This is a genomic window from Salinibacterium sp. PAMC 21357, assembly GCF_000247645.1.
Classification (GTDB): Bacteria; Actinomycetota; Actinomycetes; order Actinomycetales; family Microbacteriaceae; genus Rhodoglobus.
This window is the reverse complement of record NZ_AHWA01000004.1, coordinates 110,407-225,749: the sequence shown is the minus strand read 5'-3', so window position 1 is coordinate 225,749 and position 115,343 is coordinate 110,407. Positions and strand designations below refer to the sequence as shown.

Here is a 115,343-nt window from a genome sequence, read left to right as displayed (position 1 = left end):
GAGCCCTTCGAGACGTATGGCGACAGCGCGCGTACGTGCTCGACCTCGAACGATCACGACAGCTTCCACCGCACCATCGCGCGGCTCGCAGAGGCGAATCGAGCCCATCGTGAAACTGGGGCGAGTGACGGGTTGCCCTTTTGCGCGACGAGCACGGGCAGATAAGACGGTGCGCTTGAGAAGGTGGCGGTAGACATCATCCGTCACCCATCGCGCAATCTGTTCAAGATCACGAGCGCCCGCAAGAACCTCGATAACGCAACGCGTGAGATTTTCGACAAGGGGAGCAGGATCAGGCAGCTCGGCACTGGGGGTGGGCTGGTGGCCAAAGAATTCGTCGGGCACGAAGCGCGGGCGAATGATCTTGGAGGGCAGGGTTCCTGATTGCGGTCGCGCCTGTGGAGGGGTATCCACACTCGGCGAAAGCTTTCGGAGTGGCTCGGTACTCATGATCTCCCGGGTAAAAGGTCAAGACGACGATGTATACCCCCTTTGGGGGGTAGACCACACTCAATCAGGAGTTAGACCAATTGTCTATGATTTTTTTTCAAGTGTGGATAACATTGTGCGTTTTGCCGCCTCCGCCGGTACGGTCGCCCCATGCGCTGGGACAACCTTTTCGACGATCTCGAGAGTCAGCTGGAAAATGAGATTACGGCTGATGACCTTGAAATCGACGCGGAAGAGGAGAGGCTCCGCCTCGGCCGGCTCAGTATGCGCGACCGAATCGTGTCACTCCATAGCCGCAGTTCTGAGCAATCACCACTCACGATCTCCGTCGTACTCGTCACGGGACTGAGGCTCACCATCCGCCCCGCCATCATCGGCAGAGACTGGATGTCTGCCGATCTTGTCGATGACAGTGGGCGCCCAGCACAGTGCATCGTTCCGTTCGCGGCCGTGGCGGGCATATCTCTCGGGGCAGGCCACATCACTCCAAGCTTGGCCACTATGCCGGCTAGCGGGCATCCGAGCCTCTCGCAGCGATTGGGCTTGAGCTATGTCTTGCGGGATCTGTGTCGGCGGCGGCGAGCGGTCTCTTTGCTGCTGGCCTCAGGCGAGGTTCATGGCACGATCGATCGTGTAGGGCGCGATCACCTCGACATTGCGGTGCATGAACGCGGAGCAGCACGACGGGAAACTGCCGTGACGGAATACCGCCTGGTGCCTTTCGCGAGTCTGGTGCTGGTGCGGCCTTAGCGGGTGCGCTGTTCTCCGAAGTTGACTTCGGTGACAGTGGCGATGTCTGACTGATTCCACAAGCTCATGCGACGCGTCTCTTCATACAGCGCCTCGATGTAGGACTCAAGCACCGAGTTCTCGATGCGCCATTGGCCTTTACTGCCAACTTTAATTGCGGGCAATTCGCCCGATCGCACTAAGTCGAGAACCTCGTGCGGAGAGACGCTGAGCACTTCGGCAGTGTCAGCCAGGGTGAGAAATCGCCCGAGGCCCTCTGCTGGATTGGTCGCGTTCATGATTCGATTATGCTCTCGTGCGCTTGTAAATGGGGCTGATGTGGATAACTCCCGCGCCACTTATGGGCGGTGGCGAACGATGGTGCAATGATCAACACCCGTCCCGTGGAATTCGCGCTGTGAGCCGTCGTTCCGGTCGCACCCAGTCTCAAGCCCGTGCACGAGCTTTCGCTCTCGACCCACGCCTCGCGATCGGCATTGTGCTTGTTGTGGCCTCTATCGTTGGCGTTGTTTCGCTCGTGGCTGCTGCTGATGATTCGATCGAGGTGTATGCCGCAGGATCACCGTTGTCGCCCGGCGATCAAGTGACAAGTTCTGATTTGGTTGTGACGAGCGTGAAGCTCAACGAGTCAAGCGAGTTCTACATCGTGCGGGGTGACCTTCCGGATGAGGGCTTCATTGCAACTCGGCCGATCAGCAAGGGGGAGCTGATCCCCGTTTCTTCGTTGGGAAGCCATGCCGGGCTTTCGTTGACGGCGGTCGTGGTGTCGCCACAAGGCGGCCTTGCCGAGACAGTGACCTCGGGGGCAGCCGTTGATGTGTGGGCTAGTGCCGAGGAAGAAGATGGCGGGTATGGGGCTCCGGGGGTGATCATCTCGGGTGCCACCGTCGTTCGGCTTGTCGAGGATGACTCTCTCGTCTCGTCTGCGCGCGGCAGCACGCTCGAGCTGCTTGTTCCACGATCGAGAGTTGCCCGTCTGCTGGAGGCCATGGCTAACGGCGATGTCCTTTCGGTGATTCCGGCCAACCTTCCCGCGAGGGGCTGAGGTGGCAACTTTTGCGCTGGCAATGCCCGTGAATCTTGAAGACCAGTTTGCTTTCGACGCCGCGAATTACGGCCACGAAATAATGCTGCGCGCCGTGAGTGCTCCCGAGTTAGCATCTCGAATTGCGGGGGCACAGGTCGACATCGCCCTGGTTGCTTCTGAGGCGCGGTACCTCACTGACCGGCTCATTGCTGCAAGTGATCAGGCGGGTGTTCGGCTTATCGCGGTCGCCAGTAGCGAGCGTGAACAGCGCTACGCGAGTGATCTGGGTCTTTTCGACATTGTGGATGGTGGCGGCAGTTGGTCGGCGGTAGATGCCCTGCTCGCCGAATCTCAGTGGAGCTCTGCCCCTGCCGCCTCTCCGCGAAGCACTGCGGGGCAAGTGATTGCAGTTTGGGGCCCCGGCGGTGCGCCCGGCCGAACATCAATTGCTATCTCCATTGCGGCTGAGCTGGCGGCCCTCGGGCACAGTGTGGCGCTCGCCGATGTCGACACTCATGGAGCCTCAGTCGCTCCCGCTCTCGGGATGCTTGATGAGGCTCCGGGATTTGCGGCCGCCTGCCGCCTGGCCGGCACCGACACTCTCACCACCGACGAACTGGCCCGCATCGGACAACGCTATGAGTCGCCGGTTGGCGGATTCTGGGTGCTCACGGGCATCGGGAGGCCGAGCCGGTGGCCCGAGCTTTCGGCAGAACGAGTCGGCACGACGATCGCGCAGTGTCGCCAGTGGGTCGATTACACCGTTCTCGACACCAGCTCCAGTCTCGAAAATGATGAAGAAATCACCAGCGACCTCTTTGCGCCGCGTCGCAACGCAGCAGCGGTGACGGCCGTTCGTGCCGCCGACCACGTGATTGCTGTTGGCGGTGCCGATCCGGTGGGGCTCTCGCGCTTCTTGCGCGCCCACGTCGACCTGCTCGAAACAGTCACTACGCGCAGCGTTAGCGTGGTGATGAACAAGGTTCGGGTGACTGCGAGCGGCATGAACCCGCACGGTCAGGTGACCCAAACGTTGTCCAGGTTCGGGGGCATCGAGCATCCGATTCTCGTTCCGCACGACCTTGCCGGTTTTGATGGAGCTGTGCTCAGCGGCAAAACATTACTTGATGCCGCACCCCGCTCTGCCGCGCGCGCTGCGGTGCGGGACCTGGTCACCTCTCGACTGGTGCCCGATGTGCACGAGCAAACACCTCGACGCTCCCTGTTCGGCAGGACGCGTGCGCGCGGGTAATCTGTAGGGGTGTCGACACTCAGCGATCTAGTCCAAGAGCAGGGCCTCTCGAGCGAGGCGGATATCGAATGGCTGCACATGTTGGTCGGTGACTGGCAGTTGCTCGCCGACTTGGCCTTCGCGGACATCGTTTTGTGGGTGCCGAGCGACGACGATCTTTTTGTGGCGGTCGCTCACGCGCGGCCGAGCAGCTCGGCTACCCTTTTCTACCGTGACTTCGTTGGCCAGAAAGTTAAACCTGAGTGGCAAGCGCAAGTCATTGAGGCGTTCGAGACGGCGCGCATTGTGGATACAGCGGCACCCGCTTGGTACGAAGAAACTCCCACGAGGGTTCGAGCGGTTCCCGTGTTGCGCAGGCTTACCGCAACGGGCAACGCGACTACTGAAAAACCGATCGCTGTCATCACGCGCCATTCCAACTTGGGCGACGCCAGAACGCCGTCCCGGCAAGAACTCACGTTCAACGGCTGTGCGAATGATCTTTTTGCCATGATCGCTGTTGGCGATTTTCCTGACATGGGCGCCCCGGCGTCACCACGTCGAGGCGCGCCCCGAGCATCCGATGGTCTCATTCGTTTGGATGTGGATGGTCTGGTTACTTTCGCCAGCCCGAACGCGTTGTCGGCGTTCAACCGCATTGGGTTCTCGGGGGAGCTGGAAGCAGAATCTCTCGCCGAGGTAACGACGACGCTCATTGCCGGGCAGCCAGAAGTTGATGAGTCGCTTCCGCTGGTTGTCACCGGGCGTGCACCGTGGCGCACCGATATTGAGGCTCGCGGAGTGACGGTGTCGTTGCGCGCGATTCCGATTCGCGATCGTGGGGAACGTGTTGGCGCGATTGTCTTGTGCCGCGATGTGACCGAGGTGCGGCATCAAGAGCGCGAACTCATCACGAAAGATGCGACGATTCGTGAGATTCACCACCGGGTAAAAAATAATTTGCAGACGGTGGCATCACTGCTCAGAATTCAGGCGCGCAGAACTCACAGCGAGGTCGCACGGGAAGCACTCGGGCACGCTATGCGCCGAGTCGCCGCAATTGCGGTGGTGCACGACACACTTTCTGAGGGCCTTAGCCAGAGCGTCGACTTCGATGTGGTGTTTGACCGCGTGCTGAAGTTGATTGCCGAGGTTGCGTCGAGCCACAACACGACGGTGCACCCCACATCAGTGGGCAGCTTTGGCGCTTTGCCGAGTGAGTACGCGACTCCGCTGGCATTGGCTCTCACCGAACTGGTGACGAACGCTGTTGAGCACGGTCTCGCCGGGCGCGCGGATGGCACGGTTGAGATTGATGCGCGTCGTACGGAGGACAAGCTCACCGTTCAGGTTCGCGACAACGGTGTTGGGCTTGCGGAAGGACGAGTCGGCGAGGGACTCGGCACCCAGATCGTGCGCACCCTCATTCAGGGTGAGCTGAGTGGAACCATCGACTGGCATACGTTGATGGGTAGTGGGACCGAAGTAACCATCGATATTCCGCTGACCTGGCTGACGCGTACTAAGTAGCAAGAACAGCAACGACGCGGAGCTTCTGAAAGCTCACGCGTCGTCATGCCGTGGTGCTGGTTTTCTCTATGGCGCTTGACGTCTACGGGGGGTCGTTTAAGACCGTGCCCTGATTGAGGCTGGCTCGAATCGGGGCTCAGCCCCGCCTAGAGGCTAAGAGGCAGTGCGATCTTAGGACGCGCGGCGTGCGCGTGCTGCGCGGCGCTTGAGGGCGCGGCGCTCGTCTTCACTGAGTCCACCCCAAACACCGGAATCTTGGTTGGTCTCAAGTGCGTACTGGAGGCACATTTCAGTAACCGAGCAGCGGCCGCAGACGGCTTTTGCTTTTTCGATCTGGTCAACGGCCGGACCAGTGTTTCCTACCGGAAAGAAAAGCTCCGGGTCAGCGGTGAGGCATGCAGCGTTATCGCGCCAGTCCATAGTGTTGCTCCTTACAGTGTGTTGCGATGCTCAAGCGCACAAAAAAACTGCCCTGATCGGCGTCGAGCTTGAGAAAGAAAGTGGGTCTCGCTCGCAACACTGGGAGCCAGAAATCAACCTCAACTAGAATCGCATATCGGCTTATGCAAAGCAATGCTTTTTCAGCGATTTAACGGGGAGCGAATGGTAGACGAACTTGTCCCAGATGAAAAACCGAGAAAGTTGCATCCGAACGTGGTTGTGCTCGCTCTGATAATCCTTCTTGAAAGCGCTGTGCTCTTTGCCGCACTTGGTTACCTGGTATTTGAGCTGAGCAGCGAGACGCCGCAGTCGTACCCCAGCGCGATCGCACTGAGCGTTCTCACGGCGTTAGCGGCGGCGTGGGTGGCGGTGATCGGGATAAGTGTTCTGAGGCGTCAGGCGTGGATTCGTGGCGCGGCGGTGGTGTGGCAGGTGTTGCAGATCTCAGTGGCGATCGGCAGCTTTCAGGGCGTTTTCGCGCGCCCCGATATCGGCTGGCTTTTGCTGATCCCGGCGATCGCTGTGCTCGTCTTGCTGTTCACGAAACCTGTACTGGCCGCAACCACGCGCCACGAAGGCTAGTCGAGGCCCAGCTTTTTACGCAGCGAGGCGACGTGACCGGTGGCTTTGACGGCATACAGGGGAAGAGTGATCGTGCCGGCTTCGTCAATTACAAAGGTGGAGCGGATGACGCCAACGACCTGCTTGCCGTACAGGTTCTTTTCGCCCCAGGCACCATATGCCTCGTGGACTTCGTGATCTGGGTCGCTGAGCAGCGGGAAGGTGAGGGCTTCTACCTCACGGAACTTGGTGAGCTTCTCGGGAGTATCACGCGAAACGCCCAACACGACATAGCCCTCTGACTGCAGGGAACCAAGCTGATCGCGGAAATCACAGGCCTGCTTCGTGCATCCGGGAGTCATCGCCGCCGGGTAGAAATACAGGATCACTTTCTTGCCAGAAAAGTCGCTCAACGCCACCGATTTTCCGTCTTGATCGGGCAGAGAAAAGCCGGGGGCGGGGGTGCCTGAGGCAAGTCGAGTGGATTCCGTGGTCATTGTGCTCCTTAGTCGCTTTAACTCATGGTAACGTTGTTCCTCGGTTGCCCTGAGAGGGAAAACCAAGCCAAGCACCTCTAGCTCAATTGGCAGAGCAACTGACTCTTAATCAGTGGGTTCCCGGTTCAAGTCCGGGGAGGTGCACCATAGTGAATGGCCTGTGACCGAGTATTTATTCCGGCAAAGGCCATGTGGCTTTCTCCGGAAGAACCGATGTGTTCGCGGGAGCATAATGCGGTCGCGCCGGGCTCGATGCGCGACTGACGGGCCCGCCTAATACTTGGCGCGTAGCCCTCGAGATTTGCCGTTTTTCCAGGTGACTATAACTTTTCCGGTGGGCTCTCTTTCGGTGTTGCGAAACTCAAACTGGTGGCGTTGAGTCTCATCGGTCGCGACGGAGCCCAGTTCGTGGGTCAGCCTCTTTCTCGACCGAGGTTTGACGGTGACCAGAACGTCAAGGGCAAGACCTTCGCCTCGGTTCAAGACGCTCACATTCAGCAAGTAGTGGGGCGCCCCGCCGTCAGTCGCGGCTGTCGTGGTGTCTACCAAGGAGTACACCGTGAGACGCAAGTCGGGTTTGGGCGTCAACCTTACGGAGCGCGCGAGGGCCACCATGCCCACGATTAGCGCGACTAGGGCGATAGCGGCAGGAATTAAATCGCTCGGGTTGCCGAGGAACTCCCCAAATCGCGACGCCCAAAACTCGTGAATCCAGCTAATCCAAGCACTCGGGAGAAATGACACGGCGCTGAGCGTAGCTGAATGGCATTCTCGCTCGTCAAAACGATGCACAGGCGGGGTGAGTCACGAATCCAATGACTGCGAGCGTGGAGCCAGCGCCTCGCTACACCCGTGATCTCCCAGTAGTCAGCACAAAGGACGAAGCAGACCAGACAGAATCGTCTAGTGTCCCCTCGACGGGGGTCGTGGTATTTTTTGAGCAGCACTAGACCGAGTCACCCGCGGTCACCCCGAAAGTGCTGAAGAAGGTGATACCCGAATCTCACCCCAGCGGCGCGTTTTACCCCCGTAAATGCGCTCGCACTCCCATTCGTGCGCCAATGGCGGCCACGACTCTGCAGCTGCGTGCCGATGCGCCGAAAAGCCATCCCCCTGCAGAAAGCTGCCCATCATGTTCCTGAAGAAGCTTCTGGCGACCGTCGCCAGTGTCGCCCTCACGGGTGGTGCACTCCTCGGAGTCTCCACCCCAGCATTTGCCGACGATGTTGCGCCACCCGCACATTCTTCCGACACGTCTCTATCGCTGAGCGATAGCGGCATCCCGACTCCCGAATCCACCCCCAGCGAGCTTGGCAATGAAGCTCCGGCGCCAGTCGCTGCGAAACCAGTGTCTTCCGTAGTCGTACCCGACCTCACTCCCACAGCGGCAGCTGCTGCGCTGGCCGCCCAAGCAGTGGCCCCAGTGGAGGAAGAAAGAACGCCAGCGGTCGAAGCAGCTTCAACAGCAATTGTGGAAGCAGCGCCATCCGAAACTCAATCTCGCAAAAAGGACGACAAAGACAAAGACAAAGACAACGACAAGGGCAACGGCAACGGCAACGACCATGGCGATAAGAAGGTCTGGGTCTGCAAGTTCGTCTCAAGCGCGAACTCGCCCTCTGGTTATGCGCTGAAGAAAGGTGAACAGCCGATCGAGGTGAGCGCCAATTCCGTCGGTAACGATGTCAGCGCGACCGACGATTTCGATGCAGCGCGTGCCTTCAATGATCGCCAGCCCTCATTTGTTGTTGCTGAGAATGACGTGAATCTGTGCTCCCGTTCGGTTACGACGGTCGACGAAGACGTGGTGTGCTCCCCGCACAAGCACGGCGGCACCGTAAACGTGACGACAACGACCACGTTTTACTACGGCGCGACTCAAGCCGGCGTTACGATCACTCACAGCACGCGTGATCTGACCGCGGGGGAGCACGACAAATGCGATCCGCCAAAAAAGGTTTTTGTGTGCGAGTTCGAGCCGAGCAAGAAGCATTCGACGGGCTGGGTCTTGGCTCACGGAGACCAACCAGTGCTCACCTGGCTGAGCGAACTCAGCGATGACATTCGCAACGCTGACGGCTTCACGGTCGAGCAACCATCGTTCATCGTGGCCAGCAATGACCGCGCACTGTGTGCCTCCTCGACTGTTGAGCGATCAACGCAAGTGATGTGCCCCACGGCGATGGTCGACGGCTACGCCACGATGACGACACTCCGAACGTACTTTTATGGAACAGTTCCGGTCGGTGAGCGCACGACAGTGAAAGTGCGCGATCTCACAGAGGGTGAGCAAAGTAGCTGCCCGCCCATCGAGTTAGCGCAGGCGACCGCCGAGGTGGCGCTCAGCACCGCTGGATGTAGTGCGCCGCAACAGCTCATCCTGGGGCCAATCGCCAACGCCACGTGGGGAGAAGTGACCGATCCTGAGGGTCCGCTCGATTACAGCGTGACGGCGACGGCGGATGCTGGCGCTGAGTTTGCTAGTGGTCCAGAGCTGAGGGTTTCCACCGGCGTGACGACGCTCACATTCGCCGGAACCCTCGATCCGCAGCTTGACCCCGCTGACCCCGAGTGTGATTTGGTGACTTTGGGGCTTCTGATGCCTGCTGTGACGTTCAGCCAAGCTAGTTGCACGGCTGCCGGAAGCTACACGCTGGGCACCGCTGCAGGGTATGACCCCGCTCTGGTCACGTTCACCGTCGACGGGGTTGCGGGAATGGTTGCCGGCACCTATCCGGTGGCAAATTCTGGTGCGGTTGCTGTGAGCGCGCAGGCAGTCGCGCCTAATGGGCTCGAGTTCGACTGGGTCGATCCGGCAGCGTTCACGTTTGCGGTACCGTCAGACGACGACTGCGGTTCTGCCCTGCCAACGCTTGCCTTAAGGCTGCCGACCCTCGCCTTTACCGGCGGTGGGGGAGTCGGGCCCCTCTGGTGGTTGCTGTCAACGAGCATGATTCTGCTCGGTGCTGCCGCTATCTATGTCAGACGACGGATGGATGCCGTGAGCTAGTTTTACGGCAACCACGGCGCGGGGTCTACGCGGGTATCAAAGACGTAGACCTCGAAGTGGAGGTGCGGAAAGGTTGAGTAGCCGGTGTTGCCGACCGAGCCGAGTTGGGTTCCTGCAGAGACCCATTGGCCGGCGGTAACCAGCTGCGAGCCTTCAATCATGTGGGCGTAGAGGGTTTTGATGCCGTTGCCGTGATCGATGATGACGTGGCGGCCCCAGCCGCCGCCGTAGGTGACGCTTTCTACAGTTCCGGGGGATGCCGCGAGGATGGCGGATCCCTCGGGAGCCATGATGTCGATTCCGCCGTGGAACTCGGTTCCGCGATAGCCGAAGCCGTCATTGACGGGGCCGTTTGCGGGAAAGAGTTCGAGAACTCCTTTGATGCCCGCCGCAGTGATCACAACTTGCTGCTTTACCTGTTCAATCTGGTAGGAATCTCGAACGACAGGCGTGGCGGCGGTAGCGGATGGTGACGCGAACGTCTGAATGTCGTCGCTCGGCGCGTTGGGAGCGGTGGGAGCGGCGGCACTGGTGGTGCTTGAGGTGCTGTTCTCGGCGCTGGCGATTACGGCGTCGGTCTCGGCATTCGAGATAGCTGCAGCGGGTACTGTGCCGCCGATAAGGATCGCTCCAATGGCGAACATAGTAATAGATCGTTTCAACAGCGTTCCTTGGTTTTTGGGGCAGAGACAATGGCTGCGAATACAACGAAGAATCTGGTGCTGGCTCAACGCTCACTGAGACGTGATCGACAAAAGAGCCGGATTGGTTCGGTGTGCAGCAGACTCGTCGAAACCGCTTCGATGCAGTTAGACAGACGAGTAAGTCGTCGAAGTTAGCGCAGATTCCTGAGAACCACTCTCAGGAAGCCACGATTGGCCGTCGTCGGCCTATATCCTTTGGTAACAAACGTTCTAGATCTTCGATGGAGAGGAACCCGCATGGGAACCAGATCGCGTCCGGTTATCGGGCTCACTTCGTACCTCGAGCAAGCCCAAACCGGAGTGTGGGACGTACCAGCGTCATTCTTGCCCAAGATCTACTTTGAAGCAGTGACGGATGCCGGGGGTATCGCTGTGCTGTTGCCCCCGCAGCCGGTAGATTCTGAAATCGCGGCGTCGCTCATCCAGGGCCTCGATGGTTTGATCCTGACCGGTGGCAAAGACGTTGACGCCGCGCGCTATGGTCAAGAAGCGCATCCCACCGCCGATGTTCCGCGCAAAGACCGCGATGCGTTCGAAGACGCCCTCTTGCGGGCAGCCATTGAGCAGAACGTCCCGTTTTTGGGGATCTGTCGGGGCGCACAGGTGCTCAACGTGACTCTGGGCGGTACCATCATTCAGCATTTGCCCGACGTCACCGGGTCAACGCGCTATAGCGCAGGTGGTGGGCAATTCTTGGTGAACGACGTTGCTGTTGAGCCAGACACTACGCTCTCGTCGCTGCTCGGGGGAGACGAAAACGTTGCCGTGAAGTCCTACCACCATCAGGCGATTGACGAGCTAGCGGAAGGGCTCGTAGTGTCTGGGCGCGGCGACGACGGAGTAATTCAAGCCGTTGAAATGCCGAGCGTGGATTTTGGGGTTGCCGTGCAGTGGCATCCGGAAGAGGATGCCAAAGAAGATCTGCGTCTCTTTACTGGCGTTGTTGAGGCGGCAGCGCGCTATCGCGAAAAACGACGCGCTCCGGTTGACGAACGCTAGCTTTCCAGGTCGTACGAGTCTTGGGCTTGCTTGGCGATGGTGCCGGCGGCGATGGCGATGGTGAGGCCCCAGCTGATCCACATGAGAATGAGGCGCCAGTCACGTGGGCCCTCTTTTGTGGTTTGAAAAATGCTCCAGCCGCCAGCTATTGCGCTGAGGAGACTGCCGTTGAACAGGTATTTGCGCATGTTTCCTCCGTGGTGGTGCGGTGATCGGTACGTTAAGGCTAGTGGCAGTTTCTGATTGCGGCTAGCGAGTTGCGTTGGGGCTGGAGATCCACTGGGAAACCGACGACAGGGCAACGTCTGACCGATCGGTCAGTTAGTCTCAACTGGTGTCTAGTCAAGAGGAACTTCAGCGTATAGCGCTCACCGAATTCGCGTCGGCCGGGTACACCGGAACTTCGATTCAGAGAATCGCCGAGCTTGCCGGTCTTTCGAAATCCAGCGTGCTCTATCACTTCACTTCGAAAGAGGCGCTGCTGGAAGCCGCCGTCGGTCCGGCGGTCGACCGTATCGAGTCGCTCATGGCCGAACTCGCCCGGCACGGGCTATCGGCCGACTATCGACAACAGTTTCTCGAACAGTTCGTGGACTTCCTCTTTGAATACCGCCAAGAAGTGCACATGTTCATCAATCAAGGACCGTCACTGCGCGATCTTGCGGTGATTGAGCGCGCCAATAAGACGGTGCGCAACCTCGCGGAATTCTTCTCCGCCACCACGGCAGACCCCCACGACAAAATGCGCTTCGGAATAGCCCTCGGCGGCGCCGCCTACATGCTCTGCACGGCAGATAATTTGGCGCTGACGCTCGAGTCGAACGACGACACTCGCTCGGCCCTCATCTCGATCATGAGCGATCTGCTCGCCCCCATCAGCAGCAACTGACTTTTCAGCAACTGGCACTTCGCAGCAGCAACTGCCTCTTCTGCGTTGAACTTCATCGCCTAGCGCACACCTCAAGAACCGGAGCATTCGTGGCAATCCTTCTCTATCGGCTTGGTCGATTCTCCTTTCGTCATTCGTGGCGTGTGCTCATTGTGTGGATAGTGCTCGTGGCCGGAGCGCTAGGGGCCGGGATAGCTCTTGGCGGCGAAACTCAAGAGTCGTTTGAGATTCCCGGCACAGAGTCGCAGGCTGCTCTCGATCGGTTAGAGGCCGTTTTCCCGTCTGTGGCGGGCGCCGCCGCGACCGCGGTCATTGTCGAAGAAGACGGATCTCGCGTCGAGAACTCGGAAGCCGTCATCAAGCGAATCACGTCGGCAATCGACCGCATTGACGGTATCGATTCGGCAGTGAGCCCTTTCGATGAGTACGCCGGTAAGGCGATCTCGGATGATCACACGATGGCGATCATCCGGGTGCAGTTTGATGGGGTGGGAACAGAGGTCACAGCGGCGACTCTTGAAGAGCTGATCGCTACGGCTCAGATCGGTGAGGATGCTGGCCTTCGCGTTGAGTTTGGCGGCCAGGTGTTTCAGGACACATCGTTCGGCATAACGGTCACCGAAGTTGTTGGCGTCGTGTTTGCGGCGTTGGTACTCGTGATCACTTTCGGCTCGCTACTGGCTGCCGGGATGCCGTTGTTGAGTGCTTTGCTCGGGGTCGGAATTGTGATGGGGCTCATCACTACTCTCTCGGCGTTTACCACGGTGTCGAGTTCGGCGCCGCTTTTGGCGCTCATGATTGGGCTAGCGGTTGGCATTGACTATGCTCTCTTCATCGTGTCGCGGCATCGAGCCCAGCTGGCGAGGGGCGAGCATCCCGAAGAGTCCGCGGCGATGGCTGTCGGCACCGCAGGCAGTGCGGTGGTCTTTGCCGGTGTCACGGTAATCATTGCTTTGCTTGGATTGCTCGTTGTCGGCATTCCCTTCCTCAGCGTGATGGGCATCGGCGCTGCTGTTGCCGTTTTCATTGCTATGGGTGTGGCGACTACTCTCTTGCCAGCGCTGCTCGGCTTGGCCGGAGCGCGGCTCATCCCGAAGGTCGGTTCGCGAACTCATCGGCGCTTCACAGTGTCGGCTACGGAAAGCAAGACGATGGGCTCTCGGTGGGTGCGCGGGGTAACACGTCACCCGTGGTTGGCCACGATTGCGGTGGTCGCCGTTCTGGGAACGCTGGCCATTCCGGCGGCAAGCCTTCAACTGAGTCTTCCGGATGGCGGCTCTGAGCCGTCAGGGTCCACGCAACGCGAAGCGTACGATCTGGTGAGCGAGGGCTTTGGCCCGGGATACAACGGGCCTCTTGTCGTGGCGCTCGACATCACTCAAACCGTCGACATCCAAGAGGATCTGGAGTCGATTGCCGCTGACCTCGAGAAGCTCGACGACGTGGATTTTGTTTCGCAGGGATTCCCTGACGATGGACTAGACACCGCAATCATCCAAGTCACTCCATCAAGCGCACCAGACTCAGAACAGACCAAAGCGCTCGTGCAAACGATTCGCGATCTTGCCCCGGACATTGAACGCAAGTACGACATCCAGAGCTTCGTTACGGGAACGACCGCGGTCGGAATCGATATCTCGAACCGGTTGAGCGGCGCTCTCGTGCCCTTCGGCGTGATTGTGGTCGGGCTATCGATCTTGCTGCTCATGATGGTATTCCGCTCTGTGCTCGTGCCTCTCAAAGCAGCGGCAGGGTTCTTGCTTTCTGTAGTGGCCTCATTCGGTGTTGTCGTTGCGGTATTCCAGTGGGGCTGGTTTGGGGACATCATTGGGGTCGAGAATCCGGGCCCCATCCTGAGTTTTATGCCGATTCTGCTCATGGCCGTGCTCTTTGGGCTGGCCATGGACTACGAAGTGTTCTTGGTCTCCGGAATGCGTGAAGAGTTTGTGAAGAGCGGCGATGCTGCGTCGTCAGTGCAGCACGGTTTTGCCAGCAGCGCGCGCGTCGTAACAGCGGCAGCGCTCATCATGTTCTTCGTGTTCTTCGCCTTCGTTCCTGAAGGCAGCGGAACCATCAAGCCCATTGCGTTGGGACTCGCCGTGGGCATCGCCTTCGATGCATTCTTGGTGCGGATGACGCTGGTACCTGCCCTTATGGCCCTCTTTGGTCGGGCAGCCTGGTGGCTACCGGCCTGGCTCAGCCGCGCTCTACCTAACGTTGATATCGAGGGCGAGCAGTTGCGCGAGCATCGCCACGAGCTCGACTGGGCTGAGACGCAAACGGGGCTCGCTTTGAGTTCTGAATACCTTGTGGTCGGGGATGCCGAGCGCCAACTTGGCCCGCTCTCTGTCGCGATTCCCCGCGGTTCGGTAGTGATCGCTTCTGGCGACCGTCGCGATCGGCGAGTAATCGGCGCAACTCTCGCCGGAGCTCTGCCACCGGTCTCTGGCATGGTGCAGGTTGCCGGCTTCCCGCTTCCTTCCCATGCGGATCAAGCAAATCGGGCAGTGGCGCTCGCCGAGGTGGCCGGGTCACCCTATAACGATGGTTTGGCATCGATGGGAGCGATCCTGCGCGAACGGCTAGAGATGACGCAGCCTCTGCGCCGCAGCATGCGCACGGCAGCCAGTGTTCGCGACTGGATTCGCCGCAGTGATGGGGTGCTCGCGGAGGTCACGGCGAGACACACTGTGCGCATCACCGCCGCGACCAACATCAGCGCGCTGCCGCAACTCGAACGAGCAGTGGCGCTCGCCGCAGTCGCCCTCGCGGAAGGAACGGAGATTGTGTTCTTTGATCGCTTTGACCAATTCGCTTCTGACGATGACGAAGTCGCTTTCCTCACCGCCGTCGGACGTTTAGCGGATGCCTCAACCACCATCATCTTCGGCACAGAATCTCCCGTGACCGTTGCCCGCTCGATTGATCACGGAGATCGCAAAGTGATCCTCGTAGACCTCTACCTCCATGCACCAGAAGGACTACTTCGATGAGAACTTCGTACCCCACCGCGCTGCCCAAAAAGCGTTGGCTGACCGTGCTGGGACTTGCCGCTGTCGCGGTAATTCCGCTCGCCTTCACGGGACTCTTCGTGGCGGCGATCGGCGACGGCAACAGTTCGATCGACAACATTCCGGTTGCGCTCGTCAACAACGATGAGATCCAGACCACAACAGCTCTCGATGGCGATGAACAAATAGTCTTTGCGGGGCGCCAACTGGTTACCGAACTCACCGGTGCCGACGGCTTTGACTGGACCATAACCAACTCGGATGACGCCGAAACAGCTCTCGCTAACGGAGACGTCTACGCGATTCTCACCGTGCCGAAAGAGTTCTCAGAGTCGATTCTCTCCCTCTCCACTGACGCCCCAACACAAGCGCAGATTTCGATAAGAACCGATGACTCGCACAGCTATCTCACCGGCTCTGTTGCGCAGGTCGTCGGCCAATCGATGACCGACACGTTTGGGCGAGCGATCACGTCGCAATACCTCGATGGCGTTTATGCCAGCATCGGTGAACTCGGGGGAGCGCTCACCAGCGCAGCCGATGGGGCGGCAGAACTTTCTGCTGGTGCCGACGGTTTCGCTGGTGGCCTCACGACCTATACCGCGGGAGTCGACTCCCTAGCCAGCGGATTGCAAGAACTCAATAACGGTGCCGGCGGGTTGTCAGGGCTGACCAGCGGCGTCGCCACCTACACGGCTAGCGTCTCCCAATTATCCTCAACGTTGGCGGCGATCAATCCTGCGATTCAGGCTCAACTCACCGATCCCCAACTCAAAGGAACCCTTCAGGCTGTCACCGACGGGCTCGCTCAAGCGGCTGCCGGCGGGGCGACGCTGAAGTCGCAGACCGGTGCCGCCGTCAGCGGCATCCAATACGGAATCTCTCAAAGTGCGTCAGGAGCAAGCCAGCTCGCCGCGGGATCGCCAGCGCTTACCGAGGGAGCCAGCGCGCTCTCGACCGGAGCGTCAGAACTGGCCACTGGCCTGAGCGAAGGCGCAGCTCAACTGCCTCCGACCGATGCTGACGCGGCCAGCACGAATTCTGAGATCGCCGCCGAGCCCGTGACACTTTCAGTGACGACCGATAACGCCGTGACCGAACCAGCCCAAGCAATTGCGACATTCTTGATTCCGCTCGGACTCTGGCTTGGCGCACTTGCTGTGTTTCTGGTGCTGAGCTTGCCTTCGTACCGTTCGTTGTCCTCCACCGCTCGTGACGGTCGTATCGTTGCCTCGACGTTGATTAGAGCATCGCTGCTGACGGCTATTCAGGCGGTGCTGCTGGTGCTGCTGCTGCACGTCGGAGTGGGTGTCTCTTGGGCTCTTGCGCCAGCCACGGCCGGTTTCGCGATCTTGACAGCACTGTCGTTTGCTGCGTTCCACTACTTCTTGATCGCTGCGCTCGGCAAAGGGGGTCTCGTGATTTCGCTGTTCTTGCTGGCGATCCAACTCACGTCAACCGGCGGGGTGTACCCGATTGAGGCTCTCGCGGCACCGTTCCAAGCAGTAAGCCCGTTCCTTCCCCTGACCTACGCGGTAGAGGGAATGTATGTGATCTTGTCTGGCGGAAGCGCCCAGCCAGCGATTACCGCTGCCGTCGCGTTGCTCGCTTTGGGAGTGGTCAGCGTTCTCCTCTCGGTGCTTGCCGTGAAGCGGATACGAAAATCGGCCGCGACAGGGATGATCCTGGCGGCGGCCGACTCTCGGCCGCTGTAACGCGAGCGGCCGGTGCTTTTAGGCGTGCTGCGTGCCGCATGTCATCCTCGGTCATGGCGCAAGAGACGCTGGTAATGTTGCCGCATGACGGAAGCACATAAGAATTCTTCTCATTCCGAGTACGATTTCGTCGTCGTTTCCAACCGGCTGCCGGTCGACTGCACCGTTGAAGATGATGGCTCGCTCACTTGGAAGCGCTCGCCCGGTGGGCTCGTTACGGCGCTAGAGCCGGTGATGAAAGCCGCCGACGGTGCGTGGGTCGGTTGGGCTGGCCGGCCCGATCTCGAGGTTGCGCCGTTCCACAACGACGGCATCCATATCGTTCCTGTCCCTCTCAGTTCTCAAGACATTGAGGAGTACTACGAGGGTTTCAGCAACGACACACTCTGGCCGCTTTATCACGATGTAATTGCGCCGCCGGCCTATCACCGTGAGTGGTGGGATGACTACGTGGCGGTCAATCAGCGGTTTGCGGATGCTGCTGCCGCAATCAGTGCCGACGGTGCGGTGGTGTGGGTGCAGGACTACCAACTGCAGCTTGTGCCGCGCATGTTGCGGGAGAAACGCCCCGATTTGACGATCGGGTTCTTCAATCACATTCCCTTTCCGCCGTATGGAATCTTTGCCCAGTTGCCGTGGCGTACTCAGATCATTGAGGGCATGCTCGGTGCTGACGTTGTTGGCTTCCAACGCTCAGATGATGCTTCCAACTTTTCGGCAGCCGTTCGGCGTCTCACGAACCATCCGACCAAGAACCCCGCTATTGAGGTGACGATTGAGGGCCAGCCGACGCGTCGCGTTGTGGCGAAATCGTTCCCGATTTCGATTGATTCCCGCAGCTTTGAGGAGCTTGCTCGTGAGCCGGCGATCCAGCAGCGGGCGCGCGATATTCGTAAGGGCCTTGGTAATCCCAAGACCGTCATGCTTGGGGTCGACCGCCTTGACTACACCAAGGGCATCCGTCACCGTTTAAAGGCGTATGGCGAGCTCTTGAGTAACGGATCGATCGAAGTTGGCGACGTTGCTCTCATTCAGGTCGCAAGCCCGAGTCGTGAACGCGTTGAGGCGTACATGCACTTGCGCGATGAGATCGAGCTAACCGTTGGCCGCATCAATGGCCAGTTCAGCACGTTGAGTCATTCGCCGATCAGTTACCTGCACCAGGGGTTCCCACGGGAAGAAATGGTCGCCCTGTATCTGGCCGCTGATGTGCTGTTAGTGACGGCGCTGCGCGACGGTATGAACTTGGTAGCAAAAGAATATGCCGCGAGCCGGTTCGACAACGATGGTGTGCTTATTTTGAGTGAGTTCGCCGGTGCTTCGGAAGAGATGCGCAAGGCGCTTCTCGTCAACCCGCACGATATTGATGGCTTGAAGGAAGCCATGATGAAGGCAATCAACATGCCGAAGGCTGATCGTGCCACGCGGATGCGGTCAATGCGCAAGCGTGTTCTTGAACACGATGTTGCCCGTTGGTCGAACGCGTTCCTCAAGAACTTGGCCGCCACTCGCTCTGACCGTCACCGTCGCATCGCGCCGCTCGAAATGGCGGAAGAGGTTGAGTGGACAATCGAACGCAAGCGGGTACGCAAGCCGTGAGTTACTCGACAGCAGCAGAGATTGAGGCGGCCGTCGACCGCCTCGTCTCCGTCCCTCAGCTCTTGATCGCTCTTGATTTCGATGGCACCTTGGCTCCTGAAGTCGATGACCCGCTTGAGGCCCGCGCGCTTCCTGAAGCTCAAGCGCAATTGTTGCGGATGCTCGAGCTCACCGACACTCGATTGGCTCTCGTCTCTGGCCGAGCGCTAGACAGCCTTGGCCATGTTGCGCATCTCGGAGACCGGGTGCTTCTCGGCGGATCGCACGGGCTCGAGTATCGACTCGACGATGGCGACTCGGTGTTGCCGATGAGCGACGATGACGAGAAGGCGCTAGCGAAGCTTGACGCGCTCATGCACGAGCTTGCCGACAGCGCCGAGGGTGCCTGGGTTGAGTTGAAGCCGGCCGGGCGGGCTTTGCACGTTCGGTTATCGAGCATTGAGGATGCTGAGCGGTTGGTTGCCCAAACGCTGGCTCAAGTTGGCGCAGAAATTCCCGGCCTGACCACTCGCATCGGCAAGAACGTTGTCGAGTTTGCGATCCACTCCGCCGACAAGGGGGATGCGATCGAGCGGTTGCGTGACTATGTCGGTGCCGACGCTGTTTTCTTTGCCGGCGATGACACGACGGACGAAGACGCCATCGTTGCCTTGGGCTCTCACGATCTCGGTGTTCGCGTGGGGGATGCGCCTTCTGCCGCTCAACTTCGAGTCGCCGGAACACAGGAAATCGCTGAGCTTCTGAAGCTGCTCGCCGACCGTCGTGAGGCTGCAGTGGCGACTCGGGCAAACTGAGGTTTCGCAAAGCCCTAAACTCGAATCATGTCTGAGAGCAATTCGATCGATATCAAGCCACGTTCCCGCACAGTAACCGACGGAATTGAAGCCACTACGTCACGCGGAATGCTTCGCGCCGTGGGTATGGGAGATGCCGACTGGGAGAAGCCCCAGATTGGTATTGCGAGCTCGTGGAACGAGATCACTCCCTGCAACCTGTCGCTTGACCGACTTGCTCAAGCCGCCAAAGAGGGTGTGCACGCCGGCGGCGGTTACCCGCTGCAGTTCGGCACGATCAGCGTCTCTGACGGTATCTCGATGGGCCACGAGGGAATGCACTTCTCGCTCGTCAGCCGCGAAGTGATTGCCGACTCGGTTGAGGTCGTTATGGAGGCCGAGCGCCTTGATGGCTCGGTCACGCTCGCCGGTTGCGACAAGTCGTTGCCTGGGATGCTCATGGCGGCGGCACGACTCAACCTCGCCTCGGTCTTCCTCTATGCGGGTTCGATCGCTCCAGGCTGGGTCAAGCTCAGCGATGGCACCGAAAAAGACATCACGATCATTGACTCCTTCGAGGCTGTCGGCGCTGTCAAAGCTGGCCGGATGAGCGAAGCTGACGCTAAACGCATCGAGTGTGCTTTCGCTCCTGGCGAGGGCGCCTGTGGCGGGATGTACACGGCAAACACGATGGCGAGCGTTGCGGAAGCGCTGGGAATGAGCCTTCCTGGCTCGGCAAGCCCCGCATCCGCCGATCGTCGTCGCGACTACTTCGCCCACCGTTCGGGCGAGGCCGTCGTGAACTTGCTGCGTCTGGGAATTACCTCGCGCGACATCATGACCAAGAAGGCCTTCGAGAACGCAATCACCGTTGCGATGGCGCTTGGTGGTTCGACCAACGTTGTGCTGCACATTTTGGCAATCGCCAATGAGGCTGAGGTCGACATTACGCTCGACGACTTCAATCGCATCGGTGACAAAGTGCCGCACTTGGGCGATCTGAAGCCGTTCGGTAAGTACGTCATGAATGACGTCGACCGTCACGGTGGCTTGCCGGTGCTGATGAAGGCGCTCATGGAGGAGGGCCTTATTCACGGAGATGCGCTCACGGTGACAGGAAAGACGGTCGCTGAGAACTTCGCCGAGATGGACATTGACCCTCTCGATGGCGAAGTGCTGCGCACGATTGATAACCCCATTCACCCGACCGGTGGGCTGACGATTCTGAGTGGTTCGCTGGCTCCCGAGGGTTCTGTTGTGAAGACGGCAGGCTTCGACGTTGCCGAGTTCGAGGGCCCCGCCCGCGTCTTCGAGCGTGAGCGCGAAGCACTGGATGCTCTCACCGCTGGCACGATCGAAGCCGGCTCGGTTGTCGTCATCCGTTATGAAGGGCCCAAGGGCGGGCCTGGCATGCGCGAGATGCTCGCCATCACGGCTGCCATTAAGGGCGCTGGACTCGGCAAAGATGTACTACTCTTAACGGACGGACGATTCTCAGGCGGCACAACCGGACTGTGTATCGGCCACATAGCTCCCGAAGCAGTAGACGCAGGTCCTATTGCCTTCGTGCGCGATGGTGATCTGATACGGGTCGATATCGCAGCTCGCTCGCTCGACTTACTTGTCGACTCCGCTGAGCTCGAAGCCCGCCGAAAAGGCTGGGCCCCCCTTCCTCCGCGTTACACGCGAGGCGTTCTCGCCAAGTATTCGAAGCTTGTGCAGTCCGCCGCCCGCGGCGCGGTCACCAGTTAGCGTCAGCTCACCTTTCGACTTAAAGGATTCACACATGTCCTCTGAACCCGCACCGCGGCCGAAGAGCACTACACCGGATATTCTCACCGGTTCTGGTGCAATTTTACGCAGTCTGGAAAAGTTGGGTGTGAAAGACGTCTTCGGCTTGCCCGGCGGCGCCATCATGCCCTTTTACGACGAACTGATGGCATCCACCGCCATCCGTCATATTTTGGTCCGACACGAGCAGGGTGCTGGTCACGCTGCTGAGGGCTATGCGTCTTCGTCCGGAAGCTTGGCGTCTGCATTGCAACGTCTGGCCCCGGCGCGACCAACCTCGTTACGGCGATTGCGGATGCCCACATGGACTCCGTTCCGCTGCTCGCGATCACCGGGCAGGTCTTCTCGACCTCGATGGGTACCGACGCTTTTCAAGAGGTCGACATCTCGGGCATCACGATGCCGATTACGAAGCACTCGTTCCTCGTCACCAAGCCAGAAGACATCCCGGCGACGATGGCCGCGGCGTACCACATCGCCACGACGGGCCGCCCTGGTCCAGTGCTTGTTGACGTGACGAAAGACTGCCAGCAGGCATCCGCCCCGTTCATCTGGCCGCCCAAGGTTGACCTTCCCGGTTACCGTCCGGTTATGAAAGCGCACGGCAAGCAGGTTCAGGCGGCAGCGCAAATGCTGGCTGAGGCCGAGCGCCCCGTCTTTTATGTTGGCGGCGGTGTTGTGCGTTCCGGCGCTTCGGCAGAGCTGCTCGAGCTGGCGACGCTCGTGGGTGCGCCCATCGTGACGACGCTGATGGCTCGCGGTGCGTTCCCTGACTCCAACGAATTGAACCTCGGGATGCCGGGAATGCACGGCGCTGTGCCTGCTGTTCTCGCCATCCAAGAGTCAGATCTTCTGATCTCGCTCGGAGCTCGCTTCGACGACCGTGTCACGGGCAAGCCGAGCGAGTTCGCTCCTCTCGCCAAGGTCATTCACGTTGACATCGACCCGGCCGAAATCGGCAAGATTCGTGCCGCAGAGGTGCCCATCGTTGGTGACGCGAAAGACGTCATCATTGATCTCACAGCGGCATTTGCTGAAGCCAGCAAGCAGACCACACCGGATTACACCGCGTGGTGGGAGCGACTCAATTTGTTGCGCAACCAGTTTCCGCTTGGCTTCACCGAGCCAGACGACGGGCTGCTCTCACCGCAGTACGTTATCCAGCGCATCGGTGAAATCACGGGGCCGGAGGGCATCTTTGCCGCCGGTGTTGGTCAACACCAGATGTGGTCTGCCCAGTTCATCAAGCATGAACGCCCTAACTCCTGGCTCAACTCGGGTGGTGCCGGAACCATGGGTTACGGCCTTCCCGCCGCCATGGGGGCCAAGGTTGCGAATCCCGATCGCCCCGTGTGGGCAATCGACGGCGATGGTTGCTTCCAGATGACCAACCAAGAACTTGCTACCTGCACGATCAACAAGATTCCGATCAAGGTTGCGATCATCAATAACTCGAGCCTCGGCATGGTGCGCCAGTGGCAGACGTTGTTCTACGACGGTCGTCACTCGTTTACTGACCTCAACACCGGTCACGACACCGTGATGATTCCTGACTTCGTGAAGTTGGGGGAGGCCTACGGTTGCCTGTCTATCCGCGTCACCAAGAAGGAAGAGATCGACCCGGCCATCAAGCTTGCGCTTGAGACCAACGATCGCCCCGTTGTCATCGACTTCGTTGTGAGCCGTGACTCAATGGTGTGGCCGATGGTGCCGCAGGGTGTCGGAAACTCAAGCGTGCAATATGCCCGCGATCACGCCCCCGAGTGGGAAGAGGAGTAGAGCCATGGGTCACGTACTTTCCCTGCTGGTAGAAGACAAACCAGGTCTGCTCACCCGTGTCGCCGGACTCTTCGCCCGTCGTGGGTTCAATATCCAGTCGCTGGCTGTTGGATCGAGCGAAATCGAAGGCTTGTCCCGTATCACCGTTGTGGTGGATGTCGACGAGCTGCCCCTTGAGCAAGTCACCAAGCAGCTCAACAAGCTCATCAACGTCATCAAGATCGTGGAACTCGACCCTGAGCAGTCGGTTACCCGCGAACACCTCTTGATCAAAGTGCGCGTCGACAACACGACTCGCTCACAAATTCTCGAAGCGGTAAACCTGTTCCGTGCCCGTGTGGTGGATGTCGCATCCGATGCGCTCATCATTGAAACCACGGGGGACTCGGGCAAGATTCAAGCATTCCTCCGAGTGCTCGAACCCTACGGGATCAAAGAAATTGCTCAGAGTGGACTGCTGGCCATGGGCCGCGGTTCGAAGAGCATCACCGACCGAGTTTTCAAGAACTAACAGCACAACCAACTAAGGAGAATCACTACTGTGACCGAGATCTTTTACGACGATAACGCTGACCTCGCGCTCATCCAGAGCAAAAAGGTTGCTGTCATTGGCTACGGCTCGCAAGGCCACGCCCACGCGCTGAACCTGCGCGACTCCGGTGTGCAGGTCAAGGTTGGCCTCAAGGAGGGCTCGAAGAGCATCGCCAAGGCAACCGACGCCGGCTTCGAGGTGCTCACGAGCGCCGAAGCCGCCAAGTGGGCTGATGTTGTTGTCATCCTTGCTCCCGACCAGCACCAGCGTGGCCTTTACGCCGACGACATCAAGGACAACCTTGTTGCGGGCGACACCCTCGTCTTCGGACACGGCTTCAACATCCGCTTCGGCTACATCGACGCTCCTTCGGACGTCGACGTTATCCTCGTAGCTCCCAAGGGACCGGGTCACACCGTTCGCCGCGAGTACGAAGCTGGCCGTGGCGTTCCCGTCATCGTTGCTGTCGAGAACGACGCCACCGGTTCCGCCTGGGACATGGCCTGGTCGTACTCCAAGGCAATCGGTGGACTCCGCGCCGGTGGCATCAAGACCACGTTCACCGAAGAGACTGAGACCGACCTGTTCGGTGAGCAGGCTGTTCTTTGTGGTGGAACCTCGCAGCTCGTTCAGTACGGCTTTGAGACACTCATCGAGGCTGGCTACCAGCCGCAGATCGCCTACTTCGAGGTGCTTCACGAGCTCAAGCTCATCGTTGACCTCATGTGGGAGGGCGGCATCGCCAAGCAGCGTTGGAGCGTTTCTGACACCGCCGAGTACGGCGACTACGTTTCCGGCCCCCGCGTTATCGACGAGTCGGTCAAGGACAACATGAAGGCTGTTCTCGCCGACATCCAGTCGGGTGCCTTCGCAGATCGCTTCATCAAGGACCAGGATGCTGGCGGGCCCGAGTTCCTCGCGCTGCGTGAAAAGGGCCAGAACCACCCCATCGAAGCAACAGGCAAGGAGCTCCGTGCTCTCTTCGCTTGGAAGCAGCAAGACTCCGACTACACCGACGGTTCAGCTGCACGCTAACTTTCGCTAGTCACTACGACGGCCGTTCCGCTTCCGCGGGGCGGCCGTTGGTCGTTAACGCGGTAGCGACAAGACGGAGCGGGCATGGCCGCACAGCCGAGACCGGCACAGCCGAGACCGGCACAGCCGAGACTCTGACTATGCCGGAGGAAGGGTCGTGCCGTGGTCGGGCCAGCGCAGCGTGGGCTCAGCTTTGGGGGCCGGGCCGGGAGTGCCTGTGCCCACCCAAATTACCGTTGCCAAGAGCTGTTCGAGCCGTGAGCCAATGAATGCGGCGGCGACGAGCGGGGCATAAAGGGCGCCCAGATAGGTCGACGTGATCAAGAGGTCGGCATTCTTGCCCCAAAGGAGCGAAGCAACAGCAGGAGCGGCCAGCAGCAGCAGCCACCAGGGGGTGAGGAGGCTAGCCAGCACAACTGAACCGATGAGCGCCAGGATGCCCAGGGCCAACTGAATGACGAGCAACGGCCCGAGCGCGCCGCCGTGGTGCACGTAACGTTCAGCGCCGACGGCCGCCCACATGACGCGGGCGCGCAGCTGGTGCACGCCGCTATCGACGAGGGCCACACGAAAGGTTTCGTCGGCAGTGCGACGCAGAGCGAGCCGTTGATCAGCCGGGGCGAGCCGAGACTGATAGGTGAGCGAGTCGTGCAAAATCGCGGCGAGAGTTTGCTTGCCGTAGCTGGCAATGAGACCCCACAAAAATGGGGGTACGGAAGCAAAATCGGTGCTGTTGCCCTCGGTGGGCGGAAGCGAAGGGTCGTGCGCCGGAATCTCAATCGTCGTGCCGTCCGGCCGAGGATCATGCCAACAGAAGGCCTCTGCAACCTGAAAGTCTCGATCGAGCCGGTAGATCAGGGGCAGGCTGCGGAGCTCATTTCCGTGGCGATCCGTGAATGGCATCGTGAAGTCCTCCGTCGATCGAGCATCTGCAGACTAGTCTGTCGGAGTGACAACGAACGCGCAGCGCAACTCCCCAACATTTCCCGAGCCCGACATGGCCTCTGGCACCCCCGCCGCATCCCGCATTGTTGGGCTGCTGCGACTGGTCGTCGCAGCGCTCGTGCTCGCGAGTATCACTACGCAAGTGGTTGACGAATCGATTCACAACGACTTCGTGGCTAAGGAATACTTCAGTTATTTCACGATTCAGTCGAGCCTGATCAACGTCGTGATTCTTGCGCTGAGCGGGCTGGTGGTGTGGCGCCGCGAACGCGAGTCGACCCTGCTCGGTGTGTTCCGCGCATCCGTGGTGTCGTATGCGGTGGTCACTGCTGTTGTGTATAACGTGCTGCTGCGCGGGCTGCCAGACGAGGGCTACATTGGCATTCAGTGGCCCAACGAAATCATTCACGTGTGGGCGCCGCTGTTCTTGTTTGTGGACTGGATGCTGTCACCCTCGCGACCAGTGTTACGGCTGCGCGACGTGCGTATTGTGATCATCTACCCGGTCGCGTGGTTGGCATTCACGCTCGTGCGCGGAACGATTGACGGCTGGTTCCCCTACCCCTTCCTGCAGCCCAACGGACCAGACGGATGGGGCGGAGTCATCGTCTACGTGCTCGGCATTGCCGCGTTCATCATCGCAATCGCGCTAGGACTCATCGCGGTCAGTCGAGCGCGGTGGGCAAACACCGATCGACTGTGGGCATCACGCCGCAACTAGCAGGTTGGCCACTCGTCGGTAGCGACATAACCGCACAGTGCCCGATAGTCCGACAATTGCGTGATCGGTATCGCGTCAGCGGCACGTTCATAGCGTTCCTCTGAGAACTCACCCGTGAACGCGTTGTAGTGCGTTGAGCGGTTAATGAGAGGAGAACCCACCTGTGCGGCAATCTTGATCGCCTCGCTTGTCACGATTGAGGCAATCACACTGACCGCCCCCGGAAATATGCCGTGCACAGCATTCATATCCACCGCTGCTAGTTCGGGCGGTGCCGGATATAGGTCACGAAAGCCAGCGCCGCGGGCCGGCCACGACACTCCGGCTTGCGCTCCAAACTCACACGCCCACCCCCACACCAGCGGGATGCCAGAAATCTCCGCAGCGTCAGCAGACAAATAGTGGGTCGGGTAGTTGTCGCTGCCATCCACCACAAGGTCATAGTCGGCGAAGAGCGCCAGGGCGTTCTCGGGCGTGAGCTTCTGATCAATCGCCACAATTTGAGTGGCGGGGCTGAGATCTGCCACCCGCTCGATTGCCGAAATCACCTTCTTGTGCCCGACATCCAAGAGCCGGTGCATGTGTTGGCGATGCAAATTGGAGAGCTCAACGCGGTCGTCATCAATGACCCCAACGGTGCCAACGCCGGCAGCAGCGAGTGACGGAATGACCGTGCTTCCGACGCCACCCGCGCCAATAACGAGCACGCGTGAGCGCGCCAAATTCTTTTGCGCCGTCTCGCCAAAGTGGGTTAGCGCGAGTTGGCGGCTAAACCGCTGATCCATAATTTGATTGTTCCACCGCCACCCTGAAAGCAGCCCTGAAAATCACTCCGGCGCACCACTCTGCCCGTGAACTGGGGGTTCTGGGAGCGTGCACTCATTGCTCCGGAAGTGAATTCTGGGGCAAAAAGTTCATAACTACCCCGTCGCCTTGCAGCACGAGACTGCCGCCAGTAGGAATAGCCGCAGTCACGGTACTGAGGGCGGTGAAGTAGCGCGAGTCAAAATCCATGAGCGTCGACTCGCACGCACGCTTTGTCGACGCAACGCTGCCGATGCTGAGCTCACTCGCTTGGCCAGCGAAAGAAGCGGTGTAGCTGTTGCACGCCGATTGCCCCGACAGACTGTTGCCCGAGATCGTCAGAGTGATTGTGCTGTCAGCACCCCGATCACCGGTAGTTATTCCACCGGCGCTATCGGTGCCGTCCGCGAAAGTCCAGGTGCCATCGATGCCTTCGATCGGGATGGGGTCACCGGGCGTTTCTTCGACGCCCGAGCCGGGGCCGCTGTCGATCGGGGGCTCATCAGAATCAGGATCGGATGCGGCGCCCGCGCACGCAGTGAGGGCAAGTAGCCCGCCAGCAAAGATCGAGACCAGCTTCACAAGTCTGGGCGCGCGAAACGCGGAGAGAGGTGTTGGCCTCCCGCCGGCCGTCAGCGTGGGCGTTGTTCTCGTGAACATTGTTCTCGTAGACATAGTTTTTCTAGACATCGTTTCCTCCTACCTAAATAGACGACGAGGGCTGCCGTTTCGTTGGGTGCTGGCGCCCAATATAGATTCTGCGTTCTAGATCGCGGCGAGGAGGCAGAGCAGAATCAGCAGCAGCTGCGCGAAGTACCGCGGCCAAAACGGGGTTGCTGCTTTGCCGAAGCGTTTCGGATTCTCGGCAGCGTAAGCATTGGCCGGAAACACAGCGATCAGAAAGAGAACAAGCGCTATCCCCGTAATAAACCGGGTGGGTTCCCACAACAAACCAAGACCTCCAGCAACTTCGCAGAGTCCCGTAATGGTGACGAGAGCGCCGGGGGAGGGTAGCCAGTTTTGGCGCAAAACGGGCGGGATCATGGCCCGCATCGTGCGGGCGGGCGCGGCCACAAAGTGGCTGACGCCCATGCCGATGAACGCGAGCGCGAGGGCGATACGCAACACCCACTGGGCGATTTCGACGGCATCCATCATGGGTCTATCGTCGCACTGAGGAGTCACATGGCAACGGCGGCTTCCCGTCGCCGCTAAAGTTGCTGTAGTTGTGTACTCAAGCAGCCTTCGTTGTGTTAGCGCGAAGTCCCCGCGAATTGAAGGACCAGATCTGTGGCTAAGCCGATCGTTGTGATCGCCGAAGAACTTTCCCCCGCAACAGTTGACGCCCTCGGGCCCGACTTTGAGATTCGAAATGTGGATGGCACTGACCGCGCCGCATTGAAGTCTGCGCTCGCCGATGCGCAGGCCGTTCTCATCCGTTCAGCAACCAACATGGATGCCGAAGCTCTTGCCGCCGCGCCGTACCTCAAGGTAATCGCGCGTGCCGGTGTTGGGCTCGACAATGTGGACATCAAGGCGGCTACTGCTGCTGGTGTCATGGTGGTGAACGCCCCCACCTCGAACATCATCTCGGCTGCAGAGCTGACCGTTGGGCACATCGTGAGCCTTGCGCGTCACATCCCTGCTGCGTCTAACGCTTTGGCGCAGGGGCAGTGGAAGCGCTCGCAGTACTCGGGCACTGAACTGTTCGAGAAGACGATCGGCATCATTGGCCTCGGCCGTATTGGTGGTCTCATCACGGAGCGCATGCAGGCCTTCGGCACGAGCATCATCGCTTACGACCCCTACGTCACGGCCGCTCGTGCACAGCAGATGGGCGTCACGCTTGTCTCGCTCGATGAGCTGCTTGAGCGTTCAGACTTCATCACGATCCACATGCCGAAGACGCCGGAAACGACCGGCATGATTTCGACTGAGCAGTTTGCTCGCATGAAGTCGAGTGCCTACATCGTCAACGTTGCCCGTGGTGGCCTCATCGACGAAGACGCGCTCTACACGGCGCTCAAGTCGCGCCGCATTGCCGGTGCCGGTCTCGATGTGTTTGTGAGCGAGCCGCCAACAGGGTCGCCCCTTCTTGCCCTCGACAATGTCATTGCCACCCCGCACCTCGGTGCGTCGACTGCTGAAGCGCAAGAGAAGGCTGGCGTTTCGGTAGCCAAGTCGGTTCGACTTGCCCTCAGCGGCGAGCTCGTGCCAGACGCAGTGAACGTGGCTGGTGGCGTTATCGACCAGAGCGTGCGCCCCGGCATCCCGCTCATGGAGAAGCTTGGCCAGGTCTTCTCTGGTCTGTCTGACAGCCCCCTCACAAGTGTTGATATTGAGGTTCGCGGCGAGATCGTTGAATTCGATGTCAACGTGTTGAAGCTTGCTGCCCTCAAGGGCATCTTTACCAACGTTGTGTCGGAGACGGTCAGCTACGTCAACGCGCCGGTGCTCGCTGACCAGCGTGGCCTCACTGTTCGTTTGATTACGGATGCTGTGAGTCCCGAATACCGCAACCTTCTGACGATCCGCGGCTCGCTTGCTGACGGTTCGCAGGTTTCCGTTTCGGGAACTCTGGTCGGAAACAAGCAGCTCGAGAAGATCGTGGAGATCAACGGTTACGACATCGAGGTTCCGCTAGCTGACCACCTCATCGTGATGATGTACGAAGACCGCACCGGAATCGTTGCCGTGTTCGGCAAGGAGTTCGGCGACGCCAACATCAACATCGCGGGCATGCAGATCGCGCGTGAAAGTGAAGGCGGCAACGCCCTCTCCGTGCTCACGGTCGACTCGCAGGCCTCCGCTGAGGTTCTGGCGACTGTCGCCGAGCGCATTGACGCGCGCTACGTGCACGCGATCGACATCGTCGACGCTTAGCAATTTCGTTCGCACCTTCGTGGTGCGAGCAACACAGAAGGCGCGCCCCGAGTGAATCGGGACGCGCCTTCTGTGTTGGTGCGTGTGGTCGTTAGATCATTTCGTCAGGGGTTGTGGTCGTGCGACGTTCGCTGACGGAGTTATTGACTCCGTCGTTGTTGTGCACGGTAGTGACTGAGGTGCGCTTACGCATCATCAACACAAGGCCGATGATGAATACAACAACTCCGGCGATCATCAAGATGTATCCGATGAGGTCGAAGTTCACTCCTGCCACTTGAATATCGAGCGCGAACGTAAGAATCGCGCCGATAACAACTAATACAATTCCGGTTCCAATACTCATGCGACCAATTATTAGCGAATTCCGTACAGGGCGCAATCAGTAAACTCACAGAAATCAGAGATTGGTTCATTCTGGCGTCAATGCGCTCTCTGCTCTGCGGCCGACACTGGGTGCGCAGCGGTACTGTATTTACATGCCTTCTCAGATCAAGCTTGCAGTCATTCCCGGTGATGGTATTGGGCCCGAAGTTGTGGCCGAGGCCCTCAAGGTTCTGAAAGCAACGGGTGTCGACGTCGCCCCCACCGAGTTCCCCTTCGGAGCCAGCCACTACCTCGAGTCGGGAACCATTCTCGAAGACTCCGACATTGATGAGCTCGCGAAGCACGACGCGATCCTGCTCGGAGCTGTTGGCGGAGACCCGCGCGATCCTCGCCTCACGGGAGGCATCATCGAACGTGGGCTGCTGCTCAAGCTGCGTTTTGCGCTCGATCACCACGTGAACCTGCGCCCCACCACGATCTTCCCCGGTGTCACGTCGCCGCTGGCCAATCCGGGCGCCGTCGACTTTGTCGTTGTGCGGGAGGGCACCGAGGGCCCCTACGTCGGCAATGGTGGGCGCATCCGTGTCGGCACTCCGCACGAGATCGCCACCGAAGTCTCGATCAACACGGCGTTCGGAGTCGAGCGCGTTGTTCGGTTCGCTTTTGCTCATGCAATGGGGCGAGACCGCAAGAAGGTCACCCTCGTGCACAAGACCAACGTGCTCGTGCACGCGGGCGGTTTGTGGCAGACGACGGTCGACCGGGTGGCGGCAGAGTTCCCCGAGGTTGAAGTCGATTACATGCACGTGGATGCGGCGACGATTTACCTCGTCACAAATCCGAGTAGATTTGACGTTATTGTCACCGACAACCTTTTCGGTGACATCCTTACAGACCTCGCAGCGGCCATCAGCGGCGGCATCGGTTTGGCCGCCTCCGGCAACTTGAACCCCAGCGGGGAATTCCCGTCAATGTTTGAGCCGGTTCACGGATCAGCGCCCGACATTGCGGGCAAACAACTCGCTGATCCCACGGCGGCAATCCTGTCGATTGCACTGCTGCTCTCACAGTCCGGTCACACGGATGCCGCGGCCAAGGTCACGGCGGCCGTGCAGGCCGACCTCAGCGCCCGTGGCGACACCGCACGGTCCACGTCTGAAATCGGCAGTGCAATTGCCGACGCTGTAGCGCAGAATTAACCCACCGCCATTATGGCTGTACGTCACTAAGGACATCGCATGAAGAATCTTTTGGCTGATCGCCCCCTGTCGTTCCTCGTGAAGAAGAACCAGGAACCCCGCTCTGTTGAGGAGCGCGACGCGATTCTGGAGAACCCCGGTTTTGGTGTGCACTTCACCGACCACATGGTCGACATCTGTTGGTCGGAGCAGGGCGGTTGGCACCGTCCCCGCGTGCAGCCGTACGGGCCGATTGCGCTCGACCCTGCCGCTGCTGTGCTCCACTACGCCCAAGAAGTCTTCGAGGGTCTGAAGGCGTTCCGTCACGAAGACGGTTCGATCTGGTGCTTCCGCCCCGAAGCCAACGGCGCTCGGATGCAGCGCTCGGCGGCCCGTATGGCGCTGCCCGAACTGCCGGTGAATGAGTTTGTGAACTCGCTCAAGCAGCTCGTCGCCGTCGACGGCGACTGGGTGCCGAGCGCTCCCGAAACCAGCCTCTACCTGCGCCCCTTCATGTTCGCGAAAGAGGCATTCCTTGGAGTGCGCGCAGCGAAGAAGGTCAACTACTACGTCATCGCGAGCCCCGCTGGTGCCTACTTCACCGGTGGCGTTGCCCCAGTCTCAATCTGGGTGTCCACGCACTACACGCGTGCCGGCAAGGGTGGAACTGGCGCGGCAAAGACGGGCGGCAATTACGCCTCGTCTCTCGTGGCGCAGCAGGAAGCATCCGCTCAGGGCTGTGCCCAGGTGCTGTTCTTGGATGCCGAAGAGGGCAAATACATCGAAGAGCTGGGTGGCATGAACGTGGTTCTCGTCAAGAAAGACGGAACCCTCGTTACCCCGCAGTCGGAGTCGATTCTTGAGGGCATCACGCGCGACTCCGTTCTGCAGCTTGCGGAAGACCGCGGCCACACGGTCGAGCGTCGCCGTGTCACTCTCGACGAGTGGCGTGAGGGTGTGGAGTCTGGCGACATCACTGAGGTGTTCGCGTGCGGCACCGCAGCAGTGATCACCCCGATTGCTCTGCTCAAGGGTGACGGCTTTGAAATTGGGTCGGCGGATGCTCCCGCTGGCGAACTGACGATGTCGCTGCGCGAAGAGCTCACCGACATCCAGTATGGCCGTCGCGAAGACACGCACGGCTGGATGACGAGGCTTGACGCATGAAGGTAGCTCGTTTCAGCGCCGGCGCCGGAGCCCGCTACGGAATCATCGACGGCGACGAGATTGTCGTGCTCACGGGTGACCCGATGTTCAATGGTTTTGAGCCCACCGAGGAGCGCTTGCCGCTGTCGGAAATCAAGCTGTTGGCACCGGTCATCCCGCGCTCGAAGGTTGTGGCGTTTGGTCGCAACTATGCCGAGCATGCCAAGGAGCTCGGCAACGAAGTTCCGGATGCTCCCATGATGTTCATCAAGCCCAACACTTCGGTGGTGGGCCCCGGCGACGCCATCATGCTGCCGCCGCAGAGTGAAGAGATCGCGTTTGAGGGCGAGCTTGCCGTGATCATCGGCAGCATCGCCAAAAACGTCGCGTTAGAAGATGCTGACAGTGTGATCTTTGGTTACACGATTGCTAACGACGTCACTGCTCGCGACCTTCAGAAGAAGGACGGCCAGTGGTCTCGCGCGAAAGGCTTCGACACGTTCTGCCCCCTCGGGCCCGTGATCGAGACCGAATATGTGGTGGGCTCGCAGAGCATCCGCACGACGGTGAATGGTGACCTCAAGCAAGACGGAACCGTTGACCAGATGATTCATTCGGTGGCGGCGCAAGTCGCGTATGCGTCGGCGGCGTTCACGCTGTTGCCGGGCGATCTGATTCTCACCGGCACGCCGGCGGGTGTTGGCCCTCTCGTGAATGGCGACACTGTCGAGATCACCATCGAGGGCATCGGCACCCTGAGCAATCCGGTGCGCCGCGCGTCGAAGTAGAAAGCTAACCGGGGTGCGCAGGGGCTGCTTTCGGTAGCCTCTGCCACACCGGCTTGTCTCGCATAGAATGGGGGCAATGTCTGCGCCATTTTCTACTGCAACCGCTTCCGACGTTCGCGTTCGGTTTTGTCCGTCACCTACCGGTACGCCCCACGTTGGGCTGATCCGTACTGCCCTGTTTAACTGGGCGTATGCGCGCCACATGGGCGGCAAGATGGTGTTCCGTATTGAAGATACGGATGCTGCTCGCGATAGCGAAGAGAGCTACCTGCAGCTTCTCGACGCGATGAGCTGGTTGGGGCTCAATTGGGACGAAGGTGTGGAGACCGGTGGCCCGCACGCGCCGTACCGTCAGTCGCAGCGCACCGACATTTACCTTGAGGTCATCGAGAAGCTGAAGGCTTCCGGTCACCTCTACGAGTCGTTTGCCACGGGTGAAGAGATCGAGGCCCGCAACGTGGCCAACGGTCGCGACCCCAAGCAGGGCTACGACAACTTCGAGCGCGACCTCACTGCTGAGCAGATCGCGGCGTACAAAGAAGAGGGTCGCCTGCCGGCGCTGCGGTTGCGCGTTCCGGACTCCGACTTGAGCTTTGACGACCTGGTGCGCGGCGACATCACGTTCCCCGCTGGTTCGTTCTCTGACTTCGTGGTGGTGCGCCCGAACGGTGCTCCGCTGTACACGTTCGTGAACCCGGTGGATGACGCGCTCATGGGCATCACGCACGTGCTGCGCGGTGAAGACCTGCTCTCGAGCACTCCGCGCCAGATCGCCCTCTACACGGCGCTCATCGAGATTGGCCTCACGGATGCCATCCCGCGCTTCGGTCACCTCCCTTACGTGATGGGCGAGGGCAACAAGAAGCTCTCCAAGCGTGACCCGGAGGCGAGCCTCTTCCACCACCGTGACCGCGGGTTCATCCCTGAGGGTCTCCTCAACTACCTGTCGCTTCTAGGGTGGTCGCTTGCGCCCGACCGCGACGTGTTTTCGGCCGAAGAGATGATTGCGGCGTTCGACGTGGAGAATGTCACGCCGAGCCCGGCCCGTTTCGATGTGAAGAAGGCGGAGTCGCTGAATGGCGACCACATCCGTCTGCTCTCGGCAGAAGAGTTTGCGGGCCGTCTGGTGCCGTACCTCGTGGCTGCTGACGTGATTTCGGCGGAGCCGACGGAGGCTGAGCTGGCGACTCTGACATCTGCCGCACCGCTCGTGCAGGAGCGCATGCAGTTGCTGGGCGATGCGCCGGCGCTGTTGCAGTTCTTGTTCACTCCGGATGCTGAACTCACCGTTGATGCCGATGCCATGCCGAAGGCCGAAGGCCCCGAAGTTTTGGATGCATCCATTGCGGTGCTCACGGATCTTGACGCGTGGACGCACGATGCAATCGAAGCGGCCCTGCGCGCCGAACTTATTGACGTGAAAGAAATGAAGCCGCGTCTCGCGTTTGGTCCGTTGCGCAGTGCGATCGCTGGTCGCCGCATCAGCCCGCCGCTGTTCGAGTCGATGGAGCTGCTGGGCAAAGAGTCCACGCTGGTTCGCCTGAAGGCGTTGCGCGCCCAACTATGAGTGAGCTGTTCGACTGGGATGTTGTCATTGTCGGCGGCGGACCGGCCGGACTCAGCGCTGCCCTGAACTTGGCTCGGGCGCGTCGACGCACTCTCGTGCTCGACAGCAATCGCCCCCGCAACTCGGCGACGTTCCACTCTCACGGCTTTTTGAGTCGCGATGGTATTTCTCCTCTCGAGCTTCGCAAGATGGGGCGGGAGGAGCTTGAGCAGTATCCGAACGTTTCGTTCGAGCGCACGATTGTGGAGGGTATTGAGCCGCTCGGTGCTGTTGGCGGGCCGGCTGCCGCTGATGCTGCCGGCGGCGCCTCGGCGACCGTTGGCGCGGGCTTCACCGTGACGCATCGCGGGGGAGGGGTCACGACCCGTACCGTGCTGATCGCGACAGGGTTGCGCGAAGTGCTGCCGAAGTTGCCGCTGCTGCGCGCGTTCTATGGCACGAGCATCCACTCGTGCATGGAATGTGACGGCTACGAATATGCGGATAAACCCATTGCACTTATTGGGCACACGGATGACCTGGCCGAGCGAGCGCTGCTGCTCTCGCAGTGGAGCCGCGATCTGATTGTCTTCACGCAGGGCGTCGGGCACGTGAGTGAGACTGACGAGGCGATGCTCGCTAAGCGCGGCATCCGAGTGGATCGTCGTGAAGTGGCGGATGTCGCGGGCGACCGTGACGGCCTCACCGGAGTTGTTCTCGCCGACGGCGAAACTATTGCGCGCGAGGCCGCGTTTGTGCGCCCCGACTATGAAACCGCACTCGACTATGCAGCAGGACTGCAGCTCGCGCTCGACCCGGAGGGCCTCATCGTCGTGGACGCTGCCGGCCGTACGAGCACGGCGGGAGCCTATGCGATTGGTGATGCCACCCCGCCCGGCCCCCAGCAGCTCATCGTGGCCGCGGGCGACGGCGCTGAGGTTGCCGCGGTCATCAACCGCGACTTGCTCTAGGAATTACTTAGCAGCGCGATTCCGCGTCTTCAGCATGGTGACGAGGCACGCGGCGAACATCACCGCGGTGATGGGGGCCCAGACGGCTCGTTCGACGGCGCTCGGCGTGATGAGGTTCAGGATGAAGCCCACGCCCGCATAGGCGGTGGTGAACCACGCGAGCACCGTAATGAGTCGCCGTGGGGCGAGCCTGAGAGGGCCGCGTTCGGTGCGGGCGAGGATCGCTGCCGCCATCACAAGAACGAGGGCGGTAGAGACGCCGGCAAAGATGCGACTCTGGGTGGGGAGCGTGCCTTTGTTCGCCCCGCCTTGCGTGTATTCGCCGAGGGGTGCTCCCATAACGACAGCGAGTTGAAAGAGCGCGACGAGCGTGAAGAGCACGGCCGCGATGGTGGCGCCGACCCGCGGGGCGCGGGGGATGGGAGGCGATGCTGCGGGGCGCGGGGGCGGGAAGGCAGACTGCGCTCGTGCGACCTTGTCGTTCACTGGGCGGACTCCTTGGGATTGGTGAGTTGGGAGCGAAGTTCATCGAGCCACGTGATCTCGGCGTGCGCGTGGGCTCGTCCCGATTCGAGCGTTGCGTATTGCAGCTGAGTGGCGAGAGCTTTTTTCGAGAGTTTCGGGGGTGCGCTCGCGGCGAGAGAATCGAGGGTGGTGAGGAGTTCGATGGCAGCGGAGCGGCGTTGGTCGAGCAGTGCGATAACGCCCGCTGTGCCGAGCGAGGCGGCGAAGAACAGCCGCAGGAGAAAAGGTTCGCGGGAGGTGTCGGGTTCGAGCGGTGAGGCCAGCCAGGTCGCCAATGCCGCTCGCCCCGGTTCGAGGATCGAGTAGAGGCGGCGGTCGGGGCGAGACGCCTGCTCGACGGTGGTGCTGTCAACGAGTCCGTCGGCCTCGGCGCGGTGGAGGGTGCGGTAGAGCTGTGATTGATCTGCGGGCCAAAAGTGTGCGGCGGTGGTCGAGAACGCCTTGCCGAGTTCGTAGCCCGTCATCGGCTGAATCGCGGCGAAACCGAGCACGGCATGGAGTAGTGACATGCCCCGAATATAGGACAAGTCCTATATGGCGTCAAGGGGTGAACCACAACCCTCTCAAGATGCGCTAAAGTAGTAAATCGGTTCGGCTACGGCTGAACGCTGTGGGGTATGGTGTAATTGGCAACACGGAAGATTCTGATTCTTTTGTTCTTGGTTCGAGTCCAGGTACCCCAGCAAAACATCTAGGGAGCAACTCCCGCTCAGCCCGGCTCACGCCGGGCTTTTTTCCCCGCCTGAGAGAGCTTTGCTGAGTACCACGGTAGAGTGCGACGACGAGTCGTGGAGGGTTTGGATAATCGATGGGGCCACTTCACGTTCCTACGGCTGATAGTTCGATTGACCTGTGGGACACCCTAGCCGCGCCAATTGTAGTTGGTGTCCTACTGTGGCTCGTGACTGAGATTGTCCGTTATATTTTGGTGCGTCGTCGAGAGTGGATAGCTCGTCGACGCAGAATTGTTTCTGGGCTATCGCGTGCTGGGGTTCTGATCGCGAATGCCGTCCGTGACGGTCTCTATGACGAGGCATGGGTTGATAATTCCATGAAACCGCTAAATGGATATCGCGAACGGTATGACGATCTAACAGTGGAAACTTTGGACTTATTCGTTCCAGGGGAAGAAGGCGTTGCGTTCTGGGCAGCAGTCGAGTTCTACGGTGCATTCCGAGATCCAATAGCTCGGCTCGCGGTGGAGAAAACGCCCCGCGCCGGACGCCCAGACGGAATCCCGATTGTTGGACTCTCAAGTGGGCTTTACCTGTTGCCGCGCACTGAGATGCTTTTAGACTGGTCGATTGGTAGGGCGGTCGGTCCTCGTTACGTAGACCTATTTTCCGACGGAGATCACGCGCGCCACAACACCGTCATCCCCAATAGCGATGTGAATGTGGACTTATTGCGTCCGCCTGTCTGGCTCGATTCGACGGAGTACTGGACGGTTCCGAAGAAACGGCCCTGGCATCGACCTCAGGTGATTACCGGGCAGGGCGAGCTTCACGGGATGTAGGTCGACGCGAGCTGGGCCGCCGTGGGGCGACGGATGTCCTGCGTGCCAAATCTTAGAGGATCCGTGGGCTCAGGCCGCTTCCCTAGAGTTCGGGAGCGCGACACCCGACTGAACAGGATCTGCGCTAACAAAATAGCCCTTGGAAGCGACGCGGCCTCGCAAGATGATGAGGACATCATTGGCTGGCCGCGTGCTCAGCTGCCGCCAATCTCACCTTCGAGTTTTCGCGCCAGGTAGGTCGCTCGCCGAAGGACTTGCGTCGTCATCCCTCGAGATCGAAGCATTACGTGCTCGCGTTGGCGGGCGATGTGCGACCTAACTACTGGCCATACATCCTCGTGCAGGGCATTCATATCGACGCTGTCGCCACTGACATTCACGCCGTGTGCGTTCTCGACGGTGACAACAGTGTTGGTGCTGACTAACGCGTCGACAAGTCCGGAATCATCGGTGACGAAGACGATTGGCAATTTCCAAGGCCCATGGAACAGGGGCTGAGCCAATAGCGAAGGAATCCGGGTATACATAAGATCCCAAGTTGCGCCCCAAGCATAATCACGGGGGTCGCCTGATTTGTCAGTTTTGAGAAGACGCCGAGCACGACCAGGGTGCTCGCCCGTTCCGGCAAGAAGCAGAAACCCGATCCAAGCTTCACGGCTTGCTGAGACGCCTAACTCGTGTTCCAGCCAGAACCGAAACTCGTCAATGCGCTCGACGCGCGAAAATAGTTTCTTTCGGTCTATCGCGACAGCTTTTAGGAGTACCGCGTAGGACACCATGAACCAAGAGCGAAGCGCCTCAGCCATGAACGGTGTCCCGTCCGGCTCTGACTCGATTACCAAACCACTGCTCTCACCGCCATCGAGCAGATGAAGAAGGTAGTCAGGTGCGCGAGATAGGTAGACCGATGCGATGTCAGTGCGCTGGTTATATCGGTTGACATCGGACACTGTTCGGACGCGTCGCGTTTCGGGTTCTGCGGCGCCGAATGCACTTAGAATATCCGCGCCGGGAGGTATATCGTTCACGAGGCCACGCAGACGTTCCATCTCGGCGGCGTCTAAGTTCAGCGAATTGAACGCCAACTGCCTGCGGTGAATGTTGGCGATGCGCGCACTAATATTCCAGTCGAGCATTACCGTTCCGGCGGATGCTAGTGAACCCGCGGGAAGCTCGAGGTATGCCTTACGCATTATTGTCGCTTGGGAACCAGTGCGCGCTCGGATTTCCTCGGGCGCGGGGCCGCGAATCGTCCGGCCGGAAGGGCTCGAGTGCCTGACTTGGGACGCCGACCAGCAGTCCAGTCGCGCTAGTCCGCCATTTCTCGTGAAATTCACTCATGACCCAATTCAATCAGCTGCGGCACACCAAGAGCGCCGGGTATCGGAAGGGCGAGCGAGTCCGCACACTATGGCCAATTGGCCAACGCAAAAGGCGGCAAATCTGCCTCATTTTTTGTGACTACATAATGCTAAGCCAGCACGTTTCCGTCCCGCACCTGAACGTGCAATTTGGTCATGACCGCAGTAATAAACCAGTCTTTGAAATTGCTCGAGAGCGAATAACTGACCAGCAGGGGCGCGCGGCAGGAGACAAGTCTCGCGGCGGGCACCTCTGCAAAATCTATTACGCTGCTGATGGCGCATGGCATCCGTGCACCACAGCGTTTGGGCCATGTTTTTCCGCGCCGTTACGGCTAGTTCTCAAAGAAAAACGTCCTCGAAGCGCTGTCACCGATAGTGTTGCAGAGAAACATTCACTATCAAGACCCCGCCTGGGAGGCGCTCGCGATTGCGGGGCAGGCCCATCGGCTGACATTGCAATGGAGCAATAAATGGCTAGGAAAGTGTTCTTTTCTTTTCACTATTCGCGTGATATTTTCCGCGCGAACGTCGTCCGTAATTCAGGTTTTCTGCAGGAAGAGACTGGCTTCGTAGATCACTCGTTGTGGGAGAAAAGTAAACTCCGAGGTGAGGCCGCGCTGACACAGCTCATCGATTCAGGCCTTCGAGGTGCGGGAGTGACAGTAGTGCTGATTGGCGCCCAGACGGCGGGGCGCAAATGGGTTAACTACGAAATCGAGCAGTCATGGAATGCTGGAAAAGGATTGCTCGGAATTCGCCTGCGGAACCTCAAGGATGTTCGAGGGAGCTATGACGTCGCGGGTAAAAACCCATTTGACGACTTCACTCTTGGTCAGGGAACCGGGAAAAAGTCTCTTAGCGATCACGTTGAGGTCTACGACTGGGTGAATGACGACGGGTACCACAATATGAGTGATTGGATCGAGGCTGCTGCGAAAGAGCGGGGCCTCTAGCGCATGCCCATTCCTCGTGGAAGCTACCGAATCGTGATTCTCGGTGAGGACAGAGAGACTGAGCGGCGTCGGCTGGTATCTGAGTTAGAGATTGCGGCTAGAAAATCGGGAGGCGCCAGACTTCAAGTCAAGATTTCCCAGGACCCGACGGTGCTCAATCGCGTAGGCCCGGGGGACCCGACTACAGCGGTCGTATTTCTTGGCGGGCCGACGGCTGCAGCTTCAGAAGCGCTCCGGCAAGCTGCCGACAAATGCCTTCAACACTTCATTCCAACTTTGCCGGTGTTCGACCCGACACTCGGGACGCTCCAGTCGCAATTGCCTGAATCTTTGCTTGGTCTCAACGCAGTGAAGTGGGTTCAAGATGCGTCAGCGAGTGTTCTCGCCGGCAAAACACTGAGACTTCTCGGTATTACTGAGCGCGACAGGCGGATATTTATCTCTTATCGTCAGACTGACGCTGCAGGGCTTGCAGATCAGCTTCGAAAAACGCTCATCGACGTTGGCTGGGACGTATTTTTGGATAGATTCAGTATTCCGCCTGGAGTAGATTTCCAACAACGGCTTGATCGTGAGCTCGCAGAAAAATCTTTCGTCTTGCTTCTCGAAACACCGACCGCTGCAGATAGTCCTTGGGTCGAACACGAAATCGCGTTCGCTCAACAACGGCGACTGGGAATGATGGCACTGACACTTCCAGATACACGACCGGCCGAGCTCTATCCAGCGATAGAACCGTCATCGCGCTACCAACTTGATGACACCGATGTGACGGGCTCTGCGCCTGAATATGTACTCGCTTCGACGTCGCTCGAGCGGATCGTCGATGAAATCGAACAAAGGCATGCGGCGGCTTATTCGCTTAGAAGAGAGAGCGCGATGCTTGAGGCTGGAGATGAGCTGCGTCGGTGCGGCTATGAGATAAAGGCGCTCGGCGAATGGGCGCTCATCGCGGAAAAGGCAGATCAGCGAGAAATTGTATTCGTAACAGTGCGTTCGCCGGAAGCTAGTGATCTCAGAATTGCGCATCAACTACGCGAATCGCAACGCCCCCATCGGACTCCGACCCGTGGGTGGATAGTTCACCCGACCGAGGATATCGACTCGGATCGGTCCTCTCTGATTCATTGGCTTTCACGAAATCGGAAAGTGGCGGCAACGCCAGTAATGCTGCTGGCGGGAAGAGTGCGATGACTTCTCTAGTGTTTTTGTCTGCGAGCTTCCCTACCCTTGCTAGACGTGATGAGGCGGGAGATTTTTTTCCCCCCGATATCGCGGCGGCGACGGCGGCAGTCGTTGAGGCGACGCTTCGGTCTGGAGCGACGCTCATATACGGTGGGCATCCCACTATCACTCCTCTTGTGCTCTACGTCGCGACCATGCTGAACGCGGGTTCTCAGATTCGTTGTTATCAGTCCTTGTTCTTTGAGCAACGGTTTACGAACGAGATGCAGCGACTTGTTTCTCTCGAAGGGGCCAACTTCACGTTCACTCCGTCGGGAAGTTCTCTCGAGTCGAGCATTCAAACTATGCGGGAGCGAATGTTCGAAAGTCCGATCCAAGCGGCCTTCTTTGTCGGCGGAATGGACGGTATTCGACAGGAGTATTCACTACTCCGAACAACGCAGCCTGGCGCAAACATCTTTGCCTTCACTGCCCCTGGGGGCGCGGCAGCATCGCTTGACTCTTATCTTGATTTTGCTCCCGCGGGAGATGTCGAGTTGAACGGACCAAGGCGCTACCCGCGATCTAGGCGGCAGATAACGATGCTCGCGGGGCGAGCGTACGCGTCACTTGCTCTGGCGTCACTGGAGGAACTCGAGTTCGGTTCTGAATAGAGCTATCGGTATCTGTGAACTTTGCTCTGCAGGCGGCATCGAGCTCAGTTTTCGGAGGACACTCGCGGGCGCGATGATCTGGGGGCGACGGAATTTCGACGGCCCGCCGCAGAACTTCGCTGAGCGGCTAAGGCGTCTTCACGAGCGCAGCATTACGCTCATCGAGCAGCGTCTGCATATAGCGGCGCAAGAACAGCTTCTCTACGAGGCGCCCGAGCGGCCCGAAGGGAGCCGCGAAGGTGAGGCGATCCTGCATGTGGGTGCGGCCGTCGACCTCGGTGAAGAGGTGCTCGTGGTGGTAGGCGGCGAAAGGGCCGCGCACTTGTTCATCCGCAAAGCTGTGCGGAGCATCCACGTCAAAAATACGCACCGTCAGGCGCAGCGGTAGGCCGAAGTGGCGGGCCTGCCAGGTGACGACGTCGCCCTCGACGAAGTGGCCCGTGGTGCGGCCCGCGACGACCTTTTCGCGGTGGTGCGTCATCGAGTCGAGGTGCAGATTGACACTCAGCGACAGCGCGCACACCTCAGCGATCGGGGCATCGAACACCGTGTTGAGCACAATCAGCTGCGTCATAGATTGAGCATACGTTCTGCCTGCCTGAGTCGACCTGCCCTATTCGCAGGCGACGCCGTCACCATCGCGGTCGAGCCGTGGTGTTTCGTATCCGGGCTGGCCGGCATAGAGCGGTGCTGCCCCGGCGGCCCGCACGGCCGTGCAGTTGGCGTAATACGCAGAGGCCGGTGCAGGAGCTGGTGCCGGTGCCGGTGCGGGCGCAGCGACGGGCGCAGGCGCAGCGACAACCGGTTCGGGCTCAGGCGCCGGAGCAGGGGCCGGAGCGGGAGCAAACGACGAGGTCAGCGCGCGCTGGTCGGGGCACGAGTCGAGTACCCGCACGATCGCATCGTGTTCAGCCGTCGTCACCCACAGCCCGTAGGTAGCTTTGACTGAAACTTGAGCAGCGACATAGCTGCAGCGAAAGCTCTTGTTCGACGGCAACCAGGTTGCTGTATCGCCAGCACCCTTCTGAGCGTTCGACTTGCCATCAACTGCCAGCAGGTTGATGGGATCATTCGCCAGCGTGATTCGTTGCTCTTGCGTCAATTGCTGCGCGCCGGTCTGCCAGGCGTTGGAGAGCGACACCACGTGATCGATCTGAACTAACGCTGACGTCGTATTTCCTCGAAGAAAATCGATCGACGCATTGGTGAAGGGCGAGACGAGCGTGCCGGTGAGTACCTTGCACGATCCGCTCTTCGTAAGAGCGCTTAGGTCTCTTGCCAAGATGTCGTTTCGAGTGTCGCACCCGTTGCGATCAACGTCTAACCACGCCGCACCGAACTTGGCCGTTCGGGCGTACCCGGTCTTCGGCGCTTTGCCCTTGATCGGCAGGGTAGCCAACAGCGCTAGCGCCGTCGTATCGGTGAACGAGGTGTCGAGAACGCTTACGGCGGCATCGGATGCTGGTGCAGTTGCTTCGTCGGGATCGGCGGGAGCATCCACACTGAAAGAAGCGCTCGGGCTTGCAGTTCGCGTCGCGGACGGGGTTGGCGACGGCGATGGAGCGGCGGTTTCGGTGACTTGTTCCGCATTCGCAACCACGTCGACCGGAGCATTGCCGGCGCCAACCGTGCCGCCAACGACGGTGGCGAAGAGGCTCGCCGCGATGACGATTGCACCTGCTTTTCGCGAAGGCACTGACGCCCAGGAGCGACGACCACTAATCAGCACGTAAAGGCCCGTGAATAGTCCGAAGAATGCCGCGAGAACCAATACGGCCGCGATGCCAGCGGAGATGAGGGTTAGGTAGGCGAACAGAACCAGAAAGGCGCCGACGATCCAAGTGCTCAGCGTCGGCTTGAACCACTCCGGCGCGCGGTGCGGGACCGGTGCATCCTTGGGAGCGAATTCGTTACTCCACTGGGTGCCATCCCACCAGCGATTCTTGCCTGAACCGTCGTCGTACCAGCCCGCTGGCGCCTGGGGCGCCTTGGGTGGTTGATTGATGAGTAGGCGCAGCCACGACATGTGATCCTCCGGTGTCTTCCTAACTTTCCCAGAAGCGATAGATGTTCATCAGCCCCATAACGGGGCTCGCGGTGGCGGGCTCGCAGTCGGTGTCACAGTCGCGCGTCTGCAGCGGCGGATCATATACATAGCCCGGCTATGTATAGTGGAAGAATGCCATCCTCACTTCTCTCGCTGCTGGGCGACCTCGTCTCGGTCAACCAACGCCTTACCCGGTTAGCCGCGCGCGCCACCGGCAGTTCCGAGTCGCCGGCAGTCTGGCGCACCCTCAGCGTGCTCAACTCCGGCGGGCCCATGCGCCTCGGCGAACTTGCCGAACTCAGCCGCGTCGCCCAACCGACCGCCACCAAGCTCGTCAGCAACCTCACCGAACGCGGCTGGGTCAATCGCCTCGCCGATCCAGATGACGCCCGCGCCTCCCAGATCGCCGTCACCACCGCCGGTGCGGCTGCCCTCATCGCCTGGCGCGACGAACTCGCCGGCGCCATGCTCCCGCTCTTCGCCGACCTCGACACCGACGACGTAGCCGTGCTGCGCCGCGCCGTCGAAATCATTGGCCAACGAGCGGATGCCGCAGCCGACCTCGCGCCGGGCGCCCCCGTCACCGCACCACCAGAAGGACAATCATGACCCGCACTACCGCATCCAACACCGGCGCTCCAACGCCCGAAACCGCGAACCCCACCAACGTGAACCCCGCGAACGTGAACCCCAACGCGAGCACCACCAGCAGCATCCTGCACCAACCTCGCGCCGTGTGGGCGGTGGCGTTCGCCTCCGTGATCGCCTTCATGGGCATCGGGCTCGTCGATCCGATCCTGCCCGCCATCGCCGAAGACCTGCAGGCCACCCCCACCGAAACAGAGATGCTCTTCACAAGCTACCTCCTCATCACCGGCCTCGCCATGTTCTTCACGAGCTGGATCTCGAGCCGCATCGGCGCCAAGCGCACCCTGCTCGTCGGCCTCGCGCTTGTCGTGATCTTCGCCTTCGCCGCCGGCTTCTCCGGCAACGTCGAATGGGTAATCGGCTTTCGCGCCGGCTGGGGGCTCGGCAACGCCCTCTTCATCTCGACCGCCCTCGCCACCATCGTCGGGGCGGCATCCGGGGGCACCAGCTCAGCGATCATCCTCTACGAAGCCGCCCTCGGGCTCGGCATCGCGATTGGCCCCCTGCTCGGTGGACTCCTCGGTGGTATCAGCTGGCGCGGACCGTTCTTCGGCACCGCAACGCTCATGGCAATTGGCTTCATCGGCATCGTCACCGTGATGAAAACGGATGCTGTGCGCCCCACACCAACACCGCTCTCCGCTCCCTTCCGAGCGCTCGCCAATCCGGCCCTCGGAGTGCTCGCCGCCGCAGCGCTGTTCTACAACATCGCGTTCTTCGTGCTGCTTGCCTACACGCCGTTCGCCCTGGTTCCGCTCGGCCTCGGCAGCGCCATGACCCTCGGATTCATCTTCTTTGGCTGGGGGATCTCGCTCGCCGTCACTTCCGTCTGGGTCGCGCCACTGCTCACCCATCGCCTGCCACGAACGCTCGTGCTGCGACTCGTGCTGCCCCTGCTCGCACTTGACCTCGTAGCCGCGGCACTCTTCATCGGCTCGGGCCCCGGCCTCATCGTGTGCATAGTCGTCGGCGGCATGCTGCTCGGAGTACTCAACACCGTGCTCACCGAATGCGTTATGGAAGCCACCGACCTGCCGCGCTCGGTAGCGTCATCCGCCTACTCGGGCGTGCGCTTCCTTGGGGGAGCCATCGCCCCACCCGCCGCCACCATTCTTGCCGCCGCCATCTCACCGGCAACCCCGTTCTACGCGGCCGCCGGATCCGTACTCGTCGCCACCTTCATCGTGATTCTCGGTCGCAAACGCCTACGGAAAGCGGATGGCGCAGAAATCAGCATCACCGAAGAAGCCGAAGTCATCACGGCTGGCGACCGCTAGCGGCGGCATCCATTTCTCTCACGACCTCCTCCGGGCAACGAAAAGCCGCCTACCTCCAGTAACCAGCTGGCAGGTAGGCGGCTTCTTTCGCTCGCGAGTGTGTCGGCGACTGTTCGGGTCTAGCGCCGCCGACTCCTCGGGTCTACAGGGGCTTGCGGTAGCGCAGCAGCCTGCCGATGAGCTTCTGCAGCACTGGGTAGAGCAGCACGATGATCGTGAGAATCATCAGCGCGGCGCTCATCGGGCGGGTCAAGAACTGCGTGAGATCCCACTCTGTCTTGATCACGCTCTGCATGAAATTCTTTTCCACAATCGGGCCAAGAACCAACCCGAGCACCACCGGCGCGAGCGGGAACTTCGCCTGCTCCAGCAAGTAACCCAGGATGCCAAAGATCAGCATGATGCCCACCTCGAGCAGGCCATTGTTGATCGAGAACGAACCCACAACACAGAACGCGACGATGATGGGCATCAGCACCGAGTTCGGCACCCGCAGCAACATTCCGCTGCCGCGAATGGCGAGGTAGCCGAGCGGGATCATCAAGATATTCGCTGCAATGAAAACGATGAAAATCGAGTACAGCAACGGAGCTTGGCTGTCGAACAGCGACGGCCCCGGCTGGACTCCCTTGACGAGAAGCACCCCAAGCAGAATCGCGGTGATCGTGTCGCCAGGAATGCCGAATACCAGCGTCGGAATATAAGCAGATCCGACTCCAGCATTGTTGGCAGAACTCGCACCAACAATGGGTTGGATGTGCCCCGTGCCGCTGCCGAAGTTCTTGCCTTCTTTCGCCCCATTCTTGGTGACCGCGTAGGCAACCCACGCCGCGATGTCTCCGCCAGCGCCCGGCAGGGTGCCGATTGCGCTACCGATGACATTGCCGCCCACGGCTGTCTTCTTGTAGTTCCACAGAGTGCTCGCAGCGTTGCGCAGCAAGCCCTTCGACTCGATACGAATCGGTAGCGCTGCTGGGGGAGGGCTGATGACGTTGCGCAGTACCTGCGACAGCCCGAACAGGCCGATCATGGCGGGGATGAAGTTGATTCCACCGAGCAAGTCACTGCTGCCGAACGTGAAGCGGGGAAAGCCCACCGAAATGTCCAGCCCAATGGTTGAGACGAACAATCCGATAAGAAGCGCGATGGTGCCCTTAACCTGCGAACCGCGGGAAATGATGACCGCGGCGGTGAGGCCGAGAATCGCCACCCAAAAGTACTCGTAAGAGGTGAAGAGCAGTGCTACTTTCGCTAGCTGCGGTGCAGCGAAAATCAGGACTAACCCACCGAAGATTCCGCCGGTCGCCGACGCCAGCAGGCCGACTCCGAGCGCGAGGGCTCCCCGGCCGTTCTGGGTCAAGCGGTAGGAGTCTTCAACGTAAGCAGCACTGGCCGGTGTGCCGGGCATCCGCACCAGGGCTGAAGGGATGTCACCCGCGAAGATGGCCATCACCGACATCGTGATGATAGAAGCAATAGCAGGAAGCGGGTCAAGGAAGAACGCGAAGGGAACGAGCAGCGCGGCAGCCAGCGTGGCGGTGAGGCCAGGAATGGAACCAATGAAGATTCCATAGACACCAGCAGCGAGCACCACCAAGAGCAGTTCCCAGCTCGCCACCATGCTGAACGCTTGGGAAAGATTGTCAATCATGGTCTAACCCCAGAATCCGAGAGGAAGCGGCACGAGAAGCACCTTGTTGAAGATCAACCAGACCACGAGGGTTGTGAGCACGCCGGCCGCGATAGCGACCCACCACTTTGCGCCCAGTCTGAAGATCAGACCGACAGTCATGATGCTGACAGTCGTGAGAAAGCCGAGAAAGTCGACTACGAGCAGATAGAAAATGACCGCACCGATGATGAGTGACGCGTTGATCCACCCGCGCCAGTGCACAGCTTCAGGTTTCGCCTTTGCTGGTCGAACCGTCTTTCGGTCGTTAAACCACCGCCCCAGAAGAAGCACACCCATGAGAATCATGAGCCCGCCAATAATGCCGGGGAAGAGGGAGGGGCCGAGCTCTCCGCTCGGCAGTGTGGGGTAGTCGTGAACGGCGAGAAGGATGGCCGAGCCGAAGACAACTACGACCACGCCACTGGCGAGGTCGTAGCTGTTTTCAGGCTTCTCCACCGACTCCTCTACCTCCGGAGCGGGGTCGAAAGTCATCCGGTCAGTCCTGCTGCTTCCATGATGGTTCCCTTAGCCTCGTCTTCGTTGACGATGAACTCAGTAAACGCGTCTGTGTCCTTACCGTCAACGCCGAAGCCTGCGGTCGTCATGAATTCGATGTACTCATCGCTCTGCACAATGTCATCGACCTGGCAGGCCAGCTCAGCAACGATGTCTTCGTCCATTCCGGAGGGGCCAGAAACGCCGCGCCATGAACCCATAGAGAAGTCGATTCCCACTTCCTTGAGGGTCGGAACATCGGGGTAGTTCGGGTCGCGCTCTTCGCCCATGATGGCAAGCGGGCGAGCTTCGCCAGCGCCGATCATGGTGGCATTCTCAGCGAGACTGGCGAACGTTACATCAATACCGCCAGCGGCAAGCTCCTGAAGTGCGGGGGCGGAACCAGCGCTCGGTACCCAACGGATGTCGTTGACATCCATGCCGGCCTCAAGGAGCATTCCGGCGCGAGCCAGATCCCAAATACCGCCAATAGCTGTTCCCGAACCGACGATCTCTCCGGGGTTCGCGCGAGCGTCATCCAGAAGCTCTTCGATGGTGTCCCACGGAGCGTCAGCCGCGACAGTGATGCCAGACGGGTCAGAGTTGACCTGAGCGATGGGGGTGATGTCTTCATAGCTGAGATCAGTGAGACCCTGCCAGTGCATCATCGTGATCTCAACCGTTGTCATGCCGATCAGTGAGCCATCGGCCTTGCCGTTTGCGATGGCCGTGTGGCCGATAACGCCACCACCGCCGTCACGGTTGACCACGTTGACGGGAACTCCCAAACGGTCAGACAGCTGAATTCCGACGAAGCGAGAAACGCTGTCGGTACCTCCACCGGCAGCCCACGGCACGATGAACTCGATCGCGCCGCTGGGGTACGTCGACGAAATGTCACACGCGTTATCCGAGCTGTCAGCAGCGGGATCCGTGGACGAGGTGTCGCCAGATTGAGCGCAACCGCTCACGAGAAGTCCCGCCGAAACGGCTATTGCGAGTCCCGAAACCCTGACGCGACGCGAAGGCTTGTGAAAAAGCCCGCGAGAGGCGATTTTTGACATCGACATTGATATCCAACCAATCATTGTTGTTATTTCACGTTCATACCTGTGAACGCCGAAGATACCACACAAGACCGCGCCGCGTAATTTTTCTTGCTTTCGTGTGGGCCAGTGCCCGTAGCGACACAGCAGCGCAAGACAGTGACCCAACGAGTTCACATCTGTAAACTCCGGAATATGCAACTCCCGTCATCGATTCCCCTCGCTCAATCCGTGAAGTCTGCCGATCGAGCGTTGGCGATCGTCGACCTCGTTGCCGCGAAGGGCTTTGTCAGCTTCACCGACATCCTGACTGCGCTAGACCTGCCGCGCTCGAGCGCGCACGGGCTGTTGAATACTTTGCACAAGGCCGGGTGGCTCGAACACGATCCGTCAACTCGCCAATACTCGCTTGGCTTGCGTGCGTGGCAGGTCGGCCAGATGTACACCGGCCACAACCACATCGCGAACGCCGCGAAGCCAGTGCTCGACCAACTTGCCCTGACGCTGGGGGAGACGGTGCAGCTAGCGCGACTGGATGGCTTAGAAAGCGCCTATTTTGCCATCAGCCAGCATTCTAGTGAGGGTGCGTTGTTTGGCTCATCCGTTGGCATGCGGTTGGCAGCTCACGCGACTGCGCCGGGCATGGCCTTACTGAGTAATCTGGAGCCGATGGAGGCAGCTCGACGACTCGCAAACATCCCCGAACCTCGGCTCATCAACAAAACAGTGGTCGAGTTGTCGGCCCTTCGCGAGCGAATTGCGCTGGCAAAGTCGCGCGGCTACGCCATCGACGACGAGGAGTATCTCGTCGGTTCGCGCGGTGTCGCTGTGCCCCTGACCAGCAGCACCGGCAACGTGAACACAGCAATCTCGGTAACAATGCCGTCGTCGCGCACGACCGATCGGTGGCCAGCGGATATCTTGCTCGCGCTGGTCGAGGCGGCTCAAGAAGTGCGATCCCGGCTCGGTGCCAGGGAAGCAAGCATCGCCATCCCTCGGCCGTAATGTGGTGCAGCCCCTAGCGGCCATGCATCCGCCATCTTGGTATCTTGGTATACTAAGCGCGGATGTCGGCCTAATGGAGGGTTTTGAGAATGCACAACAATTCAGCGAATCGCAGTGAATTCGAGAAACTGCCCGAGGCGCCCAGAACCCCCTTGAGTCCGGAAGCTACCGCCGCATTGGGCATCGTGAGCACCGCGACGATCACCACGCAACTCATGGCGCGCGGACTGCGGAACACCTATCTCGAGGGGCTGGAGTTTTCGAATCCTTTCCGCCAACGACTGCTGGGGGAAGCGTTCACCATGCGCTGCATCCCTGCTCGCGAAGACATCGATGTGCCCTCAATCTTTCAGGACTATGACCACCCGCAACGCATTGGTGTCGAGTCGGTCGGAGCAGGTCAAGTGCTCGTGATCGATGCGCGCGGCAAAAAACGGGCCGCCTCAATCGGTCATATTCTGGCAACGCGCCTCAAGCTTCGAGGAGCAGCAGGCATCGTGAGCGATGGATCGTTCCGCGACATGGTCGGTTTCGAAGAACTAGACCTGCCGACGTTCTCGGCAGGGGCTTCTCCAACCACCAACCTGGCTCAGCATCACGTGGTCGACTTTCAGATTCCGATCGCGTGTGCTGAGGTGGCGATCTATCCCGGAGACATCATGGTTGGCGACCGAGACGGTGTGGTGTGCATCCCGCGCCACCTCGTCGAATCAGTCGCCAGAGATTCCCTCGAGCAGGAAAAGCTCGAGGAATTCATCCTGACGAAAGTAGAAGAGGGCAGCCCTCTCCGTGGCACCTATCCGCCCAACGAGGCGCTCCTGAAGAGCTACCAAGAACTTTTGCCGAGTTAGGCGTGAACGCGTTACAACCCGAGTTCGCGCTGAGTGACCCGATCGATGGATGCTCCGATGTGGTCCTTCATCAGCTGGGCAGCCCTCGTCGCGTCGCCGGTGCTTGCCGCAGCGTAGATGGCCTCATGTTCGTTGGCTTCGATCTCGCGTCGCGGCCAGTTTTCCCAGAGTACTGCCGCGACAGCGAGAGCCGTGAGATCTTGCAATCGGTCGAGCGAATTCACGATGAACTCGTTCTCGCTGTTGGCGTACATTCCGCGGTGAAACCGACGGTTTGCCAACGCGGTCGAGGCGTTGTCATTCGCCGCCGCGAACGTGCGGGCGTCGACGAGTGCTTGCCCCGCAACGGTGAACTCTCGGCCGCTTCGCGCCGCATCCAAGATGGCCCACGGCTCCAGCAACACTCGCTCTTCGTAGATGTGACGGATGTCGGTGAAGCTCAAACGGCGAACCGAGATTCGTCGAGCCTGAACATCGAGCAACCCCGAACGTTCCAACACGATCAACGCTTCACGAACCGGGGTCTTCGAGACGCCAAGCTGCTCGGCGATCTTTCGCTCGACGAGCACCTGACCGGGTTCCAATGCTCCCGAAACGATTGCCGACCGAAGCGCATCAATGATCTGATCTGTGCGCGTGGGGCTGTCGGCCTGCGGCGGCAGGGGAGACGGAAACGTAGCGTCGAGCGACTGGGTCATGGTGGTCAGCATAAGCGACCACATGCTTACAGCGACAAATTGGAGCCGACCGCAGCTCGACCTGCTGACGACTTTCAGCCAACTAGCGACCTCGGAGAACCATGCTGACAACAACTGATCCCACGACCGGTCTGACCCAAGACACCACTATTGAGGTGACCTCTGCTGCGCAGACCGCGACCATTGCGGCATCCGCTCAGAAGGCCTTCGACGAGTTGAGAACCGGCAGTAGACAATGGCGGGCAGGTTTACTTGAGGCGTTGGCTGACGGACTCGAGGAGCATCGGGGCGAACTCGTGGCAGTGGCAGATGCTGAAACGGGGCTCGGCGAAGGCCGTCTCAATGGTGAACTCGGTCGCTCGCAGTTTCAGTTCCGGCTCTTCGCCGAGGCACTGCGCGAAGGCAGCTATCTCGAGGCGACCATCGACCATGCGGGAGATACTCCCCTTGGTCACGGTCCGGAACTGCGTCGAATGCTTATTCCCATCGGGCCGATCGCAGTGTTCGGGTCGAGCAACTTTCCCTTCGCATTTTCGGTGGTCGGTGGTGACACGGCGTCGGCACTGGCGGCCGGCAACAGTGTGGTGATCAAGGCGCATAGTTCGCACCCCCTCACTTCTCGCTTGTCGTTCCAAATTTTGGCGGATGCTGCCACGTGCGCCGGGGCACCCGACGGCACGATCAACCTAATTTTTGGCACGCAAGCGGGGCGCGATCTCGTGGCAGACCCGCACATCGCGGCGGTCGGTTTCACGGGATCGCTGGGAGCGGGCGAAGCCTTGATCGAGATCATTGCGACCCGCGAAAACCCGATTCCCTTCTTCGGTGAACTCAGCAGCCTCAATCCGCTGGTCATCACCGCCGCCGCGGCTGAAGAGCGTGCGGCGGCGATAGCAGAGGGACTGTTCGGCTCGTTCACTCTGGGCGCCGGGCAATTCTGCACGAAGCCGGGCATTGCACTTTTGCCGAGCGGGGCAAGCGGCGACGCAATCCTCAGCGACCTCAGGGCGCGAACTTCAGCAGCTGCTGGGATGGTGCTGCTGAACAGCCGCATCTCGAGTGCGCTCACCGATATCCTCGGCCGGATCACCGGTGAGGGCGGCGCGCGAATCCTTGCTACCGGCACTAACAATGAAGCGGGCATCCGCGCGACCCCGACGTTGCTCGAAATCGAGGCGGATCATTTCACCGCAGCCGCCGCAGAAGAAGCCTTTGGCCCGGTTCTTGTTGTCGTGCGTTACACCGCGCTTGAGCAAGTGTTCCGTGCCATCGATGTCATGCCCGGTTCGTTGACAGCCACCATTCATCACGGATGCGATGAGCCCCAGATTGTGCGCGCGCTCAGTGAAAGGATCGCACCGACTGTTGGCCGTCTCGTTTTCAACGGATTCCCCACGGGCGTGCGTGTGTCGTGGGCCCAACATCATGGCGGTAACTGGCCGTCGACAAACTCGCAGCACAGTTCGGTTGGGGTGAGCGCGATTCGTCGATTTCTTAGGCCGCTCGCGTTTCAGGATGCGCCCGAAACGGTACTCCCGGACGAACTGCGTGAGGGCTACACCGAGATTCCGCGCCGAATTGATGGAGTTCTAGTGGTGGCGCCATGACACAACCTCGCCGCTGTGAAACACCGGCTGCCCTGGTCACAACACGATCGTGTAGCGTCGCCATATCGATATACCACTAAGTATTCGTCAGACTTGAGAACACCGAAATGCCAGCGTGCGCGCACAGATTCGCCCACGCTTCCCGAAGTAAACGAGAAAGAGACACCATGCAGATTAACCTCACCGGACGCCGCGCCCTCGTCACAGGATCAGGACAAGGAATCGGCGCAGCCATAGCACTCGGCCTTGCGCAAGCCGGCGCCGACGTTGTCGTGCACTACGCGAATAGCAAGGATGCCGCGGCTGACGTTGTTGCCCAGATCGTCGCTCTCGGCCGCACATCCGTTGCAGTGCAGGGTGACCTCACGGACTCAGCTCAGGCAACATCCGTCGTCGATGCTGCAGCGGAAGCTCTCGGTGGCCTCGACATCGTTGTCAACAACGCTGGCAACCTCGTGGGCCGTCACACGATCGCCGAGATGAGCGATGAGCACTGGCACCAAGTAATAGATGTCAACGCAACTAGCGGGTTCTTCGTTTCGCGAGCGGCCATCCCGTACCTCACGCAGTCGAGCGCCGGTCGCGTCATCATGATGTCGTCGCTCGCCTCCGAGAATGGCGGTGGCGCAGGTGCCGTTGCCTATGCCACAGCGAAGTCCGCCGTCATCGGATTCACCCGTGGGCTAGCCAAAGAACTGGCAGCGTCGAACATCACCGTCAACGCTCTCGCGCCCGGATTCATCGGCGATACTCCATTCCACAACAACTTCACGCCCAGTAGTGCGCAACCCGGGATCATTGCGGGAGTGCCGTTGGGGCGCGCGGGAACAGTAGAAGACGTTGCCGGCGCCACCGCATTTCTCGCCTCCGATCTGTCGTCTTATGTGACAGGTCAGGTGCTCGACATCAACGGTGGGCTGAACTTCCGCTAGCGCACGCTCAGCCCTTGAGGCGGATTACCGCAATCTTGCCCTTGACCCCGGCCACGACTAGCACGTGAGCTGCCTCAACACCGTCGAGCGCAGCGACGAGGGCTGCGGCATCCGGCTGCTGCTGCACCGCATCGGCCCGCTCGAGCACTGACACTCGAGCGCCGGTCGCGGCCCGTACGGCCTCGACAAGGTCGGCGCTTTCGCCCGAGGCGACGAGCGTCACACGACCGATGCGCTGAACGTGTTCGTCGGCAACATCAGAGTGGCGATCGTTTCGCCAAATCGCGAAATGGTAGGCGGCAACAAGAAGCGTGGCCGTAAGCAACCCGAGGGCCTGGCGCGAACGCTCGACGAAGCTTTCGCCGCTGCCACTATCAAGCAAGAACGAGAACAGTTGGAAGCCGATCACGAGCAACGTGATGAGCGCCACCAACGCGCTGACGCCAAAAATGATGACGAGATAGACGCGTCGACCTGGGGTCGCCACGCGCTCAGGGAGTGACGCCTGCAGCGGTTTCCACAGCATCCACCACAGCACGCCGCCCACCACCAGAGCGCTCAGGCCGCCCAACAGCAGACTGCGGATGTCGCCCTCAATAAGCGAATAACTCGAGGTAGCGAGCAACGCATTCACCATTACGCCAACACCCGACGCCGCGTACGCCAACGCAACACCGGCGCTCGCCAGCCGCGTAGCTGAACGCACCCCAACTGAACGCTCGGCGACAACACGAGCGTGATAAACCCACACGAGAGCACCGACGACTGCGTTGGCTATTGCGATCCCGAGAGGCTCAAGAGTGACCGCGGGAGGCTGCGACGACGCCGTAATGAGCTCGAGAATGGCGGTGAGCGCGACCATGATGCCCGCAGCAAACACCGCAATTGATGCGATTCCCGCAATGAAGACGAGCAGCACATTCGAAAAACCGTGAGACTGCTCCCGCACTCCAACACGGAACCAATGCCACCACCACAAAAGCGCACCACCGGCAGCCCACACGAGCCCCTGCAACACCAGCTGCCAGACCGGATCACTGATCACGACTGAGCCGAGCGCAGCATCCACCGCAGAATCAATGAGCTGACCAAGAGCCCACACCACACCACCGGCAGCGTAAGTCAGGCCAATAAGGGAGGCGATTGCGGGGGCCGCACCCGGCAGTCGGGTTGGTGCTTTGCTCGGGTGTCGCCACATCCAGTAATGCCACGCCCAGACCAGCGCCCACACAATGCCCACCGCGAGCCCATACGGTTGCCAGCCATGAACAATGGCTTCCGCCGCCCAGGAGAAGAGTGAAATTGTCGACACCAGCAAAGCCACCGTCGACATGATCATGAGGTAGACAGGCCAGACAACGGATGCCCGGTCGCGGGTCATCGTTGCGTCCCGCCAGGTCAACCACCACAGCACGGCGGCTAGGGGGCCAGCGATCAGGGCAGAAGCCAACGATGTCGCCAAGCCATAGTTATCAAAACTGACCTCGAGGCGGTTCGCTGAAAACAATCGATCGAGAAGGCCGCTGACACCACTCGCGGCGATAATCACGGTCGTCGCCAACAAAAGATAGGTGATGACTCGGCGCACCGTTTGCACGCCGCCGACCGCCGGAATCATGCTGGGCGTGGGTGTGGGTGTGGGAGCGGTGGTCGAGCTAGTTGAGGTCATTCGCCTATTCCTTGGTTATAGCAAAGGGTCAGATCCCACGGAGTTGACTCGATCTTCCATAATCTGTCCTCGAGAACGAGGGTGAACACTTCCTCAGAAACGTAGCCGGAGCCGCCGAAGTCACCGCTGCTGCGTTCCATCGACACCCGCACCACAGCGGTGTCGTCGTTGATGGTTGACGAAATGACGGTCATCCGCAGCCCCTGAATCGTGTTTAGGTCGGCGCTGTCGCAATTCTCACGCAACTCCGTCGACAAGAAATCGCGTGCCGCCGAATAGTCGCTATCAACAACAGCTAGCGAATATGACTGCACAACACCCTCAGGAGTTGCGGGATCGACCTCCGTCGGCCCGCCCCGAGTGAAGACGACCACCAAGGCAATCACCACGATGGCGGCAATAATGGAAAGGATCGCAATCAGGGTGCGATCTGGTCGTGCAGCTTGCTGCGTCATGAGGACATCATGGACCCTCAATGCCGCTTAATCTACTGCCTCGATAGCCGTTCGGATTGTGTCATCACCCGTCGACGTGCCGTGGACGCTGTGCTCAGATACGAGGGCCACGCGCTCACGTCGTGGGTTTGCCGCGCATCTCCAACGTAATCTGCGTCGCATCAAGGTTGTCGAGCGCATTCTCGAGCACATCTGCATCAAAAATTCCGTTATCGCGGGCGTCGAGAAGTGCTGTGCGTTGGGCGCCGATAACGGCGAGGTGGTGCTGTTTCTTCGCCTCGAAGCGGGCCCGGCGAGGTGCATAATCTTCGCCAGCCGTCGAATGATCGTCGCCGTCAAGCTGATCCCCATTGACCGCGGCGATTTCTCCCTCGTCACCAACAGCAGAAGCAGGCTTCGGCACCGTAGCGGCGCTCGCCTTGAGCAGGGCGAAAAGTCTCGTGCGCTCGGCAGTAGCACGCTCATCCTCCGCCGCCTGATCAACCTTCGGGGCGATACGACGAACCACAGCTCCGATCGTGCCACCCTGCACCAGCAACGACATCGCCGCCACCGCGAAAGCAATGAGCACTAGCGTCGAACGCAGGGGAGTGTCAGTAGGGAGCGACTGGGCTGCCGCGACCGTAATAGCGCCGCGCATTCCCGCCCACACCACTGTGGTGCCCTCACGCCATCCGAGCGGTTCACGCAAAAAGTACTCGATATCGGCCAGAGAACGAGTCACCAGCGACGTGACCCGATTGACGTAGCGTGCCGACTTGGTAGGGGTGAGGCCACTGGGGTGTTCTGGAGCATCCAAGATCTCTTGAGGGGTATTCAGCCGCTCCTGAATTACCTCCATTCGAGGCTTCATTTTGGCATGCCGCAGCGATCGACGAGACAGTACCGCCAACAGCGGTGCGACAAAAGCAGCGCGCACGAGAACCGTGATGACGAGCGCTCCCACCGCGATCAGCAGTGACGCTTTGATGCCGGCGTCGTCGTTTTCCACATCGGTGAGGATGCTCGAAATCTGCAACCCCATCAACAAGAAGATGCCGCCCTCAAGTACCAGCTCGATCATCCGCCAGTTTTGGGAATCCGAGAGACGGTTTTGCGGAGAAAGAACGCGGGCAGCGCGAACGCCAGTCACGAGGCCGGCAACGACCGCAGCGACAAGACCGGAAGCGCCCAGCAGTTCAGTGGGGATAGCAGCAATGAACGGCACCGTGAACGACAGCGCGGTGTTGACCGTCGGATCGGTGATTCGCTTACGCACTTCCAAGTTCAGCCAACCAACCGCCCCGCCAATGAGGAGGGCGACAATAACCGAATACGTGAACGAGGCCACAACTCCCCAGAACGAGAACGAGGCGGCAGTCGCCACAATCGCGGCCCGCAGCAGAGTGAGTGCGGTGGCATCGTTGAGCAGGCTCTCACCGTCCAGCATCGCCACCACCCGCTTTGACACCGGAGTCTGCTTCACAATGGATGCCGCAACAGCATCCGTTGGGCTAATAATTGCGCCAAGCGCCACACCCCACGCAAACCCCAGCCCGGGAATAACGAGCATGAAAAAAACACCCAAAATCAGTGACGTGCCCACGACAAGCGCGACCGACAGCCCGCTGATGGCGCCGAACTCACGCCGGAAATTCATGGTCGGCAATGACACCGCCGCCGAATAGAGCAGCGGAGGCAAGATGCCAAGAAGAATGAGTTCTGGGTCGATCTCCACCGCGCTGAATGCCGGAACAACAAGGCTGGAAACGACACCGATCGCCACCAAGACAAGCGGCGACGCCACCCCAAGTCGAGGACCAACGAGAGTGGCGCCAGCGATCACGACAAGCGCAACAACCATCACGATCAGTAGTTCAGTCATGGAGTAACCCTTGCAGCAAAATTTATCGAAACGCTGGCAGCGCGCGAGGCCGTGCTGGCGTGCCAGATCGGGGGTGAGAAAAGATAGACTCGCACAGTCGAGTCTGTCTAGTCACAAGACAGCTTGCGCATCTTGGCCAAGGAGGTCCACATATGAAAAGAAAACTGCTTTCTGCCGCTGTCGGCGGTTCAGCCCTATTGCTCGTGCTCACCGCTTGTAGCGCTCCGGCAGAAACGGATTCGGCTGCTGGCGGCGGCCTTACCGGAACCGGAAGTGGCGCAGAATGTGTCATCGATTCCGCTGTTCCTATCGCTGCATCATTCAGCCTCACCGGCGCTGCAGCCCAATATGGCGAAGGTCAAAAGAACGCTCTCGAATTGGCCGTCAAGAATCTCAACGAGGTTGGTGGAGTCACCTATGACCTCACCGTCGAAGACGACGCGACCGACCCCAAGCAGGCCATTCAGGTTTTCGACACGTTCATCAGTGCTGGCGCCAGCGTCATCATCGGCCCGACACTGTCGAACACGGCCAAGCAGACCGACCGATCGCGCAAGACGCCGGAGTTCCTGTGCTCGGTGTGTCAAACACTGCCGCCGGCATCACCGAAATCGGTGACTACATTTTCCGCGATTCCCTCACCGAGGATGCCGTTATTCCGCAGACCGTCAAGGCGGCTGTTGACGAGCTTGGCGTGAAGAAGGTTGTCGTCATGTACGCCAACGACGACGCTTTCACTGAATCTGGATACCAGGCTTTTGCCGCGGCTCTAGAGGACCAAAACGTCGAGGTTGCTGAAACTCTCACGTTCTCCAAGGCAGACACCGACTTCCGTGCCCTGCTCAACAAGGCGAAGCAGTCTGACGCCGACGCGATCATCGTCTCCGGCCTCATCGATGCCGCAGTGCCGCTCGTAACTCAGGCCCGCGAAATCGGAATCGACACCCCCATCATTGGCGGAAACGGCTTCAACTCACCAGCTCTCATCGCTGGTGCTGGCGCAGCAGCAGAAGGCGTCATCGTCGGTGCAGCGTGGAACTCGGCTTCGGACAACGAGCAGAACGTGAAGTTCATCGAGGACTTCACCGCTGCCTACAGCTCGGCTCCCGACCAGTTCGCAGCTCAGGCCTACGCCGGAATGCAGATCATCGACGAAGCCGTTCGCTCGGGTTGTTCCGGTGAGCGCGACGGAATCCAAGCTGGCCTTGGCAACATCACCGACGTTCCTACCGTTCTGGGCAACGTGACTCTCAACGAGAACCGCGACGCAGAGCACGACGCTCTCGTGCAGATCGTTGAAGACGGCCAGTTCGTCATCCTGAAGTAACGTCACCGCACCGCCAAAACATGCACGTTGCGTGCCGCCTTCGGGCGGCACGCAACTACAGACAGGGACATCACCCATGCAACTCTTCTTGGACGGGATTTTTCTCGGCTCGATCTACGCGTTGTTCGCGATCGGGTTCACCCTGGTATTTGGCATTCTTGACCGGCTGAACCTAGCCCACGCCGCAGTCTTTACCGCTGGAGCCCTCGTCGGTATCGAGATCGTGACCCGATTCGGGGTTCCCATCTGGCTCCTCATTCCCATCGTGCTTGTCGTCGGCGCGGTGATTGGCATCCTCATCGAACGCATCGCTTTTCGACCGCTCGCCGGTCGCCACGATGCTCACTTCGCGGGTCTCATCTCTTCCATTGCGTTCGGCGCGATCATCCTCTCCCTTCTACAGGCGCTCTATGGCGCAGATACCCGGCGATTTCCCGCAGACGCATTCCCGAGCACTCGGGTAGAAATCTTCGGAGCGACGGTCTCTCTGCTCCAAGTCATCATTCTGATCATCAGTGTTTCGCTCATGGTCGTCTTGACATGGCTCGTGGCCAAGTCAAAGCTTGGCCGAGGCATGCGCACCATCGCCGAAAATCCTCATGCTGCCGCTGTTCTTGGCCTCAACGTCGGTCGCATTAGCAGCATCACCTTCGCTCTATCCTCGGCCCTTGGCGCCGTCGCCGGAGTGCTCTTCACCCTTAACGTCAATGCCGCGTCTCTCGGAATAGGCCACGCGGTCGAGCTCAAAGCCCTCGCCGTGATCATCGTCGGGGGAATGGGATCCCTGCCCGGGGCGCTCGTCGGCGGGCTGATCCTGGGCCTCGCCGAAGTGCTCGCCGTGAACTACATCGGAAGCTCGTGGCGGGACATGGTGGCGTTCGGCCTCCTCTTCCTCATCCTGATCCTTCGACCGCAGGGCCTCTTTGGCGCTCGCAAGACGCGGGAGGTCTAATCGTGCTCGCAGAATACTCATCCCTGATCACTCTGGTTGCCCTCACAGCGATCCTCGCGTACAGCTTCTATGCCGTACTCATCGCTGGCCAGCTCAGCTTGGCCCAGGTCGGACTCGCCTCACTGGCGGCGTTCACTTCCGCGCTCGTCGTGCCCTCCGAGCCGCTGTTCGGGTTCATCCCGCCGCTCGTGATCGGCATCGTCTTCGGTATGTTCGTTGGCGCCATCGCTGCGTTCATCCTTGGCCTCCCCGTCATCCGGTTGCGCGGGGTCTTTCTGGCCATCGCCACTCTCGCCTTCGGCGAAATGGTGCGGATCTTCCTCATTAACCAGAGCTGGACAAACGGCGCGCAAGGGTTGAGCTTCGCAAAACTTGTCGGACCCGGAGTCGCTTGGATCGCACTGGTCGTCGTGGCCTACTGGTTCTGGCGCCTGTCGGGGTCTCGGCTGGGACGAGCCTTTGCGGCCATTCGTGAAGACGAACTCGCGGCCACCACAATGGGGATCGATGTTCCGCGCTACCGGATGGCATCCTTCGTGATTGCGGGAGCTGTCGCCGGTCTCTATGGCGTACTTCTCGCCCACTTCTCCCGGTTCGCCGACCCGAACGAGTTCTCGTTCACGGCTGCGGTGGATGGGCTGGTCACCGCCGTCGTCGGTGGTGTCACCCTTTTTGTTGGCCCGATTCTTGGCTCAGCCTTCCTTAGCGTGCTCCCTGAAGTGCAGCGAGTGATCGGTATTGATGCGGGCTGGATCCGCCCCACGATCTCCGGTGTGCTGCTTCTCGTCGTTATTCTCTTCCTTCCGGGAGGGCTTTCGGGGCTCATCCCGCGCAGAAAATCTGCCAAGACTCTCCTCGATAATCCGTCACTTCAGCCAACGCTGTCACCGTTGCCCGCAGCTGGCTCTGAGCTCGTGAACCTCAGCAGCCTCGGCAAGTCCTACGGCGGAGTGCACGCCGTGCAGTCAGTAGATCTCACCGTGAACGCTGGCGAAGTCCTCGGCCTGATCGGCCCTAATGGTGCAGGCAAGACCACCCTGGTTAACATGGTGACGGGACTGACTCCTCCGACCACGGGAACCGGAAAAGTACTTGGCGTTCCTCTCTCTCCCAGCACGAAGGCGCACCGCCTAGCCCAAGCCGGGGTCGCGCGAACCTTCCAGCAGATCAAGCTCTTCAACCGACTCTCCGCGCTCGAGAACGTGCTGGTTGGCGGATACCGCATTACGCAAGACACGCTTCTTCGTCGGCTATTGTTCCTGCCGTCGGCACGTCGCCTAGAACGCGAAGCCGTCGCGATGGCCTCCGCCCAACTGATTCGCGTCGGACTCGGCGATAAAGCAGCCAACGCCGCAGGGGATCTTTCGTACGGAGACCAGCGTCGGCTAGAGATCGCCCGGGCCCTAGCGTCGCATCCATCACTTTTGGTGCTCGATGAGCCCGCCGCGGGAATGAACCACGTCGAGGCGGCAAGTCTGTCTGACCTCATTCGTTCGCTGGCGGCCGACGGAATCGCGGTGCTCGTCATCGAGCACAACGTAAGGATGATGCTGGCCACCTGCGATCGCATCATGGTGCTGAACTTCGGTGAAGTTATCGCCGCCGGAAAGCCTAGCGACATCGCCCGGGACCCTCGAGTGCTCGAGGCCTACCTCGGCTCGGCAGGCTCGGACGACGACGTCGAGGCGGCAACCGTGCTCGCCTCAGAGAACCTGGCGCACGTGCTCGACGATCCGACTAGCGAGCAGCAGGAGCATCCCACCGGCACCGGCACCGCTACCGACACGACTCCTGATGGCACGACCACCCCGGAGGAGAACCGATGAGCGACCCGATCCTGAGCGTCACCGGCCTACAGGTCAACTATGGGCGAGTGGAGGCCGTGCGCGATGTCTCCTTCGATGTACCCACAGGAGCCATCGTTACTCTCGTCGGCGCCAATGGTGCCGGAAAGACCTCCGTTCTGAACGCCGTCTCTGGATTGCTGCGCCCGCGCCAAGGAGCCATCATCTTCGAGGGCACAGACATCACCAAGTGGCCGGCACATCGCCTAGTGAAGGCTGGACTGGTGCAGGTTCCAGAAGGTCGCGAGATCTTAGGCACGCTCACGGTCGCCGAAAATCTCACCCTGGGTGGCTGGCATCGTAACAACAGCGCCATGCACTCGAAAATCGCGGAAGTGTATGAGCGCTTCCCGGTGCTGTTTGAACGACGCAAGTTGCATGCCGGTGCGTTATCCGGGGGAGAGCAACAGATGCTGGCCATTGCCCGCGCTTTGATTGCCGAACCGAAGATTCTGCTCCTCGACGAACCTTCGATGGGGTTGGCTCCGAAGATTGTCGACGAAGTCTTCACCGTGATCGAAGAGATCCGGCAGACCGGCACGACAGTCGTCCTGGTAGAACAAAATGCCCGTCGCGCACTCGCTGCCGCTGACTACGGTTATGTGTTGGAGACCGGCGAAGTCTCACACTCTGGCCCCGCTCATGAACTACTCGCCGATGAAAAAGTAATCGAGGCCTACCTCGGCCTCGACTAGCCCAAAAGACCCGCGGCGCTCCCGGCCGTTGTGTGCCGGATGCGCTGCGGGCCTCGCAAGGCGGTGGCGGCGACCTGTGCGGTGGCCGCCACCACAACCTACGGTTGACTGCGGATGATCGACGTTGCGCCGGTCTGATCGCTGACGGTGATCAATTCGTGGGATTCGGCATCCGCAGCAGTCGTTGCACCCTCAGTATCGGTGCCGTCCTCGACTCCGAGCCCATCGAGCGTCTCACTCTTGTCGCCACGGTCGATCGTTGTAGCCAGCGGAACTTCTTTGATGAACATCAAAAGCACTGCCGACACGAGCACCAGCGGCACCATGTAGAGGAACACTGGCGTTAGCGAGTCGTTGTACGCGCCGACGATGATCTCCCGTATAGCGTCCGGAAGATCGCGCACTGCGGCCGGTGTCAGTGAGTTCGTGTCACCGGTGGCGCTTGCGGCAGCAGCCGGAAGCCGCGTGCCCAGCAGCTCGGTGAGGCGAGCGACAAACAAGCTACCGACGACAGCGGTGCCGATCGAGGCGCCAATCTGGCGAAAGTAGTTGTTCGATGACGTCGCCGTACCGACCTGCGAATTCGGGAAAGTGTTCTGCACAATGAGCACCAGAATTTGCATGCTCATGCCGAGCCCGAGGCCCATCACGGCAAGATAGGAGCACAGCACCCAGATGGGCAGATCGGGCGTCATCGTGGAAAGTAGCGCTAATCCGATCGCCACAATGAACGAACCCGTGAGCGGCAGCCACTTGTAGCGACCTGTGCGGCTCACCAATTGGCCAGCCGTTACCGAACTCACCAACAACGCGCCCATCATGGGGATCATCAGAAGACCTGCCTGAGTAGCATTTACGCCGGTAACCATCTGCAAGTAGGTAGGCATGTAGGCAAGGGCACCGAACATCGCGATACCGGTGATGAGGCCAGACGTTGTCGTCAGAACAAAGTTGCGTTCCTTGAACATGTGGAGCGGCATTATCGGCTCAGGAGCGGCGCGTTCCACCATCACGAACGAGAACCCGCCAACAACGGCGAGTGCGATGAGGCCGATGATGATGAGCGAATCCCAGTCGTACTGGGTGCCACCCCACGTGGTGACAAGCACGATTGCCGTCGAGGTGATCGCCAACAGAATCATTCCGGCGATATCGATCGTTGGCTTGCGTGTGTTGTCATGCTTTGGAAGCTTCAAGAGGGTTATGGCGGCGAGGATTGCCAACGCGCCAAGCGGAAGGTTCATCCAGAACGCCCAACGCCATCCGATCGACTCGGTGAACCAGCCACCGAGCAACGGTCCCGCAACGCTCGCGAGAGCGAAGACGCCACCGATCGCCCCCATATAACGGCCGCGCTCACGAGCGGGCACCACATCGGCGATGATCGCTTGCGAGAGGATCATCAGGCCACCGCCACCAAGGCCCTGAACCGCACGGCCGACAATGAGCCAGGTCATGTCGGGGGCAAGGCCGCCGACGACTGAACCGATCATGAAGATGCTAATGGCGCCAACGAATAGGCCCTTGCGACCGATAAGGTCACCGAGCTTTCCGTACACGGGCATCATGATGGTGGCCGCCAGAATATAGGCGGTCGTGACCCACAGCATGTGGTTCACGCCATCGAGCTCGCCCACAATGGTGGGCAGCGCGGTGCTGAAAATTGTTTGGTCGAGTGCGGAGAGCAACATCGTGACCATGAGGCCAGCAAAGAGGAGCAGGATGCTGCGCTTCGCGGCGGGGTCGCTCGCGGTCGAGGTGTGAGTTGTGGCGACCGGAGGTTCGTTTGTCGTTGTCATGTGAGGGTATTCAAGGTTTCTCGTGTTAGGCCCATCGCGCGCAGGTACATGGAGTCGATGTCGGCGGTGGCGCCGGCAGCGATCCATTCTTTAACGGCGATTCGAACGGATGCGACGCAAGTAGCTACGGCAATTTCCGCGACGTGTTCTGGGTCGCGGGGGAGTGTGGATTCTCGCTTGGTGAGGAATTCAACGACGGCGGCGGCCATCGTGCTATTCAATTGAGTGAATTGGTGAATCTGTCGGCTCAGAAGCCGGGGGTGCTCTTGGACGAGGGCCATCCGCTGGGTTTTGAGTTGAGTTCGGGCGGCCATTGGTCCGAAGATGTGGAACATTGTTGAGACGATCGCGGCAACCAGGTCATCAGTTTCGGCCGAGGCCACACCGGCGGCGATTGCGCGCTGCACTTCGCCCATATCTTGAGTGCCGAGGATTGCGTCCTCTTTGCTCTCGAAATAGTTGAAGAAGGTGCGGGGTGAAATGTCTGCCCGTTCGCTGATCATGTCAACTGTGGCGCCGTCTAGGCCTTCGGCTGTGACGATCTCGACTGCAGCAGTTTCGATGCGCAGTCGCGTTTCGATTCGTTTGCGGTCGCGGAGACCGAGGGGAGGAGTATCAGGCACTAAGCAATAATTGCAGGGACTGCAAAAATGCACAACTGCAAAAAACTGTGAAGATGCCTAGAGCCGGCGAAGCAAGGCTCCTGTTAACCCTAGAGCGCGAGAGATTCGCCGGGCTGCAGCACCGTGAACTCGCCGCCGTAGCCCGCCATAACATCCGAAATTCTTGCTACAGAGAGGGAGAGTCCCTTGTCGGAGAGCACGGCATCGTGCGTCTGAATCGCGCGCTTTGGGGCCAACTCAGCCACGTAATCCATAACTTCGCTGATCTTCAGCCACGGTGCGCCGGCGGGGATCGCGGCACTAACGACAGGTTTCGGCGGAACGGTGAACGAGTCCCCGCCGTACCAAAACTCGCCGTTGACGAGCACTCCTAGGTTGTCAATGACGGGAATTGAATCGTGGATGACAGCATGCTCACCACCAAAAAACTCCAGCGTCCACGCACCGGCGGTTTCGCTCGCGCCGCCGACGACGGTGGTGATGTTCCAGTCACTGGCAGCGGCCGCGACACCGGCGGGGCCAAAGATGGGCGCGTCGGGATTGTTCTCGCGAATGCGCGCAAGTTGCTCATTGGTCCAGTGATCGGGGTGCTGGTGGGTGATCACGATGGCGGTGACGTTCTTGAGCGGCGGCAGTGGCTCAGTGAATCCGCCAGGGTCGATAACGAGTCGCTGGTTTTCGTGCTCAAGAACGAGGCACGCGTGCTCATACTTGGTGATATTCATGTCACGAGCGTAGACCGGTGATGCCAGTGGTGCATCCGATTCGGATCAGTGCGACATACTGATCAGGTGGAGTCGATCAAACCCCTGCGTCTTGTTGTCGCGATCAATCCGACAGCGTCTTTTGGCAAAGGCAAGCATGTTGGCCCTCAGGCTGTTGAGGCGCTGCGTGCACTCGGTCACGAGGTCACTGCTCTTGAGGAGCCGAACTTTGCGTTGCTCCTAAAGCGCGGCCGCAAAGCGGTGAGCAAGAAGCCTGATGCGCTGCTCGTTGTTGGTGGCGATGGGATGGTCAACCTCGGCACGAACCTTGTCGCGAAAACGAAGGTGCCGTTGGGCATCATCCCCTCCGGTACGGGCAACGATATGGCCCGCGGTTTGGGCATCCCCTTCAACGACACCGAAGCTGCGATCGCAAGTGTCGTGCGCGGCCTCAGCCGACCGTCTCGTGCCATCGATGCTGGCAGCGTGGCCTATGTCGACGAAGCTACTGGAACGGCGGCAACGCGCTGGTTTGCGTGTGTGCTGTCTGCCGGATTCGACGCAATCGTCAATGAGCGCGCCAACCTGATGTCGTGGCCCAAGGGTCCCAGCCGTTACACGGTGGCATTGATCATTGAGCTGTTGCGATTGCGGGCCATCAAATACAAGCTCACGATCGACGACAAGGTCATCGAAACGACGGGCGCACTCATCAGCGTCGGTAACAACGTCTCGCTCGGCGGCGGGATGAAAGTAACCCCAGATGCCCTAGTGGATGACGGCCTTGCCGACGTTCTCGTCGTCGAAGCTCTCTCACGGTTAGCATTCTTGCGTGTCTTCCCGCGCGTGTTCAGCGGAACGCATCTCAGCGACCCGCGCGTCACGGTGTACCGCGGAAAGCACATCCGCATCGAGTCAGAAGAGATCACCGCGTATGCCGACGGTGAGCGCTTTGCAGCGCTTCCCATCGATGTCACGATCGTTCCTGGCGTGCTGCACATTCTTGACCAGCGCGCCTAACGCTTTCGCCTACGCTTCGGGTGTGGGTGCATCCGTTGCTATGCAGGCGTAATCGGTCATTAGCGCGCCGTCGTCGGTGCTGCGCTCAGAGATGATGAATTCTTGGTCGGGCCGAACTCCGTCTGCCACGGTCTCCTTGAAGGCACTGAAGGTTTCGGAGCAGGATGACGAGACTGCGCTTTGCAGGCCACCGGCTTCGGTGATTTCCGGTTTGGTCAGTTCTCCTTTGCCGATCACAATATGGCTGTGGTCGGTAACGCAGGGCGTGACTTCTGCCTCGCTGAGATTGCTGTCGTCGACAAAGCTGAAGCAGTCTCCCACTAACAGTTCGGTGGAACCGATGACGGCCGGTTCGAGCACTTGGCCGTTGTCGTCACGAGCAAGTTCCGGGTAGAGCAGCGAACACCCCGCGAGCGTTGCGAGCATCGCAGTCGCAACGAAAAGGGCGGTGGTGGCGCGCGTGATAGCAGTCAAGAATGATCCTGTGGTTCGGAATTGGCGGTGGTGGAAAATATTGCCTCAAATTTGTGGCATACTTTTGTAGTTGTTGTGACGGCCCCATCGTACAGAGGCCTAGTACGCCGCCCTCTCACGGCGGTAACGCGGGTTCGAATCCCGCTGGGGTCACAGTAGCAAAGTTCCGGTCATGTTCGTGTGAACATGACCGGAACTTTCGTCGTTAACGGGCACCCAAAACAGGGGGTTGAACGCCGGATTCTCGTGACTTCTTGTGTGGAGCCTCGGTCCGGTTTCGGCCTCACAGCTGACCTCTCTTCGGATCGGGTGTGAGGCTGTTCGTGTTACTTCAGCGCCGCCGCTATCGCTTCTGGCAGATTCTCGACACGCTGAGTGTCAATGAGTTCATCGTTCACGTAGAACGACGGGGTGCTGTTGACGCCAAGTTCCTGGCCAGCCTCAAAGTCTGCTTCGACGCGGGCTTGAGTTGCTGGGTCTGCAATGGCGGCGTCGAAAGCCTCGAGATCCAGCCCGAGGTCGGCGGCATAGTCGCGAAATACGCTGTATTGCGAACCGTCAGCAAAGCCCCACTCGGCCTGTGTCTCGAACAGCTTGTGATACATCGCCTCAAACTCGCCCTGCTGCGCTGCCGCTTCGGCGGCAATAGCGGCTTCCATCGAGTGTGGATGATTCGGCAGGGGAAAGTAGCGCACTACGTAGTTGATCTTGCCGTCGTAATGCTCACGCATTGCCTCAACGTAGGGGTAGAACTGGCCACAGGCGCTGCACTCAAAGTCGAGGAATTCGACAACGGTCACCGCATCCGAATCCGCTGTGTCTAGATAGTGGGAGTCGCTCGCAACCGCAGAAGACGGTGTGGTTGCAGTGCCGTCGGGGGAGTCAGCGGTGGGGCTCGTGTCTGCCGAGTTCACCGTCACGTAAATTAATACGCCTATCGCGACCATAGCGAACAAGCCGAATGCGACGAGGGTGGGTAAGAGGGCCTTTTTCATGAAATCTCCGGCTGAAAATTGACAGTGAGTTGCGATCAAGGCTAACCGAGAACCGTCTTCGGAGTCTGTCGTTCGCGTGCAAAAATCGCGGGCTCGTGCCTACAGTGGAAGCACGAGATTGCAAGGTAGAAGGGCTGTGACGAGGATGTTTATGGGTGGCGGAAACGGTCAGTGGGTCCGGACTCGCAACAAGGAAGGCATGAAGGCTTTCATGCAGGAGCGGCAGCAAGAAGCTGAACGGCACGCCGCCGCCCGCGCTCGATCGCGGGCATTCTGGATGAGAACCCGCCGCCGAGTGCGGTCGCTGTGGCGGCGGATGCGCACCAAAATACACCCGCGCGATTAGTCACGAATCCACACGATTCGTAACAAGTAGTAGCGCAACGCAACATAGTCGACACAAACTCGACGTTGCATGAGATCGGGCACAGGATGTAGCCCACACCACCCAGAAAAGGGGGTCTACATCTAAGGAGCAACACCATGTCTGATGTCACCGTCACCAGTGCGATAACCGAGAACCGTTGGGCCTCCGTTCCCCGTCCGACCACGCCAGAAGGCTGGTTGCAGCGTGCCGAGGAGGTCTCTGACATCCTCGCGGCCGACGCCGTCGAGCGAGATGTCGCAAAGTTGCCGCCACGCGCCGAGGTGAAACTGCTCAAAGACGCTGGCCTGGTGACTCTGCTCGGCCCTATCGAACACGGTGGTGGTGGGCAGCCGTGGGAGACGACTTATAAAGTTATCCGCACCATTGCCCGCGGAGACGGCTCTATCGGTCAACTTCTGGGCTACCACTACCTTTGGGCCTGGGCGGCACGACTGGTGGGCACTGACGAGCAAATCGCGGCCGTCGAAAAGCAGTACACGGAGAACAACTTTCTCATCGGTGGCGCGGTCAACCCTCGGGATTCCGATCTGACCGTGGCCGACGACGGCGGTGACATCATCTTCACGGGCAACAAGTCATTCTCCACGGGCGGCGTTGTCTCTGACCTCACCGTGCTCGAGGGAATTCTCGAAGGAACCGACACCCACGTCTTTGCGATCGTTCCCACTGATCAGCCCGCGATTGTCTTCAATGGCGATTGGGACAATCTTGGGCAGCGCCTCACCGAATCGGGTTCAGTTCAGATCAATGGTGTGCGCACCAGCTGGGCAACGGCACTGGGTTTCGTCGGCAAAGAATTTCAGCCGCTCACCTATGGCACCCTCAACGTTCCGGCCATCCAGCTGGTGTTCGCCAACTTCTATCTCGGCATAGCTCACGCTGCCATCGAGAATGCCTCCGCCTATACACGCACCAAGAGCCGTGCGTGGCCATATGGCGGAGACAACAAAGCCCACGCGTCAGAGGAGTGGTACATCCTCGAAGGCTATGGCCAGTTGCAGTCAAAACTGTGGGCGGATGAAGCCCTCCTCAACTCTGTTGGAGCCGAGATCAGCGCCGTCCTGCATGCGCCGCGCACCGAGCTCACCGCGCGACGCCGCGGAGAAATTGCGGTGCGAATTGCCGCCGGCAAGCTGCGCATCAGTGAAGACGGGCTCGAAGTCGCCACGAAGGTATTCGAGCTAACGGGCGCGCGGGCATCCGCAAATTCGGTCGGTCTGGACATCTATTGGCGTAATCTTCGCACCCACAGCCTGCACGACCCGGCGCCTTACAAAAAGCGTGAGGTTGGTCAGTATGTGCTGCTCAACGAGGTGCCTGAACCCAGTTGGTACACCTAAGGCGAAGGCGGCGAGTGCGGCGCGAGTGGGGCAACTGTCCCGAGGCTGGGGGAGAGTCGCGCCGCTCGCAGCCCGTTAGCGATGACCACCAGCTCGGCGATCTCGTGCACAAGCACGACACCCGCCAAGCCGAGAACTCCGGTAAGCGCTAGCGGAAAGAGCACGATAATGATCGCGAGCGAAAGCGCAATGTTGCCCGTCATGATGCGCCTGCCCCGCCGCGCATGACGCAAGGCAACAGGGATAAGCCTCAGGTCGCTGCCCGTGAACGCGACGTCCGCTGATTCGACGGCCGAGGCCGAACCAGTTGCGCCCATCGCAATGCCCACATCGGCCGAGGCTAGGGCCGGTGCATCGTTGATGCCATCGCCGACCATCGCCGTGGGGGCCTCGGCGACAAGTTCCTCGATGGCGCGGGCCTTGTCGATCGGCAGAAGCGAGGCACGCACATCACTGATTCCCGCCTCGGAGGCGAGGGCGGTAGCAGTGCGCGGGTTATCTCCCGTCAGCATGAGGGTGCGGATGCCCGTGGACTGCAATTGCGCGATTGCCTGCGCAGCATTCGGCCGCAGTTCGTCGCGAATGCCGAGCAGCCCAATGGCCTGACCGTCGCGTTCCACCGCTACGACCGTCATCCCGTTGTCGGCAAGAGTGCTGGCGCTAGTCGAGAGTTCGGCGGGATCAATCCATCGAGTGTTTCCGACACGGATGCGCGCGTTGTCGACAATACCCGTGAGCCCGTAGCCCGCATCCTCTGTTGCGTCCTGGGCGCGGGGAGGCTGCGGGTGCTCAGCGAGGATGGCGCTCGCGAGGGGGTGAGTGCTGTGCATTTCGAGTGCCGCGGCAAAGCGCAACACATCTTCACGGCTGAAGCCCGGCGCCGTCTCGACTGCCACCACGGCGGGAGTGTTGCGGGTCAGGGTGCCGGTCTTGTCGAAGGCGACAGTGCGGATGCTGCCCATCCGTTCAAAGGCGGCGCCAGACTTTACGATGATGCCCAGTTTGCTCGCCGCACCGATCGCGGAAATCACGGTGACGGGCACTGCGATTGCGAGCGCGCAGGGGGAGGCCGCTACGAGCACAACGAGCGCGCGCTCAGTCCACAGTTCCGGGTCTCCGACGAGAAAGCCGAAACCGACAATGGCGCCGGCAATGGCGAGAACGATAGGCACGAGCGGGCGAGCAATTCTGTCGGCTAGTCGGGCCCGATTGCCCTTGCGGGCGTTGGCCTCTTCGACCAATCGTACGATCGTCGTCAGCGAGTTATCCGTGCCGGGTGAGGTCGCGCGGAGGCGCAGTGCGCCAATACCGTTGATAGACCCCGCGAGAACAGTGTCTCCAGCATCGACCGCCAGGGGGATCGACTCACCGGTTACGGCAGCGGTATTGACGCTGCTGCGCCCGCTCGCGACAATGGCATCCGTTGCGACGCGCTCGCCGGCGCGCACAAGAAAAACATCTCCGACGACGATTTCGGTGGCAACGACCTGTACTACATTTCCGTTGCGCTCGATACGTGCCGTCGCGGGAATCAAATCGAGCAACGCTCTCAGGCTGTGACGGGCGCGATCCAGTGCTCGATCTTCGAGAGCTTCGGCGATGGAAAAGAGGAAGGCGAGGGCGGCCGCTTCGCCGACATGACCAAGAAGCACGGCACCGACCGCTGCGATTGTCATCAGTAGCCCCACCCCGAGTGATCCCCGAGCTAAGCGGCGAAGCGCACCAGGAACAAAGGTAGCGGCGCCAGCGGCGAGCCCGGCAGCTTGCGTGACCGTCACCGGCCAACCGGTCACCCCGGCTGCTATCTCAAGCCCGCTTGCGATGAGAAGAACTCCCGAAAGTGCGGGTAGGGCTAGCGCGCGATCGCGCCACCACGGAGCGAGGCCGCCATCCGGCTCGACGACGTCAGAGGAAGAGTTTGGGCGAGTGCTGTCGGTCGTGCCGGGACTTTGCGCGCCTAGAGCGGCGCCGGGTGCTGCGGCGCTGGATGCTGCTGAGACGGATACGGCTGCGACTGGTGATGCGGATTGCGGCTTCGCGGTGCCGCAGCACTCTTCGCTCACGCTGCGCCTGAGCCCGTGTTGGGGGTTGAGCCCACGTCGGGGGTTGAGCCCGAATCGTCGAGCTCCGACGACGAAGCAGACGCCGAGCAGCAGAGCGGAACATCGCAGTTGTCGTCGGCACAGGGGGCACCGTCGTCGACAGCGAGTACGACGTTGACAACGGCGGTCAGTGCGCGGGTGAGGTGAGCATCGGCGATCTCGTAGCGAGTCGAGCGGCCCTCGGGGGTTGCAGCGACGAGTCCGCAGCCGCGCAAGCACGTGAGGTGATTGGAGACGTTGCTACGGGTCAGTTCGAGATCGTGCGCGAGCTGCACTGGGTAGCCGGGCTTCTCTAGCAACGCTAGGAGGATTCGTGCGCGGGTGGGGTCGGCCATGGCTCGACCGAGTCGGTTCATTACATCAACGCGCGAAGCACTAGTCAGCATCCACTGACCATACAGCAATCGCTGATCTATCGAGCGGTGCTGAAGCTGGGAGAAACACCACAACTTCCGAGCGAGAATCGGTTACCATAGTGATCGCGAAGGGGAGTATCCCACCTCGTTGTACTCGTCAATACGAGCCACTCAGTAGTGGCTCCGGGGCAACGGCATCCACAATTCTTTTGGATGCGGGAGAGACTTTCGAGTCCCACCACGCCTCGAAACCCTTGAATGGATTCTCTTGACCACTCTGCCTATTTGGTTCGAAGTAACGTCGATGACGGTTCTGCTGGTTATTCTCACAGCCGATCTGATCTTGGCCTACAAGCGCCCTCACATTCCCAGCACCAAAGAATCCGCACTGTGGGTGGGTTTCTACGTCACTTTGGCGCTTGTTTTTGCGCTCCTCATGTTCTTGCTTGGCGACGTGGAGCAAGCCGGTCAGTTCATCGCCGGTTGGGTCACTGAATACAGTCTGTCCATCGATAACTTATTCGTCTTCGTGATCATCATGGGTCGATTCTCGGTGCCGCGAAAGTACCAACAAGAAGTGCTGATGGTGGGCATCCTGATCGCGCTCGTACTGCGCGGAATCTTTATCCTCCTCGGCGCTCAACTGATCGAAAACTTCAGCTTCATCTTTTACATCTTTGGGGCATTCCTGCTCTACACGGCCATTCGCCAGGTGTTCGAAAACCATGACGACATGGAAGAAACCGAGAGCGGAATCATCCGCTTCTTGCGTAAGCACATCAACATCACCCCGAACTTCGATGGTGGCAAAGTGCGCACCACAATCGATGGCAAGAAGGTCTTCACACCGATCCTCGTCGTGTTCGTGGCCCTCGGTATTACCGACCTCGTGTTCGCGATCGACTCGATTCCTGCAATCTTCGGAATCACCACCGACCCGTTCATCGTGTTCACCGCCAATATCTTCGCGCTCATGGGGCTACGTCAGCTGTACTTCTTGCTTGGCGACCTTATCGACAAGCTCGAGTACCTGCACTACGGCATCGCCTTCGTGCTGGGGTTCATCGGTGTGAAGCTGTTCTTCCACGCCCTGCACGTCAACGAACTGCCGTTCATCAATGGCGGAGAACATGTTGACTGGGCGCCCGAGATTGGCACGTGGACGTCGTTGATCGTGATCTTGGCGGCGATGGCAGTAGCCGTGCTCGCGAGCCTGGCCAAGATGCGTCGCGACAAGAAGCGCGAGCTCGAGAGCGTCTCGATCGACTAACACGCGACCGGCCTGCGTGCGATCGACTAACGCGCGATCCAACTAACGCGCGACCCGCGCACTCGCAGCGAACAACAGAAAACGCGCGGTGCAGCACCCCGAGCAGTAGCTCGAAGGGTGCGTGCACCGCGCGTTTCGTTAAGCCGTGTGAATTTCGCGCCTCGTGGCGCAAACCTCCGGGCTAGTGAGTGACGAGTCGCGACTGAGCGAGACGCTCCGCAGCATCCAGAGTCGTGATGCCCTGAGCAGCAGAATCGCGAAAGATGGTGGTGACGGTGTCGCCGATGGCCTCGACGCGTTTCGCGATCGCATCGGCATCAGCATCCGGTTCTGACGCCATGTCGAGGTAGATAACCCCGCCACCGTTCACCACAAAGTCGGGGGCCCAAAGAATGCCGCGCTCAGCAAGAGCTTCTGCACCATCGTGTTGGGCCAACTGGTTGTTCGCAGCACCGACAACGCCGCTGACGTTGAGTTCGCGGATGACGCGGGGGGTCAGTGCACCACCCATGCCGCAGGGAACATAGATGTCGGCAACCACACTGTGTGCCTCATCGGCATCGACCCAGTTGGCGTCGAGTTCGGCCGCAAGCAATTTGCGATCGAGGTTTACATCGGTGACCGTCAACACCGCGCCGGCGGCGGAAAGCGAGCGTGCCAAACGGCCACCCACCTGACCGAGGCCAGAAATTATCAAGTGACGGCCAGCTACATCCCGGGTGCCGAAGAGTGCTTCGCAAGTGGCCAGGATGCTGGCGTGCACTCCAGCGGCAGTGGCGTCAGCGGGTTCGCCGGCACCACCCTGATCGGCGGGAAGGCCACAGACATGTTCGGTGCGTTCAGCGACGACCGACATGAGCTCTGCGCTCGTGCCCACATCTTCGGCAGTCATGTACGTGCCGTTGAGGCTTTCGATGGCATCACCAAGGTCGAGCATGGCGTCACGCTTCTGCTCAGCGGTGAGTGCAACGCCCATAGGGATATGGATGACGGATTTTCCGCCACCGCGGTTGAGGCCAGCGGCCGAGTTCTTGAGCGTCATCGCCGCAGAGAGGCGAAGGGAGTCAGCGACAGCATCCGTCCAGTGCGGGTAGTTCCACATTCGAGCGCCACCGAGAGCCTGACCGAGGATGGTGGAGTGCACGGCGACGCTAATGACGAGGCCGGAACGTTTGCCCGTAGAAATGAGCACGTTCTCGTGGGTGAAATCCGCATTTTCGATGGCGGATACGGGGGCTTCTAACGTCGTTGACGTTTGTGTAATCATGAACTTCTCCTGCGAGTTGGCCTTGTGGGCAAAAAACAAAATGGCAAGTGGTGGTAGCGCGAGGGTGGTGCGCTCTGGTCAGCATACCGCCGGGTTTCAGCGCTGTCGCCTATTCGTTGCTACCGTGGGAGCTGACGAATCCTTAGGCTGTCGATTACTGTTGCCCGTGGCCGAGAGCGAGTGCTCTCCAGCAGCAGAAAGATCGATGAATGAGCACATTATTTGCCAGGTTGGCCGCAGGTGATCGGGGCACTTTTTCGGGTCAACCGCGCCACGTCATCGTCGGAGTGACGGCATTCTTCATTGCGGTGGCCGCTGTCGCCGTGCTCGCTTTGTGGCGGCTAGTCAACGTTGTCGTCTCCTCTACTGCCTGGCCAGCACAACGAATCGTCGAATGCTCAGGAGATCCCGCCTGCACGACGGTCGCCATCCTGACCGAAGCACCACTGATCTGGATCGGTGCTGCCTGGTTCGCTGGGCTTGTCGCGCTCGTCATTCGCAGTCGACGATTCCCCGTGGTTGAGGGGAGCGTCGCGGCGATCCGCGAGCAACACGCAGATCAGCGAATCGGACTCACCGTGGGATGGGTGCTGGTGTACTCGTCGCTTGGATTCATCGCCGCGCTTTTTATCGGCCCCCTCATCGCCGCTCTGATCGCGAATTCGACGTGGACTCAGGCCAAAGTTGATCGTTGTTCGGATGACCCGCTGTGCGTCCTCACCACCTTGCCCGGCAACGGACTTCCGGTGGGGGCGGCCTTCGCGTGGCTCGCGGTGATCGCCGCGGCGATGATTATCTGTCGGAAACCCTCGCGGTGGTGGTTGCCCGGACCCGCAGAACGTCGTTTCTCTCCACGGTCGCCTTTTGTCAATCCATTCGGTGTCGGACCGCACGCGATTGTGGCGGCGGTGACCTTTCTGCTGCTGTCCCCGGGCGTTCAACAACGAGGTAAAGAGGTCTACGCGCCCGAATACCTGTGGGCGTTCCTCGCAGCGAGCACCCTCGCCGCAGTCTCGTGGTATCGGTATCAGAAAGTAGTGGGGCCGCGGGATCCGAACGAGCCTCCCGCCCTTGTCTTCGAGACAAACCAGAAGCTGGTTGCCGTCAACGAAGAATGGCGTGAAGCCGCGCGAACGGGGCGACCACTGAGTAGTTCGCCCAATGCCCGCCTCCGCGAGGCTGCTGAACGCTCCCGTAACGCCGTCATCGGTGGGGCAAATTCGTCCAGCGAACATCCGCCGCCGAGTGTTCTCGTGAGTCATCCGCCGGATTGGATCGCAATTCCCGATTGTGGGCCCGGGCTCCCTTTCGGTGCGCCTCGCGACTGGGCCACTGCGGTCGCCGCTGAAATGGCCGCGGTGGCGCGCACTCGACTTTCCGCCGCGCACAGGCAAGACCTTATCGAGTCGCTCACGTCAATCGCTGTTGACGCCGCCGCGCGCGAGGTGCAGCGATGCTACGTCTATTTCGATTCCTTCCGCGGAATCTTTCGCTCCGTCGAAGCAATGACCATTGCGGGCGGGGGAGCGGGCAGCGCACCGCTCAGCAGCGTTGCGAGCGTGTATGTTTCTTCATCCTTCGGGGAACACCCTCTGAGCGCTGGCGTGATCGACACCGGACTCCCCGTCGTGATGGGCTTTGGCCCCACAGTGTCGGTAACGGTCGGCATCCTCTGGAAGGCTGGCTATCTATTCGCCGTGCGCGGAGGCTACTTCGCTCTACGCGCAGAAACCACAGACCCCGGAGGGTTCGACGTGTTTCTTGATCCACTCGCCAATCTCGCAGCGACTGTCGCCGACGCGGATCCTTCCCATTGACGAAGAATAACGGGAAGTCTTTCATGCGCTCACTGGCAACCCGAGCGTTCTTTGGGGTTCTCGGCGCGATGTTTTTAGTCCTCGGTATCGAGGCGACGTCGCGAGTGGTCGCCGCCTCGACAGCCTGGCCTGCCAACGCCATCGCGGCCTGTTCCGATGACGAGGCGTGCGTCGCTTCACTGATCGTGACCGATGCTCCGTTGGTGTGGTTGGGAGTGTTGTGGTTAGTCGGGATCGTCGCAATCTTCGGGTTCGGCTTCAGGGCGCCCAGCGTTCAAGGCGCGCCAGAAAGCATCAAGCGGCGTATTGCCCGACAACGCACCGCGCATGGCCAGCGAATCGGGCATGCCGTGGGCTGGTCGCTCACCATCACGATGCTCGCCATGATCCTCGTTTTGCTCGGCAGCAAAATACTGGCGCCGGCGATCGCCTTTGCGACGTGGAGCGACGCCAGAATCGATCGTTGCTCCGACGACCCGGCCTGCACCATTTCAACTCTTTCGAATGGGGCTGTGCCTGTCTGGGTGGGGGTCGTGGCCGTTGGCGTCATCCTGATCGGGATGATCGTCTGTTGGAAGCCGGCGCGATGGTGGCAGTCGAGCTCCGGATCGAAACTCAGTAGTGCGCTTTCGGTCGAAACTTTCCCCGCAGCGATCGCCGTTCACTCCGGCATAGCAGTCTTTTTTGCCCTTGTTCAGGCTGGCGTACTGAAATTGCGATCGCTGGGCGACGGAGATGTGTACGCACCGGAATACCTGTGGGTGGCGCTCGGTGCCCTCACTCTGGTTGCCATTGCTACCGTGCGACATCGGCAGCTGGTCGGGAACGCCTATTCAGGGCTTCGGCAGAGCAGCGCTGACCCACACCGTGCTGCAGCACGAAGCCGCGACCGTGCACCGCGGGAGCCTCAACGACCGAGTGACGTCGCATCCCGTGCGCAACGTGAAGCAATCGAGTTGATGAATAAGCGCCAAAGGAACACGTCGCTGACGCACGACGTGATTTCCGGTCAGGGCCACCAGCCATCGGTCTATCTTCGGTACCCTCGCGACTGGCTCTGGATTCCGGAGTTCGGCCCCGGAGAAATTTTCGCCACTCGCGAAGCGTGGGCGACTGCTGCCGTAGTGGATGCCCTTGCCACCGACCATGACATGAGCTCGCCCGACCGCCGATTAGACCTCACCGAGCAGCTCATTGAGGGGGTGGAGGCTGCGGCTACCCGGAGTTCTCCATGGTGTTTGCTCTATTTCGAACCCGGTGTCAGAAAATTTCGCGTCGTCGAAGCAGAGACCATTTCTGCGGCTGCTGCCGGTCGATCATCCCTCGCTGAAATCGCAGGCATGAATGAGCCCGACTCGTTGGGCGATCAAACACTGCCAGAAAATGTGGCGGCTACAGGTCTAGACGTCGTGTTCTGCGTGCGAACTGGCACGGTCAACCGAAGCCAGCCGGTGCTGACATCGAGCGCTACCTACGCTTTTGCCGTAGACGGCGGGTACTTCGTGCTTCGGGCGACCGTCACTGAGCCCGGAGCGTTGCTTTCGCTTTTTGAGCCGCTAGCCGATTTGGCGTCGACTGTCTCTGCGGCATGATGCCGCTACACGTTCTCGGCCGTTCGTTGCTACGTTAAGATCTGACAAATGCTTGGGGGCAGGGTGACGATCTCTGATCAATACGACGTAGGGCTGCCCAACGGACCGCTGAGTTTGGCTATTTCGGCGGCATCCGATCGTGGCGCCGTTCGTTCCATCAACGAAGACAGCTTTCTCGTGCTTCCGCGTCTCTTTCTGGTGGCCGATGGGATGGGCGGCCACTCCTTCGGTGACCGTGCAAGCCAATGTGTAGTGCACAGCTTTGCGCGCACCATCGGGCACCACGCGGTGCTCACTCCGGAACATGTCGTGCAGGCAATCACGGATGCCAACCGCGAGGTCATCGAATTGAACAGCGATGGGGCGGTGTCGGGCACAACGCTCTCCGGTGTTGCCTTGGTCTCCGTGGGTGCGGATGCAGAGCCGCGGTGGATGGCATTCAACGTCGGTGATTCGCGGGTCTACCACTGGGATGGCCGTAATCTGGAGCAGGTTACTGTCGACCATTCGGCAGTGCAGGAGCTTCTCGAGCTCGGTCACATCACAGATTTCGAGGCGCTCACGCACCCGGATCGCAACGTAATCACTCGCGCCCTGGGCATCCATCCTGACGTTAGCCCCGACTTTTGGCTGCTGCCGGTAGGGACTCATCACACCTTCCTCGCGTGCTCAGATGGGCTCTCCAAAGAACTCGATGACGATCTCATTGCCGCAATTCTCGCTGATAGGGGCGCGCTGGCCGAAGCGGAAAGTATCGCCGATCGACTCGTTGCGGCCGCGATTGCGGCAGGCGGCTCCGACAACGTCACCGTGGTTGTCGTCGAAGCCACGAGGGCAACGAGCACCAACGCTATCGATGAAGCCACTGGTGATCGTGGCTCGTCCCCGTATCTCGAACAAACCCGACCAAGGAAGTAGACCGCAGTGGCAATGAAGTACCTCTACGCGCCCGCAAGCGATGCCCCGTGGTCAGCGATTATGGGGGAACACCACGTCGTCTTCGTCGACTCATGCGAAGCGGATCTCATCAATGCGCTCTGGGCCAATCGCGAACAGGGAGTGCAAGCTGCGGTCGAAACGCTGAGCGCTCGCGGGCTAGCTTCCACCCCGGCGTTCGCCGTGGTGGGCTGGGAGTCAAGTGCGCCTGACTCGAGCAGTGCCAGCGTTATCGTTCGTGGTCCCGTTACGGTGACCATAACGGCGGATCACGGGCCAGAAACGGTCACCGGGGCACGCGTGAGCACTTGGGCGGAACAGCATTTTGACAGTGTCAGCGCCTGCGAAATTGCAGTCGATGGCGCGGCGATCGGCGAACTTCTCCCCATTGTTGCCGGTGTCGTTCGTGCAGGTCGAGTGAGTTGCACGCTCGCGTCGGCGTCATCGCCGGAAAGGGCGCCAGTCCAAACGCCGAGCGTTCCCGTGGTGCCGAGCGTTCCCGCAGTGCCGAGCGATCCTCCGTCACCTTCGTCGGGGGCTTCCTCCGCCGCGCTTCCAACGCCCGCCGCGCCGCCAGCGCCGCCAGCGCCTGCGGCGCCTGCGGCACCTGTGGCACCCGTGGCTCCGCCAGCACCGCCAGCACCGCCAGCGCCTGCCGCACCGTCAGCGCCTGCCGCACCGCCACCGCCCGCCGCACCGCCAGCGCCCGTGGCGACTCCCGTTCCCGCCCCGAGCGCTATTGTCACCCCGGTCACCCCGGTGACCCCACCAGCACCCAAAGTGGCATCCGTCGAGGCCCCGGTCGAACAGCCTGCGCCAGTGGGGGACCACGATGGAATGACCGTTTTGGTGAGCGATTTGGCCGATCGACGAGCAGGCAGAGCGAAACCAGCTCCGACGGAAGCAGCGCTGCCCGAACAACAGCGTCTCTATCTCCAGCTGTCGACGGGGGCGCGCGAGATGCTCACACAGCCGATCTTGGTCGGCCGGGCACCTTCCGTCAGCAAGGTTTCCAGCGGAGCACTCCCACGACTTGTCACGATTCCGGGCGACAAAGACATCTCCCGCAACCATGTACAAATCGTGGTGGAAGGAGGCACAGCGGTCGTGACAGATTTGCATTCGCGAAATGGAACGCTGGTGGCAATTCCCGGGCAGGCGTCTCAACGATTGCGGGCGGGCGAGCCGACCGCAGTCATCGTCGGTACCGTGATTGATCTTGGCGGCGACGTCACTCTGACTTTGGGCGAGGACGCGTAATGGGGCGGGCTCCGTCGGTTGCTCCCGAAATTGCGGGCTTCACCTTTGTGAAAATCCTCGGCTCGGGTGGATTCAGCGACGTTTTTCTCTATGACCAGCATCTGCCAAAACGACGTGTTGCGGTAAAGGTATTACTCACAGAGGATCTCGCGCCAGCGACGAGAGCGGCGTTCGTTGCCGAGGCGAACCTCATGGCGCAACTGTCAACGCATCCTTACATCGTCTCCATCTTTCATGCGGATGTCGCCGCCGATGATCGCCCGTATTTCGTTATGGAGTACTGCTCTGGCCCGAGCCTCGCGGAGCGTTACAAAGCAGCACCCCTCGCGGTGACCGACGTGCTTCGAATCGGCGTGCGGGTAGCGGGGGCGGTGGCAACCGCGCATGCTGCCGGAATTTTGCATCGCGATATTAAGCCTGCCAATGTGCTCACCAATGACTACGGGTGGCCAGCGCTTACTGACTTCGGCATTTCGTCGGCGTTCGACGATGAGCTGCCGGCTCATACCAGCACGAGTGAATCGCTGGCGCAGGCAAGCGGAGCAACGACTGGGGCATCAATTGGCATGTCAGTGCCGTGGTCACCCCCGGAGATGTTCGAGGATGATCCCAATCCGGATGTTCGCGCCGACGTGTTCTCGCTCGCGGCGACCCTTTATACCCTTCTCGCTGGGCATACCCCGTTTGAACAAGCAGGACGGCCCAATGGCGCGCTCGACCTGATGGGTCGTATCGAACGAGGGCTCGTTACTCCGATGACCCGCACCGATCTTCCGGCAAGTTTGGTCGCTGTGTTGCGTAAAGCGATGGCGACCAGGCGGGAGGAGCGATTTTCGACGGCACTCGATTTTGCGCGAGCCTTGCAGAGAATCGAGTTGGAGCTGGGCTACGCGGCAACAACCGTCGATGTGCCGAATCTAGCTGTCGACCAGGTAACGCATTCAGGCGCCGAAGATGATGATGCAACGAGGGCCCGTGGCGTAGCAACGATTGACGCACAACCCGTCTCTGCGGCACCGCGGTGGTCCCCAGCTGAATCAGCGGCACCGGTGTGGGGTGGCACGGCCGCTGCGGATGAGACTCAGCTTCGGGGAGCACCGCAGCATGTATCCCCGGCGAACGGGACTGAGTCTGATGAGACTGTGGTTGTTCACCGCCAGCCCAAGCCAGCGGAGATGCCGGAGGTTACAACCGAGCAGTTCCAACGTGCCAGCACCCCACCGGAGCAAGTGCAGCCGCAGTCCTCGAGTCGAAAGGCCGTGACGTGGATTGTGGGGGCAGCGGCAGCAGTGCTTACGGCCGCCGTGGTCATCGCGCTGGTGGTCACGAATCCGCCATCAACCGAGACTCCTCCAGTGGCCGCTCCCTCCACCGCTCCTACGTCGGCCGTCGTCGAAAGCGTGCCGACACCACTGTTGATCTCGGCCACGGAGTCCCAGGGAACGGTTACTTTCACCGTCGACAATCCTTCGGGCCAGGATGATGACCGCATCATCTGGAAACGAGTGGGGCGAGAGAGCGAGCCGGTGCGCCAGTCCGTCGACGGCATAATCCCGGTAGATGGTTATGTTGCCGCGACAACGTTGTGCATCGATGTACGCATCGTGCGCGCGGGGACTGAATCCGCGAATCCGTTGGAGGCGTGCTTTCCTGAGTGACGCCACTCGTGACTCAGGGCCGGAGCATCAATTTTATTTGTGCGAAGTCCTAAAATGCTAGGATAATTCAAGGAATGTGATTCGAGAGCTGTTGCGTGACCTAGTGCACGCGATCCGTGCAGAGTTCGGGAGAAGTGCAACGTGAAGCTGTCGTTCGGTGCTGCACGAAGTCGCAAGAATATCGCCTCCGTTCTCGCGCTGTCTTTGGTCGTGGGAGTTCCTCTCACGGTGGCGGCGCTGCACCCCGGTTTTCCCGTTTCTGACGTTGATCTCACGGCAAGCGATGTGTGGGTGACCAACGGCGAGCAATTGCTTGGCGGGCGACTGAACCGTCAAATCGATGAGCTCAATGGTTCGGTAATCGCCTCGAGTGCCCAGTTCGATGTGCTGCAAGACGGCGACGCGCTGTTCATGAATGATCCCGTGGCCCATCGAGTCGAATCGGTCGATCCGGCAACGACAGATGTTACTTCTGCCATCGACGTTCCTCCTGATGCGGACGTCTCATTCGGCGGAACAAACTTGGCCATCGTGTCGCCAAAGGGTGATCTCTGGATCGTTCCGGCTGTTGGCGATCTTCAGTTCAACTACGTCTCTGATCCGCCACTTATTGCGCTCGGCGCTGGAGGGCGGGCCACAGTGACCCGCGATGGCGTGGTTATCGCTGTATCGCCCAAGAATAAAGCGCTCTACCGCGTGGAAACCATTGCTGACGAGCCGGTGAAGTCAGACTTTCCGGCGGTGGGAGAGTTTCAGATTGCCGCCGCTGGTGATTCAGCCGTGGTGTTTGACCAATCGACGAACGAAGTTGTGACCCAAAGTGGGCAACGCTACCCGCTCGATAAGCCAGGGCTGCGTTTGCAGCAATCCAGCGCCGAGCCCGATTTTGCCCTCGTCGCCACCGCCGATTCTCTTCAACGCATTGAGTTGGGCAACGGAACGGTTACTGACCTTGCCGCCGACATTGACAATGCCAACGCTAAAGTGTCGGATGTTTCGGCTCCGGTTGCTCTCGACGGGTGCGCTCATGGCGCCTGGTCGTCAGCTCAGCGCTACGTTCTTGCCTGTACCGGTGGTGAACCGCAGATTCAGCAGATTCCGGAGCCGACGCAGGGAAGCGTGCTGGAGTTTCGCGTCAACAAGTCGGTGATTGCGCTCAACGATCTCTCGAACGGCAACGTGTGGTTGGTCGACGACAACATGCGCCTCGTCGAGAACTGGGAAGACGTTACCCCTCCCGAAGATCAAGAGTCTGAGGAGGAGGGCGACGAGAAGTCGTCTATCCAGTCATTCGAAGACACTCTTGCCGAGCGCACCGACACCAATCGCGCGCCCGTCGCCGCTGACGATGAGTATGGCGTTCGCCCCGGCCGCACGACCGTGTTCCCCGTGCTCGAGAATGACACCGACGCCGATGGCGATGTCTTGGTGATTTCGGCCTTTGATCGCATTGCGGAGTCGACAGGGCGCCTCGATCTCATCGATGGAGGCCGGGCCCTTCAATTCACCCCGGTCGACGATTTTGTCGGATCGATTTCCTTCAACTACACGATCGACGATGGTCGCCAAGGAACAGATCAGGCGCGGGTGACCGCGACGGTGGTGCCCACGAGCCGAAACGAGCTTCCCTTCAGCGTCCGTGAAGCGGGGATCAGCGTTGAAGCTAACCAAACGGTGAGCTATAACGTGCTTGCCGATTGGAAAGACCCCGACGGCGACGACCTTTACCTGGTTGGCGCCTCACCCAAATCTGGCGACTTGGTTCGCTTCACACCCGACGGGTTTGTCACCTTCACTCACCAAACATCAGAGTTGGGCGAGAAGGAGATTACGTTCTTAGTCTCGGATGGTGGCGACACTCCGGCGCAGGGCGAACTGCTGGTCACGGTGGAGCCTACAGGCACATTGAATCCAGTCGGCACTCCCGACTTTGCAACGGTTTTCGCCACCGAAACTGTCGTCATCGAGCCGCTGCTCAATGATCTTTCGCCATCGGGGGCACAGCTCGCACTCGTCGCATTAGACGAGGCAGACAAGGATGCGGTCGTTTCGTTCAACAGCGATCGTGGCGAGATTACCTTTAGTTCGTCGAAGGCAGGAATCTATTACCTCACGTACACGGTGAGCGCGGGGGCGAATACCAGCGTCGGCTTGGTGCGGATCGACGTGCTTGCCAACCCTGAGACAACCGAGCTCCCTCCCGTTGCCGTGAAAGATACGGCGTACCTGCGTGGTGATGAACCCACGACCGTCTCGGTGTTGTCTAACGATGTGAGCCCCAGCGGCAACATTCTTGCCGTTCAGTCGATTGACGTCGATCCTGAGTTGATCGCCAAGGGTCTCGTGGTTGAGCTGCTCGAGAGCACACTCATTCGAGTGACCTCTCCGGCTGCGCTCACCAGTCAGGTCAACTTCACCTACACAATTTCGGATGGGATTGGCACGGCGAGCGCGGGCGTCACGGTTGTGCCGGTGCCCGCCCTCACCAAGCACCAACCGCCGGTAGCGGTCGACGATGCCGCCAAGGTGCGCGCGGGAGACATCATTACTGTGGATGTGCTCGCCAACGATTTCCACCCCGATGACAGCCCGATGTCGCTTGATCCTGAACTAGTGACGGAGCCGACGGCCGGTGTAGCTTTTGTGAGCCGCGACCAATTGCGCTTTCAAGCGCCAACCGCTCCTGGTTCGTACACTGTCGATTACCGCGTTATCGACCCGTTCGGTGAGACGGCGGCGGCAACGGCGACGTTCACGGTAACGCCGGTCAATCTCGAGGCCAACCAAGATCCGGTTCCCACGGCTCTGGTCGCTCGTGTGCTTGCCGGCGGCGAGATTCTCATCGAAATTCCCCTCAGCACGGTGGACCCCGATGGCGATTCGACCGTGCTGCTCAGGTTCCCGGCCAATCCCACGCTCGGAACGATCAAGGAATTCGGCTCGGACTATTTCATCTATGAAGCATCGTCGGCTGCGGCGGGAACCGATGCGTTCAGCTACGAAGTGGTCGATGCTTTCGGCGCAACGGGCGTCGGCGATGTCAAGATTGCGGTCATCCCGGAGCCTGATGAACTGCGTGACCCTATTGCCGTTCCGGACAGCATCTCGATCAGACCGGGTCGAGTAGCGCAGGTCGATCTTCGTGACAACGACTCTGACCCGCAGGGAGCACCGCTCTCGGTCTCGCCTGACCTCATCGATGTACCTGACGGCATTTCGGCGGAGGTTGTGCGCAAGCAGTTCTTGGTAATCGAGGCCCCGGACTCGGAGCAGTCTTTTTCTTTGCGATACCGGTTGGAAAACAACCGTGGTGGCTCGGCCGTCAGCTACGTGCTGGTGCAAGTGACGCCGGATGCCCCGATCCTTCCGCCCTCCGCGGATGACATTAGCGTTCTCACGAAAGACATCGCCGGCAAAAAATCGGTCACGGTCGATCTCTTCGATGGTCACGCGTTTAACCCGGCTGGGGTAACAGAAGATCTCGTCGTGGCGCTCGAAGGTGCTAACGCAGATGCCGGTGTTCTCGGTGAGAAGAATGGTGAGATTGAGGTCACGCCGGGCAAAACCCGCCAGGCGATTACTTACAGCGTTACGAACGAGCTCGATGGATTGACCGCGCGTGCGTTCATTATCGTCCCCGCTGCTGTCGATGAAGATTTCGATGAGCCGCCCGCCGTTGATCCCGAATTGCCCATTCAATACGTGGGCATGAATGAGACTCGCGAGTGGAAGCTCTCGGATATTCTCGTCGTTCCCTCAGGCCGCGATGCCTGGATTCCCGAAGCGACGTCAGTGAGCGCAGTCCAGGGTGACGGCTCGTCGAACTATGTGGATAAAGACACCATTACTTTCACCCCGGCGGCCGACTATCGCGGTCCCGCATCCATAAGTTTCACGGTCACTGACGGTGCGTCTAAGAATGATCCGGCGGGCAACTCTGCCGGGCTAAGGATGAACATTGTCGTTGGCGACCCGGAATTCCGCGATACGGCCCCCGAGTTCACCACCCCCAACACTCAGGTCGAAGTGGGCGAGACGACCGTGCTTGACCTGCGCGATTCCACCGCGCACCAGAATCCGAACATCCTCAACGAGGTCAAATACTCGAACCTCACTGGGGCGAGCGCGGGCCTAGACGCGAAACTCAGCGGGTCAGAGCTCAGTCTCAATGTGCCGAGGAATACCCCTAAGGGAACCACCATGACGCTCGGCGTCACGCTGCGCTGGGACAAATTCGAGGTGCCCGGAACGATCAACGTGACCGTGGTCGGGTCGACGCGGCCCCTCGCGGTTGCAGTTTCCGACGCGCTCGAGACCCAGCGCGGCGACGGTGCCGTAACCGTAAACCCGTTGACCAATGACTCGAACCCGTATCAGTCCACGGGCGAAGCGCTCAAGATCGTCAAGGCGACCGTGCAAAACACGGGGGAGCCAGCCGAAGTCAGCTTCACCGGCACCACGGTGACCATTCGCCCCGATGCAGCGCTCAAGAGCGGTGTCATCGAAGTTGTCTACACAATTGCGGATGCCACGGCAGATGTCGATCGTCAGGTCAATGGCACAATCACTCTCGTCGTGAGCGACATTCCCGACCGGGTGCAGAAGCCGACTCAGGATGCGGGCTCCGCGATTGGCGGAGACAAGTCAGCGACCTGGCGTTTTGTCGCTCCCGCGACGAACGGTAAACCGATCACCAGTTACGAAGTGAGAACCACCCCGGCGGTCGCAAATCTTCCCACCGGGTGCCAGGCGGGTGCTCCGTGCACGATCACGGGCCTTCAGAATGGAACGTCGTATACCTTCGGCGTGCGCGCGATCAACGAGCACGGGGCAGGGGAGTGGTCGCCAACAAGCGACCAGATCACGCCCTACGGCACTCCCGTCGCGCCCAGTGTCACCGCGTCAGTGACAAGCCCGTGGGCGCCGAGTGGCCGAGTCACGGCCTCCTGGCCTGCGGTGGGAGCTACTGGCGGAACCACTACCTACTACTGGACGTCAAGTAACGGTCAGTCCGGCAATACCACCGGAACGAGTGCAGCGACGACCGCCAACCTAGCGGCGGGCAATTACACGTTCACCGTCTACGCCCAGAACTCCGGAGGCAAGCGGGGCGCCGATGGCACCTCGAACTCAGCTCAGGTACGCAATCAGACCGTCCCTTCACAGGTCACAGGGATCGCTGGCACGGTCACCAAGAGCACCAGCCCCGGCACCATTCGATGGACGTGGAATGCCAGCGGTGGAGGCGCAGCGGTGACCGACAACCTGACGTACAAGTGGACACTGAGCAACGGTGACAGCGGTACCATCACGGGGACCAGCACCACGACCAGCGGGCTCCCCGATGCCTCTCGCTATACCCTCACCGTTGTCGCCCAAAACAACGCAGGTGCCAGTTCGCCGGGCACTGGAACTGCTGGTCCGATCGTTACACCGCCACCGCCCGCTGTTTCTCACCTCTGCCTCGCACCGTACCCGCGACGCCCCGAACGGATGATTTCCTGTTAGGAATCAAGTGGAGTGGTCAGAGCAGCGGCTCCCACACGATGGAAGTCCGCGACGAGGGCGGAAGTTACAGCGGCAGTACCTACACAAACTCGGGATCGAGTGGCACCCAGATCACCTACTCGTGGAAGATTTGGGATGGAAATGGCGGAAACGCCGACGGCCTCTACAAAGTGTGGGAAAAGTTCGACGGCAGCGATGGACCTCACGTTTCCATCCAAGACCTCCCCAAGTGCTAGCAGCACCAGATAACTCAGCATCAGATAACACCGAACAACGATCGAAGGACAGCTCAGAATGCCCGTAAGTCAAGAGCAAGCGGCCTGGTTCGCCGACGCATTTCAGAAACTGATTAGCAATGTCGACAAAGCCATCATGGGCAAAGACCACGTCATCCGCCTTGTGTTGACCGCTTTGATCTCTGACGGCCACGTGCTTCTCGAAGACTTTCCTGGGACTGGAAAGACAGTTCTCGCAAAGGCCCTCGCTAACACTCTCGACGGCACCACTTCGCGCATCCAATTCACGCCCGACCTATTGCCATCAGACGTTACCGGTGTTCAAATCTTTGACCAGTCGAAAGGGCAGTTCGAGTTTCATCACGGTCCGATCTTCGCGTCGATCGTTCTCGCCGACGAGATCAACCGGGCGAGTCCGAAGACTCAGAGCGCGCTGCTCGAAGTGATGGAGGAGGGTGTCGTCACGATCGACGGCGAAGGTCATCCGGTTGGTGCACCGTTTCTTGTCATCGCAACCCAAAACCCCGTCGAGCAAGCGGGAACGTACAAACTGCCTGAAGCCCAACTCGACCGTTTTCTCATCAAGACCTCATTGGGTTATCCCGACAGCAAGACCGCTGTGTCACTGCTGATGGACTCGGGAACCAGAGCACGAGCGTCATTGGTTTCGCCCATCATCAAGCCGGAATCGATTGTGGCCATGGCGGCATTAGCTGCAGAGGTGTTCGTCGACGAATCAGTGATGCAGTACCTGAACGACATCGTCGAAGCTACTCGCAAGAATCGTGATGTCGTTCTCGGAGTGAGCATGCGCGGGGCGATGGCGCTTGCGCGAGCGATCAAAACGTGGGCGATCGCTCAGGGGCGCACCTATGCGACCCCTGACGATGTTCGTGATCTGGCAGTAGCAGTGCTGGCCCACCGCGTTATCCTCGATCCGGAATCGGAGTTCGCGGGCGTTCTGGCCGAAGACGTCGTCAACCACATTCTGGTGAATATCGAGCCACCGACCTACCGCGCCGCCTAAGAACAACCTCACGTAATGACTACCGATACTTCTGCGGCACCAGAGCCGAGTGCTCGTGCGGCGCGCACCCCGCGAAGCGGCGCGCGCCGGGCAACTCTCGGAGCGGCGCCACGCGCTACGGCAGTGCAGCGTGGTTTTGCGAGCGCGATCGGATCGGTGCGCCGTGTCGTGTGGGGAATATCAGCGGTCACAGCGCCTGCAGTGCGTGTGGTGCGACGAACTGCCCTCCCCATAGTTGCCGTTGTCACTCCCGCAGGGTGGGTGGTTTTGGGGCTAGCTGCCCTCGCCCTCACTCTCAGCGGCGTGTTCGGCTGGCAAGAGTTCTCGTTCTTGGGCACTGTCCTTCTTGCTGCGGTCATCATTAGCGTCGCCTTCCTGTTCGGGCGGGCGTCGTACGGCGTTATTGTCGAGCTCAATCCGCGACGCGTAGTGGTCGGGGATCGCGCGTTGGGCCGCATGCTGGTCACGAACATTGGAGCTCGCAGCCTGCCTCCAACACGCATGGAACTGCCCGTGGGTAAGGGCGTCGCAGAGTTTCAACTACCGTCGATGACGCCAAAAGCGGAGCATGAAGAACTGTTTGCGGTTCCCACCGCCAAGCGTGCCGTGATCGTTGCGGGGCCTGCTGAGTCAGTGCGGGGGGATCAGCTGGGGTTACTGCGGCGCGCTCTGAAATGGGCGGATGCGGTTGACCTGTTCGTGCATCCGCTCACCGTGCGATTAGTGCCCTCTGCCGCTGGATTGGTGCGTGACTTAGAGGGTCAAGTTTCGAACAAGATCACCAACAACGATATTGCGTTCCATGCGCTTCGGCCCTATGTCCCCGGTGACGACCGCCGGTACGTGCACTGGCGCACCTCGGCCCGCATCGGCCAGCTTATGGTGCGCCAGTTTCAGGAGACGCGTCGTTCGCAGCTCACCATCATTCATGCGTCCCGGGGCGATCTTTACGCGTCTGAGGCTGAGTTTGAGTTAGCGATCTCGGTGACAGCGTCGATCGCAGCTCAAGTCATCCGCGATGGAACGCAGATGAACGTGGTGAGCGAGACGGGCCTGTGGCGCACCCAATCGGTGACAGCGATGATGGATGCGTCGTGCCGCATCGAACCACTGAGCCATCAGCTGGAGACGGTACGCGATTTCGCCCGCGAACAAACGCGTCGTTTGCCGGCACCCAGCGTGGTGATGATCGTGGCAGGTTCCCAGATGAGCACCCCAGATTTTCGCAGTATCCAATCATTGTTTGGTCAAGATACAAGCCAAGTGGCATTCAAGGTTGTCGAGGGTGCCGAGCCTAAAATTTCTGCAGTCGCGGGCCTCACGGTGATCACGATCGGTGACCTGAAAGATCTGTCACAACTGGTGAGGGGAGTGGTCGGTTGAGTACAGCGCAGCACAGTTCAGCGCGCAGACCTCTTACCGCGCGAACATGGACCGACGTTGGGGTCGTCGTGGCGCTGGCCGCGATTGGCCTTGTCGGGTTTGAGCCCTCATTCGGTGGCTACAGTTTTCTCGTTCCCGCGCTCGGCGGGCTCGTTGTCGGAGTGGCAACGGCAGTAGTTGCCAGTGTCTTTCGCCTGAGCGTCGTCACCACAATTGTCGCCGCTGTCGTTGCCTACTTCCTTTGCGGCACAGCGCTGGCTGTGCCTCAGCAGGCTCTCCTCGGGGTGTTTCCGAGCCTTCAATCGCTGTCGACACTCGCTCTGGGAACCGTCTACGGCTGGGCAGACATCGTTACTCTCCAGACGCCGATCGAAGCACCGCAGCACATCACCGTTGTTCCCTATGTAGCTACGTGGGTCGTGGCGCTGGTCTCGACAACTTTGGCAACTCGGTGGCTGACCCGAACGCCGCGCGCCGCCTGGCGTTTCGGCGTGGTGTTACTGGGGCCGCTGGCGATCTATGTTGCCAGCATCCTCATCGGCACCGATGATCCCTATCAGGCTGGGGTCCGTGGGGTGGGATTCGCTGCGATTGCGCTGGTGTGGTTGGGGTGGCGCCGCAGCGATGGCAGCAATATGGCGCAGGCCGGTGCGCGCAAACTTCGTGGGCGCAAAATTGCGGGAATCGCCATCGTGGTCTCCGCCGCAGTGTTGTTGGGTGGGGGAGCCGGGTGGTGGATTGCTCCAGCGCAGGATCAACGCTTTGTGCTTCGCGATGAGATCGAGCCACCGTTCGATCCGTTGCAATACCCGAGTCCTTTAGCGGGATTCCGGCATTACACGAAGCAAGTTACCGATGAAGTGCTTTTTTCGGTGAGCGGGTTGAAGCCCGGTGATTCCATTCGACTGGCCACGCTGGACTCGTTCACCGGAAAGCTGTGGAACGTTACCGGCGCCGAGTCGAGTGCCGAGGGTTCCGGCACCTTTAGCTTGGTCGGTCGAAAGCTGCCGCGCCAGTCGTTCATTACGCCAGAGACGCGCACCGATGTCACTTTCACTATCGGTGCCTATGCGGATGTCTGGATGCCGAGTATCGGCTATCCGACCGACCTAGAGTTCACCGCTGGCGACGCGGTGGATGCCCGCGATAGCCTCCGTTACAACGCGTCCACGGGGACCGCTGTGCTCACGGCGGGACTGCACGAGGGCGATTCTTATACTGTCGATACCACTATTCAACAGGTCATTTCCCTCGAAGATCTCTCTGATGTTTCCACTGCGTCTGTAGAGTTGCCGCCGGTTCGGGCAAGCCCTGACATCGTTACCGCCAAAGCACAGGAGTACGCGGCAAATGCGACAACCCCGGTTTCGCAACTCGAAGCTGTACGGCTGGCGCTCACCACCACCGGGTTCCTGAGCCACGGCCGAGCCTCCGACACTGTGGCATCGCGTGCAGGTCACGGAGCCGATCGCATCACCGACCTGCTCGAGCGCACCCAAATGGTGGGAGATCAGGAACAGTATGCTTCGGCCTTCGCCCTCATGGTGAGAAGTTTCGGCTATCCGGCGCGTGTCGTCATGGGCTTCGCTCCCGAGATTGTCGAAGGTGAAACGGTGGAGGTCACGGGCGACGATGTGACCGCCTGGGTCGAAGTTGCCTTCGACGATGTCGGATGGGTGGTCTTCAACCCCACGCCCGACGAAACTGACATTCCCCAAGAGCAAACGCCGAAACCTCAGAGCGAGCCACAGCCTCAAGTGCGTCAGCCCCCTCGCGTTGAGGCAGACGCTGAGGATCTGCTCACTCCCGTGGAGCTTGACGAAAGCGAAGAAGAGGAGGACGACCTCGCGTTCTCCATTCCCGGGTGGGTTTACGCCCTCGGGCTCAGCTTGCTGATCCCGGCGTTCATCATCTTCTTTCCCCTGCTGATTATCGGGATCTACAAAGCTCGCCGTGCTCGCCGTCGTCGGGAGGCCAGTGCACCCCACGATCAGGTAGCGGGAGCCTGGGATGAGCTCGTAGATCAGTACTCAGAATTGGGTTACAGCGTTCCGCCGAAAGCCACCCGAGTCATGGTCGCCGAACAACTCGATGCCCAAGTGCGGCAGACCCTGGCGGGCGCTGCGATCGGTGGTGACACTGAGGCCAGCGTCAGCGGCAGGGCAATGGATGCTGGCGCGGGTGCGTCTGGTGTCGCTCTTGCCGAGCACGCAGTGATGTTGCGCGCGGTCGCGGTCGCGACCGACGACGCAGTTTTTTCGGGCCAAGAGATTTCTCCTGAACGCAGTGGCGAAGCCTGGTCCACAACGGCAGCAGCAGTCGAAGCGGGTCGGGCTGGCCTTACGACGCAGCGTCGAGTCGTCAGCCGATACCGCATCCGGTCGGCCAGAGATTGGGCTTCAAGGGTCTCGACGAAGAGCGAGAATTCCGAAAAATAGGGAATACAGGCAACTCAATTGGATGCGCGGCGCTCCTGTTGCAGATGAGTTAACATTGCTTTTCGGGGCGTGCAAAGGAGGTTGGCAGCGATGAGTACGGAAGACGACGGCGGGTTCATCACTCCGCCTCCGGGAATGATGCCCGCTCCGGCAGAGAAGAAAATAGTTCATTCTGAACCAGAGAACTCGGGCGAGGTCATTGAGCTGCCGCCGGGAATAGTCGATTCGGGCACGTATCGGCTCGCACAAGAGCAGGTGCCATCGCGCGTGAAGAAACCTGATGCTCCCACATTCTTTCCCTCGGGGATGCTCGGCGTTCCTCACGCTCCGGCGGCTGCTGCGGCTGCGCCTCTAGCACCGGCCGCGCCTCCAGCACCGGTTGCACCAGCTGCACCGGCCGAGCCAGCTGCACCGGCCGAGCCAGCTGCACCGGCCGAGCCAGCTGCACCGGCCGAGCCAGCCGCACCTGCTGATGGCGGAGCGGCCGCACCTGCAGCGGAACTCCCTCCATTAGACGCCACCAACGACGCGGTGGACGGCGCGACTGTCGTGCTTTCGCGCCCTCGCCGCGCACCACCGTGGCACCTCACTTTGCCCGACGCGAGCACTGTTGCGGTTCAGCGCACACTCCTCATTGGTCGCGTTCCGGCCAGCAACGCGCAGTGGCCCGCAGCCGCGCTTCTCGCGGTAACGGATCCCGGTAAAACCGTTTCTAAGACTCATGCGGCGCTAGAACTAACGGCTGATGGCCGGCTTCTCGCCCACGATCTGCACTCGACTAATGGCGTGTTCGTGCTTGGGACGGATGCTGCGGCCCATTCCGAGGGCGTGCCGGTCGTGCCGGGAACACCCGCACAACTCGACAGCGGCGTTCACCTTCGTCTCGGTCAGTTCACCATTGCAGTTTCGCGAGGCTCGGCACCCCCGCCCGCTCAGCCGCAGGCACAATAACGATGGGTTTGCGGCGGGGCGTCGTTGATGACTTTCAGGCCGGCTTCTCTGTTGGCCGCATCCGTTTTGCGGCCGGGAACACCTCTGTTCTCGAGCAACGTTTGCCACTAATGCAAAGGCGCTTATCGTGACTGACAAAACGACCCCTGGCGGCAGGTTCCGCAAACCGATAACGCCATGGACGGTTATCCGCGTAATTGTTATCCCGCTTCTTGTCCTGATTTTCGTTGTGTTCGTGATCGTCAATCAAGGCGACGATCGTGCGGATATTCTCGAGAATGGTGTGGCAACTCAGGCGTTGCCCACCGGTGGGACGGTTTCAGATACCTCGCGGAATAACGGGCGCACTAAACGTTGGCTGAGCCTCGAATTTCGGTACATGGTCGATGGGGAAATCTATACGACGGCGGGCGACCACAAGTACGACCGAAATTCCTTCGATAAGACTGCTGCGTTGAACGCGAATCCGAGCGCGGAAGTGAGATACCGGGAGGATGATCCCAGCACGGCGATCGTTCTCGATAAGGATTACCGATGACGCTGATGAGTTTGGAGCAACAACCTTATGAACGCTGCACGATACGGATCCAAGATGATCCCCGGGAACCGGGTGGCGTGGAACAGGCTGGAACGGGCGGCTTTCGAGCATCACCCGGCGGTTGTCACCGCGTTACGATCGACAGGAGTTAAGGGCCAGTCTCAGTGGAAGATGATCTTTTTCCTTCCGCTCGTCGTTCTCGTGGGGATCTTTTACGCCGCGCCGATCTGGGGAATGGCGACAGTGATGGGGCCGGTGGCGTTGAGCCAGACTAGCCGCGTCGCTGAGGGCGACATTTCGGTTGGCTCGATCATCTTCATGTTCGCGTTCGTCTTCGTCGTCGGTCACGCAATTTTGTGGTTGGCAACGGGCCGAAAGCCTCGCTCGGCTCTCCTCGGTAGCGCAGGAATGGCGTTCGCGTTTGGGGGAGTGAGTGCCTTGGTCACGGTGCGACGAGGTCTCGTCAACGCCGTACCGGCGTGGGAGTTGTTGATTCTTCCGATGGCGGCGACTGCGGTAGTCGGCGGAGTCTTTTTCTTTCTGGTGTTCTATGTCAACCGCACCGATCCCCGAGCGAAGAATCCGCCCCAACGGCTCGTGCACTTTCGCGAGACTGAGGCATACACCGAGCCGATCCGAGAGGCTGTTGTGCTCGTGAGCGTGGCCGACCAAAGAAGCATTCGCGAAGATATCTCCGTCGCGATCGACGATCTCGAGCGCAGGCAAGTAATCTCCAGCGAGAGGGCTGCTGAAGCACGCACGGCTCCCTTAGGAAGCCTTGCCGTCCATATGTTGTCTTTAGAGGCTGCTCAACGAGCGGCTATTGCGCGCCACACTGCCTTCTACTAATGGTCCATGCACACCCTCAGCGCTGAGGATGACGTTCCGGGCGCATTCGATGCGATCGACAGGTCTGCGACGGGTGCGGTTGCGAACCCCTCGATAGCTGCACGGGTTGTCACGCGGCGTAGACTGGAGAGATTGAGCCGCGCTTTTTGCGGCACGATCGTCGATTCGAAAGAGGTGCGCTATGGGCAAGACCCTGGCAGAGAAAGTGTGGGATGACCATCTGGTTGTCAAGGGTGCCGACGGTACCCCCGACCTTATCTACATTGACCTTCACCTTGTGCACGAAGTCACGAGCCCTCAAGCCTTTGACGGACTTCGGATGGCCGGCCGCCCGGTTCGCCGTCCCGACCTCACGATCGCAACCGAAGACCACAACACGCCGACTCTCGCGATCCACAAGCCGATCGCTGATCTCACGAGTCGCACCCAAATCGAAACTCTGCGCAAGAACGCCAAGGAGTTCGGTGTGCGCCTGCACTCGCTTGGTGACATCGAGCAGGGCATTGTTCACGTTGTCGGCCCGCAGCTTGGCCTCACCATGCCCGGCGTCACCGTGGTCTGTGGAGACTCACACACGAGCACCCACGGTGCTTTCGGTGCGATGGCCTTCGGCATCGGCACGAGTGAAGTCGAGCACGTGCTCGCCACCCAAACTCTTCCACTGAAGGCCTTCAAGACGATGGCGATCACCGTCGAGGGCGAACTGCGCCCCGGCGTCACCGCAAAAGACATCATCCTTGCCGTCATTGCGCAGATCGGAACCGGCGGTGGCCAAGGCTACGTTCTCGAATTCCGCGGCAGCGCCATCCGTGCTCTCTCGATGGAGGGCCGCATGACGATCTGCAACATGTCGATCGAGGCTGGTGCTCGCGCCGGAATGATCGCCCCAGATCAGATCACCTACGACTACCTCGAGGGTCGCCCGCACGCGCCAGAGGGTGCCGACTGGGATGCCGCCGTTGAGTACTGGAACACCCTCGCCACCGACGACGACGCCGTCTTCGACGCCGAAGTCTTCCTCGATGCCAACACGCTCGAGCCGTTCGTCACCTGGGGAACCAACCCCGGCCAGGGTGTTTCGCTCAGCGACAACGTTCCGGTTCCTGCTCAGATCGCCGACCCCAACGCGCGGGCTTCTGCGGAACGCGCTATCGAATACATGGCGCTCGATGCCGGAATGCCGATGAAAGACATCCGCGTGGATGCCGTCTTCATGGGGTCGTGCACTAACAGCCGTATTGAAGATTTGCGTGCATTCGCATCGATCATTCAGGGCCGCAAGAAAGCGGACCACGTTCGCGTCATGGTTGTGCCTGGCTCTGCACGAGTTCGCATCGAAGCCGAAGCCGAAGGAATTGACAAAATTGTCGAAGAGTTTGGTGCCGAGTGGCGTTTCGCCGGTTGCTCCATGTGCCTCGGAATGAACCCAGACCAGTTGGCTCCGGGGGAGCGGTGCGCGTCGACAAGCAACCGCAACTTCGAAGGCCGTCAAGGTAAAGGCGGGCGCACCCATCTGGTGTCACCGCTAGTTGCCGCCGCCACCGCCATCCGCGGCACACTTTCTAGCCCGTGGGATCTCGACAACAGCCCGCTGCCCGAACAGCTGGCGCTCGCCGCAACAACCGCAGAGGAGTCGCGCTAATGGACAAGGTCACCACCGTCATCGGAATTGCCGTTCCGCTCAAGCGCAGCAATGTCGATACCGACCAGATCATCCCTGCGGAATTTCTGAAGCGCGTCACGAAGACCGGATTTGACGATGCGCTGTTCTTTGCTTGGCGTCAAGACCCCGACTTTATTCTCAATCGTGAGCCCTTCACCCGGGGCAAGATTTTGGTCGCCGGTGCTGATTTTGGTACCGGTTCCAGTCGTGAACACGCCGTTTGGGCGCTGCGCGATTACGGATTTCAGGCCGTGCTGAGTGCTCGCTTTGGTGACATCTTCCGCGGTAACGCCGGTAAACAGGGTCTCCTTGCGGCCCAACTCACCGAAGCCGAGATCGAAACCATTTGGGCCATGATCGACGCAGATCCTGGGCTCGAAGTTACGGTCGACTTGGAAACTCGCACCGTAACCGCAGGCGAAGCCCAGTTTTCATTCGAAATTGACGATTACACTAGGTGGCGTTTGCTCGAAGGCCTTGATGACATTGGCCTCACCTTGCGAAACGAAACAGATATTACGGAGTTCGAAAGCCGCCGAGAATCATGGCGACCTAAAACTTTGCCAGCGAAGTAGAGGTAGCGATGAATCCATTGGCTCAAGACGCAACAGCAGCAGCTAAGCGAACCGGTTTGCTCTCCAACCAGATCATTATTAATGGGGGAAAGCCACTTCGTGGCCGTATCAACGTGCGCGGAGCAAAGAATCTCGCCACCAAAGCGATGGTCGCCGCTCTCCTCGCCGACACACCGAGTGTGCTCAAAGATGTTCCCGCCATCAGCGATGTCCGGGTCGTTACCGGAATGCTCGAAGCGTACGGCGTTACCGTCACCGAGACTGGCGACGGGGAACTCACCCTTGATCCCAAAAACGTTCTCAAGGCGCACTTTGCCAAGATTGACGCCCTAGCTGGTTCTAGCCGCATTCCGATTCTGTTCTGTGGTCCTCTGCTGCACCGCCTCGGCGAAGCGCTGATCCCCGACCTCGGCGGTTGCCGCATTGGTGACCGCCCGATCGACTTCCACTTGGATGCTCTGCGCGCGTTCGGCGCCGTTGTCGACAAAAGCTACGAAGGTATCCGTCTCACGGCCCCCGAGGGGTTGCATGGTGCGGACATCAACCTTCCTTACCCCAGCGTCGGAGCCACCGAGCAGGTGCTGCTCACGGCCGTTCTCGCTAAGGGGGTTACCGAGCTCAAGGGTGCGGCAATCGAGCCCGAGATCATGGATCTCATTGCGATTCTGCAAAAAATGGGCGCCATCATCAACGTTGAGCCCAACCGTGTCATCTTCATTGAGGGTGTCGAGAAGCTCAGCGGCTACAACCACCGCGCACTCTTCGACCGCAACGAGGCCGCAAGCTGGGCATCCGCTGCTTTGGCAACAGGCGGAGATATCTTCGTTGAAGGCGCCAAGCAGCAAGAGCTGATGAACTTTTTGAACATCTTCCGCAAGGTTGGTGGAGCGTTCGATATCGCTGAGGACGGGATTCGCTTCTGGCACCCAGGCGGAGCGCTTAAGCCGGTAGTCATCGAGACCGATGTGCACCCTGGCTTCATGACAGATTGGCAGCAGCCGCTGATCGTCGCGCTCACTCAGGCCGAGGGACGTTCTGTAGTGCACGAGACGGTGTACGAGAACCGTTTGGGCTTCACGTCGGCCCTCATCGAAATGGGTGCCAACATTGTGGTTCACGAAGACGGCCTTGAGTCGGTCAGTCGTCGCGTTCCTCGTCGCCCGCTTGAGCAAGCAGCCGTCATCATCGGCCCAACGCCGCTGCACGGTGCCGATGTCGAAATCCCTGACCTGCGCGGAGGGTTTAGCCACCTCATTGCGGCGTTGACTGCTGAAGGTCAATCGACGGTCAGCAACATTGGGATCATTGCGCGTGGTTATGAGCACTTCGTTGACAAGCTTGAGTCACTCGGGGCCGATTTTATCTACGAGGGCTAACGCCGGTGTCGTCGACTCCCGAGCGGCAAACTCGCGTGAAATCTGAGAAGACAGTAGTTTTTCGGACGCTGGCGTTTTTGATTTTGCCGGCAATGACCGTGATAGCCAAGTACAAAATTCATGACGCTCACAACGTGCCAGCGCAGGGAGCTTTTGTTCTTTCGCCCAATCACTACAGCAAAATCGATCCGGTAGTGATCGGTGTCGGCATGTGGAAGATCGGGCGGATGCCGCGCTACATGGCTAAAGCTGCGCTCTTCGACGTTCCGGTGATGGGCTGGTTGCTCAAAAAATCGGGCCAAGTTCCGGTGCAGCGTGCATCCCAAAGCCGCAGCGGAGCAGATCCGATGAAAGCGGCACGCCAGATTGCCGAGCAAGGTCTTGCCGTGGTGGTCTATCCCGAAGGTACGCTGACGCGCGAGCCCGATATGTGGCCGATGCGCGGAAAATACGGTGCGGTGCGCACGGCGCTGGACACCGGTATTCCTCTAATTCCCTCGGCAAGTTGGGGTGCTCAAGAAATCCTGCCTCGATATTCGAAACGGATTAGTATTTTTCCCCGCAAGACTGTTCATATCATTTTCGGTGAACCCGTAGATTTGTCTGAGTTTGAAGGCAAACATCTGGATTCGCGAGTGCTCGCTGAAGCTACGGAGAAACTCATGACCGCAATTACCGCTCTCCTCGAGGAGCTCCGCGGCGAAACTGCTCCGAAGGTTCGCTACAACCCGGCCGATCACGGTCAGAGTGAGGTTGGCCGTTTTGATCAACGCTAACGCCGGTTCCGATCACGCTCCCGCCCGCCGCGTTGCCGTGCTCGGTGCTGGATCGTGGGGCACAACGTTCTCCAAAATCCTTGCCGATGGCGGCAACGATGTAGCGCTGTGGGCTCGCCGCCCAGAACTCGCTCGCGAAATCTCGCAATCCAAGCGCAACAGTGACTACCTGCCAGGTATCAACCTGCCGCGATCACTGTGGGCGAGCGACAAATTGCACGAAGTGCTTGAGGGAGCAGAACAGGTTTACCTTTCTGTGCCCAGCCAGTCCCTGCGTGAGAACCTACGCATCGTTCGGGAACTGATTCCCGAAGATGCACTCATCGTCTCCCTCATGAAGGGTGTCGAAAAGGGCACCGGTGCCCGCATGAGCGAAGTTATCTTGCAAGAGCTTGGTGTCGACCCCAACCGCGTCGCCGTGGCATCCGGCCCCAACCTTGCTCTAGAAATCGCCAAAGAGCAGCCGACTGCCGCGGTAATGAGCAGCGCGAGCCTCGAGACCGCAACCACGGTGGCGGTCACCGCGCGCAACCGCTACTTCCGTTCTTTTGTGAACACCGATGTCATCGGTACCGAATTTGGTGGAGTGCTGAAAAACCTCATTGCGGTTGCTATCGGCATCGTCGATGGTGTCGGCTACGGCGAGAACACCAAGGCATCCATCATCACTCGAGGGCTGGCCGAGATGACCGACTTCTCGGTTGCGTTCGGTGCCCGCGCTGAAACGCTCGCGGGCCTTGCCGGGCTTGGTGACCTCATTGCGACCTGCGAATCTTCGCTGTCACGCAATAACACCGCCGGTCGCCTGCTCGGTCAGGGCTACAGCTTCTCTGAAGTGATCAAACAGATGAACCAGACAGCTGAGGGGCTTTCGTCGGTGGCGCCAATTCTGGAATTGGCACTTTCTAAGGGAGTCGACATGCCGATCGTGAGCCAAGTTGCTGAGGTTTTGGCAGGTACGCTCGCTCCGCGGGATATCGCTCCGCATTTAACAACTGACGATCTTCCTCAGGGGGAGTAAACGATGACGGACCAGCCCACCACAACGGCCATGTCCCCATTGCCGGCCAAGCCCACAACCACCGTTGTGTTGCTGTTCGGCGGTCGTTCTTCGGAACACAGCATCAGCTGCGCTACCGCAGGCGGGGTATTGTCAGCAATCGATCGCGCGAAGTACACGGTGATCCCGGTCGGGATTACTCGTGACGGTGCTTTCACCTTGCAGCCGGATGATGCCGACAAGTTTGCGCTGAACCCGGATGAGATGCCGGAAGTTACCGACAATGACACCCGCATCCACTGGCCAGAATCGGCGCTCTCTAGCGAGCTAACAGTGACGGATGCCGACGGCAGCACCCGCAGCCTCGGCGATGTCGATGTTGTGTTCCCGATCCTGCACGGCCCTTTTGGTGAAGACGGCACAATTCAGGGGCTCATCGAGCTCACTGGCCTGCCTTATGTCGGCAACGGTGTGCTCGCGTCGGCGATGGGAATGAACAAGCACTTTACGAAGCTTGCTCTAGAAGCTGCCGGGGTAGCTGTTGCTCCGTGGGTGACGGTCTCTGCGGTGCAGTGGCAACGTCAGCCGGCGGTCTGGCGTCAACGGGCGTCGAGTCTCGGATTTCCTGTCTTCGTGAAGCCAGCGCGTGCGGGTTCCTCAGTGGGAGTGACGAAAGTGACGAGCCCCGACGAGCTTGTCAATGCATTCGCGACTGCTTTTGCAGAAGATTCCACAGCACTGGTCGAGCAGGCGATGACGGGCCGCGAAATCGAATGTGGCGTGCTCTCTGGGCGCGACGGCGGCGATACTCGCGTGAGTGTCGCGGGCGAAATTGTGGTCACGGGGCGGGACTTCTACGACTTCGAAGCTAAATATCTTGACGTCTCGGCTGCCGAACTGATTTGCCCCGCACCGTTGCACGATGGCGAATTGTGGCAGATGCAGCGCACTGCGGCCCGTGCCTTCGAAGCAATTGGTGGCGCAGGGCTAGCCCGCGTGGATTTCTTCTTCGATGGCGTCGAATTTGTGGTCAACGAAATCAACACGTTGCCCGGGTTCACGCCCATTTCTATGTTCCCCAAGTGCTGGGCAGCGAGCGGGATGACGTATCCCGAACTCATCGATGAACTTATCGAGCTCGGGCGCGAGACTGTTCGCTAGCGCGGCAAGCGGCTGCCTCGCCGTCGATAACAGCTGCTGCCCGCTGGCTACTCGGATTCTGCGGCGGGTGTGGGCGTTGCTGTTGGCGCGGGGGCGTCGGACAATGCGACACAAAACCGCTCTGCTGTGATCTGACTCACGGCGCCAGCAAGCTCAGTCAACGCATCGAGGCCAGACACCTCATCGCCTTCAACATCGGGGTCGCCATCGCTGTCAATAATGACTTGCACGGCGGGGTCGCGGCCGTAGGTCGTGAAGACGAAGTTCGGGGCGTCGCTATCGTCGCGCAACCAGTCGATGCCATTTTCGGGGGCCGTCACACAGGCCAGAGCCGCAGTCGGATCCGGAACGGCGACTCCGCACCGCACCAGCACATTCGCGGGTTCTCCCCACGCTGCTGTGCCTTGCGCGTTAGTTTCGCGAATATCGAGGCCGGCAACGGTGTCTGGCAGCCGAACAATTACGTCTGCGCACGCGGGGTTTGCGGCATCGTCGGCGGGTTCAAGGGGAAGGATCGTCGAGCATCCGGCCAGCGTGGCAAGCAACGGAGCGACTGCAAGCAGTGCCAAAACGGGGGTGCGGGTCGTCGATCTCATCTGCTTCAGGCTACCGTGAGAATATGACGATTGACCGCGAGGGCGACCACAGTGACACGCTCGGCCACGTTGGCGAGTTAGATGCCCTCAAACGCATCTTTCCGCGACTGCCCTCCGCTGCAGCGGAACTGATCGGTCCCGGTGACGACTCAGCTGTTCTCGCCGCCCCGGATAAGCGCATGGTCATCACGACCGACATGATGATCCATGGCCCCGACTTTCGGCTTGCCTGGTCGACACCGTACGACCTCGGCTGGAAAGCTGCGGCCACGAACCTTTCTGATATCGCTGCGATGGGGGCAGTGCCCACCGGGCTTGTTGTCGCTATCGCTGCCCCCAATGACACCCCGGTGGCATCACTCGAGGCGATTGCGGATGGTTTACGCGACGGTTGCGAGACTCTCGCGCCCGGCTGCGGAGTCATCGGTGGTGACCTTTCAGTCTCGACGGTGTTGACGATTGTCATCACGGCGTTTGGTGATCTTGAGGGCCGTTCGCCCGTGTTGCGTTCGGGCGCCCGCGTCGGCGACATAATTGCGGTTTCCGGCACGCTCGGTCTCGCGGCCGAGGGTCTGCGCCTGCTGTTTACTGACGGTGTCGTCGATGGGGAACCGGATGCTGCAGCCGCCCTAGCGCTAGCGACCCAGCATCCCGCTGCCATTGCCGCCCAGCTCCGGCCTGCTCCACCGATCGCTGATGGCAAAGCCGCGTCGCTCGGTGGCGCGACGGCCATGCTCGATCTCAGCGACGGGCTAGCGATTGATGCCCGCCGCATTGCTACCGCGAGCGGTGTTGGTCTTGATCTGTCAGCGGAGGCGGTGGGTGGCCGCGTGCAGCTAGACGGTGGAGAAGATCATTCGCTGCTCGCAACTTTTCCCAAGTCAACGCCGTTGCCGGCGGGATTCCGCGCGATCGGTCATGTCGTCGACGGCGAAGGTTTGCTCGTCGATGGTGTTGCGTACACCGAGCGTGGCGGTTGGGATCCTTATGCGGGCTGGGATGGCGCGGTCGGCTGAATTGCGTCTGGCTGGACTTGCTGACGCATAGGCGGCTGCCAGCTAGATCTCGGTTGGCTGAACCCAGTAGAGCGTGGTGTCGCCGTAGTCTTTGCGGCGGTCGAGTTCGAGACCGGCAGGCCAGGCCGGTTCGGGGTCCCGTGAGCTGCGTTCGACGATGACGAGCGCGTCAGGGCTGAGCTGGCTGGCGAGCAGTTCGAGAGCCACGAGAAGTTCGCCATTGCCGAGTTCGTAGGGCGGGTCGATGAATACCAGATCCCACTGATCTCCGGATGTCTCCAAAAAAGTGTGTACGGTGCGGGCGGCGGTGAGGATGATCGGCTTTGACCCGCGCGGAGCCTTTGCGGCGATGAGCGTGGCGTTCTTGCGGCAGGTGGCGGCAGCCCGCGAATTATTCTCCACGAGGGTGACGTGGGGTGCGCCGCGCGAGGCCGATTCGAGTCCGAGTGCTCCGGTGCCGGCATAGAGGTCGAGCACGCGGGCGCCATCGATGGCGTTCCGGGCTTCGAGCGCGGAGAAGATCGCTTCGCGCAGGCGGTCGCTTGTAGGGCGGGTTCCCGCGCTCGGAACGGCAATGGTGAGGGAGCCGGCATATCCGGCAATGATGCGTGTCATAGCGTGTCGAGCCTAGCCCGGGTGAGCGCGTGGGTGGGAAGGCACTCGTGGGGTTCGTGTTCGGCAGTGCTTGCGTTGCGCCACGATCACTCGGCCGTGCAGAGTGAACGCCGGTGGTCCCCGGTACTCTTCTATGGTGACCTCGCCCCTCGATCAGAAGCTCAGCGCCGTCTTGGGCGGGCGCACCGCCACGTCGATGCAACGTGGTCTGGGCCTGCAGACGGTGGGCGATCTCATGACCCACTATCCGCGGCGTTATGCGCGGCGGGGCGAACTTACCGCGCTGGCCCAGTTGCCACTGGATGAGGCGGTTACGATCGTGGCCGAGGTGCGGGAGGTGCGCAATCGTCCGATGCGCAATAAGCGTGGCTCGATTCTTGAGGTGTCGATCAGCGACGGCACCGGCATCCTGACTCTCACGTTTTTCAATCAGGCGTGGCGCGCTAATGAGCTCTCGCCTGGCGTGCGCGGGATTTTTGCGGGCAAGGTTGGCCAATATCGGGGCACCCGCCAGCTCGCTCACCCCGACTACGAACTTTTTGACCGGGATGCTCTCGAGCTGAAGAAGCCCGAGCAGGCCAAGTCGTGGGCCGAGCAACCCATCCCGATTTATCCGGCGACGTCGACGGTGGCGAGTTGGCAAATTCAGAAAGCCGTCGAGGTCGTGCTGGATACTCTGGGGCCGCTTGACGACCCCGTGCCGGATGCCGTTCGTCGCGAACGTGAGCTGTTGCCGTTCGCGAAGGCGCTCGAGCAGATTCATCGGCCCAAAGTTGATTCTGACTGGCGGGCAGCTCGAGACGCGCTGCGGTTTCAGGAGGCGTTCGTGTTGCAGTCTGCGCTGTTGCAACAGCGTCAGAAGCAGCGCGAGTCTGAGGCTATTGCGCGCACGGCGGGTTCGTTGCTTGAGGGTTTCGACGCTGCGCTTCCGTTTACGCTCACGGGCGACCAACAGACGGTTGGTGAGCAGATTTTCCTCGACCTCGCTGAGCCAGTGCCGATGAATCGACTGGTGCAGGGCGAGGTGGGTTCCGGTAAGACTCTCGTTGCGTTGCGGGCAATGCTCGCGGTGGCTCAATCGGGTGGCCAATCCGCTCTCCTTGCCCCCACGGAGGTTTTGGCTCATCAGCATTTCCGTTCCATTGTGCGCACGCTTGGCCCTGATCTGGCGGCCGAACTGCGCCCGACCATCATCACCGGCCAGTTGCCAACGGCCGAACGCAAGAAGGCACTGCTGGCGACTATCTCGGGGGCATCGCGCATTGTCATCGGCACGCACGCGCTTCTCGGTGACGCGGTCAGTTTCATCGATCTCGGGCTTGTCGTTGTCGACGAGCAGCACCGCTTCGGGGTCGACCAGCGCGAAGCGTTGCGTCTCAAGGGCGCTAAGCCGCCGCACGTTCTTGTTCTCACAGCGACCCCCATCCCGCGCACTGTCGCCATGACAGTGTTCGGTGACCTCGATATTTCGTCGATTGCCGAGCTGCCGGCCGGTCGCCAGCCGATCAGTAGCCATGTTGTGCCGCTCGCCGAGAAACCGGGCTGGGTATCGCGCGTGTGGCAACGTCTAGCCGAAGAACTTGCGATCGGCCGTCAAGGTTTCGTCGTGTGCCCGGCGATCGATGCCAAGAGTGAAGAACCCGGCAGCGAACCCGCGCCGAAAGCATCTGACGATCCGGATGGCGCCCCGCCCCGGCCGATAGCTAACGTCACCGAGGTGCTGGCATCGCTGCGCAGCAACGAGGTTCTCGCAGGCAAACGCATTGAAGCGCTGCACGGCAAGCTCTCTAGCGAAGAAAAAGATGAGCTCATGCAGGCGTTCGCCGCCGGCGACATCGATGTTCTCGTAGCGACAACGGTGATCGAGGTTGGCGTTGACGTACCGAACGCTTCGGTCATGGTGGTGCTCGATGCTGATCGCTTTGGCGTTTCTCAGTTGCATCAATTGCGTGGCCGCGTTGGTCGCGGCGGCGTTCCGGGGCTCTGCCTGTTTGTGACCGCAGCCGAAGTTGAGTCGTTGGCGCGCGAACGCGTTGAGGCTGTGGCATCCACTCTGGACGGTTTCGAGCTCGCCAACAAAGACCTGGAGCTTCGGCGAGAAGGCGACGTGCTCGGCGGCGTTCAGTCTGGCGGGCGTTCCAGCCTCAAACTGCTGCGGGTTGCCAACGATGGGCAACTCATCACTGAAGCGCGTGAGGCTGCGCAGACAGTCTTGGCCATCGACCCGACGTTGGGGGAGCACCCGGCGCTCGCCGAAGCTCTCACCCGTCGCCTCGACGAAAGTGCCGAAGCCTTCCTAGGCAAGAACTAGCGCACCGCGGTCAAGTTTTCCGCACAGCGAACTCCCACGCGGCGAGCAGCACTGAGCCACTATCGTTGAAGCATGAGTCGGATCGCTGTCGTTCCTGGGTCCTTTGACCCTGTCACCCTGGGCCACCTGGATGTGATTGAACGGGCGGCAAAAACTTTTGACGAAGTGCACGTTCTGGTTGTGCACAATCCCGGCAAGACTGCGCTTTTGCCGATTGCGCAGCGCGTTTCGCTCATCGAGCAAGCGGTTGCTGATGCCGGCCTCGAGGGCAACATCCGGGTCACGAGTTGGAGCATGGGGCTTCTTGTTGATTACTGCACCGATGTTGGTGCCAGTGTGATCGTCAAGGGCATCCGTTCTCAAGTGGATGTCGCCTACGAAACCCCGATGGCGATTGTGAACCGTGATTTGGCTGCCGTAGAAACTATTTTCATGCTCCCGAACCCTGCTCACGCTTATGTGTCAAGTTCGCTGGTGCGTCAGGTTGCTGCGCTCGGGGGAGATGTCGCGTCGTACGTTCCTCGTGTTGTTTCTGATTTTTTGCAAGCGCCTCGCGACTAACACCGGCACAATGGGTCTATGACTCTCACACTCGGATACAAAGCTTCTGCTGAACAGTTCGCCCCGCGTGAGCTCGTAGAGATTGCGGTGGCGGCTGAAGCTCACGGTATGGAGAGTGTTGCGGTCAGCGACCACTTTCAGCCCTGGCGTCACGAAGGCGGCCACGCGCCCTTCTCGTTGAGCTGGATGGCTGCTGTGGGGGAACGCACCAGCACTATTCGCATCGGCACGAGTGTGATGACTCCGACGTTCCGTTACAACCCTGCCGTTTTGGCGCAGGCCTTCGCCACGATGGGGTGTCTGTATCCGGGGCGCATCATGCTCGGTGTCGGCAGCGGTGAAGCTCTCAATGAGATCGCGACCGGATTCCGTGGTGCTGGCGAACAAGATTGGCCTGAGTTCAAGGAGCGCTTTGCTCGGTTGCGCGAATCGGTTCGACTGATGCGAGCGCTCTGGACCGAGGATCGCGTTTCGTTCGAGGGGGAGTACTATTCCACTCACGAAGCCAGCATCTATGACCGCCCCGACCAGCCCATCCCGATCTACATTGCGGCCGGTGGCCCGATGGTTGCTCGCTATGCCGGTCGTGCGGGCGATGGTTTCATTTGCACGTCGGGCAAGGGTATGGCGCTGTACAACGATGCGCTGATCCCGGGCGTCAAGGAGGGTGCGGCGAAGGCTGACCGCAAGTTCGAAGACATTGACCGGATGATCGAGATCAAGCTCTCGTACGACACCGATGCCGACGTCGCCCTCGAGAACACCCGTTTCTGGGCGCCGCTCGCGCTCTCGAAAGAGCAGAAGCACGACATCACTGACCCCATCGAGATGGAACGAGCAGCGGATGCTCTGCCCATCGAGCAGATTGCCTCGCGTTGGATCGTGGGTAATGACCCAGACAAGATTGTCGAAGAGATTCGTCAGTATGTGGATGCCGGCCTCAACCACCTGGTGTTCCATGCGCCCGGTGGCGACCAGCGCCGCTTTCTTGAACTCTTCGGCGCGACATCGCCCCACGTTTGCGGGCGCTGTAACTTCTGCCTAGATAACAACCGGGCTGACGGTCGTCGAAGAATTGCTTCGACGACGACCGCCAGACGGTCGGTTCATCGGATGATGAACCAGGGATACGTGGACTCATCGCGGGCGCGAACTTTCTCGAGACGTTCGATGGCGAGTTGTCGGTTAACCTGATTCCTCACACGGTCCACGTTGTTGCTGCGTCGCGGGCGTCGGCTCCACGTGACGAGAGCTACTCCGAGGTGCAGGGCGAGGCGATCAATTATGCCGACCCGTGAGGCACGGCGCGACGAGTGCTGTTGTTCTGATTGCTGATTATCGGGGGGATCGTTGTGACGACTTCGTGAGCCGGTCACCAGTGTATTCATTCTGATTTCTCTTTCAATGAGTGAGTTTTTACGAAATTTTGCGCGCAGAAGTACGCGCTGTCTCGTGAGGTGGGTCGCCCGGCAATACTTGAAGAACTGACGATGCGGCCCGCAGGGGTGAGGCGTCAGCGCACGCCGATAGCGTGCAGAGGCAATCAAGCCGGGTAGTGCTCCGTGAGCGCCGCCACCGTCAGAACCGGTTGGCGGAAATCGCTAGCCGGTTAGACGGGGAAGGCGCCGACGGAGCCGGCGGCAGTCGGAATCATTCCGATAGTTGAAATAAACACGCTGGGCTCCTTTCGATTGTTGGCGTTTGCTCAGTGTAGAACTATCGCTGAGTGAGAATCAAGACCCAATTTGACGAGTTTTTGTGGCCACGATAATCAGCGGTGCGTGCGGCTGCATCCCAGTCCGCGCAACAATAGACAGATGCCCGCACCCGTTTCTGCGCCCCACATTGGTTATGCCGCCATGCTCGAGAGGTTTCATCCGCTCGAGGTGTTGGAGTTCGCCCAGCATGCAGAGTCACGCGGTTTTCGTGGCGTGATGGCGGCTGATCATTATCAGCCGTGGACTCCGCAGCAGGGGCAGGCGTCCTTCGTGTGGAACGTGTTGAGTGCTCTTGGCCAGACCACGACCGGTGATCTGGGCACCGGAGTAACCGCGCCAACGTTTCGTTGGCATCCCGCAATGGTTGCTCAAGCCTCAGCAACACTGGCCGCAATGAACCCCGGTCGCCACTGGTTGGGTTTGGGCAGCGGCGAAGCGATCAACGAGCATGTCGTTGGCCAGTATTGGCCGGAGGCACCAGAACGTATTAACCGTATGTTCGAGGCGGTCGAAATCATCAAGAAGCTTTTCGCGTCGGGCTTGACTGGCAAAGATGTTCGGCACGATGGTCAGTTTTATCGACTGGAATCGACCCGACTTTGGACAATGCCCGAAACTGCGCCCGAGATCTTGGTGGCAACAGCCGGCCCTGTCGCCGCCAAACGCGCGGGCAAGACCGTTGACGGTCTCATCACAGAAGCTGCGCCCCTCGAGAAAGTCGAGCTGCTTCTCAAACGATTCGCTGAGGGCGCTCGTGAAGCGGGGCGCGACACTTCCCAGCAGAGCCGCGTGCTTCGCTTGCACCTCAGTTGGGCAGAGACCGACGAGCAAGCGATGAGTAACGCCATAACTGAGTGGCCGAACGGTGGCCTGCGGTTCGCGAAGAACGACATCCGGTCGCCATTCGAAATCGAACAACTCGCGCGCATGGTGCGCCCAGAAGACTTTGAAGGACGGATGCCGGTCAGCGCCGATCCGGACGTGCATCGCGCCTACATCCAAAGCTATCTTGATCTCGGTTTCGACCGTATTTACCTGCACAATGTCGGCCGCAATCAGACGCAATTTCTCGACGTATTTGGTCGAGATGTGCTGCCGACGCTGCGCAAGTAGTGGCAAACGCACGAATGCCCCACACTAGAGGCGTGAGAATGAGCGCCTGGGCCGTACCCGGCATCCCCGAAATTATTTCCGGCGACGATCTGCTCGCGGTGATCGTGAAAGCGATCTCTGTTGACTCTGGTAACTCGGAGTCTGGTGGCCTTGAGGATGGCGACATTCTCACAGTGACTTCCAAAATTGTCAGCAAGGCAGAGGGTCGTACCGTTCAGGCCGCTGACCGTGAGCAAGCGATTACTGACGAAACAGTGCGTGTGGTGGCGTCGAGGGAGCACCCTAATGGCGTGACTCGCATTGTGGAGAACCGTCTTGGACTCGTGATGGCCGCGGCCGGGGTTGACTCCAGCAATACTCCTGATGGGATCGTTCTGTTGCTGCCGCTCGATCCAGACGCAACCGCGCGTCGTCTCTGCGCCGGTCTGCGCGAGCGGTTCGGGGTGCGGGTCGGAGTGGTCATTACCGACACGGTTGGCCGGCCCTGGCGCAGAGGGCAAGCCGATATCGCGATTGGTGCGGCCGGGATCCACGTGCTTGATGATTTGCGGGGAACGGTGGATGCATCTGGTCGCCCTCTGGCTGTGAGCGTCACGGCTGTTGCTGACGAAATCGCTGCGGCGACGGATCTCGTGAAGGGTAAGGCTGGCGGGTTGCCGGTCGCTGTCATGCGCGGGCTCGGTCAGCATGTTGCTGATCTCGAATCTGCAGGGGCGCGTTCGCTCGTGCGCACTGGGCCAGAAGACATGTTTCGGCTGGGAACCAAGGAGGCGTGGATGGCCGGGTTCGATGAAGCTCACGATGATCCTGACCGTGCCAATTGGGACGACCCCAAAAGGGAATAATGCTCGACTGTGAGGGAGTTTGACTCTATCCTGATCTGATGGGAAGTCTGATTTCACTCGGGTACTTCGCGATGCTTATCGCGGTACTGGTCGACGTTATCCTGATCGACGAATCGCGCATCAAGAACTTGGGCAAGATCACGTGGGTCTTCGTGGTGATCTTTCTTCCGCTCATCGGCTCCATTCTCTGGTTCGCGATCGGCCGTGAATACGCGCCGGCGCAGCCCGTCAGTAGCTTTGGCGCGCCTCAGCGTCGAGATGCGCTGCCGCCTCTTGACACGAGCAACACGGAGGCGCAACTCGCCAAGCTCGATGCCGAAATTGAGTTCTTTCAGAATCAAGAAAAGATTCGTGAGCTCGAAGAGAAGCTGCGCAATCGCAAGCAATTGCCCTAGTGCGTAAGCGCTGACAGACTCAACGAATGGATGATGTGAGTTCCACACCGATGCCCGATGACGTGTTCCATGATCACTGCGCCGCGATTGTGCGCAGCGTTTCCACCGTAATTGACGGTAAAGCTGACGCCGTGCGGCTTGCCCTCACGGTGCTTTTGGCTGAGGGGCATCTCCTCATTGAAGACGTACCGGGGGTGGGTAAAACTATGCTGGCCCGAGCGTTGGCACGCTCAGTGGATTGCTCGGTATCGCGAGTGCAGTTCACTCCCGATTTGCTGCCTGCCGACATCACTGGCGTTTCGGTCTACAACCAAAACACCCGCGACTTCGAGTTCAAAAAGGGCCCTGTTTTCGCCAACATTGTCATTGGCGACGAGATTAATCGTGCCAGCCCTAAGACACAGTCGGCGTTGCTCGAGTGCATGGCAGAGTCGAGCGTGACGGTCGATGGCCACACCTACGAGCTCACGAGCCCGTTCATTGTTGTTGCGACCCAGAACCCCATCGAGATGGAGGGCACTTATCCTCTGCCGGAGGCCCAGCGGGATCGCTTCATGGCCCGCATTTCAATGGGCTATCCCGATGCTGCGGCTGAGTTAGCGATGTTGCGCTCACGCGAACTGACGAGTCCGCTAGATGCACTTATTCCGGTCGTTACGGTCGAGCAGCTACGCGATCTCATTGCGACAGTGCGCGGCGTTTATGTGAGCACCGCAGTTGAGGAGTACGCCGTGGCGATTGCTCAGGCAACTCGCCGTGACCGCGAAGTTCGGGTGGGGGCGAGCCCCCGAGCGACTCTTCATTTGGTGCGGGCAGCTAAGGCTCGCGCGGCTATTGATGGCCGCGAATTTGTGTTGCCGGATGACATCGATGCGCTGGCAGTAACGGTGCTGGCTCACCGGATGATTCCTGCCCGGCACACGGGCGATACCGCTGCAGTTCTATCTGGTCATTCGATTGCTGATGTCATTGAGCGTATTGTCGCTGAAACTCCGGTTCCCGTAGCCGCCGCGACGTCTTAGGAACCGCTCATGCCTCGCGCAGAATTTCGGCGATCGATCCGCATTGTGTTGGGCGGCGCGCGCCTGACTCGGCGTGGAATAACGTTTCTTGCGCTGGGCGTTGGGGTTGGTATCGCCGGATTCGCTCTAGGCATTCCGATTCTGTTATATGTCAGTTCTTTCGCACTTGCTCTGCCGATCGTGGCGGTGATTTTTGTGCGCACCAGAGAGTCGACATTGAGCGTGTCGCGCAGATTTTCGTTCCCCGTCGTCGAGGCCGGCAATACCACGGCGGTGACGTTGCGCGTTGATAACGAGTCGAAGCGTGCGACGGCTCCGGTTCGGTGGCGGGACGCCCTGCCGTGGCGCCCGTGGGTGACAGACAATGGTTGGCTTCCTCGGCTGACGGTTAAGTCGCGACTGGCGAGCGATCGCAGCGCCGCGCAATTGTCGTACGCGTTGACGCCGACTAAGCGTGGGGTTTTTGAGATCGGTCCGCTAGTAGTGGAGACGACTGATCCATTCGAATTGGCGTGGGGCGCCTGGAACGTTGGGTCCGTGACCTCCTTGGTCGTCACTCCGCGGGTGGCGCAACTGGCGACGACGGCCCTCATCGCGCAGTCCGGTGATGGCGAGGCTCGCGTCGTGCAGCGCCGTTCCTCTGGCGACGACGACGATGCGATGACGCGCGAGTATCGCCGAGGTGACGCTATGCGGCGGGTGCACTGGAAGGCATCCGCACGCCACGGCAGTTTGATGGTGCGCCAAGAAGAGCAACACAGCTATCCCGAGGCGCGCATCATTGTCGATACGCGATTGGAGGGGTATCCCGATGCGAGCCGGGCAACGGTCTTGCGGGCAGTCGGCGACAGTGGCCTGTCGCCGTCGCATAGCGTCCGGTTCGAATGGGTCGTCGCGATGCTGGCTTCCGCTGCGGTGCAATTGCGCCGTGAGGGCTTTTTGGTGCAGATCATCGAGACCGGCCAGTCCCAACTCACGGATGCCGCAACGCTGCACCGTCGCTCGTCTGCCGAACAAGAGTTATTGACGCGTCTCGCGGCATTGACGCCGATTGAGTCTCCTGCAGACTGGTGGGGAGAGCCATCCTCGCGTTCCTTCGCGCGGGGTCCCGTCATTGCTCTCGTTGCTAATCCTGAGCCGGCGACGGTGGACTTTTTGCTGAGCCAGTCGACGAGCACAGTGCTTGCGGTGGTGTTCGTTGTCGAACCAAGTTCTGGCTTTGGTGATCGCGAGCGGTTCGGTGCCGCGAAGCGTCCGCCGCTGGCGGAGGAGTTGCGGGCTGCGGGCTGGAAGGTTATCTCGGTGCAATCGTTCGACGACGTTGCCGATGTCTGGAATCTGTATGTCACTGAATCGAGGGTGGCCCGTGAGCGTAGCTGAGACAGCGCGGTCATCGAGTGTCGAACGTCACGCTCGTCGACTCCGTTCGTGGTCGCTGGCCGGCGTCATGGTGTTGGCTATCGGTGTCGCGGCGAGCAGCCTCGGTGCGGTGCTTACCGAGGGTGCGTGGTGGTTCCCGCTCATGGCGGTTGCAGTGGTGGTTCTGGCGACCGCTGCCGCCGTGCGCAATATGAGCCCCCGAGCCATCGTGGGCTCGATTGCGGGGCTGATTGCCGCCGGGGTACTTCTTGTTCTCATGTTCGCCGCCGATACAGCGATTGCGGGAATAGTGCCAACGGGCGAGACCTTCGCGCGCTTCGCCCAGCTGGCTCGTGATGGGAACGAATCGATAGCCAATCAGCGTTTTCCGGCCGATGCCGAAACCGGCATCGTTTACCTGATCTGTTTGGGGGCGCTGGCGGTGACGCTGGCGATGGATGTTGCGGCGTTCGTCATCCGCAAGCCGGCGCTCACCGGCATCCCCCTTCTCGTCTTACTTCTCGTGCCCAGTTTTGTGCGCAGCGAGTTGCATGACGCCTTCGTTTTTGCGTTGACGGCATTGGCCTATGTGACGATCCTGATTGTCGCCTCGCCTCGGCTGAGCGTGCGAGCAGCGTGGCCATTAGCGTCAGGCGCGCTGGTGCTTTCGCTCGTCGTCCCGCTGTTGTTACCGAGTGTTGAACAGGCCGTGGAGCCGGGAAGTCGCCCTGGGCTCATCTCCACCGGGGTGAACCCCATAATCAACTTGAGCAGCGATCTTCGGCGAAGTGCACCACTCTTAGCGCTGACGTATACCGCTGAGGGCACGGGTGAATATTTGCGTGTTGCCGTGCTCGACGAGTTTGGCGACGATACGTGGCAGCCGTCGGGCAATGGTGGTGACAGCGGCGACAACATGGACGCCTTTGCGTTGCCTGCGGGCTTCACTGATGCCGTGCCGTTTTCGGAGAGTCAGATGCAGATCCAGATCGAACGTATCCGCGGCAGGTATCTCCCGGTGCCCTATGCCACGACGGAAGTCGCCGGACTCACGGGAGATTGGACGTGGGAGTCTGAAGGTCTCACCGTCTCTACAGCCAGCGCGAATTCGAAGGACCAAGAGTACGAAGTGTCGTACGTCACCCCGGCGCCCTCGATCGAGCTCCTGCAGGCTGCTCCCACAACGCTGCCAGAAGGCTACGAGAAGTATCTCGCGCTGCCCGAAACGCTGCCAAGCGTTGTCGCTGAGACAGCTCAAGAAGTTGTCGGTGGTGCGGCCACGCGCATTGACCAGGCCCTCGCGCTTCAATCGTTTTTCAAGGATGGCGACTTCGAATACTCAGAAGAGGCACCGCTGGCGGACGACTATGACGGCTCTGGTGCCGAAGTGCTCGCCGAATTCTTGGATGCCAAGAGCGGCTACTGCGTGCACTTTGCGTCGGCAATGGCCGCGATGGCCCGCACGCTCGACATCCCCGCCCGTGTTGTTGTGGGGTTCACTCCGGGTCAAAAGAAGGCCGACCCGGATTCCGACGAGGTTGAGTTCGTGGTCTCGACCGACAACTTGCACTCGTGGCCAGAACTGTACTTTCCGACTATTGGCTGGCTCCGCTTCGAGCCCACCGTTTCTGTCGGCACCGAACCCCGATTCGCGCAGAGCATCAACGATGATCCCAGCACTCCCGATATCGATGAGTCTCAGCCCGAGCCGGCAGACCTGCCAGCCCCGACACCCACCGCTACCCCCGGTGCGCGACCAGACTTGCCGCTCGATGAGCAGCCAACAACGGAAACGGC

At 60.2% G+C, this 115,343-nt stretch carries 104 protein-coding genes, 3 tRNA genes and 1 pseudogene (2 of these 108 only partly in view); 73 read left to right on the top strand and 35 right to left on the bottom strand.

Annotation, left to right across the window (positions count from 1 at the left end; all coding sequences use genetic code 11):
- Positions 1 to 450 carry the 5' portion of an Rv3235 family protein gene (locus ON14_RS04370; protein ID WP_010203425.1) on the bottom strand. 39 nt of this gene lie to the left of the window's left edge, so only the first 450 of its 489 coding nucleotides appear in the window; it begins with the start codon at positions 448 to 450; its stop codon lies off the left edge, out of view.
- A gap of 150 nt (positions 451 to 600) precedes the next feature.
- On the opposite strand from ON14_RS04370, the gene ON14_RS04365 reads away from it, so the two are divergent.
- Positions 601 to 1,200: a hypothetical protein gene (locus tag ON14_RS04365; protein ID WP_010203424.1), complete on the top strand. Its 600-nt coding sequence runs from the start codon at positions 601 to 603 to the stop codon at positions 1,198 to 1,200.
- On the opposite strand, the gene ON14_RS04360 is transcribed toward ON14_RS04365, so the two are convergent.
- The gene (locus ON14_RS04360; RefSeq protein WP_010203423.1) at positions 1,197 to 1,478 is read right to left on the bottom strand and encodes a helix-turn-helix domain-containing protein; all 282 of its coding nucleotides are present in this window, start codon (positions 1,476 to 1,478) and stop codon (positions 1,197 to 1,199) included. The two genes, ON14_RS04365 and ON14_RS04360, sit on opposite strands and share 4 nt — an antisense overlap.
- A 119-nt stretch (positions 1,479 to 1,597) precedes the next feature.
- Here ON14_RS04360 and ON14_RS04355 point away from each other — a divergent pair, with 119 nt between their 5' ends.
- Genes ON14_RS04355 through ON14_RS04345 form a run of 3 tightly spaced genes read left to right on the top strand, consistent with a single transcriptional unit; the run spans position 1,598 to position 4,988 of the window.
- The gene (locus tag ON14_RS04355; RefSeq protein ID WP_039742104.1) at positions 1,598 to 2,245 is read left to right on the top strand and encodes a hypothetical protein; all 648 of its coding nucleotides are present in this window, start codon (positions 1,598 to 1,600) and stop codon (positions 2,243 to 2,245) included.
- A 1-nt stretch (position 2,246) separates the two neighbouring features.
- Positions 2,247 to 3,479, top strand: coding sequence for an AAA family ATPase (locus ON14_RS04350; protein ID WP_010203421.1), 1,233 nt, complete (start codon positions 2,247 to 2,249; stop codon positions 3,477 to 3,479).
- A 9-nt stretch (positions 3,480 to 3,488) separates the two neighbouring features.
- Positions 3,489 to 4,988 carry a sensor histidine kinase gene (locus tag ON14_RS04345; RefSeq protein ID WP_010203420.1) on the top strand — a complete coding sequence of 500 codons (1,500 nt, stop codon included), beginning with the start codon at positions 3,489 to 3,491 and terminating at the stop codon, positions 4,986 to 4,988.
- Between the two features lie 171 nt (positions 4,989 to 5,159).
- On the opposite strand, the gene ON14_RS04340 is transcribed toward ON14_RS04345, so the two are convergent.
- The gene (locus tag ON14_RS04340; protein ID WP_009772809.1) at positions 5,160 to 5,408 is read right to left on the bottom strand and encodes a WhiB family transcriptional regulator; all 249 of its coding nucleotides are present in this window, start codon (positions 5,406 to 5,408) and stop codon (positions 5,160 to 5,162) included.
- Between the two features lie 234 nt (positions 5,409 to 5,642).
- Here ON14_RS04340 and ON14_RS04335 point away from each other — a divergent pair, with 234 nt between their 5' ends.
- Complete coding sequence (locus tag ON14_RS04335) at positions 5,643 to 6,011, top strand: hypothetical protein (RefSeq protein ID WP_202800906.1); 369 nt, start codon at positions 5,643 to 5,645, stop codon at positions 6,009 to 6,011.
- Here the strand turns inward: ON14_RS04335 and bcp are convergent.
- A complete protein-coding gene (gene bcp, locus ON14_RS04330) occupies positions 6,008 to 6,487 on the bottom strand; it encodes a thioredoxin-dependent thiol peroxidase (RefSeq protein ID WP_010203417.1) in 480 nt (159 codons plus the stop codon). The two genes, ON14_RS04335 and bcp, sit on opposite strands and share 4 nt — an antisense overlap.
- A gap of 71 nt (positions 6,488 to 6,558) precedes the next feature.
- Between bcp and ON14_RS04325 the strand changes: the two genes are divergently transcribed.
- Positions 6,559 to 6,634, top strand: a tRNA-Lys gene (locus ON14_RS04325).
- Positions 6,635 to 6,760: 126 nt separating this feature from the next.
- On the opposite strand, the gene ON14_RS04320 is transcribed toward ON14_RS04325, so the two are convergent.
- The gene (locus ON14_RS04320) at positions 6,761 to 7,231 is read right to left on the bottom strand and encodes a hypothetical protein (protein WP_026037524.1); all 471 of its coding nucleotides are present in this window, start codon (positions 7,229 to 7,231) and stop codon (positions 6,761 to 6,763) included.
- Positions 7,232 to 7,619: 388 nt separating this feature from the next.
- Here ON14_RS04320 and ON14_RS04315 point away from each other — a divergent pair, with 388 nt between their 5' ends.
- A complete protein-coding gene (locus ON14_RS04315; protein WP_010203415.1) occupies positions 7,620 to 9,497 on the top strand; it encodes a hypothetical protein in 1,878 nt (625 codons plus the stop codon).
- 2 nt (positions 9,498 to 9,499) lie between these two features.
- Here ON14_RS04315 and ON14_RS04310 read toward each other — a convergent pair whose 3' ends face one another.
- On the bottom strand, positions 9,500 to 10,141 hold the full coding sequence (locus ON14_RS04310; protein ID WP_010203414.1) for a M23 family metallopeptidase: 642 nt from the start codon (positions 10,139 to 10,141) through the stop codon (positions 9,500 to 9,502).
- Positions 10,142 to 10,438: 297 nt separating this feature from the next.
- On the opposite strand from ON14_RS04310, the gene ON14_RS04305 reads away from it, so the two are divergent.
- Positions 10,439 to 11,200 (top strand): gamma-glutamyl-gamma-aminobutyrate hydrolase family protein, encoded by a 762-nt coding sequence (locus ON14_RS04305; protein ID WP_010203413.1) that lies wholly within the window; start codon positions 10,439 to 10,441, stop codon positions 11,198 to 11,200.
- Here ON14_RS04305 and ON14_RS04300 read toward each other — a convergent pair.
- Positions 11,197 to 11,388 carry a hypothetical protein gene (locus ON14_RS04300; RefSeq protein WP_010203412.1) on the bottom strand — a complete coding sequence of 64 codons (192 nt, stop codon included), beginning with the start codon at positions 11,386 to 11,388 and terminating at the stop codon, positions 11,197 to 11,199. The genes ON14_RS04305 and ON14_RS04300 overlap by 4 nt on opposite strands.
- Positions 11,389 to 11,534: 146 nt before the next feature.
- Here ON14_RS04300 and ON14_RS04295 point away from each other — a divergent pair, with 146 nt between their 5' ends.
- The 9 genes and pseudogenes from ON14_RS04295 (at position 11,535) to ilvC (ending at position 24,324) form a co-directional block, all read left to right on the top strand.
- Positions 11,535 to 12,089 (top strand): TetR/AcrR family transcriptional regulator, encoded by a 555-nt coding sequence (locus ON14_RS04295; RefSeq protein ID WP_010203411.1) that lies wholly within the window; start codon positions 11,535 to 11,537, stop codon positions 12,087 to 12,089.
- Positions 12,090 to 12,178: 89 nt separating this feature from the next.
- Positions 12,179 to 15,082, top strand: a complete 2,904-nt coding sequence (locus ON14_RS04290) for an MMPL family transporter (protein WP_010203410.1) — start codon at positions 12,179 to 12,181, stop codon at positions 15,080 to 15,082.
- Complete coding sequence (locus ON14_RS04285; RefSeq protein ID WP_010203409.1) at positions 15,079 to 16,815, top strand: YhgE/Pip family protein; 1,737 nt, start codon at positions 15,079 to 15,081, stop codon at positions 16,813 to 16,815. The genes ON14_RS04290 and ON14_RS04285 overlap by 4 nt, the downstream gene beginning before the upstream one ends.
- An 84-nt stretch (positions 16,816 to 16,899) precedes the next feature.
- A complete protein-coding gene (otsA, locus tag ON14_RS04280) occupies positions 16,900 to 18,414 on the top strand; it encodes an alpha,alpha-trehalose-phosphate synthase (UDP-forming) (protein ID WP_010203408.1) in 1,515 nt (504 codons plus the stop codon).
- Positions 18,378 to 19,208: a trehalose-phosphatase gene (gene otsB / locus ON14_RS04275; protein ID WP_010203407.1), complete on the top strand. Its 831-nt coding sequence runs from the start codon at positions 18,378 to 18,380 to the stop codon at positions 19,206 to 19,208. The genes otsA and otsB overlap by 37 nt, the downstream gene beginning before the upstream one ends.
- Positions 19,209 to 19,235: 27 nt before the next feature.
- Positions 19,236 to 20,939 carry a dihydroxy-acid dehydratase gene (gene ilvD, locus ON14_RS04270; RefSeq protein WP_010203406.1) on the top strand — a complete coding sequence of 568 codons (1,704 nt, stop codon included), beginning with the start codon at positions 19,236 to 19,238 and terminating at the stop codon, positions 20,937 to 20,939.
- Between the two features lie 34 nt (positions 20,940 to 20,973).
- A pseudogene (locus ON14_RS04265) lies at positions 20,974 to 22,757 on the top strand (acetolactate synthase large subunit).
- Positions 22,758 to 22,761: 4 nt separating this feature from the next.
- A complete protein-coding gene (ilvN, locus tag ON14_RS04260) occupies positions 22,762 to 23,268 on the top strand; it encodes an acetolactate synthase small subunit (protein ID WP_010203403.1) in 507 nt (168 codons plus the stop codon).
- Between the two features lie 30 nt (positions 23,269 to 23,298).
- Positions 23,299 to 24,324, top strand: a complete 1,026-nt coding sequence (gene ilvC / locus ON14_RS04255; RefSeq protein WP_010203402.1) for a ketol-acid reductoisomerase — start codon at positions 23,299 to 23,301, stop codon at positions 24,322 to 24,324.
- A gap of 138 nt (positions 24,325 to 24,462) precedes the next feature.
- Here ilvC and ON14_RS04250 read toward each other — a convergent pair whose 3' ends face one another.
- Entirely contained in the window at positions 24,463 to 25,227 is a 765-nt protein-coding gene (locus ON14_RS04250) for a DUF1353 domain-containing protein (protein ID WP_010203401.1), read from the bottom strand.
- A gap of 46 nt (positions 25,228 to 25,273) precedes the next feature.
- Here ON14_RS04250 and ON14_RS04245 point away from each other — a divergent pair, with 46 nt between their 5' ends.
- Positions 25,274 to 25,990: a Pr6Pr family membrane protein gene (locus ON14_RS04245; RefSeq protein WP_010203396.1), complete on the top strand. Its 717-nt coding sequence runs from the start codon at positions 25,274 to 25,276 to the stop codon at positions 25,988 to 25,990.
- Here ON14_RS04245 and ON14_RS04240 read toward each other — a convergent pair.
- From ON14_RS04240 to ON14_RS04230, 3 genes are all read right to left on the bottom strand, one after another.
- Positions 25,987 to 26,775, bottom strand: a complete 789-nt coding sequence (locus ON14_RS04240) for a HesA/MoeB/ThiF family protein (RefSeq protein ID WP_010203393.1) — start codon at positions 26,773 to 26,775, stop codon at positions 25,987 to 25,989. The genes ON14_RS04245 and ON14_RS04240 overlap by 4 nt on opposite strands.
- 94 nt (positions 26,776 to 26,869) lie before the next feature.
- On the bottom strand, positions 26,870 to 27,484 hold the full coding sequence (locus tag ON14_RS04235) for an META domain-containing protein (RefSeq protein ID WP_202800905.1): 615 nt from the start codon (positions 27,482 to 27,484) through the stop codon (positions 26,870 to 26,872).
- Between the two features lie 75 nt (positions 27,485 to 27,559).
- Positions 27,560 to 27,952, bottom strand: a complete 393-nt coding sequence (locus tag ON14_RS04230) for a DoxX family protein (RefSeq protein WP_010203390.1) — start codon at positions 27,950 to 27,952, stop codon at positions 27,560 to 27,562.
- Positions 27,953 to 28,084: 132 nt separating this feature from the next.
- Here ON14_RS04230 and serA point away from each other — a divergent pair, with 132 nt between their 5' ends.
- Positions 28,085 to 29,677: a phosphoglycerate dehydrogenase gene (gene serA, locus ON14_RS04225; RefSeq protein WP_010203389.1), complete on the top strand. Its 1,593-nt coding sequence runs from the start codon at positions 28,085 to 28,087 to the stop codon at positions 29,675 to 29,677.
- A gap of 91 nt (positions 29,678 to 29,768) precedes the next feature.
- Here the strand turns inward: serA and ON14_RS04220 are convergent, their stop codons facing one another.
- A complete protein-coding gene (locus ON14_RS04220; RefSeq protein WP_010203388.1) occupies positions 29,769 to 30,023 on the bottom strand; it encodes a DUF6458 family protein in 255 nt (84 codons plus the stop codon).
- 133 nt (positions 30,024 to 30,156) lie between these two features.
- Between ON14_RS04220 and ON14_RS04215 the strand changes: the two genes are divergently transcribed.
- The 5 genes from ON14_RS04215 to ON14_RS04195 all read left to right on the top strand — a co-directional run bounded on the left by ON14_RS04215 (position 30,157) and on the right by ON14_RS04195 (position 35,633).
- A complete protein-coding gene (locus ON14_RS04215) occupies positions 30,157 to 31,203 on the top strand; it encodes a 3-isopropylmalate dehydrogenase (protein WP_010203387.1) in 1,047 nt (348 codons plus the stop codon).
- A gap of 39 nt (positions 31,204 to 31,242) precedes the next feature.
- Positions 31,243 to 32,349 carry a branched-chain amino acid aminotransferase gene (locus ON14_RS04210; RefSeq protein ID WP_010203385.1) on the top strand — a complete coding sequence of 369 codons (1,107 nt, stop codon included), beginning with the start codon at positions 31,243 to 31,245 and terminating at the stop codon, positions 32,347 to 32,349.
- A complete protein-coding gene (locus ON14_RS04205) occupies positions 32,346 to 33,116 on the top strand; it encodes a fumarylacetoacetate hydrolase family protein (RefSeq protein ID WP_010203384.1) in 771 nt (256 codons plus the stop codon). Before ON14_RS04210 ends, ON14_RS04205 begins: the two co-directional genes overlap by 4 nt.
- Before the next feature lie 76 nt (positions 33,117 to 33,192).
- The gene (gltX, locus tag ON14_RS04200) at positions 33,193 to 34,683 is read left to right on the top strand and encodes a glutamate--tRNA ligase (RefSeq protein WP_443208536.1); all 1,491 of its coding nucleotides are present in this window, start codon (positions 33,193 to 33,195) and stop codon (positions 34,681 to 34,683) included.
- Positions 34,680 to 35,633, top strand: a complete 954-nt coding sequence (locus tag ON14_RS04195; RefSeq protein WP_010203382.1) for an NAD(P)/FAD-dependent oxidoreductase — start codon at positions 34,680 to 34,682, stop codon at positions 35,631 to 35,633. Before gltX ends, ON14_RS04195 begins: the two co-directional genes overlap by 4 nt.
- A 3-nt stretch (positions 35,634 to 35,636) precedes the next feature.
- On the opposite strand, the gene ON14_RS04190 is transcribed toward ON14_RS04195, so the two are convergent.
- Together ON14_RS04190 and ON14_RS04185 are read right to left on the bottom strand one after the other, a co-directional pair.
- Positions 35,637 to 36,119 carry a hypothetical protein gene (locus ON14_RS04190; RefSeq protein ID WP_010203381.1) on the bottom strand — a complete coding sequence of 161 codons (483 nt, stop codon included), beginning with the start codon at positions 36,117 to 36,119 and terminating at the stop codon, positions 35,637 to 35,639.
- Complete coding sequence (locus tag ON14_RS04185; RefSeq protein WP_010203380.1) at positions 36,116 to 36,667, bottom strand: PadR family transcriptional regulator; 552 nt, start codon at positions 36,665 to 36,667, stop codon at positions 36,116 to 36,118. Before ON14_RS04185 ends, ON14_RS04190 begins: the two co-directional genes overlap by 4 nt.
- 102 nt (positions 36,668 to 36,769) lie before the next feature.
- Here ON14_RS04185 and ON14_RS04180 point away from each other — a divergent pair.
- Positions 36,770 to 36,841, top strand: a tRNA-Gln gene (locus ON14_RS04180).
- A 218-nt stretch (positions 36,842 to 37,059) separates the two neighbouring features.
- Positions 37,060 to 37,674 (top strand): hypothetical protein, encoded by a 615-nt coding sequence (locus tag ON14_RS04175; RefSeq protein ID WP_141629945.1) that lies wholly within the window; start codon positions 37,060 to 37,062, stop codon positions 37,672 to 37,674.
- A gap of 194 nt (positions 37,675 to 37,868) precedes the next feature.
- On the opposite strand, the gene ON14_RS04170 is transcribed toward ON14_RS04175, so the two are convergent.
- The gene (locus ON14_RS04170; RefSeq protein ID WP_010203378.1) at positions 37,869 to 38,867 is read right to left on the bottom strand and encodes a hypothetical protein; all 999 of its coding nucleotides are present in this window, start codon (positions 38,865 to 38,867) and stop codon (positions 37,869 to 37,871) included.
- A 641-nt stretch (positions 38,868 to 39,508) separates the two neighbouring features.
- On the opposite strand from ON14_RS04170, the gene ON14_RS04160 reads away from it, so the two are divergent.
- Genes ON14_RS04160 through ON14_RS04150 form a run of 3 tightly spaced genes read left to right on the top strand, consistent with a single transcriptional unit; the run spans position 39,509 to position 41,829 of the window.
- Positions 39,509 to 39,991: a TIR domain-containing protein gene (locus ON14_RS04160; RefSeq protein ID WP_039741778.1), complete on the top strand. Its 483-nt coding sequence runs from the start codon at positions 39,509 to 39,511 to the stop codon at positions 39,989 to 39,991.
- A gap of 33 nt (positions 39,992 to 40,024) precedes the next feature.
- The gene (locus ON14_RS04155) at positions 40,025 to 41,185 is read left to right on the top strand and encodes a toll/interleukin-1 receptor domain-containing protein (protein ID WP_158000071.1); all 1,161 of its coding nucleotides are present in this window, start codon (positions 40,025 to 40,027) and stop codon (positions 41,183 to 41,185) included.
- A complete protein-coding gene (locus tag ON14_RS04150) occupies positions 41,182 to 41,829 on the top strand; it encodes an SLOG domain-containing protein (RefSeq protein ID WP_010203374.1) in 648 nt (215 codons plus the stop codon). The genes ON14_RS04155 and ON14_RS04150 overlap by 4 nt, the downstream gene beginning before the upstream one ends.
- 127 nt (positions 41,830 to 41,956) lie before the next feature.
- Here the strand turns inward: ON14_RS04150 and ON14_RS04145 are convergent, their stop codons facing one another.
- On the bottom strand, positions 41,957 to 42,403 hold the full coding sequence (locus ON14_RS04145) for an SRPBCC family protein (RefSeq protein WP_010203370.1): 447 nt from the start codon (positions 42,401 to 42,403) through the stop codon (positions 41,957 to 41,959).
- A gap of 39 nt (positions 42,404 to 42,442) precedes the next feature.
- Positions 42,443 to 43,855 (bottom strand): GmrSD restriction endonuclease domain-containing protein, encoded by a 1,413-nt coding sequence (locus ON14_RS15110; RefSeq protein WP_010203369.1) that lies wholly within the window; start codon positions 43,853 to 43,855, stop codon positions 42,443 to 42,445.
- Positions 43,856 to 44,008: 153 nt separating this feature from the next.
- Here ON14_RS15110 and ON14_RS04135 point away from each other — a divergent pair, with 153 nt between their 5' ends.
- Entirely contained in the window at positions 44,009 to 44,485 is a 477-nt protein-coding gene (locus ON14_RS04135; protein ID WP_010203368.1) for a MarR family winged helix-turn-helix transcriptional regulator, read from the top strand.
- Positions 44,482 to 45,801 carry an MFS transporter gene (locus ON14_RS04130; RefSeq protein WP_010203367.1) on the top strand — a complete coding sequence of 440 codons (1,320 nt, stop codon included), beginning with the start codon at positions 44,482 to 44,484 and terminating at the stop codon, positions 45,799 to 45,801. Before ON14_RS04135 ends, ON14_RS04130 begins: the two co-directional genes overlap by 4 nt.
- A 142-nt stretch (positions 45,802 to 45,943) precedes the next feature.
- Here the strand turns inward: ON14_RS04130 and ON14_RS04125 are convergent, their stop codons facing one another.
- From ON14_RS04125 to ON14_RS04115, 3 genes are read right to left on the bottom strand one after another with little or no spacing between them, the layout of a single operon-like run.
- Positions 45,944 to 47,452, bottom strand: coding sequence for a tripartite tricarboxylate transporter permease (locus tag ON14_RS04125; protein WP_010203366.1), 1,509 nt, complete (start codon positions 47,450 to 47,452; stop codon positions 45,944 to 45,946).
- A 3-nt stretch (positions 47,453 to 47,455) separates the two neighbouring features.
- Complete coding sequence (locus ON14_RS04120) at positions 47,456 to 47,965, bottom strand: tripartite tricarboxylate transporter TctB family protein (protein WP_010203364.1); 510 nt, start codon at positions 47,963 to 47,965, stop codon at positions 47,456 to 47,458.
- Positions 47,962 to 49,038: a tripartite tricarboxylate transporter substrate binding protein gene (locus ON14_RS04115; RefSeq protein ID WP_010203363.1), complete on the bottom strand. Its 1,077-nt coding sequence runs from the start codon at positions 49,036 to 49,038 to the stop codon at positions 47,962 to 47,964. Before ON14_RS04115 ends, ON14_RS04120 begins: the two co-directional genes overlap by 4 nt.
- A 171-nt stretch (positions 49,039 to 49,209) precedes the next feature.
- Between ON14_RS04115 and ON14_RS04110 the strand changes: the two genes are divergently transcribed.
- Positions 49,210 to 50,019 carry an IclR family transcriptional regulator gene (locus ON14_RS04110; RefSeq protein ID WP_010203362.1) on the top strand — a complete coding sequence of 270 codons (810 nt, stop codon included), beginning with the start codon at positions 49,210 to 49,212 and terminating at the stop codon, positions 50,017 to 50,019.
- A gap of 89 nt (positions 50,020 to 50,108) precedes the next feature.
- Positions 50,109 to 50,870: a ribonuclease activity regulator RraA gene (locus tag ON14_RS04105; protein WP_010203360.1), complete on the top strand. Its 762-nt coding sequence runs from the start codon at positions 50,109 to 50,111 to the stop codon at positions 50,868 to 50,870.
- A gap of 11 nt (positions 50,871 to 50,881) precedes the next feature.
- Here the strand turns inward: ON14_RS04105 and ON14_RS04100 are convergent, their stop codons facing one another.
- Positions 50,882 to 51,568: a GntR family transcriptional regulator gene (locus ON14_RS04100; RefSeq protein WP_158000070.1), complete on the bottom strand. Its 687-nt coding sequence runs from the start codon at positions 51,566 to 51,568 to the stop codon at positions 50,882 to 50,884.
- 101 nt (positions 51,569 to 51,669) lie between these two features.
- Between ON14_RS04100 and ON14_RS04095 the strand changes: the two genes are divergently transcribed.
- The gene (locus ON14_RS04095) at positions 51,670 to 53,175 is read left to right on the top strand and encodes an aldehyde dehydrogenase (NADP(+)) (protein WP_010203357.1); all 1,506 of its coding nucleotides are present in this window, start codon (positions 51,670 to 51,672) and stop codon (positions 53,173 to 53,175) included.
- A gap of 167 nt (positions 53,176 to 53,342) precedes the next feature.
- Positions 53,343 to 54,107 (top strand): SDR family NAD(P)-dependent oxidoreductase, encoded by a 765-nt coding sequence (locus ON14_RS04090; RefSeq protein ID WP_010203356.1) that lies wholly within the window; start codon positions 53,343 to 53,345, stop codon positions 54,105 to 54,107.
- Between the two features lie 7 nt (positions 54,108 to 54,114).
- On the opposite strand, the gene ON14_RS04085 is transcribed toward ON14_RS04090, so the two are convergent.
- From ON14_RS04085 to ON14_RS04075, 3 genes are all read right to left on the bottom strand, one after another.
- Positions 54,115 to 55,776 (bottom strand): DUF5671 domain-containing protein, encoded by a 1,662-nt coding sequence (locus ON14_RS04085; protein ID WP_010203355.1) that lies wholly within the window; start codon positions 55,774 to 55,776, stop codon positions 54,115 to 54,117.
- Positions 55,773 to 56,231, bottom strand: a complete 459-nt coding sequence (locus tag ON14_RS04080; protein WP_010203354.1) for a hypothetical protein — start codon at positions 56,229 to 56,231, stop codon at positions 55,773 to 55,775. Before ON14_RS04080 ends, ON14_RS04085 begins: the two co-directional genes overlap by 4 nt.
- Positions 56,232 to 56,346: 115 nt before the next feature.
- Entirely contained in the window at positions 56,347 to 58,095 is a 1,749-nt protein-coding gene (locus ON14_RS04075) for a cation:proton antiporter (RefSeq protein WP_010203353.1), read from the bottom strand.
- A 152-nt stretch (positions 58,096 to 58,247) separates the two neighbouring features.
- On the opposite strand from ON14_RS04075, the gene ON14_RS16510 reads away from it, so the two are divergent.
- The 5 genes from ON14_RS16510 (at position 58,248) to ON14_RS04055 (ending at position 62,913) form a co-directional block, all read left to right on the top strand.
- Positions 58,248 to 58,793, top strand: coding sequence for an ABC transporter substrate-binding protein (locus tag ON14_RS16510; RefSeq protein ID WP_202800904.1), 546 nt, complete (start codon positions 58,248 to 58,250; stop codon positions 58,791 to 58,793).
- On the top strand, positions 58,676 to 59,422 hold the full coding sequence (locus tag ON14_RS16505; protein WP_202800903.1) for an ABC transporter substrate-binding protein: 747 nt from the start codon (positions 58,676 to 58,678) through the stop codon (positions 59,420 to 59,422). Before ON14_RS16510 ends, ON14_RS16505 begins: the two co-directional genes overlap by 118 nt.
- Positions 59,423 to 59,498: 76 nt before the next feature.
- On the top strand, positions 59,499 to 60,374 hold the full coding sequence (locus ON14_RS04065; RefSeq protein WP_010203352.1) for a branched-chain amino acid ABC transporter permease: 876 nt from the start codon (positions 59,499 to 59,501) through the stop codon (positions 60,372 to 60,374).
- Positions 60,375 to 60,376: 2 nt separating this feature from the next.
- Positions 60,377 to 62,200 carry a branched-chain amino acid ABC transporter ATP-binding protein/permease gene (locus ON14_RS04060; protein WP_010203351.1) on the top strand — a complete coding sequence of 608 codons (1,824 nt, stop codon included), beginning with the start codon at positions 60,377 to 60,379 and terminating at the stop codon, positions 62,198 to 62,200.
- Positions 62,197 to 62,913 carry an ABC transporter ATP-binding protein gene (locus tag ON14_RS04055; RefSeq protein WP_010203350.1) on the top strand — a complete coding sequence of 239 codons (717 nt, stop codon included), beginning with the start codon at positions 62,197 to 62,199 and terminating at the stop codon, positions 62,911 to 62,913. The genes ON14_RS04060 and ON14_RS04055 overlap by 4 nt, the downstream gene beginning before the upstream one ends.
- Positions 62,914 to 63,011: 98 nt before the next feature.
- On the opposite strand, the gene ON14_RS04050 is transcribed toward ON14_RS04055, so the two are convergent.
- From ON14_RS04050 to ON14_RS04040, 3 genes are all read right to left on the bottom strand, one after another.
- Entirely contained in the window at positions 63,012 to 64,712 is a 1,701-nt protein-coding gene (locus tag ON14_RS04050) for an MDR family MFS transporter (RefSeq protein ID WP_010203349.1), read from the bottom strand.
- The gene (locus ON14_RS04045) at positions 64,709 to 65,335 is read right to left on the bottom strand and encodes a TetR/AcrR family transcriptional regulator (RefSeq protein WP_010203348.1); all 627 of its coding nucleotides are present in this window, start codon (positions 65,333 to 65,335) and stop codon (positions 64,709 to 64,711) included. The genes ON14_RS04050 and ON14_RS04045 overlap by 4 nt, the downstream gene beginning before the upstream one ends.
- 89 nt (positions 65,336 to 65,424) lie before the next feature.
- A complete protein-coding gene (locus ON14_RS04040) occupies positions 65,425 to 66,060 on the bottom strand; it encodes an MBL fold metallo-hydrolase (RefSeq protein ID WP_010203347.1) in 636 nt (211 codons plus the stop codon).
- A gap of 66 nt (positions 66,061 to 66,126) precedes the next feature.
- Here ON14_RS04040 and ON14_RS04035 point away from each other — a divergent pair, with 66 nt between their 5' ends.
- Positions 66,127 to 67,059, top strand: coding sequence for a diacylglycerol kinase family protein (locus ON14_RS04035; RefSeq protein ID WP_010203345.1), 933 nt, complete (start codon positions 66,127 to 66,129; stop codon positions 67,057 to 67,059).
- 9 nt (positions 67,060 to 67,068) lie between these two features.
- On the opposite strand, the gene ON14_RS04030 is transcribed toward ON14_RS04035, so the two are convergent.
- Positions 67,069 to 67,533 (bottom strand): hypothetical protein, encoded by a 465-nt coding sequence (locus ON14_RS04030; RefSeq protein WP_010203344.1) that lies wholly within the window; start codon positions 67,531 to 67,533, stop codon positions 67,069 to 67,071.
- A gap of 80 nt (positions 67,534 to 67,613) precedes the next feature.
- Between ON14_RS04030 and ON14_RS04025 the strand changes: the two genes are divergently transcribed.
- Positions 67,614 to 67,686: transfer RNA gene (locus tag ON14_RS04025), tRNA-Glu, on the top strand.
- Between the two features lie 173 nt (positions 67,687 to 67,859).
- Here the strand turns inward: ON14_RS04025 and ON14_RS04020 are convergent.
- Positions 67,860 to 68,528, bottom strand: a complete 669-nt coding sequence (locus ON14_RS04020) for a DsbA family protein (protein WP_010203343.1) — start codon at positions 68,526 to 68,528, stop codon at positions 67,860 to 67,862.
- A 483-nt stretch (positions 68,529 to 69,011) separates the two neighbouring features.
- Here ON14_RS04020 and ON14_RS04010 point away from each other — a divergent pair, with 483 nt between their 5' ends.
- Positions 69,012 to 70,256, top strand: coding sequence for an acyl-CoA dehydrogenase family protein (locus tag ON14_RS04010; RefSeq protein WP_010203342.1), 1,245 nt, complete (start codon positions 69,012 to 69,014; stop codon positions 70,254 to 70,256).
- On the opposite strand, the gene ON14_RS04005 is transcribed toward ON14_RS04010, so the two are convergent.
- Positions 70,253 to 72,319 (bottom strand): heavy metal translocating P-type ATPase, encoded by a 2,067-nt coding sequence (locus ON14_RS04005; RefSeq protein ID WP_010203341.1) that lies wholly within the window; start codon positions 72,317 to 72,319, stop codon positions 70,253 to 70,255. The two genes, ON14_RS04010 and ON14_RS04005, sit on opposite strands and share 4 nt — an antisense overlap.
- Positions 72,316 to 72,744, bottom strand: coding sequence for a Cd(II)/Pb(II)-sensing metalloregulatory transcriptional regulator CmtR (gene cmtR, locus ON14_RS04000; protein WP_081503515.1), 429 nt, complete (start codon positions 72,742 to 72,744; stop codon positions 72,316 to 72,318). The genes ON14_RS04005 and cmtR overlap by 4 nt, the downstream gene beginning before the upstream one ends.
- A gap of 238 nt (positions 72,745 to 72,982) precedes the next feature.
- On the opposite strand from cmtR, the gene ON14_RS03995 reads away from it, so the two are divergent.
- Entirely contained in the window at positions 72,983 to 73,984 is a 1,002-nt protein-coding gene (locus ON14_RS03995) for a TerC family protein (protein ID WP_443208535.1), read from the top strand.
- A gap of 181 nt (positions 73,985 to 74,165) precedes the next feature.
- On the opposite strand, the gene ON14_RS03990 is transcribed toward ON14_RS03995, so the two are convergent.
- Entirely contained in the window at positions 74,166 to 75,251 is a 1,086-nt protein-coding gene (locus ON14_RS03990; RefSeq protein WP_010203338.1) for a Glu/Leu/Phe/Val dehydrogenase family protein, read from the bottom strand.
- 209 nt (positions 75,252 to 75,460) lie between these two features.
- Here ON14_RS03990 and ON14_RS03985 point away from each other — a divergent pair, with 209 nt between their 5' ends.
- The 3 genes from ON14_RS03985 to ON14_RS03975 are packed head-to-tail and all read left to right on the top strand — an operon-like array spanning position 75,461 to position 79,578.
- On the top strand, positions 75,461 to 77,068 hold the full coding sequence (locus ON14_RS03985) for a hypothetical protein (RefSeq protein ID WP_010203337.1): 1,608 nt from the start codon (positions 75,461 to 75,463) through the stop codon (positions 77,066 to 77,068).
- A gap of 23 nt (positions 77,069 to 77,091) precedes the next feature.
- Positions 77,092 to 78,660 (top strand): hypothetical protein, encoded by a 1,569-nt coding sequence (locus ON14_RS03980; protein ID WP_010203335.1) that lies wholly within the window; start codon positions 77,092 to 77,094, stop codon positions 78,658 to 78,660.
- A 48-nt stretch (positions 78,661 to 78,708) separates the two neighbouring features.
- A complete protein-coding gene (locus tag ON14_RS03975) occupies positions 78,709 to 79,578 on the top strand; it encodes a PP2C family protein-serine/threonine phosphatase (protein WP_010203332.1) in 870 nt (289 codons plus the stop codon).
- Positions 79,579 to 79,865: 287 nt separating this feature from the next.
- Here ON14_RS03975 and ON14_RS15105 read toward each other — a convergent pair whose 3' ends face one another.
- Positions 79,866 to 80,342, bottom strand: a complete 477-nt coding sequence (locus ON14_RS15105; RefSeq protein WP_141629944.1) for a hypothetical protein — start codon at positions 80,340 to 80,342, stop codon at positions 79,866 to 79,868.
- 13 nt (positions 80,343 to 80,355) lie between these two features.
- On the opposite strand from ON14_RS15105, the gene ON14_RS03960 reads away from it, so the two are divergent.
- The 16 genes from ON14_RS03960 to ON14_RS03885 all read left to right on the top strand — a co-directional run bounded on the left by ON14_RS03960 (position 80,356) and on the right by ON14_RS03885 (position 101,995).
- Entirely contained in the window at positions 80,356 to 80,856 is a 501-nt protein-coding gene (locus ON14_RS03960; protein ID WP_141629943.1) for an FHA domain-containing protein, read from the top strand.
- Positions 80,856 to 82,514, top strand: coding sequence for a serine/threonine-protein kinase (locus ON14_RS03955; RefSeq protein WP_010203329.1), 1,659 nt, complete (start codon positions 80,856 to 80,858; stop codon positions 82,512 to 82,514). Before ON14_RS03960 ends, ON14_RS03955 begins: the two co-directional genes overlap by 1 nt.
- A gap of 141 nt (positions 82,515 to 82,655) precedes the next feature.
- Positions 82,656 to 88,022, top strand: a complete 5,367-nt coding sequence (locus tag ON14_RS03950) for an Ig-like domain-containing protein (RefSeq protein WP_010203328.1) — start codon at positions 82,656 to 82,658, stop codon at positions 88,020 to 88,022.
- Between the two features lie 38 nt (positions 88,023 to 88,060).
- Entirely contained in the window at positions 88,061 to 88,258 is a 198-nt protein-coding gene (locus ON14_RS03945) for a hypothetical protein (protein WP_010203327.1), read from the top strand.
- 58 nt (positions 88,259 to 88,316) lie between these two features.
- Positions 88,317 to 89,285, top strand: coding sequence for an AAA family ATPase (locus ON14_RS03940; protein ID WP_010203326.1), 969 nt, complete (start codon positions 88,317 to 88,319; stop codon positions 89,283 to 89,285).
- Between the two features lie 15 nt (positions 89,286 to 89,300).
- The gene (locus ON14_RS03935) at positions 89,301 to 90,668 is read left to right on the top strand and encodes a DUF58 domain-containing protein (protein ID WP_010203324.1); all 1,368 of its coding nucleotides are present in this window, start codon (positions 89,301 to 89,303) and stop codon (positions 90,666 to 90,668) included.
- Positions 90,665 to 93,106, top strand: a complete 2,442-nt coding sequence (locus ON14_RS03930) for a transglutaminase family protein (protein WP_141629942.1) — start codon at positions 90,665 to 90,667, stop codon at positions 93,104 to 93,106. Before ON14_RS03935 ends, ON14_RS03930 begins: the two co-directional genes overlap by 4 nt.
- Positions 93,107 to 93,196: 90 nt before the next feature.
- A complete protein-coding gene (locus ON14_RS03925; RefSeq protein WP_010203320.1) occupies positions 93,197 to 94,057 on the top strand; it encodes an FHA domain-containing protein in 861 nt (286 codons plus the stop codon).
- 127 nt (positions 94,058 to 94,184) lie between these two features.
- Entirely contained in the window at positions 94,185 to 94,595 is a 411-nt protein-coding gene (locus ON14_RS03920; protein WP_010203319.1) for a DUF3592 domain-containing protein, read from the top strand.
- Positions 94,596 to 94,649: 54 nt separating this feature from the next.
- Entirely contained in the window at positions 94,650 to 95,444 is a 795-nt protein-coding gene (locus ON14_RS03915; RefSeq protein ID WP_141629941.1) for a hypothetical protein, read from the top strand.
- A 181-nt stretch (positions 95,445 to 95,625) separates the two neighbouring features.
- Complete coding sequence (gene leuC / locus ON14_RS03910; protein ID WP_010203315.1) at positions 95,626 to 97,086, top strand: 3-isopropylmalate dehydratase large subunit; 1,461 nt, start codon at positions 95,626 to 95,628, stop codon at positions 97,084 to 97,086.
- The gene (gene leuD, locus ON14_RS03905; RefSeq protein ID WP_010203314.1) at positions 97,086 to 97,682 is read left to right on the top strand and encodes a 3-isopropylmalate dehydratase small subunit; all 597 of its coding nucleotides are present in this window, start codon (positions 97,086 to 97,088) and stop codon (positions 97,680 to 97,682) included. The genes leuC and leuD overlap by 1 nt, the downstream gene beginning before the upstream one ends.
- Before the next feature lie 8 nt (positions 97,683 to 97,690).
- Positions 97,691 to 99,058: a UDP-N-acetylglucosamine 1-carboxyvinyltransferase gene (gene murA, locus ON14_RS03900; RefSeq protein WP_010203313.1), complete on the top strand. Its 1,368-nt coding sequence runs from the start codon at positions 97,691 to 97,693 to the stop codon at positions 99,056 to 99,058.
- Between the two features lie 5 nt (positions 99,059 to 99,063).
- Positions 99,064 to 99,834: a lysophospholipid acyltransferase family protein gene (locus ON14_RS03895; protein WP_010203312.1), complete on the top strand. Its 771-nt coding sequence runs from the start codon at positions 99,064 to 99,066 to the stop codon at positions 99,832 to 99,834.
- Positions 99,821 to 100,855: an NAD(P)H-dependent glycerol-3-phosphate dehydrogenase gene (locus tag ON14_RS03890; RefSeq protein WP_010203311.1), complete on the top strand. Its 1,035-nt coding sequence runs from the start codon at positions 99,821 to 99,823 to the stop codon at positions 100,853 to 100,855. Before ON14_RS03895 ends, ON14_RS03890 begins: the two co-directional genes overlap by 14 nt.
- 3 nt (positions 100,856 to 100,858) lie before the next feature.
- The gene (locus ON14_RS03885) at positions 100,859 to 101,995 is read left to right on the top strand and encodes a D-alanine--D-alanine ligase family protein (RefSeq protein ID WP_010203309.1); all 1,137 of its coding nucleotides are present in this window, start codon (positions 100,859 to 100,861) and stop codon (positions 101,993 to 101,995) included.
- 47 nt (positions 101,996 to 102,042) lie between these two features.
- Here ON14_RS03885 and ON14_RS03880 read toward each other — a convergent pair whose 3' ends face one another.
- A complete protein-coding gene (locus tag ON14_RS03880) occupies positions 102,043 to 102,591 on the bottom strand; it encodes a DUF3515 family protein (RefSeq protein ID WP_010203308.1) in 549 nt (182 codons plus the stop codon).
- Positions 102,592 to 102,614: 23 nt separating this feature from the next.
- Between ON14_RS03880 and thiL the strand changes: the two genes are divergently transcribed.
- Positions 102,615 to 103,607, top strand: a complete 993-nt coding sequence (thiL, locus tag ON14_RS03875; RefSeq protein ID WP_010203306.1) for a thiamine-phosphate kinase — start codon at positions 102,615 to 102,617, stop codon at positions 103,605 to 103,607.
- Positions 103,608 to 103,649: 42 nt separating this feature from the next.
- Here thiL and rsmD read toward each other — a convergent pair whose 3' ends face one another.
- Positions 103,650 to 104,222: a 16S rRNA (guanine(966)-N(2))-methyltransferase RsmD gene (gene rsmD, locus ON14_RS03870; protein ID WP_010203303.1), complete on the bottom strand. Its 573-nt coding sequence runs from the start codon at positions 104,220 to 104,222 to the stop codon at positions 103,650 to 103,652.
- A 133-nt stretch (positions 104,223 to 104,355) separates the two neighbouring features.
- On the opposite strand from rsmD, the gene ON14_RS03865 reads away from it, so the two are divergent.
- From ON14_RS03865 to ON14_RS03820, 9 genes are all read left to right on the top strand, one after another.
- Positions 104,356 to 106,533: an ATP-dependent DNA helicase RecG gene (locus tag ON14_RS03865; RefSeq protein WP_010203302.1), complete on the top strand. Its 2,178-nt coding sequence runs from the start codon at positions 104,356 to 104,358 to the stop codon at positions 106,531 to 106,533.
- Positions 106,534 to 106,605: 72 nt separating this feature from the next.
- Complete coding sequence (gene coaD, locus ON14_RS03860) at positions 106,606 to 107,094, top strand: pantetheine-phosphate adenylyltransferase (protein ID WP_010203301.1); 489 nt, start codon at positions 106,606 to 106,608, stop codon at positions 107,092 to 107,094.
- 18 nt (positions 107,095 to 107,112) lie between these two features.
- On the top strand, positions 107,113 to 108,288 hold the full coding sequence (gene fgd, locus ON14_RS03855) for a glucose-6-phosphate dehydrogenase (coenzyme-F420) (protein WP_010203299.1): 1,176 nt from the start codon (positions 107,113 to 107,115) through the stop codon (positions 108,286 to 108,288).
- A gap of 623 nt (positions 108,289 to 108,911) precedes the next feature.
- Positions 108,912 to 109,925 (top strand): TIGR03557 family F420-dependent LLM class oxidoreductase, encoded by a 1,014-nt coding sequence (locus ON14_RS03845; protein ID WP_010203298.1) that lies wholly within the window; start codon positions 108,912 to 108,914, stop codon positions 109,923 to 109,925.
- A gap of 38 nt (positions 109,926 to 109,963) precedes the next feature.
- The gene (locus ON14_RS03840) at positions 109,964 to 110,770 is read left to right on the top strand and encodes a coenzyme F420-0:L-glutamate ligase (protein ID WP_010203297.1); all 807 of its coding nucleotides are present in this window, start codon (positions 109,964 to 109,966) and stop codon (positions 110,768 to 110,770) included.
- Between the two features lie 38 nt (positions 110,771 to 110,808).
- The gene (locus ON14_RS03835) at positions 110,809 to 111,165 is read left to right on the top strand and encodes a PLD nuclease N-terminal domain-containing protein (protein ID WP_010203296.1); all 357 of its coding nucleotides are present in this window, start codon (positions 110,809 to 110,811) and stop codon (positions 111,163 to 111,165) included.
- Positions 111,166 to 111,191: 26 nt separating this feature from the next.
- Positions 111,192 to 112,187 (top strand): AAA family ATPase, encoded by a 996-nt coding sequence (locus ON14_RS03830; RefSeq protein WP_141629939.1) that lies wholly within the window; start codon positions 111,192 to 111,194, stop codon positions 112,185 to 112,187.
- Positions 112,188 to 112,196: 9 nt separating this feature from the next.
- On the top strand, positions 112,197 to 113,567 hold the full coding sequence (locus tag ON14_RS03825; protein ID WP_010203294.1) for a DUF58 domain-containing protein: 1,371 nt from the start codon (positions 112,197 to 112,199) through the stop codon (positions 113,565 to 113,567).
- On the top strand, positions 113,554 to 115,343 hold the 5' portion of the coding sequence (locus tag ON14_RS03820) for a transglutaminase family protein (RefSeq protein WP_010203293.1). 268 nt of this gene lie beyond the right edge of the window; the window shows 1,790 of its 2,058 coding nt (coding positions 1–1,790); its start codon is at positions 113,554 to 113,556; its stop codon lies beyond the right edge, outside the window. Before ON14_RS03825 ends, ON14_RS03820 begins: the two co-directional genes overlap by 14 nt.

Bases quoted from the DNA above. Each gene is read 5' to 3' on its own strand.
- ON14_RS04220 (WP_010203388.1), bottom strand. From the start codon at position 30,023: ATGAGTATTGGAACCGGAATTGTATTAGTTGTTATCGGCGCGATTCTT.
- ON14_RS03955 (WP_010203329.1), top strand. From the start codon at position 80,856: ATGGGGCGGGCTCCGTCGGTTGCTCCCGAAATTGCGGGCTTCACCTTT.
- ON14_RS04065 (WP_010203352.1), top strand. From the start codon at position 59,499: ATGCAACTCTTCTTGGACGGGATTTTTCTCGGCTCGATCTACGCGTTG.
- ON14_RS04205 (WP_010203384.1), top strand. From the start codon at position 32,346: ATGAAGGTAGCTCGTTTCAGCGCCGGCGCCGGAGCCCGCTACGGAATC.
- ON14_RS04010 (WP_010203342.1), top strand. From the start codon at position 69,012: ATGTCTGATGTCACCGTCACCAGTGCGATAACCGAGAACCGTTGGGCC.
- ON14_RS03975 (WP_010203332.1), top strand. From the start codon at position 78,709: ATGCTTGGGGGCAGGGTGACGATCTCTGATCAATACGACGTAGGGCTG.
- ON14_RS04185 (WP_010203380.1), bottom strand. From the start codon at position 36,667: ATGTCACTACTCCATGCCGTGCTCGGTTTCGCCGCGATTCAGCCGATG.
- ON14_RS03830 (WP_141629939.1), top strand. From the start codon at position 111,192: ATGGATGATGTGAGTTCCACACCGATGCCCGATGACGTGTTCCATGAT.
- ilvN (WP_010203403.1), top strand. From the start codon at position 22,762: ATGGGTCACGTACTTTCCCTGCTGGTAGAAGACAAACCAGGTCTGCTC.
- ON14_RS03885 (WP_010203309.1), top strand. From the start codon at position 100,859: ATGACGGACCAGCCCACCACAACGGCCATGTCCCCATTGCCGGCCAAG.
- ON14_RS04085 (WP_010203355.1), bottom strand. From the start codon at position 55,776: ATGACCTCAACTAGCTCGACCACCGCTCCCACACCCACACCCACGCCC.
- ON14_RS04250 (WP_010203401.1), bottom strand. From the start codon at position 25,227: ATGCCATTCACGGATCGCCACGGAAATGAGCTCCGCAGCCTGCCCCTG.
- ON14_RS03845 (WP_010203298.1), top strand. From the start codon at position 108,912: ATGCCCGCACCCGTTTCTGCGCCCCACATTGGTTATGCCGCCATGCTC.
- ON14_RS04110 (WP_010203362.1), top strand. From the start codon at position 49,210: ATGCAACTCCCGTCATCGATTCCCCTCGCTCAATCCGTGAAGTCTGCC.
- ON14_RS04130 (WP_010203367.1), top strand. From the start codon at position 44,482: ATGACCCGCACTACCGCATCCAACACCGGCGCTCCAACGCCCGAAACC.
- ON14_RS04210 (WP_010203385.1), top strand. From the start codon at position 31,243: ATGAAGAATCTTTTGGCTGATCGCCCCCTGTCGTTCCTCGTGAAGAAG.
- ON14_RS03925 (WP_010203320.1), top strand. From the start codon at position 93,197: ATGAGTACGGAAGACGACGGCGGGTTCATCACTCCGCCTCCGGGAATG.
- leuD (WP_010203314.1), top strand. From the start codon at position 97,086: ATGGACAAGGTCACCACCGTCATCGGAATTGCCGTTCCGCTCAAGCGC.
- ON14_RS04090 (WP_010203356.1), top strand. From the start codon at position 53,343: ATGCAGATTAACCTCACCGGACGCCGCGCCCTCGTCACAGGATCAGGA.
- cmtR (WP_081503515.1), bottom strand. From the start codon at position 72,744: ATGCTGACTAGTGCTTCGCGCGTTGATGTAATGAACCGACTCGGTCGA.
- ON14_RS04230 (WP_010203390.1), bottom strand. From the start codon at position 27,952: ATGATGGATGCCGTCGAAATCGCCCAGTGGGTGTTGCGTATCGCCCTC.
- ON14_RS03985 (WP_010203337.1), top strand. From the start codon at position 75,461: ATGAGCACATTATTTGCCAGGTTGGCCGCAGGTGATCGGGGCACTTTT.
- fgd (WP_010203299.1), top strand. From the start codon at position 107,113: ATGACTCTCACACTCGGATACAAAGCTTCTGCTGAACAGTTCGCCCCG.
- ON14_RS03945 (WP_010203327.1), top strand. From the start codon at position 88,061: ATGGAAGTCCGCGACGAGGGCGGAAGTTACAGCGGCAGTACCTACACA.
- ON14_RS04315 (WP_010203415.1), top strand. From the start codon at position 7,620: ATGTTCCTGAAGAAGCTTCTGGCGACCGTCGCCAGTGTCGCCCTCACG.
- ON14_RS03865 (WP_010203302.1), top strand. From the start codon at position 104,356: ATGGTGACCTCGCCCCTCGATCAGAAGCTCAGCGCCGTCTTGGGCGGG.
- thiL (WP_010203306.1), top strand. From the start codon at position 102,615: ATGACGATTGACCGCGAGGGCGACCACAGTGACACGCTCGGCCACGTT.
- ON14_RS03935 (WP_010203324.1), top strand. From the start codon at position 89,301: ATGACTACCGATACTTCTGCGGCACCAGAGCCGAGTGCTCGTGCGGCG.
- ON14_RS04145 (WP_010203370.1), bottom strand. From the start codon at position 42,403: ATGACGCAGCTGATTGTGCTCAACACGGTGTTCGATGCCCCGATCGCT.
- bcp (WP_010203417.1), bottom strand. From the start codon at position 6,487: ATGACCACGGAATCCACTCGACTTGCCTCAGGCACCCCCGCCCCCGGC.
- ON14_RS04135 (WP_010203368.1), top strand. From the start codon at position 44,009: ATGCCATCCTCACTTCTCTCGCTGCTGGGCGACCTCGTCTCGGTCAAC.
- ON14_RS04075 (WP_010203353.1), bottom strand. From the start codon at position 58,095: ATGACTGAACTACTGATCGTGATGGTTGTTGCGCTTGTCGTGATCGCT.
- ON14_RS04115 (WP_010203363.1), bottom strand. From the start codon at position 49,038: ATGTCGATGTCAAAAATCGCCTCTCGCGGGCTTTTTCACAAGCCTTCG.
- murA (WP_010203313.1), top strand. From the start codon at position 97,691: ATGAATCCATTGGCTCAAGACGCAACAGCAGCAGCTAAGCGAACCGGT.
- ON14_RS03880 (WP_010203308.1), bottom strand. From the start codon at position 102,591: ATGAGATCGACGACCCGCACCCCCGTTTTGGCACTGCTTGCAGTCGCT.
- ON14_RS04305 (WP_010203413.1), top strand. From the start codon at position 10,439: ATGGGAACCAGATCGCGTCCGGTTATCGGGCTCACTTCGTACCTCGAG.
- ON14_RS03915 (WP_141629941.1), top strand. From the start codon at position 94,650: ATGATCCCCGGGAACCGGGTGGCGTGGAACAGGCTGGAACGGGCGGCT.
- ON14_RS03835 (WP_010203296.1), top strand. From the start codon at position 110,809: ATGGGAAGTCTGATTTCACTCGGGTACTTCGCGATGCTTATCGCGGTA.
- rsmD (WP_010203303.1), bottom strand. From the start codon at position 104,222: ATGACACGCATCATTGCCGGATATGCCGGCTCCCTCACCATTGCCGTT.
- ON14_RS04310 (WP_010203414.1), bottom strand. From the start codon at position 10,141: ATGTTCGCCATTGGAGCGATCCTTATCGGCGGCACAGTACCCGCTGCA.
- ON14_RS04235 (WP_202800905.1), bottom strand. From the start codon at position 27,484: ATGTCTAGAAAAACTATGTCTACGAGAACAATGTTCACGAGAACAACG.
- ON14_RS04150 (WP_010203374.1), top strand. From the start codon at position 41,182: ATGACTTCTCTAGTGTTTTTGTCTGCGAGCTTCCCTACCCTTGCTAGA.
- ON14_RS04050 (WP_010203349.1), bottom strand. From the start codon at position 64,712: ATGACAACGACAAACGAACCTCCGGTCGCCACAACTCACACCTCGACC.
- ilvD (WP_010203406.1), top strand. From the start codon at position 19,236: ATGTCTGAGAGCAATTCGATCGATATCAAGCCACGTTCCCGCACAGTA.
- ON14_RS03825 (WP_010203294.1), top strand. From the start codon at position 112,197: ATGCCTCGCGCAGAATTTCGGCGATCGATCCGCATTGTGTTGGGCGGC.
- otsA (WP_010203408.1), top strand. From the start codon at position 16,900: ATGACGGAAGCACATAAGAATTCTTCTCATTCCGAGTACGATTTCGTC.
- ON14_RS03980 (WP_010203335.1), top strand. From the start codon at position 77,092: ATGCGCTCACTGGCAACCCGAGCGTTCTTTGGGGTTCTCGGCGCGATG.
- ON14_RS04285 (WP_010203409.1), top strand. From the start codon at position 15,079: ATGAGAACTTCGTACCCCACCGCGCTGCCCAAAAAGCGTTGGCTGACC.
- ON14_RS04160 (WP_039741778.1), top strand. From the start codon at position 39,509: ATGGCTAGGAAAGTGTTCTTTTCTTTTCACTATTCGCGTGATATTTTC.
- ON14_RS16510 (WP_202800904.1), top strand. From the start codon at position 58,248: ATGAAAAGAAAACTGCTTTCTGCCGCTGTCGGCGGTTCAGCCCTATTG.
- ON14_RS04195 (WP_010203382.1), top strand. From the start codon at position 34,680: ATGAGTGAGCTGTTCGACTGGGATGTTGTCATTGTCGGCGGCGGACCG.
- ON14_RS03840 (WP_010203297.1), top strand. From the start codon at position 109,964: ATGAGCGCCTGGGCCGTACCCGGCATCCCCGAAATTATTTCCGGCGAC.
- ON14_RS04340 (WP_009772809.1), bottom strand. From the start codon at position 5,408: ATGGACTGGCGCGATAACGCTGCATGCCTCACCGCTGACCCGGAGCTT.
- ON14_RS04105 (WP_010203360.1), top strand. From the start codon at position 50,109: ATGCACAACAATTCAGCGAATCGCAGTGAATTCGAGAAACTGCCCGAG.
- ON14_RS04120 (WP_010203364.1), bottom strand. From the start codon at position 47,965: ATGACTTTCGACCCCGCTCCGGAGGTAGAGGAGTCGGTGGAGAAGCCT.
- leuC (WP_010203315.1), top strand. From the start codon at position 95,626: ATGGGCAAGACCCTGGCAGAGAAAGTGTGGGATGACCATCTGGTTGTC.
- ON14_RS04300 (WP_010203412.1), bottom strand. From the start codon at position 11,388: ATGCGCAAATACCTGTTCAACGGCAGTCTCCTCAGCGCAATAGCTGGC.
- ON14_RS04215 (WP_010203387.1), top strand. From the start codon at position 30,157: ATGCCTTCTCAGATCAAGCTTGCAGTCATTCCCGGTGATGGTATTGGG.
- ON14_RS04125 (WP_010203366.1), bottom strand. From the start codon at position 47,452: ATGATTGACAATCTTTCCCAAGCGTTCAGCATGGTGGCGAGCTGGGAA.
- ON14_RS03940 (WP_010203326.1), top strand. From the start codon at position 88,317: ATGCCCGTAAGTCAAGAGCAAGCGGCCTGGTTCGCCGACGCATTTCAG.
- gltX (WP_443208536.1), top strand. From the start codon at position 33,193: ATGTCTGCGCCATTTTCTACTGCAACCGCTTCCGACGTTCGCGTTCGG.
- ON14_RS04240 (WP_010203393.1), bottom strand. From the start codon at position 26,775: ATGGATCAGCGGTTTAGCCGCCAACTCGCGCTAACCCACTTTGGCGAG.
- ON14_RS04080 (WP_010203354.1), bottom strand. From the start codon at position 56,231: ATGACGCAGCAAGCTGCACGACCAGATCGCACCCTGATTGCGATCCTT.
- ON14_RS04365 (WP_010203424.1), top strand. From the start codon at position 601: ATGCGCTGGGACAACCTTTTCGACGATCTCGAGAGTCAGCTGGAAAAT.
- ON14_RS15110 (WP_010203369.1), bottom strand. From the start codon at position 43,855: ATGTCGTGGCTGCGCCTACTCATCAATCAACCACCCAAGGCGCCCCAG.
- ON14_RS04020 (WP_010203343.1), bottom strand. From the start codon at position 68,528: ATGAAAAAGGCCCTCTTACCCACCCTCGTCGCATTCGGCTTGTTCGCT.
- ON14_RS04055 (WP_010203350.1), top strand. From the start codon at position 62,197: ATGAGCGACCCGATCCTGAGCGTCACCGGCCTACAGGTCAACTATGGG.
- ON14_RS04170 (WP_010203378.1), bottom strand. From the start codon at position 38,867: ATGCGTAAGGCATACCTCGAGCTTCCCGCGGGTTCACTAGCATCCGCC.
- coaD (WP_010203301.1), top strand. From the start codon at position 106,606: ATGAGTCGGATCGCTGTCGTTCCTGGGTCCTTTGACCCTGTCACCCTG.
- ON14_RS04095 (WP_010203357.1), top strand. From the start codon at position 51,670: ATGCTGACAACAACTGATCCCACGACCGGTCTGACCCAAGACACCACT.
- ON14_RS04100 (WP_158000070.1), bottom strand. From the start codon at position 51,568: ATGACCCAGTCGCTCGACGCTACGTTTCCGTCTCCCCTGCCGCCGCAG.
- ON14_RS04040 (WP_010203347.1), bottom strand. From the start codon at position 66,060: ATGAATATCACCAAGTATGAGCACGCGTGCCTCGTTCTTGAGCACGAA.
- ON14_RS03990 (WP_010203338.1), bottom strand. From the start codon at position 75,251: ATGATTACACAAACGTCAACGACGTTAGAAGCCCCCGTATCCGCCATC.
- ON14_RS04360 (WP_010203423.1), bottom strand. From the start codon at position 1,478: ATGAACGCGACCAATCCAGCAGAGGGCCTCGGGCGATTTCTCACCCTG.